Raw genomic sequence first — 103764 nt, 5'->3', positions numbered from 1 at the left:
CATCAGAGTCGAGTGCTCGCTCAATCGCCTGGACTTGCCCAGCGATTCGCTTTACACGCTTAAGAAGATTGTCTTTGCTTGATCTCATATGACCCATACCATACCCCCCCTACCTATATTGAGAGTATGTTCACACGTTCCAATCAGCCATACAACCCCAGGGACGCTCGCCGCCGGGATGGATATACCAACAGTTTCTTCAATCCACAAAAAAAGGCGCCACTAGGGCGCCTAAGCCGTCTCCAAACCAAAGGAGAAACAAGGAGACGGGGTGTATCGGGGATACCGGACAGTTGATGCCGATGGCTAATGCCCGTTAAAGGAGTTGCAGTGGATATTCAACAATCAGTCTGACCTCGTCCAAATCAGATTCGAAATCGGTAGCTCGTGTCGTTGCTTGGCGGACACGTAAAGACATGTCCTTCAGTGAGCCTGACTGGATGACATACTTAGCCTCGATGTCTCGCTCCCAACGCTTTTGGTCCTGCAATGGGGCACCGTCCGCTCCGCGACGCATGTACACGCTGTTTGCGTTGGAATAGTCCGCATCCCAACCCTTAGCGTAGCGGGTCATGAAGCTCAGACCGGGGATGCCGAAAGCCTGCATATCTAGATCGTAGCGCAGCTGCAAGGATTGCTCTTTCGGTGAGTTGAAATGTAACCGTCCGGCCAGCACCCTCTCCTGACAGCCCTCCAAATTGGCCAAGATAGTGGACACCATTTTTTAGTGGACACTATCTTGGATACAGTTGCCCCAGCCCGTCGAGCCGGTCGCCGCCCCAACTTTCCGCTGGACTTTAAACGCCAAGTCGTCGAGGCCACCTTCCAGCCTGGCGCCTCCGTGTCATTGATCGCTCGCGAACATGACGTCAATGCCAATCTGGTCTTTCGCTGGCGGCAGCAATACCAAGAAGGGCTATTCGGCCCGGTCAGCCAGAGTGCTTCGTTTTTGCCAGTCCAGGTGATCGAGGCGCCAATGGATCTGCCGCCAGTCTTCCAGCCACAGGCAGAGTGTCATTCCGAGATCGCAGTTGAGGTAGGAAAAGCCAAGTTGCGTATCACCGGAGCACCAGACCCGCAGACGCTGCAACTCGTCTTGCAGCAGTTAGTGCGATGATTGCCCCTCCCGCTGGAACCCGTATCTGGATCGCCGCTGGCGTCACGGACATGCGTCGTGGCTTCGACGGTTTGGCGGCCATGGTGCAGACTCAACTGGAAGCCGATCCCTTCTCCGGTCAGATCTTCGCCTTTCGCGGACGGCGTGGTGACCGGATCAAACTGTTGTGGTGGGATGGCGACGGCTTGTGCCTGTTTTGCAAACGGTTGGAGCAAGGACGCTTTGTCTGGCCGCAAGCAACCAGCGGCAGCGTGTCGCTGACGACCGCGCAGTTGTCGATGCTGTTGGAGGGCATTGATTGGCGCCGGCCAATTCGTACAGCACCCGTCCTCGCGGTCTGACTTGCCGCGCTGAAAAAATCCCCAGTAATATTCGGGCATGACCCTCGTGACCGACTCCCTGCCGAATGATCTTCAAGCCTTGAAGGCGCTGATCGCTGCCCAGCACGCAGAGATTGAGCGCTTGAAGATGATGATCGCCAAGCTGCGTCGTACGCAGTTCGGTCGCAGCTCCGAGCAACTGGAAGCGATGATCGACCAGCTCCAGTTGAGCCTTGATGAGCTGCAAATCAGCCAAGCCGAAATGACACCTCCAGTCGAGCCGGCACCTCGCGCAGTTTCGCGCCGTAAACCATTGCCTGAACACCTACCTCGCGAAACCCACGTTCATCAGCCCGAGTCGCAATGCACTGGCTGCGGTGGGACGCTTCGCCATTTAGGTGAGGATGTGTCCGAAGTGCTGGAGTACGTTCCGGCACGTTTCAAAGTCATTCGCCATGTCCGTCCGAAGTGGGTTTGCCGCTGCTGCGAGCACTTCGCCCAGGTGCCGGCACCGAGTCGCCCGATCGCCCGAGGTCTTGCCGGCCCAGGGTTGTTGGCCCATGTGCTGGTCTCGAAGTTTGTCGATCATTTGCCGTTGTATCGGCAGTCCGAGATCTACGCCCGTGAGGGCGTGGAGCTGGAGCGCTCAACCCTGGCCGACTGGGTTGGCCAGAGCAGTCAGTTGCTGCGACCACTGATCAACGCCCTTGAGCACCACGTCATGAGCGGACACAAAGTCCATGCCGACGACACGCCGATTGGCGTGCTCGCGCCGGGCAACGGCAAGACCAAATCGGCGCGCCTGTGGACGTACGTGCGGGACGACCGACCTACGGGGGACGCGACACCGGCGGCGGTCTGGTTTGCCTACTCGCCGGATCGCAAGGGGCAACATCCCCGCGCGCATCTCAAGCGCTTCAGCGGGATCTTGCAGGCGGACGGCTATGCCGGTTTTGCTCAACTATATGCCACGGGCACCATTGAGGAAGCGGCGTGTTGGGCTCACGCCCGGCGCAAGTTTTACGAGGTCTACAAAGACCTGGCGTCACCACTTGCCGCCGAGGCGCTGCAACGGATTGCGGCCCTGTATGCCATCGAAAGCGAGATTCGAGGGCAACCGCCCAACCTGCGAAAAGTGGTTCGGCAAAGCCGAGCCAGTCCGCTGCTGGAACAACTCCACGCGTGGCTCAACCAGACGCTGACTCAACTGTCGAAAAAATCGGCATTGGGCGGTGCGATTCTCTATGCCCTCAATCGGTGGCAGGCCTTGGTGCGCTATTGCGATGACGGGCGAATTGAGATCGACAACAACGCTGCCGAACGCGCGCTACGTGCTGTCGCGCTAGGCAGAAAAAATTATCTGTTCGTCGGTTCCAACGCCGGCGGCGAACGAGCGGCTGCGATTTACAGCCTGGTGGGTTCAGCCAAACTCAACGACCTGAACCCGCAAGCCTATTTGACACACGTGCTGGAGCGCATCGCCGACCACCCGATCAATCGGGTCGACGAACTGCTGCCCTGGAACGTTTCTCTCGCCTCCACGGAACTCTGCGAGGCCGCCTGATCCATGGTCAAAACTGTTCGCTTGCCAAAACCCGAACCTGATTTGTTGCTACTGCACATTGAATTGAAGTGGATCGAACCTGCCATCTGGCGCCGTGTGGCGGTGCCCGAGAACATCACCTTAGGCAAATTGCACGCGGTGATCCAGATCGCAATGGGCTGGCACGATGACCATCTGCATGAGTTTGAAATAGCTGGTGAGAGTTACGGTATTCCCGACTCCGATGGATGGGGGCCTCCCGTGAACTCGGAGACCCGCAAGACTCTGATCAAAGCGTTGAACGGGAAAAGGACATTCCGCTAGGTCTATGACTTTGGCGATGGCTGGGATCACCGGATCAAAGTCGGAAAGAGAAATCCGATGCCCACTCCGTAGGACATTGAGTCGAAATCCAATCACGATGTTCTCATTGGAAGGGTCTGCAACAGATGTCGATTAAGCTCCTGGCCCACGCCGAACGCCTCTTGGACGCTTACGATAGTCAATCCTTGATGCTTGGAGGCCCAATCTTCTGCCGCTGGGATAGATGCGAAGAAATGCACATGGCAACAGAAGGACTGACGAACGTCGGCCGCCTCCTGCGGCAATACCAGTGACACTGCCACGTCGGCAGGTTCAACAGCCTGTATCTCGCTGGGTGAAACCGTAAGCGAAACGGGTGCTCCAGTTGCAGCGCAATGCGACGAGACGCGAGCTGTACGGCCGATTAACGCCGGGAGCATCAGGGTGTCCAGCGCGCACCAGGCATACAGCCGGCGGTTGTCAATTTCCAAGACATGCGACGTCTCGCGCAAGGTGAGGACATAGCCGATGATGTTCCCATCGTTGTCGTATTCGGTACTGGTGGCTTGTTCGAGCACAGCCGCCACTTGCTCAGCGGGCCAGCCAAGAGTCCTGGCAAGCGTAGTTCGCGAAATCGGGCGTCCCTTGGCAAGTTCACCCAGTAGCGCGACCAAGAACTCCGCAAAACCTTTGGGCCGGTTGGTCGGGGTGAGACGTTCGGCGATCTCGGTAATGTAGCGGGCAAATTTCATGGTGCTCTCCATTCATCCAGCGCAGCAGGACAATTGCTTTACGTCCTTGGTGAAAGTCTGCGCCGCGAGCTTCAGGCCCTCGACCATGGTTAGGTAGGGGAACAACTGGTCGGCCAGCTCCTGCACGGTCATGCGGTTGCGAATAGCCAGCACCGCCGTCTGAATCAGCTCGCCCGCTTCCGGGGCCACCGCCTGCACGCCGAGCAACCGACCAGAACCCGCTTCGGCGACCAGCTTGATGAACCCTCGCGTGTCGAAGTTGGCCAGCGCACGCGGCACGTTGTCCAGGCTCAGCGTGCGACTGTCGGTTTCGAGGCCTGCGCGCTGTGCTTCCGCTTCGCTGTAACCGACGGTGGCCACCTGCGGATCGGTGAACACCACCGCCGGCATGGCATCGAGATTAAGCGTAGCTTCGCCGCCGGTCATGTTGATCGCCGCACGGGTGCCAGCCGCCGCCGCGACGTAGACGAACTGCGGCTGGTTGGTGCAGTCGCCGGCTGCATAGATATCCACTGCGCTACTGCGCATGCCCTGATCGATCTGAATGGCGCCGCGTTCATCCAACAGTACACCCGCCGCTTCCAGGTTCAGGCTTTGGGTGTTGGGCGTGCGGCCGGTGGCGACGAACAGTTGGTCGGCGCGCAGTTCACCGTGGTTGGTGGTCAGTACGAATTCGCCGTTGGCGTGGGTCACCTGACTGGCTTGTGTCTGCTCAAGCACGTCGATGCCCTCCATGCGGAAGGCTGCGGTCAGCGCCTCGCCGATGGCCGGATCTTCGCGGAAGAACAGCGAGTTGCGCGCCAGGATGGTGACGCGGCTACCCAGCCGGGCAAAGGCTTGCGCCAGCTCCAAGGCCACCACGGATGAGCCGATCACGGCGAGCCGTTGCGGAATACTGGCGCTGGCCAGTGCCTCCTCCGAGGTCCAATAGGGGGTGTCTTGCAGCCCGCGAATCGGCGGCACGGCCGCACCGGCGCCGGTAGCGATCAGGCAGCGGTCGAACGCGACTTCGCGCCCGCCCCCCTCGACCAGTTCGACGCTGAGCGTGTGGCCGTCCTGGAAGCGAGCGGTGCCACGCAGCACGGTGATGGCTGGTGTGCTCTCCAGAATGCCTTCGTACTTGGCGTGACGCAGTTCGTCGACAAGGCCTTGCTGTTGCGCGAGCAGCCGCTCGCGCAGGACGGTCGGCGGCGTGGCGGGCATTCCGTCATCGAACGGACTCTCGCGGCGCAAATGAGCCACATGCGCGGCGCGAATCATGATTTTCGACGGCACGCAGCCGACGTTGACGCAAGTGCCGCCGATGGTGCCGCGCTCGATCAGAGTGACGCGGGCGCCGGCTTCCACCGCCTTCAAGGCGGCCGCCATTGCCGCACCGCCGCTGCCTATGACTGCAATGTGTAGCGCGTCGCCGTTTTTGCCGACCTCGGTGTCGCTGCGCAACCAGCCCAGCGCCTTATCGAGCTGGCCGGGGCGCGGTTGTAGCGAGGCGACTTCGAACGACGCTTGATACCCAAGGGCCTCGACGGCGGCTTGCATTTGTTCACGGCTGACAGCCGCGTCGGCCGTCATTTCGGCCTTCCCACCGGCGTAGGAGACGTCCGCCCGGTGCACGCCGGAGATTCCCTCCAGAGCATCTCTGACGCGGTCGGCACAGGAGGCGCAGGTCATACCGTGGATTCGCAGTGTGGTCATAGCGTTTACTTCCTCAAATGGGTCTCTTTGCGGCATTACTGTTTTGGCTGTGGTGGGCAGGCACCCGGGGCGCAACGGGGGTGGGCGGGCGACACGAGATCCCAGATCGAGCCCCCAAGCATGAGGGCCAGACCGATATAGAGCAGCCAACCGCTCCGCCAGCCATAAGCCCGCATCAAAAACACCGCAGCCAAGACCAGGACAGGGCCTATCAGGCCGAGTGCAGTTCGCTGCCACTGCCGATGTTTGAGCCAGCCAAGGGAATTGACGAGCAGCGCCAGGGCCGCAAACAAGGGCAGTAGCGTGGTGATGAACAGGCCTTCCCACTGGCTCAAAAAGCCCAGACCGATTGCAGCGCCTAAGCTAGCCAGAGCAGGAAAACACGCGGCGCAGCCTAGGGCTGAAACCAGCACACCGACGGAACTGGCTTTGTCACCGATCCGCGTGAACAGATTGAGAGGATTTCTCATTGGTATTTCCTCCTATTGCTTGATGGTAGATGGATAGCCGACATCCTCGGTCGCCTTGGTCAGGGCCTCGGAGTTGGTCTTGGCATCGTCGAAGGTCACGATGGCTTCGCGTTTCTCGAAACTCACCTCGGTCTTGGTCACGCCCTCGACCTGGGTCAGCGCTTTCTTGACCGTGATCGGACAGGCGGCGCAGGTCATGCCCGGTACCGACAGGGTGACGGTTTGGATGGCGGCCCACACCGGGGAAACCACGGCAATGAGCGCGAGAGCGGCAAACAGCTTTTTCATGGGAGACTCCTGCCTGATCAGTAAAACAACGGGAGGATGTAGGGGAAACCGAGCGCGACCAGCACGAGTGCCATCACGAGCCAGAAAATGAACTTGTAGGTAGTTCGTACCTGCGGAATTGCGCAGGTCTCACCGGGTTTGCAGGCTTGAGCCGGGCGGAAAATGCGCCGGTAAGCGAAGAACAGCGCCAACAATGCCGCGCCGATGAAAAACGGGCGGTAGGGCTCCAGAACGGTGAGATTACCGATCCAGGCGCCGCTGAAGCCCAGGGCAATTAGCACCAGCGGGCCCAGGCAGCAGGTGGACGCAAGGATCGCCGCCAGACCTCCAGCGAGGAGTGCACCACGGCCCTTTTGTGATTCAGACATGGGTTCAACCTTTCGAATGTTTGATCGATGGGTTAAGGTTATTTCCGTAGTCAGGTACGGAGTCAAGCGGTATGAAAAACACTGCGGAAAGCCTGACCATTGGCGTCTTTGCCAAGGCAGCCGGGGTTAACGTGGAAACCATTCGGTTCTATCAACGCAAAGGGCTGTTGCCCGAACCGGACAAGCCCTACGGCAGCATTCGTCGCTACGGCGAGGCGGATATTGCACGGGTGAAATTCGTGAAGTCCGCACAACGGCTGGGCTTCAGCCTCGATGAAGTGGCCGGACTGTTGCGGCTCGATGACGGTACGCACTGCAATGATGCGCGTGTGCACGCCGAGCAGAAGCTCGAAGACGTGCGGGGGAAACTTGCGGATCTGCGGCGGATCGAGTTGGTCCTGGCGCAGTTGGTTGATGACTGTTGCGCGAGCCACGGGACGGTTAGCTGCCCGCTGATCGATTCGCTGCATGGAATAGATAGCCACGAAAACTTCGCGCCTTAGCCTACGATTTCCCGTTTCATTGCCCCCCTGTTTGTCGGCTTGAACAGGAAAAGAGCGGCGCTCAATGAGCCCCGTTGACTGGCCAAACCTACGGTCTGCTTTTAGCCACGCTCTTACCCTACAGAGCCGAGAGTCCTGATCACTTCGAATGCAAATGATTGGTCAGTTGCAACGCAAATGGGTGGTCAAGTGGGGTGCAATTTCGCAGTTTTTGAGTGTGAGCGCGTCAATCAGCGGTTAAAGGGGATTAAGGTCTGAGATGCAAGGCGGTGTAGTTCGGACGCTTACGTTGAAATCGCTGTACTGAATGGAGTTATCCAAAAAAATTGAGTCGGACTGGCGAAGGTAGTCAAAGTCGTCGTTACCATTATTGCGCTGGTAACCAACGGTCACGGCGTGCGCTCCGAATTTGACCCCGGTCTTGCCGCTCCAGATCTTGTTATCGAAGCTTCCCAGAAGTTTTTCACCCTCATCAACCGCTCGGTAGTAATTAAAGCCGCCAATTAGCGATACGCTTTCTGAGAGTGGATAGCTCAATGTGGTGCCCGCGTAGTATTGGTTCCACACATCCTTGAATTGGCTGGTGTAAAGACTCACACCTACGTGTTCATTGACCGTGTAATCGCCCCCTAGATAAGCGATCCATGGAGCATCTACTACACCGGCGTAAAAAGTTGAAAAGCCGTCACGCATGCTACTGGAATTGGGTTGGCTCATCGCATGCAGCCGGCCCCCCTGAAGGGTCAGGCCTTTGATGCTGGTATTAGTGAACGTTGCACCCCGGAAACTCTCCGGGAGAAGTCGGGAATCCCCATAGGCAACGACAGGCGTCGATGGAAATACGTCGCCTACCTTGACGACTGTATCCAGGAAACGCACTTTTGCGGCCCCGCCTACTTTTGAGTAGGAGTCTTCAGGTTGGCCTTTGCTATTGTGCGGCAAGACATCGACTGAGCTACGGGCTCCCGAGCGACCATCACCTGAATCGAGCTTGAGGCCTTCCATTGCAAACGCATCAATGCCGAAGCCTACGGTACCTTGAGTAAAGCCTGATTCGAATCGGCCAATGATGCCATGAGCCCATTCGGCTGAGTAACCATTGCCCGTGGGGCTTGATTGACCCTTTCGATAATCACGATTGAGATAGAGATTCCGATTGAGAATACTAAAGGTGCTCCCCTCAATGAACCCTTCAGGCTTTTGCTCCACAGCTACTGCAACTTGCCCCATGCTCATGCCAAGGGAAATGAGAGAAAGACCATAAATGCTTTTATTGTTCATTTAACACTCCAGGCTTTAGCTTGGCAGAGTTTCTTTATGAAATATTTTTTATAATTATAAAAGCCACCAGCACGTGAGGATTTCTCCTACGTGCCGGCAGACATAATTTCATACAATAGATAACTCCAGCGTGACCTGAAAATTACTTCTGTGTCAGCGAACAGCAAGCAGGCTCAAAACATACCGAACAACCTTGCGCAGTCAGGGCTAACGCTAATTAACTTCCGTGAGGGCAGTTAGTACCCATAACCTTGTATTCCAAGGTGTTGAGCTTGCCCGCCGAATCTTCATAGGTCATGCGCGAAGGGGCTACGCCACAGGTTTTATTGGCTTGAGTGGTACTGATTACCTTCTGGACATCGAGGTTCATTCCGTATTCATAATGAACAACTTCAGGTGTCGCCTTTCCGTTTTCTAAGGCGTACTGCTCCATCGCCTTCTGGTTCTCTTGCATCATTCGACCATAAACACGGTCACCACCTCCTTCAGCCATGGCCAAAGAAGACATGGTCAAGATGGAAGCGGCAAAAACAACTTTTAATAATTTCATGATTTTCTCCTAGTGCTCACTTACTTCTGACTAGAGGATAACCAGTGATGCCTTTCAGGAAGCTGCCGCGAATATTACATATCTGTAAGGCCTCTCGTAGAGCTCGTGAGTTCAACTATTTAAAGTTTAGCTTTATTGGCAGAGCACGCTGAATGCATCATACGACCATCAGAAATCAACTCGTATCCCACCTGGAGCATCTAGAGATTTTTTATAAAAATGCATATCTTCCTATTATGAAAAGCGGCTTTGACCGCTACAGGCGGATGAATCGTTTGGGCGTAGCTAAATGAGACTACGAACGTGTCACAAAAGCCTCATGGGCTGCGGAAATTAGGCACTACGTAGAGCACCGAAAACGCAATCGGCAGGATGGTCTTTAACAGCAATACGGTCTCGGAGGATAGGTTTTTATCTTATCCTTAACGTCATCGAAGATGACATTGAAGCTGTGCAGCAGGCGCTCCGTTTGCAACATTTGATCGTGAAGGATCTCAAGCAGGACAGCACAAACTACTGCCTGCCCAAGGATAAAGATAAAGCCTTCGAATCTTGAGGTTGTTTTCTCCAGCACGACCAAACCCGCTGACGATATCGGCAGGGCGAGCATTTTGCCGTTGATGTCGCCCGAAGCTTCAATAGAAGTGATTTTTCGTTATGTCGTGGGGCGGTGGCGAGACTCGTCCGACTGGCGTACTGTGGACCATCGGCGGCGATGGGGCCAAGAAGGGTCGCCTCATAAACTTGGCTTGAACTCTTGCTGTGTGGATAGCCAGTTAACTGCGTACTCACTGCGTCGTCAATTTGAGCCGACCAAGTGCCATCTCTAATCCAACCCACACGAATTCGTCGCTCTCAAATACCCAAAGCTTCCAAATTCCTATTTCTTACTGCGCTCAAGACAGCCATCCGGTCTTCTGTACCTGAATCCATATCAGGTACGGTGCCATGCTCCAGATCCTTACCCACATTAGCGAAACGCGGCGCTGGCTGTTTTCACTGCTACTGTTCTTGTCAACTGCGTCCCACGCGGAGACGTGGGTCATTACAAACCGAGCACATCCAGTATCCGCACCTTCTGGCGCTCGCGTCATCTTCCTGGATGATCAGCAGCGCCTTGAAGAACAACTTTCCAACCAACTACCCGCCGATCCACGCCAGGCAGAAGCGGCCATTCAACGCTACCTTGTCAGCCCTGCAGGGAAGCATCTGCAAAACGAGTTGGCCCAAGCCCAGCAGGGCGTCATAGACGCCTGGAGCCTGCGAGTCGAAAAACTCCCAGCCGTGGTCGTAGATCGTCGCTACGTCGTGTACGGCGAGCCTGACGCAGCTAAAGCCGTCGCGTTGATTGAACGAGCACGGAGCCTGTCACGATGAGACGCTCACGTTTTGCGATCCGGCCTTTGTCGCTGGCTATCACTTTCAGCCTGTCATTCAGTGCATCGGCTGCGATCAACTCGGCAGCGATTATTGCCTCGACCCTGTCACCAACCTGCCTGGAGTACAAAGTGGTCGGCATCTGCTATTGGCTGCTCTGCACGCCATTCGGATGCAAAGTCAAAACCTCGACCAAGGTTCGTCACTACGTACCGGACGCTGTGGTGTCTGCATATGCGAATACCGGGATGAACCCTTGGATAGAGATGTCACCTCTTGGCACCCCGAATCCGATGGCCCAAGCGGGCAACGACGGCACTACCAATCACGTTGCAGAGAACAACATCATCAAATTTAAGGAAGCCGATGTCATCGGCCATCCAGGTGGTGCGGCGTTGAGTCAGTTTGCCAGCGCCTCGGGCTATGTATGCAAAGGCGCAACCTTACCGCTTGTGCCTTACTTTCTGAGCACCCTTGACCCCATTGCTTGGCGATACGGCGTCCCGGAATCCGTATACCCCGAAGCACTCATTCCGGGCATGCGCGAAGTCGGTAGCCTGCTCTCAGCAAGCAGCTGGGGGAACGTCTACCCGCGTAGCGGCTTCCTTAACCAGACTGACGACTACAAAACGGGCGCAGTTATTGCGCAGCGTGCCGGCGACGTGGTTACCCGCCCAGGCCAGGTCCATGTCTACTTGCCGATGCTCGCCCTTCCCTACCCCGGTTACTGGCCCGCAGGGCCGCTACGCGAAGGTGACGCCTCCACTGGTAAGTGGCAAGAGCTCACCCCAGTCCTCAACCCGACTTGCGCAACCTTTCCCACCATCGATCCGAACATCGATGCGCAGGATGGCGGCTACGCCTGGGCACTCTGGCGCCCTTATTCGTGTTGCCAGCGTCGAGGACAGACCTTCCTCGGCAGTACGGACTTCCAATGAAACAGCGATCGGAGCAAAGCATGAAACTCACTACCTTGGCGATAGGGCTCGCCTGCAGCCTCAGCAGTGCAATAGCGCTCTCTGCTGATCCAATCAACGTCTCCTCCTCCGGAAGCGTCATTGGGGACAACGTGCTGTATAGCATTGGCGGCGGCAACGCAGTCACCATGGGGAGCGCAGGCAACATGGATAGTATTTCTGTGGGAGGCGGTTGGAATACCAATCTAATCTGCGGAAACATGAGCCTGAGCACAACCCTTGAAAACCAATTGAATGGTGCCACTTCCGGCTTCAAAAACATCATGAGCTCGGTGGTACAGAGCGCCACCAGCGCCGTGGCTTCGCTGCCGGCACTGATTCTTCAACGTGCGAACCCGGCGCTATACAACCTCATCACCAACGGCATTTTGCAGGCCCGCCTGGACTTCGACCGCTCCAAAGGCACCTGCCGCGCCATTGGCGAAAAGATGGCGGATATCGCCGGTAACCAAATGGGCTGGGGCAAGCTTGCTGAAGGTCAGGCTATGAGTCAGGCGCTAACATCCAACACAGACGCAGTGTCGGCGGTGGAACAAGTCGAAAAGAAAGGTGGAAACGATGGCGTCACTTGGGTTGGTGGTGATAGAGCAGGTGGTTCCGGTCAGAAGCCAATTCGTATCGTAGGCGACGTCACCAAGGCGGGCTACAACCTTCTGAACAAGCGCGCGGCCGGCGACACCGCATCCATCAGTAAAGCGAACTGCAACAACGGCATGGTGTGCAATGTCTGGTCATCGCCCCAGGAAGCCACCACCTTTGCCAATCGTGTCCTGGGTGAACAACAACAGCAGACCTGTGACAGTTGCCCTAAAACGGTGACAGCCGCAGGCGTCGGCCTCACGCCGCTGATCCAGGAAACGTACGACACCAAGCTGAAGGCCCTGCAGGAACTGCTGAGCGGAAGCAAAACGCTGTCGCTAGAAAACCTGGAAGCAGCGAGCAGCAACTCGTTACCCATCACCCGAGGCGTTGTAGCAGCACTCAAGGATGAGCGCGACCAGGACGTACTCGCTCGCCGGCTTGCCTCCGAAGTCGCGTTGTCCGATGTGTTGGAGAAAGCTCTGACCCTACAGCGCACCTTGATGGCAGGCAGTCGGGAACCGAACGTCGCGGCTAATGACCTCGCCGTCCAGGCAGTCGGCCAGCAGAGCTCCTCGCTGCAACAGGAGATCGGCAACCTCAAAATGGAACTGGACATGCGTCAGCAGCTCGCGAAGAACTCGCCTCTGACCATCATTGAACGCAGCAAAGCACGGGCAGAAGACTCTCGTGGCGTGTCCCCGGGAGCCCCAGAAACGAATCGATTGGACCAGTTGCAGTCACCCGCCCAGAACAAACAGTGAGAAAGGCCATGACCGAAATACAGGAGCCTGTCGCCGCTCCCAACCGTTCGCTGGTTCGACGAACCGGGAGGAGCATTCTGCTTGTTCTGGGTGTTTTGCTCGCGACTGCCGCCCTCGTAGTCCTACTCAGCGCTGTCCTGATGAACATGTTCGACAGCGCCGAGCAATGGCAAGCCTGGCGCACCGACCACTATTGGCCGCTCTTTACCTGGCGCCTAATGCTTTATATCGCACTGACCGTTGCCTGGTTCAAATTCAAGGTACGGTTATCGAACTCAGAACGCTCGAAACGGCGCAAAGGCCTGTTGAAGATCGAGATAATGGTGATCTTATTATTTCTGATGGTTGAACTGAGCAAGGTGCTGTATCAGGCAGGGGGTGTTCTGTGACGCTCTACACCAATGACTATTTAGAGTACTACCTGACGTTGGTCGGTTGGATCATCAACAATGGTATCTGGGCGATGATTTCAGATACCGGTCTATTCGCCCTCCCCTTCTGCATCATCGTTATTCGAGAGTGGCTGAAAGTCCGTGGTGAGGGGGCCGATGAGGGCAACAAAGGCGTTCTCTCACTGGCACGTATCGAAACCAATATCTACGTTGGCTACATCGTAGTCGCATTCTTCGCTGTACCAGCCGTCAATGTGAGTTTTGATACCTTGGCATTTGACCAGAGTAGAGCTCAGCAATGTCAATACAACTTACCTAAACCCACAGACACAGGCTGGAACACAACATTCAGCTCACTGGCAGGAAAGAGTGCCCAGATGCCCATGTGGTGGGCATTAATGCATGCATTATCAAAGGGATTAACCAATGGCGCTGTAGCAGCAATTCCCTGCGGGACTGATTTACGGCAAGTACGCATGGAAGTTAGCAACACCAAGATCAACAACCCGCTATTGGCTCAGGAAATTGGCGACTTTACGCACGATTGCTATGGACCCTCCCGTGCCAGATTATTCATGCGCCAACCCGAATTGGGAGCGCAAGGGAATGACCCTCGTTTTGCGCAGGAACTCAGCTGGATTGGTTCGCACTATTTATTGAACACCTCGGGTTATTACGACACGGACTACTCCAAAACTCCAAGGGCATCATGGCCCTATAACGCATCTCGTGATGTGGGTTTACCACAAGTGGGTGGAGGTGGGGGCTATCCAACTTGCAAACAATGGTGGTCAGATAGCGGAGTGGGACTGCGGGACCGTATCAAGGCTCAAGTGTCGCCGGACCTCATGACCAAAATGCTCGGCTGGGCAAAGTGGTTGTCCCCGGACGAAGTCACTGACTCGCTTGTCCGGCAACTGGTCTCGCCGTCGAACCAGGTGAAAGGGGATGTTTATACGGACTACGGGGGACAAATCGACGGAACTGTGTGGAATGGTGCAGCCCGGGCAGCGGGGACTCTCGGGGTTGCATTAGGATCTATGGCCTATTTTCCAGCGATGGACATGGTTCGCCAGGCGCTACCGATGGTCATGGCGTTCTTGAAAATGGCGATGGTGATTTGCATTCCCTTGGTGCTAATCGTCGGGGCTTACCAACTAAAAGTGGCCATGACTATGTCCGTTGTTTTTTTCGCTCTGATATTCGTGGACTTTTGGTTTCAACTGGCTAGATGGGTCGATACCACGATATTGGACGCTTTATATGGAGCCGGTTCTCCGCATTTATCATTTGATCCTGTGATGGGTTTGAACACTGCCACCCAGGACGCAATCTTAAACTTCGTGATGGGCTCGATGTTCATCATCCTGCCAGTGTTTTGGATGGGCGCGCTGGGATGGGCAGGGGTGAGCGCAGGAAAAGCATTGGAAGGCCTTACCAGCGGAACAAAAGATGTTCAAAAGGCAGGTCAGGAAGGGGTGAATACTGTCAAACGTAGCGTTATGTAACGTAAGGGTCTCATATCATTGATATGAGACCCTTAATCATCGTCGTCTACACGTTGACCAGCAACATAGTACCCATAGCCATCGGGGCCATAGCATTGACCATACTCTATCTGGTTTCTGCGAGGCGTAGGTCTGTGATTCAACGCCCAGAGCCCTCCACCCAAAACCAAGGTAAATACTGCAACGCTGATAATCCCGCTGAAAATGTCTGCAGAAAAATATAGGAGTACGGCAGCCACAACCAGACGCTTGACCCAACGCAGGGTACGGTTCTGACTGCACCAAACGAGGCGCGCAGCCTGACCCAGGCCATAGCCTAAGCGACTTGCTACTCCCTGAGAGGTCTGTGCGGTCATGGTGCGTCTCCTTCTTACCCGGTCTAGGGGCGATTTGACATTACTTATAATACCGATTTTTCTATGCTGCAAGATCATGAGACAAACGGCCTTTGCCTTCAGCACCAGATGCCCCCCTTTCACAACAAAAATGGCCCAAAAGGTAAAAGGTTTTGTAGAAGCGAATGGAATGGTTCACAAGGGTAAAAGCCTTACCCGAAAGGGCCGCTTTCAGCGGGAAAAAGGTCCAATCTCATCAACGCATCTCGCGAGTCGAATAAACTTCAACTAACTCGTCTTCTGTAAAATTACTAAGCAAAGAAAAGTATTCAGCTCTGGACTCAACCGTCAACGGTTGGATAGAACCTAAATTAATAAGAGTTGAAACAGCCTCGTCAGGAGTCATTTCGCTAGTAAGTGGGGCTCTCTGCCCAGAGTAATAAACCTTGTCAGACGCAATAGCTACATCCAGCAGTTCACGTACTTCACCATAACGAGCGGAACGCGCAGCGGTTAGAAACACTCCATCAAAAATGACCAAGACGCTATCAACGTGAGGAATAATATATTTAGCTAAGGCGACAACCAGAGGAAGGTTGTTGTCCCACCTTGCTTCCTCATCATCAAGATCATTCCCTACACTAGCAAAAAGAATGATCTCATCACACTTATTGTCACGTATCAAATCACAAAGTGCCCAAACATTATCTGAGGTTGATTTCGTAGCGTAGCGAAGTGAAACCATCATTTTTTCCTCACATAGTCGATCTGCGGCCCCGTGCCCTTAGACCGAAACGACGATAATTCTGCATTCCTTTCTCCGTCACCACCATAGAAAGATGGCTCTTCGCCAAAAGAAATACCCGAGGCAACCAGTGATCCTTTCCCCTTGCTCGCCCCCCCTTTGATAGGAGAAAAGCCTGCCCCATGAATCATTTACGGAGCAGGCGATGTTCTCTATTTTCCGCCGCAATAAAGCGCTACCCGCCCAAAGCCCCTCCCCTAACGGTTTTATACAGCCGGCCTCTAGCCAAGCACTACTGGCATCGCCGCGCCGTCAGAAACTACTGGAGAACATTTGGCAGCGCGCATCGTTATCTCGCTCACAGTTTGTCGAGCTCTATAGGCGTCCACTTGAGCGCTACGCGGAGTTGGTCCAGCAGCTCCCTGCTTCGCAAAACCACCATCATGCACACCCTGGCGGCATGCTGGATCACGGGCTTGAAATCGTCGCCTATGCCTTGAAAATTCGACAGAGCTACCTGCTTCCTATAGGCGCACCGCCGGAGTCTCAATCAGCACAGGCTGAGGCCTGGACTGCCGCCGCGGCTTACGGCGCTCTGATACACGACCTCGGCAAGATCGCCGTCGACGTGCACGTCGAGCTGGCAGGAGGTAAAACCTGGCACCCGTGGCACGGCCCAATCGATCGTCCCTATCGATTCCGTTACGTGAAAGGACGCAACTACCAACTTCACGGAGCCGCTGCCGCACTGATCTACGCGCAGATCCTCTCCTCAGAAATCTTAGATTGGCTCAGTAATTTCCCCGAAGTGTGGTCGCAGTTAATCTTCATTTTGGCTGGTCAGTACGAACATGCCGGCATTTTGGGAGAGATCGTGGTCAAGGCCGATCAGGCGTCCGTCGCACAGGAGCTCGGTGGAAATCCAGCCCGCGCGCTGTCCGCGCCCAAACAGTCTTTGCAGCGTCAATTAGCAGATGGGTTGCGTCACCTGGTCCGAGATACATTCAAACTGAATCAACCCGATGGACCGTCAGATGGATGGCTGACACAGGATGCTCTTTGGCTGGTTAGCAAGCCTATTGCTGATCAATTGCGAGCCTATTTGCTGACCAAAGGCGTTGAAGGTGTACCCAGTACGAATGCGCCTTTCTTCAACATGCTGCAAGATCAGGGGGTAATCCAAACCAATGCCCAAGACAAGGCAATCTGGAAAGCCACGATAGACAATGGTCGTGGCTGGCGAAACACCTTCACCCTGCTGAAGCTCTCACCGGCACTGATCTGGAATGATCCAAGTGATCGGCCCACAGCTTACGCTGGGACTCTTGAGGTAGAAGCTGGCAACCCGGTAGAAGACTCTGCAGCTGAAAATACCGTCGCCACACCGGCCAAAAAGTTGCCTTCGGAAATTCAATCCAGCCCTGTGCCGGCGCCTTTAGCACCGGCACAGCCATCACCGTTCGAACTACCTCAGCATTCCTCGAGCAGTACAGATGAATTTGACGAGCTACTGGCGCTCCTTGGTAACATCAATGAGCCATCAGAAGACACCAAAAACAAAGCGGTCTCAGCGGCACATACCGCGCCTCCGAAACTGGATGAAATCCAGCCTTCCCAAACCTCCAATCAAGGAGGTGCGCCTTTAGCAATAATCGAAGAAGTCACTCCGATGCCTAGCAATAACACCGAGATCGGTCAGGGATTTGTTGAATGGCTTAAGAAAGGCATCGCATCCCGGACCATCATTATCAACGATACCAAAGCGCTGGTTCATACCGTAGCAGGGACCGCTATGCTGGTAACGCCTGGAATTTTCAAACGCTACGTCCTTGAATTCCCCCATATCGAACAGCAAGCCAAAGTACAGCAAGTCAGCGCCTGGCAGCTGGTTCAACGTAGTTTCGAGAAACAGAAACTTCATCGAAAAACGCATAAGAGTTTGAATATTTGGACCTGTGACGTTGTTGGACCTCGAAAATCCAAGCAGCTCAAGGGGTACTTACTACTAGACCCGCGAACAATCTTCTCTGAGGTCCCTTTCGACAATATCAGCCTGTCCTTGAAGTCAGAAGCAACGGAGCCGCCACAATGACGACGCCCTCGAATCTGACGGAGGAATACATCTTTGCCCATGATCTGCGGCCTGCCAGTGCAAAGATCTATCGCGCCTCGACCAAAGCACTACTCAAGCATTTCCGAACGGCCTCAGTTGAGGAGATCGATCATCGTGCGGTTCTGACATGGCGAAAAAAAGTCCTTGAGAACGGATTATCCAAACGCAGCTGGAACACCTATTCAAATCACCTTCGAACTGTTTGGGGCTACGCCATAGAACACGGCCTGATGACCCATACCACGATCAACCCATTCAAGAAAACCAGCGTTATCCCACCAAAGCGAGCCAGCAAGACAATCAATGGAGACGCCATCCAACGAGCACGCAACTGGCTCATATCCCTTGTAGGCCAAGAACGTTGTACGCATGAACGTAGCCAGATCACACCTGCCTGGTTCTGGCTCAGCGTCTTCGAGATGTTTTATTACACAGGCATACGTCTGAATGCCCTGCTGTGCCTGCGTTACAAAGATATCGACTGGGACAGCCAGATGATCTTGGTCCGCGGTGAAACAGAGAAGACCCATCGGGAGTTTTTCCTCCCCATTATGGAAGGACTCGCTCCACACTTATCCAGGATCTTGGGGGAGGCCGAGAAAATCGGTTTTTCACCAGACGATCAGCTGTTCAACGTCAACAGATTCTCTCGTCACTTCCATGGCAAGGAAATGAACATCGACCAGGTGGAGTCAATGTACGGCAAGCTCACCGATAAGATCGGCGTGCGCATGACCCCTCACCGCTTCAGGCACACATTAGCAACAGACTTGATGAAGCAGCCTGAGCGAAACATTCATCTCACGAAAAGCCTGCTGAATCATTCGAATCTAGCGACAACGATGAATTACATAGAGGCGGACTACGACCATATGCGTGCTGTTCTACATGAGCGGAGTCGGGCTCAGGGCGCTCTGAGCCGAGTGACACGGGTTGATCCAAGTGGCAAACCCTCTGCCCCCTTACCCGCCAAAATAGGTGTGCATTCACAGGAAACCGCTCAACCAGAGCCCAAGAAGCTGCCAGCTCCACAACAATCTAGCAGCACAGAGGTCAGTATTGATCGGCGGACCAAGTCGACTGGCCGAAGCGCGCTACAGAAGGCTCTCGAGCTCGCATCTGCGCAACTGCATCGCGAGTCAATGACATGCTCTATGGACCCACCAGTAGATCAAGTAGAGCAGAGTCTACTATTGACGCTAATGGCGAGCGGGCTTGGTGTCGGCACATTCAGGAAACGCACCTCAACTGAGCATTCAATGCGAAGCTCATCATTTTCCAGAGCATCGCCCTAGTACGCTCATAATCAAAGCGCACTGGCTATAGGGAATTCTGGTTGGCCAGAGGCTTTCGCATGCCCGGAATAAAGAACCAGGTCGAAATCCGGATTTTTTCCAGACGAACGGTACGACTTTGCTCAAGGCACAAAAAAAGGCGTCATAAAGACGCCTTTTTCATTAAATATGGTCGGGGTAGGGGGATTCGAACTCCCGACATCCTGCTCCCAAAGCAGGCGCGCTACCGGACTGCGCTATACCCCGGAATGCGCATCGCAAAGCCTATGCACATTGACATCATGACGAACCGAAACTACTGTTCGCCTCAGACGGCTGCATGTCTACGGCGATATCTAAGTGCTGTAACACTTTCCAAAACCGTAAAACCGCCTCTATCAGAGCTAGAACCTCTGATTCTAAGATTTGATTCCAGCGTCAACTGGTCTCAAAAATGGTGGGTCGTGTGGGATTCGAACCTACGACCAATTGGTTAAAAGCCAACTGCTCTACCAACTGAGCTAACGACCCAAAAATGGTCGGGGTAAGGGGATTCGAACTCCTGACATCCTGCTCCCAAAGCAGGCGCGCTACCGGACTGCGCTATACCCCGGTTTTGAAATTGGCTCCGTGACCAGGACTCGAACCTGGGACCCAATGATTAACAGTCATTTGCTCTACCGACTGAGCTATCACGGAACTACACATTTCAAATTTACAACTTTTACTGCGATACAACCTTCTCTTCGATCCGTCCGTATCGCTACGTTCGTGTCTCTGAGGCGCGCTATTCTACAATCTTAAAACCCCCTGTCAACCCTTTAAATTGCTTTTAAGACAATGATTTGCGCTTCTTTCTGATTTCTCCTTGGGGAGAAGAAACCCGTGGGCTGACGTTGCTGCGGGGCGCACTTTACAAGCCTTTGCCTTACAGTTCAACGCCCTAACGAAAAAAAAGGCCCCGCAATGCGGGGCCTCCTCTTATCGCCATACAGGCAAGGCTCAGTGGAAGACGATTTCGTCGTTTTCCACGGTCGCCGTGACGCTGGTCCCTGGCATGAAGCTGCCCGACAGGATCAATTGCGCCAGTGGGTTCTCGATCCAGCGCTGGATCGCACGTTTCAATGGCCGTGCGCCATACACCGGGTCGTAACCGACCGCGATCAATTTGTCCAACGCCTCGCGGCTCAGCTCCAGCGACAACTCGCGCTCGGCCAGGCGGCTGCGCAGGCGCCCCAGCTGGATCTCGGTGATACCCGCAATCTGATCCCGCGCCAAAGGCTCGAAGATCACCACTTCGTCGACCCGGTTGATGAATTCCGGGCGGAAGTGCGAGGTCAACGCATCCATCACCGCAGCGCGCTGGGCTTCGCGATCACCCACCAGTTCCTGGATCTGTACCGACCCCAGGTTGGAGGTCATCACGATCACCGTATTACGGAAATCCACGGTACGCCCGTGGCTGTCCGTCAGGCGACCATCTTCCAGCACTTGCAGCAGGATGTTGAACACATCCGGGTGGGCCTTCTCGACCTCATCCAGCAGGATCACCGAGTAAGGCTTGCGCCGCACTGCTTCGGTCAGGTAACCGCCCTCTTCGTAGCCTACATAGCCTGGTGGAGCCCCAATCAGGCGAGCCACGGAGTGTTTCTCCATGAACTCGGACATATCGATGCGCACCATGGCCTCTTCGGTATCGAAAAGGAACTCGGCCAGGGCTTTGCACAGCTCAGTCTTACCCACACCGGTCGGGCCGAGGAACATGAACGAGCCACTCGGACGGTTCGGGTCGGACAAGCCAGCCCGGGAACGTCGTACCGCGTTGGACACCGCCACCACCGCCTCTTCCTGACCGATGACGCGCTGGTGCAACAGGCTTTCCATCTTCATCAGCTTGTCGCGCTCGCCTTCGAGCATTTTCGACACAGGGATACCGGTCCACTTCGAGACGACTTCGGCAATTTCTTCCTCGGTCACCTTGCTGCGCAGCAACTGGTTTTCGCTCTTGCCGTGCTGGTCGACCATTTGCAGGCTGCGCTCCAGGTCGGGGATCACCCCGTACTGCAACTCCGCCATGCGGTTCAGGTCGCCCTTGCGGCGTGCCGCTTCCAGCTCCTGGCGCGACTGCTCGATTTTTTGCTGGATCTGCGCAGACCCCTGCACTTCGGCTTTTTCCGAGGTCCAGATTTCTTCGAGGTCCGAATACTCACGTTCCAGACGCTGGATTTCTTCCTGGAGTTTTTCCAGGCGTTTCTTCGCGGCCTCGTCTTCTTCCTTTTTCAGGGCCTGGGATTCGACCTTCAGTTGAATCAGGCGCCGATCCAGACGATCGAGTACTTCCGGCTTGGAGTCGATCTCCATGCGAATGCGGCTGGCCGCTTCGTCGATCAAGTCGATGGCTTTGTCCGGCAACTGACGGTCGGTGATATAGCGATGACTCAATTTGGCCGCCGCAATGATCGCGCCGTCGGTAATCGCTACCTTGTGGTGGACCTCATAGCGTTCTTTCAGGCCACGCAGGATCGCGATGGTGTCTTCTTCGCTCGGTTCTTCCACCAGCACTTTCTGGAAGCGACGCTCAAGGGCCGCATCTTTCTCAATGTACTGGCGATACTCGTTAAGCGTGGTCGCACCGACGCAATGCAGCTCACCCCGGGCCAACGCGGGCTTGAGCATATTGCCAGCGTCCATGGAGCCTTCGCCTTTACCGGCGCCGACCATGGTGTGCAACTCGTCGATGAACAGAATGATCTGCCCTTCCTGCTTCGACAGCTCGTTCAGCAGGGATTTGAGGCGCTCTTCGAACTCGCCACGGAACTTGGCACCGGCAATCAACGACCCCATGTCCAGGGACAACAGGCGCTTGCCCTTCAGGCCGTCTGGCACTTCACCATTGATGATGCGCTGGGCCAGGCCTTCGGCAATCGCGGTCTTACCCACGCCAGGCTCACCGATCAGCACCGGGTTGTTCTTGGTGCGGCGCTGCAGAACCTGGATGGTGCGACGAATTTCGTCGTCACGGCCAATCACCGGATCGAGCTTGCCCTCTTCGGCACGCTTGGTCAGGTCGACGGTGTACTTGTCCAGTGCCTGGCGCGACTCCTCATGGTTGGGGTCGTTCACCGCGTCGCCACCGCGCAGGTTGTTGATGGCGTTTTCCAGGGCTTTCTTGCTCACGCCCTGGCCCAGCAACAACTTGCCGAGCTTGCTGTTCTCGTCCATCGCGGCGAGCAACACCAGCTCGCTGGAGATGAACTGGTCACCTTTCTGCTGCGCCAGGCGGTCAGCCTGGTTAAGCAGGCGTGCCAAGTCCTGCGACATATTCACGTCGCCGGTAGGATTTTGGATTTTCGGCAGTTGGTCGAGCTCTTTGCTCAACTCCTTGCGCAGGCTGTTGACGTCAAAGCCCACTTGCATCAACAGCGGCTTGATAGAACCGCCTTGCTGTTCCAGAAGCGCCTGCATCAAGTGCGCAGGCTCAATCGCCGGATGGTCGAGACCGACCGCCAAGGATTGGGAGTCCGATAAGGCCAACTGCAATTTGCTGGTTAAACGATCAATACGCATTAGTCACCTTCCTTTTGAGCAGGCCGGAGCTATGTATGAGCGAGCGTGCTCGCGAGTAACACATCCTGAATGAAGAAACCTGCCAGATAGCCTTATAGATGTGGCCGATTCTGGGAGATTCAAGCTATGGCCAATTGACGCAGATCAGAAGAGTCTAGCGCTCCAGCCAAATAAGGGAGGCAAATCGACCGGTGCGCGGATTGCGCCGGTAGGAAAAGAAGCGAGGATCGGTCACGGTGCAGAAACCGCCACCGTAGACGGCAGTGACACCGCGTGCGGCAAGGCGCAAACGGGCCAATTGGTAGATATCGGCCATGAACTTGCCAGGGTAGCGGCTCGGCACAAATGCTTCGGCGGTACCCGGTAGCTGTTGCACGAAGGCTTCGCGCACTTCCGGGCCAACCTCAAAGGCTTGCGGGCCAATCGCGGGGCCCAGCCACACCAGGATATCGGCAGGCTCGGTTTCCAGGCTTTCGACAGCCGCCTCCAGGACGCCCGCCGCCAAGCCACGCCAGCCGGCATGGGCAGCGGCGACGCGGGTACCGGCACGGTTGCAGAACAGCGCAGGCAGACAATCGGCAGTCATGGACGTACAGGCGATACCCGGGGTACTGGTCCAACTGCCATCAGCTTCGGCAATACGGCTCGGGTCAGCCTCGACCACCACCACCCCGTGGACCTGACGCAGCCAGGCCGGCTGGATATGAAAGGCTTCAGTCAGGCGACGACGGTTTTCGAGCACCGCCTCAGGGCTGTCCTCGACATGATCGCCCAGGTTGAGGCTGTCGAACGGCGCCAGGCTGACGCCGCCCGCACGGGTGGTGACGCAGGCCTTGACCTGAGCCGGCGCGGGCCAGTCAGGAATCAGCCAGTCACTCATCCGATAAACGCCTCGCGATCCTGCTTGAGCAGCGACAACAGCCACACCAGATCGTCTGGAAGAGGCGATTCCCAGCTCATCCGCTTACCGCTCGTCGGATGATCCAGTTCCAGGAAGCGTGCATGCAGCGCCTGGCGTGGGAATGACTTGAGCGACTCAACCATGGTGGCACTGGCCGCTGGCGGAATGCGGAAGCGCCCACCGTAGGCCGGATCGCCGACCAACGGGAAGTTGATGTGGGCCATGTGCACACGAATCTGGTGGGTACGGCCGGTTTCCAGCTTGACCCGCACATGGGTGTGGGAGCGGAAACGCTCCAGCACACGGTAGTGGCTCACGGCCTGCTTGCCACCCTCCATCACCGCCATGCGCTGGCGCTGCTGGCCGTGACGGCCAATGGGTGCGTTGATCTTGCCACCCGCCACCACGACGCCGATCACGATGCATTCGTAGATGCGGCTGACGCTGCGGCTCTGCAACTGTGTAACCAGTTGCGTTTGCGCCTGAATGGTCTTGGCCACCACCATCAAGCCGGTGGTGTCCTTGTCCAGGCGGTGCACGATGCCACAGCGCGGGACGTTGATGATGTCCGGCACGTGGTGCAACAGGGCATTGAGCAAGGTGCCATCAGCGTGCCCTGCCGCCGGGTGAACCACCAGGCCTGCGGGTTTGTTGATGACCAGGATGTCGTCGTCTTCATAGACGATGTCCAGCTCGATGTCCTGGGCGACCCATTCTCCCTGGGCTTCCTGCTCGGCAGTCAGCTCAAGAATCGCACCACCATGCACTATGTCTCGCGGGCGGATAACCGCTCCATCCACAGTCAGGCGGCCGTCTTTGATCCAGGCGGAAAGGCGCGAGCGCGAGTGCTCAGCGAATAATTGTGCGGCGACTTGATCGAGGCGTTGGCCGCCCAATTCGGACGGCACCTCTGCGCGAAGTTCAATTTTATCGGACATGCTCAGACTAGGCGTGGCACAGCCTTTGGTTTCGGCTGCGCGCTTGTGGTTAAATACGGCGTCTTTTGCCCCGAGGCTTTCAACGGGGCGCTCATCATAACAGGACGGCCCCGCCCAAGACAGCGGCCGTCATAGGGACGCAAGCCGCCATGCAAGTGAAACACCTGCTGCTGATCGCCATCCTCGCCATGACTGCTGCTTGCTCGTCAACAAAGGAAGTCGTCGACGAAAACCTGAGCGAAGTCGAGCTGTATCAATTAGCTCAAAAAGACTTGGACAATAATAGCTACACCAGCGCCACAGCGAAGCTGAAGGCCCTGGAGTCGCGCTATCCGTTCGGACGCTACGCCGACCAGGCCCAGCTCGAGCTGATCTACGCCAACTACAAGAACGCCGAGCCGGAAGCCGCCAAGTCCGCCGCCGAGCGTTTTATCCGCCTGCACCCCCAGCACCCGAACGTCGACTACGCCTACTACATGAAGGGCCTGACCTCGTTCGACCAGGACGTTGGCCTGCTGGCGCGCTTCCTGCCGCTGGACATGACCAAGCGTGACCCTGGCGCTGCCCGCGACTCCTACAACGAGTTCGCCCAGCTGACCAGCCGCTACCCTAACAGCCGCTACGCGCCGGACGCCAAGCAGCGCATGATCTACCTGCGCAACCTGCTGGCTTCCTACGAAATCCACGTTGCCCACTACTACCTGACCCGTCAGGCCTATGTTGCCGCCGCCAACCGTGGTCGCTATGTAGTGGAGAACTTCCAGGAAACCCCTTCGGTGGGTGATGGCCTGGCAGTGATGACCGAGGCTTACCAGCGCCTGCACCTGGACGCCCTGGCGGCCACCAGCCTGGAAACCCTGAAGCTCAACTACCCGGACCACCCAAGCCTGAAAGACGGCCAGTTCGTGCCTCAAGTGGCCGAAGCAGACAACCGTTCGTGGCTGAGCAAGTACACCTTGGGCCTGATCGAGTCCCGTCCACCGCTGCCGCCGGGCGAAACCCGCGCCAACCAGGACGTGATGAAGCAGTTCCAGGACGCCAAGGAAGCGATTCCTTCGGACCTCAAGCCGCATGACGAAAATGGTGATGTGATCGAAGAAGAAACGCCACAAGCCTTGGGCAACAACCAGGATCGTTCGTGGTTCAGCTACATGACCTTCGGCGTGTTCGACTGACCGTTCGACACGACGCAAAAAGGGAGCCCTTGGTGGCTCCCTTTTTTATGGGCGCGTATTTATTACGCTGTGCGCCCGCCACGTCCTTGGCTAAACTGCCACATTCCTTGTCGAGAAACTGCCCATCATGCTTCGTCTACTGTTCTGGATTGCCGTCATTGCTGCCGCGGTATGGTTCTGGCGCAAATTCAAAAGCCCCGCAGCCAGACAGCAACGGGCCGGCGAACCCGATGCAGCCTTGATGGTGCGTTGCGCTCACTGCGGCGTGCACTTGCCAAAGGATCGCGCGTTGAGCACCGGACAGATGTGGTACTGCACCCAGGCGCATCTGGAGCAAGGCCCCAAGTCTATCCAGCGTTGATCCGACCTGCTGGGGAGTAAGGCGCTGGGTCAATGATCGGCGTGCGCTTGAGCAGCAAGTCGGCAAACAACTGACAGGACGCCGGCGCCAACACCAGGCCATTGCGGTAATGCCCGCAATTGAGCCACAGCCCCTTGAAGCCTGGTACTTCGCCGATGTAGGGAATCCCTTCCGGCGAACCAGGCCGCAAACCCGCCCAATGGCCTACAACTTCAGCCTCCGCCAGGGCTGGAATCAGCTCTACGGCAGAGGCCTTCAGGCTTTCCAACGCCGACTCGGTTGGGGTTTTATCGAAACCTTCATGCTCCAGGGTGCTGCCTATCAGGATATGCCCGTCACGCCGAGGAATCGCATAACGCCCCTTGGCCAGCACCATGCTCGATAAAAAGTCAGGCGCACACTTGTACAAAATCATCTGGCCCTTAACCGGCTCCACAGGCAGCGACAGGCCCAGCTTGCCGAGCAACTCCCCGCTCCAGGCGCCGGCCGCAAGCACGACCTGCTCACCGAAAATCGGCCCTGCGGCCGTGTTCACGCCCACTACCTTGTCGCCTTCCAGCACAAACCCTTCGACTTCGCACTGCTCGTGTATCGTCACGCCAGGCAACGCCGACAACGCGGCCCTGAGCGATTTGATCAAGCGCGGGTTACGCACATTGGCCACGTTCGCCATGTAGATCGCCTGGGAGTAGCCGCCACCCAGCACCGGGACCGCATCATGGGCAGCCGACACATCCACCTTGCTCAATGGCCGTCCCTCACGCGCGGCCCAGGCCAAGGCTTCGGCTTCATCTTCCAAGTCCAACCAGTACAGCCCCGTGGTGTGAACCTGCGGGTCGACCCCGGTATCAGCAAACAAGCGCTCAGCCAGCTGTGGATAAAAATCCTGGGACCAATGGGCCAACGCCGTGACCGCCGGGCTGTAGCGCCACGGATACAATGGCGAAACAATACCGCCGCCCGCCCAGGAAGATTCCTGCCCAAGCCCCGCTCGCTCCAACAGGACGACCGCCCGGCCCTGGGTAGCCAGGTTGAACGCCGTCAACAAGCCGATTACTCCACCACCGACAATCACCACTTGCTGCTTAGCCATCATTTGATCCAGCCGATAAAAAGGGAAAAGCGCGCCCGGCGCCCAATCGAACACTCTCATCATTGCCCCCAGCACGTCGTACGCGACATGTCAGGTGCTGCGCCCGGATTACTGCGCACGCCGGTACTGGTCAGGCTGAATTCGCCGCAACGATCACCCGCCATGACTGAGTCGACGACCGGCGTGGCTAGCAGGCTGAACGCCTGAGGGTTCAATGCCACGCTGATTCTATAGCGATCATTGCCGGCACTGATGCCGTTTGCGTCAATAAAAGTGCCGTTCCTCGTGTAATAGCGTTCCAGATGCTGGGCCTGTTCAGTCAACAGCGCGACAATTTCCGCGCGATAAACCTTTTGGACATGGCCGGTATACCCGGGGTAGGCGATACCAGCCAGCAACGCGATGATCGCCACCGCGATCAACAACTCAATCAGGGTAAAACCTCGGCTATCCATGCCCATGACACCATTCCTCAGTAAAGTTGCCGCCACAACACTCGCTGAAACCGCGCCCCACTGCCTTCGCCGACCCGCGCATACACCACCTCCAGCACAGTGCGTGATTGACCGCTGAGCCCTACAGCCGTGACCCGATACAGCATTGCCGGGGTTTCGGGCGGCAGATGAACCAGCCCCACAGCTGGACCGAGGGATTGAATAGCGTAAAGGCCACCCGCCATGGCAACCCAGGTCACTGCGGACACGGGATGAGGCCCAGCGCCAGTTACCGAAGACGCCTCGCCTGGCGGTGCACAGGTCACGAGTGACGTGCATGTTGGCCACGCACCACCTGCCCGCCGCAGGGCTGTCTCCCCCAGCCGAAGGCCGCTTTCAGCACTTTGCAGCGACTGATTGCGATGCCAGAAGCTGCCGGCGATCTTCTGCTGGGACACGGCCCCCTGCATCGAAGACAAGCCCACCAGGGATAACAACAGCAGGAATACCAGGCTGATCAACAGCACCATGCCCGCCTGGCGAAGATCGACACGCTTATCAAGCCCCATGAGCGCCCTACCCCAACCGGTTACGCAGTGCGGCAACGACGCTCCAGGTTTGAGCCTTCACGCGCTCCGTCGGGTCGTGCAGCGTGAGGAGAATGCGGACACTGAGGATCAATGAAGCATCGAGCGGGCTGGACTCATACCGCACCACGCGTGTCGAACCCGGTCGGTCCGCCATGCCAAAACTGATATCGAACGCCTGCACGCCATCCACCAGCACCGCCTTGGCCGGGGATGCTGGCGTACTGACTTTCATCTGGCCCGACTCAAAGGTGTAGGTGACCTGGCGTATGCCAAACCGAATCTGCCCCGGTGCAGCGGGCGGCGGCGTGCCCGAATAGGCCTGGGCGGAACCGGAGCAGTCGGACAACACCGTCCAGTCCGGCTTCCCGCTGCCTTCACCAATATCCGCCGTAACCAGCGTCAGGGACCTTGAGCTGCCCGCCCCTGCCCAACTGATCGGCCGCTCAAAGGCCTGCGGCGCATTCTCGATAAAGCCCGCATCCAGGCAACCAAACATGCCCGCCAGGCGAATGTCCTGAATCAATTTGCCGAGCGCAAATCGCGCATCGTCTTGCATCAGCATGGCTGACTGCTGAGTGGCCTGGGTCGATCGAGCGCTGATTGCGACCTGGCTGACGCCAAGTACCAGCATCAACCCGACCGCCAATGCCAACAACAACTCCAGCAGGCTGAACCCACGTACCGCGCGGTTCATGTCCCCACCTGCGGCTCGCTGGCGATGCGACTGGTCAGGGTGAAGGTTTCCCGCGCGCCACCGCTGTTTGCGCCACGGCCATCGTCCCAACTGATGCTGACGATCACCTCATTGCCGCGCATGACCACCGAACCTTGGCCGCTCTCACCAGCAAAACCGACGATATTGGCTTCGAAGTCGTGCAAGTCCAAGTCACGCACACTCGCCCCTGCAGTGACGGAAGGGGCACGTTCGGCCAGCCCCCACGAATAGTCGGCGCCCGAGTTGGCGCGAAGACGGTCGAGCATGTCGTAGGCGATAAAGCTGGCCTGGCTGGTCATTCGCGCGCTGTCGGTGTACTTGAGCGCGTTGAGCTGGACCACCGCAGCGCCGAGCAGGCCAACGGCGAGTATCAACACCGCCACCAACACCTCGATCAGCGTCATGCCAGTTTGGTGCTCGGGTGCAGCAGGGGTTAGAAAAACGTCAGGGCAAGCAAGCATTACCGTCGTCATCCATGTCGAAGGCCGGGGAAAGCAGGAAAAACCTGCTGTGCGGCCAAAGACTAGCGGCGGTTTTTCGACCGTGCTGCTCCCGGAACATAGGGAAATACTTTGGACATAAAAGCCATCATTCAACGCCCCCTTCAGGGCGCTATACCTAAGCCTGCCATCTGATTTTCTACCGCGTCCAAGGAGGGACGGCATATGACACAACGCGGCTTTACCCTGATCGAGCTGCTACTCGGGCTGATCATAAGTGGCGTCCTGGCTCACCTGGCCGTGCCAAGTTTCAAGGGGTTGCTTGAGTCACAGCAGCGGCACAGCGCAGCGCAATCCTTGGCCGGCGGCATGCGCTACGCCCGCACCGAAGCCATCGCACGCAACCGAGCGGTGATCATTCATGCGATGGACGACGACTGGAGTCGAGGGTGGCGGGTGATCGTGGACGTGAGCGGGCGCGGGCACCTGGACAACAAAAACCCCGTATTACTGGAGCGCCAGGACAGTGGACGCGTACCGATCGTGGGCAACGGGCCCGTCAAGCACCAAGTACGCTTCAGCGGGTTGGGCGAGCCTGTGTTTGCAGGCGGGGGATTCCGTGCCGGCACCGTCCATGTGTGTGCGACGGATCAGGCACAGAGCCTGTTCCAGGTGGTACTGGCGCCCAGCGGACGCATCAGCCTGCGCAGCGATAAAACCGAGCAGGCCTTGTGCCGGGGCTACGCCGCCCCCCTGGGACTCAGAGCAGCGAGCGAACCCGCAGCTCCTTGGGCATGGAGAAAGTGATGTTCTCTTCACGTCCGGCGAGCTCATCGGCCCCCGTGGCACCCCAGGCCTGCAACTGCTGGATCACACCACGCACCAGGACTTCCGGCGCCGAAGCACCCGCCGTGATGCCGATCCGCTCGACACCGTCGAACCAACTGCGCTGCATGTCTTCGGCACCATCGATCAGGTACGCCGGGGTCGCCATCCGCTCGGCCAGCTCACGCAGCCGATTGGAGTTGGAGCTGTTGGGGCTGCCAACGACCAACACCACGTCGCACTCATCAGCCAATTGCTTGACCGCATCCTGGCGGTTTTGCGTGGCGTAGCAGATGTCATCCTTGCGTGGACCGCCAATCGCCGGGAAACGTGTGCGCAGGGCATCGATCACGCGACTGGTGTCGTCCATGGACAAGGTGGTCTGGGTCACGAAGGCCAAGCGTTCAGGGTTATGCACCTGCAAGCTGGCGACGTCCTTTTCGTCCTCCACCAGGTAGATCGCACCACCATTGCTGCCGTCGTATTGGCCCATGGTGCCTTCGACTTCCGGATGGCCAGCATGGCCGATCAGGATGCACTCACGGCCGTCGCGGCTGTAGCGCGCAACTTCGATGTGAACCTTGGTCACCAGCGGGCAGGTGGCATCGAAGACTTTCAGGCCACGCCCGGCAGCTTCAGTACGCACCGCCTGGGAGACCCCGTGGGCGCTGAAGATGACGATGACGTCGTCCGGCACCTGGTCCAGCTCTTCGACAAAGATCGCGCCGCGAGCGCGCAGGTCTTCGACCACGAATTTGTTGTGGACCACTTCATGGCGTACGTAAATCGGCGGTCCGAAGACTTCCAGGGCGCGATTGACGATTTCGATCGCCCGGTCCACGCCAGCGCAGAAGCCACGGGGGTTGGCGAGTTTGATTTGCATGCGGTGCCTCGTGTCTTGCGGCTATTTTGGGTCAGGCGTGACGCTGACCCAAACGACAATGAAGATCATAGGTGGGAGGGGGCTTGCCCCCGATGGCGGTGGGTCAGTAGACAAACCTTTGACTGAACCACCGCTATCGGGGGCAAGCCCCCTCCCACACAAGCCCACTCCACACATGATTGTGTGTCGTTGATCAGATTGCTTTAACGTCGATGATTTCAACGTCGAACGTCAAGGTTTTACCGGCCAACGGGTGATTGAAGTCGATGGTTACCTGCGCATCATCGAAAGCCTTGACCACACCAGGCAACTCGGTGTTCGCCGCATCGTTGAAGATCACCAGCAGGCCTTCCGACAGCTCCATATCCTGGAACTGCGAACGCGGGATGATCTGCACGTTTTGCGGGTTTGGCTGGCCAAAGGCGTTTTCCGGCAGGATCTGCAGGTTGCGCTTGTCGCCGGCCTTGAAACCGAACAGGGCCGCTTCGAAACCCGGCAGCAGGTTGCCATCACCCACCTTGAAGGTCGCCGGGGCTTTGTCGAACGTGCTGTCGACCGTGTCGCCATTCTCCAAGCGCAGTGCGAAATGCAAAGTGACTTCCGTGTTCTGGCCGATACGTTGTTCAGCCAATACCTGATCAGTCATTGACGGTCTCTCCGGTTTTCTTACTCTTGAACATATCCAGCGCCAGCATGATTGCACCGACGGTGATGGCGCTGTCGGCAAAGTTGAACGCCGGGAAGTACCAGCGGTTCTGCCAGTGCACCAGAATGAAGTCGATCACATGGCCCAGGGCAATGCGGTCGTACAAGTTGCCCAGCGCGCCGCCCAGCACCAGGGCCAAGGCGATCGCCAGCCAGGTGTCATCGCGGCCCAGGCGCTTGAGCCAGACCACCAGCACCGCACTGACCACCACGGCAATCAGGGCGAACAGCCAGCGCTGCCAGCCACCGCTGTCAGCGAGGAAACTGAAGGCGGCGCCGGTGTTGTAGGCCAGGGTCCAGCTGAAGTAATCCGGAATTACCACGATCTGCTGGAACATCTCCAGGGAACCCTCGAAATGAGCCTTGCTGACCTGGTCGATGACCAGTACCAGCACGCTCAGTACGAGCCAGCCCAGGCGTCCGAAACGATCCGCTGCATCAGGCATAGTGGCGAACCTCGCCAGCACCGCTGATGTTGTCGACGCAACGACCGCAGATTTCCGGATGCTCGGGGTTTACGCCAACGTCTTCACGACAGTGCCAGCAACGGGCGCACTTAGGGAACGCCGACTTGACCACTTTGAGCTTGAGGCCCGGTACTTCGGTGGCCACGGCATCCGCTGGAGCCTGGGCAAAGGGTGCCAGGCTGGCGGTGGACGTGATCAACACGAAGCGCAGTTCGTTGCTCAGCTTGGCCAGGTCGGCGGTCAGGCTTTCCTCGGCAAACAGGGTGACTTCGGCCTGCAGGTTGCCACCGACGGCCTTGGCCGCACGCTGGACTTCCAGTTCCTTGTTCACCGCGACCTTCACGGCCATCACGCCTTCCCAGTACTCGCGACCCAGCTCGAAGTCGGCCGGCAGTTCGGTCAGGCCTTCATACCAGGTGTTGAGCATCACGGACTCGTTACGCTCGCCCGGCAGGTACTCCCACAGTTCGTCGGCGGTGAAGGCCAGGATCGGTGCGATCCAGCGCACCAGCGCTTCGCTGATGTGGTACAGCGCGGTCTGCGCCGAACGGCGCGCCTTGCTGTTGGCGCCGGTGGTGTACTGGCGGTCCTTGATGATATCGAGGTAGAAACCACCCAGTTCCTGCACACAGAAATTGTGGATCTTCGAGTACACGTTCCAGAAGCGGTATTCGCCGTAGTGCTCCTGCAACTCTCGCTGCAGCAACAGTGTACGGTCCACGGCCCAACGGTCCAGGGCGAGCATGTCCTCGGCCGGCAGGATGTCGGTGGCCGGGTTGAAACCGGTCAGGTTCGACAGCATGAAGCGTGCGGTATTGCGGATACGACGGTAGGCATCGGCGCTGCGGGCCAGGATCTGGTCCGACACGGCGATCTCGCCCGAGTAATCGGTCGAGGCTACCCACAGACGCATGATGTCGGCACCCAAGGTGTCATTGATCTTTTTCGGTTCGATCACATTCTTCAGCGACTTGGACATCTTGCGGCCCGTCTCGTCGACGGTGAAACCGTGGGTCAGCAGTTCGCGGTACGGGGCGTGGTCGTCGATGGCGCAACCCGTCAGCAACGAGGAGTGGAACCAGCCACGGTGTTGGTCCGAGCCTTCCAGGTACAGGTCCGCACGCGGGCCGTTCTCGTGGCCCATCGGGTGCGAGCCGCGCAATACGTGCCAGTGGGTGGTACCGGAATCGAACCACACGTCGAGGGTGTCGCTGATCTTGTCGTACAGCGGCGCTTCGTCACCCAGCAACTCGGCGGCATCCAGCTTGAACCAGGCTTCGATGCCTTCCTGTTCAACGCGTTGAGCCACGGTTTCCATCAGTTCGACGGTGCGAGGGTGCAGTTCGCCGCTTTCCTTGTTCAGGAAGAACGGGATCGGCACACCCCAGTTGCGCTGGCGGGAGATGCACCAGTCTGGACGATTGGCGATCATCGAGTGCAGGCGCGCCTGGCCCCAGGCCGGGACGAACTTGGTGTCTTCGATGGCTTTGAGCGAGCGCACACGCAGGGTGTCGCCGCTGGCGGGCTCTTTGTCCATGCCGATGAACCACTGCGCGGTGGCGCGGTAGATCAGCGGGGTCTTGTGGCGCCAGCAGTGCATATAGCTGTGCTGGATAGTCGCGGTTTGCATGAGTGCGCCGACTTCGCGCAGCTTGTCGATGATCGCTTGGTCGGCCTTGAAGATGAACTGGCCACCGAAGAACTCCAGCGAAGGCGCATATACGCCATTGCTTTGCACCGGGTTGATGATGTCATCGTTCACCAGGCCGTACTTCTTGCAGATGACGAAGTCGTCCACGCCATAGGCAGGCGAGCAGTGAACCACGCCGGTACCGGAACCCAGCTCGACGTAGTCAGCCAGGTACACCGGCGACAGGCGGTCGTAGAACGGATGACGGAAGTTGATCAGTTCCAGCGCAGAGCCGGTCGTGGTGGCAATCACCGAGCCTTGCAGCTCGTAGCGGGCCAGGCAGGCCTCGACCATTTCTTCAGCCAGCACCAGCAGGCGATCACCAACGTCCACCAGGGCGTAGGTAAACTCCGGGTGCACGTTCAGCGCCTGGTTGGCCGGAATGGTCCACGGGGTGGTGGTCCAGATCACGATGGCGGCAGGCTTGGCCAGGCTCGACAGGCCGAAGGCCTCGGCGAGCTTGACGTCGTCGGCAACCGGGAAGGCCACGTCGATGGTCGAGGACTTCTTGTCTTCGTACTCGACTTCCGCTTCAGCCAGGGCCGAACCGCAGTCAAAGCACCAGTTCACGGGCTTGAGGCCCTTGAACACGAAACCGCCCTTGACGATTTCGGCCAAGGCGCGGATTTCACCGGCCTCGTTCTTGAAGTTCATGGTCTTGTACGGGTTGTCCCAATCGCCCAGCACGCCCAGGCGGATGAATTCGGACTTCTGCCCTTCGATCTGCTCGGTGGCGTAGGCACGGCACAGCTCGCGGGTCTTGTCGGCGCCCAGGTTCTTGCCGTAGGTCACTTCGACTTTGTGTTCGATCGGCAGGCCATGGCAGTCCCAACCCGGAACATAAGGCGCGTCGAAACCCGAAAGGGTTTTCGAACGGATGATCATGTCCTTGAGAATCTTGTTCAACGCATGACCGATGTGAATCGTGCCGTTGGCGTAAGGAGGGCCGTCGTGCAGAACGAATTTCGGACGATCCTTGCCAATTTCGCGCAACTTTCCGTACAGGCCAATACTGTCCCAGCGCTGCAGGATCTGCGGTTCGCGCTGTGGCAGGCCGGCCTTCATTGGGAAGGCGGTGTCCGGAAGGTTTAGCGTGGCTTTATAGTCGGTCATTTAAGGCTCTTCGGTTAGCGATGGGCGCTAGGTGCGGCTAGTGCACGGGCGGCGGCGACATCCGCATTGATCGCCGTTTTCAACGCCTCCAGGGAGGCGAAACGCTGCTCTTCACGCAGCTTCTGGTGGAAAACCACCGTCAAACGCCGGTCATACAGATCACCGGCAAAATCCAAAAGGTGAACTTCCAGGTGGGCCTTGCCATCACCTGCAACCGTGGGCCTGACACCTATATTGGCGACTCCCGGCCACGATTGGCCGTCGATATCGACACTGACCAGGTAAACCCCGGTCAGCGGCACACGACGGCGCTTGAGTTGCACGTTGGCAGTTGGCGTACCCAGTTGGCGCGCCAGCTTCTGGCCGTGCAATACCCGCCCGGCAATGCGGAACGGGCGACCGAGCAGACGCTCGGCCAAGGCGAAGTCGGCAGCGGCCAGGGCATTACGCACCTGGGTGCTGCTCACGCGCAGGCCGTCCAGTTCGACGGTTTGCGCGGCTTCGACGGTAAACCCCTGGGTGACACCGGCGTGTTGCAGGAAATCGAAATCGCCGACCCGGTCACAACCGAAACGGAAGTCGTCGCCGACCTCCAAATGCTGTACGCCCAGGCCATCGACCAGGATACGGTCGACAAACTCAGCGGCGCTGAGGCTCTGCAAACGCTGGTTGAAGGCCAGGCAGAGGACGCGGTCCACACCTTCGTCGGCCAGCAGTTGCAGCTTGTCCCGAAGGCGGGCCAGACGGGCCGGTGCCGTTTCCGGGGTAAAGTATTCCCGCGGCTGCGGCTCAAAAATCACCACGCAGCTGGGCACGCCCAACTCGACCGCACGCTCGCGCAGCCTTGCCAGGATAGCCTGGTGGCCACGGTGAACACCGTCAAAGTTGCCAATAGTGGCGACGCAGCCCCGATGCTGGGGGCGCAGGTTGTGGAGACCTCGAACCAGCTGCATAACGCGCTTCTTGCTCATAAAGTGGTCGATTATAACCACACCCGGCCCCGGATCACAGGCAACAGCGCAGGCCAAATGGGTCGAATCGATAAAACAATCGTTTTATCACGGCAAAGTCTCTATCCCAGCGACTTGCGATTGAAATCCCGCAGGCGGAAGCCCTGCAGCAGCAACATCCCGAAGTACACCACCACACCGGCGACGACAAGTACGCCAAGGCGCATGAAGCGCTCCAACATATGGCCTTGATCCCAGGCAGGCATGATGTGCATCAGCCCGAGCAGCACGGCCGACATCATCGCCACCGCTACCAGCAACTTGAGCGCAAACATCCCCCAGCCCGGCTGCGGTTGGAACATCTGCTGCTTACGCAGTTGATAAAACAGCAGGCCCGCATTGATACAGGCACCGGCGCTGATCGCCAAGGCAAGACCGGCGTGGGCCAGCGGGCCGATGAATACCAGGTTGAGCAGTTGCGTGACGATCAGCGTGAAGATTGCAATCTTCACCGGCGTGCGGATGTTTTGCTGGGCGTAGAAACCCGGCGCCAGCACTTTGATCACGATAATGCCGAGCAGGCCGACGGAGTAGGCAATCAATGCATGCTGGGTCATCAGGGCGTCGTGTGCATCGAATTGCCCGTACTGGAACAGCGACACCGTCAGCGGCTCAGCCAGGATTCCCAGCGCCAGGGAGCACGGCAACACCAGGACGAAACACAGGCGCAGCCCCCAGTCGAGAATGCGCGAGTACTCCTGGCGATCCTTGCTGGCGTAGGTGCGCGCCAGGGTCGGCAGCAAAATCGTGCCCAGGGCAACGCCAAGCACGCCGGACGGCAGTTCCATCAGACGATCGGCGTAGTACATCCACGACACCGAGCCGGAGACCAGCAGCGAGGCAAACGCGGTGTTGATGATCAGGGAAATCTGACTGACCGACACACCGAGGATCGCCGGCAACATGTTGCGCATTACGCGCCAGACGCCAGTGTCCTTGAGGTTCAGGCGCGGCAGGACGAGCATGCCGATCTTTTTCAGGTGCGGCAGCTGGTACAGCAATTGCGCCAGCCCGCCTGCCAGGACCGCCCAGCCCAGGGCCATGACCGGCGGATCGAAGTACGGCGTAAGGAACAGCGCGAAGATAATCATGCTGACGTTCAGCAGGGTCGGCACGAACGCCGGCACCGAGAAACGATTCCAGGTATTGAGGATCGCCCCGGCCAGGGAGGACAGGGAGATCAGCAATATATAAGGAAAGGTCACGCGCAACAGATCAGTGGTCAGCGCGAATTTTTCCGGGGTGTTGGCAAAACCGGGCGCCGTCGCCCAGATCACCCAGGGGGCGGCGAGCATGCCGGCGATGGTCACCAGCATCAATACCAGGGTGAGCAGGCCGGAGACGTAGGCAATAAAGGTACGGGTCGCCTCCTCGCCCTGCTGGGTCTTGTATTCAGCCAGGATCGGCACGAACGCCTGGGAAAATGCGCCCTCGGCGAAGATTCGCCGCAGCAGGTTAGGCAGCTTAAACGCTATAAAGAAGGCATCCGTGGCCATGCTGGCGCCAAAAATGCGCGCCAGCAGGGTGTCACGCACAAACCCCAAAACCCGGGAGATCATCGTGATAGAGCTGACGGCGGCCAACGATTTGAGCAGATTCATTGAAAGAGTTTGCGCCTATAGATAAAGAGCAGGCGAACTAAGCGCCTACATATGCGATACTGCGCGCCTGCAACAGCACAGAGCCAAAGCTCGCGAGTTTACAGGTCAAGCGCCGGAAATAAATCACCCGCCTCTTCAGATCGACCACTCAGCAGTTCGCATCAGCCGCCCTTGACAACCCATCAAGTCATCGGCATGATTCGCGGCCTATTTTGTTTGCTATTTCCTAAAAAGTCTTTCGAGGAGCTCGACGGTGGCCAACACACCTTCCGCCAAAAAACGTGCAAAACAGGCTGAGAAGCGTCGCAGCCACAACGCCAGCCTGCGTTCCATGGTTCGTACCTACATCAAGAATGTAGTTAAAGCCATCGACACCAAAGACGCTGAAAAAGCCCAAGCTGCTTACGTTCTGGCAGTGCCGGTTATCGACCGTATGGCCGATAAAGGCATCATCCACAAGAACAAGGCCGCTCGTCATAAGAGCCGCCTGAATGGCCACATCAAGGCTCTGAGCGTTGCTGCAGCAGCCTAAGTGGTAAGAACTGCCACGTAACCCCGGTTGCGTAACAGTTAAGAAATGCCCCGTACCGAAAGGTCCGGGGCATTTTTGTTTGTGCCTGAAAAGTCCTGGCCGTGATCTGTGGCAAGCCCGCTAGCCAAAAAAACGGGGAATTCTGGGCAAAAAAACGCCCCGAACCAGTCGGGGCATTTTTGCTACCACCTGATCAGTGCATCAATCAGTGGTGGTGACCGCCTTCACCGTGGACGTGGCCGTGAGCCACTTCTTCCTGGGAAGCGTCGCGGATGGCGACGATCTTCACTTGGAAGTTCAGGCGCTGGCCTGCCAGGGGGTGGTTGCCGTCGACGGTCACATCGTCGCCGTCCAGATCACGGATGGTGACGATCTGCATTTGGCCGTCCGGCGCGGAAGCGTGGAACTGCATGCCCACTTCCAACTCGTCGACGCCTTCGAACATGCTGCGGCTCAGGGTGCTGACCAGTTCGGCGGAGTATTCGCCGTAGGCATCTTCAGGCTCTACGGCCACGGTCAGTTCATCACCAACCTGTTTGCCTTCCAGCGCCTTTTCCAGGCCCGGGATGATATTACCTGCGCCTTGCAGGTAGACCAGCGGCGCGCCGCCGGCTGAGCTGTCGATGACCTCACCAGCGTCGTTGGTCAGGGTATAGTCGATGGAGACAGCCTTGTTAGCGGCGATCGTCATGGGGCGAGACCTTTTGCATAAGAATGAAGAACGGACAAGTCTAAACAAGGATTTGCCCGAAAGCGAACAGAACCCGGACGGACGGGACCGATCAACGGCCTCGTTCATCATCGGCTTCCACCAGGACGACGACCTGCACTGGGTTGCCGAGCTGTCCTGTGGACACACCCAGCACCTGCGCCACCAGCCGCCCTGGCAGTCTCGCGCCTGGGTGCTGGAGCCCACGCAACGCCTTGAAAAAATAGGCCAGCCCTTTGCCTGCGGCTGGTGTGCGCAGGAGCGCGAATAACGATAACCTTGGCGCCTGATTCCCGGTAGGCACTCAACCATAGAGCGCCACCGAAGCCATGCACCTCCAGAGAATTCGCATGCAGACTTTTTTTATCGCGCCCACCGATTTTGGTGTGGGTCTGACCTCCATCAGCCTCGGGCTGGTGCGTACCCTTGAGCGGGCCGGGCTGAAAGTCGGGTTCTTCAAGCCGATTGCCCAGCCGCACCCCGGCGATACCGGCCCCGAGCGTTCCACCGAACTGGTGGCCCGCACCCACGGCCTGAAACCGCCCCAACCTCTCGGCCTGGCCCACGTAGAGCGCATGCTCGGCGATGGCCAGCTCGACGAGTTGCTTGAAGAAATCATCACCCTTTACCAACAGGCTGCCGTGGGCAAGGACGTGCTGATCGTCGAAGGCATGGTGCCGACCCGCAGCGCCAGCTACGCGGCCCGGGTCAACCTGCACCTGGCCAAGAGCCTGGATGCGGAGGTGATCCTGGTCTCCGCTCCGGAAAATGAAGTACTCACCGAACTCTCCGGCCGCGTGGAATTGCAGGCCCAGTTGTTCGGTGGCCCGAAAGACCCGAAAGTCCTCGGCGTGATCCTGAATAAGGTGCGCACCGACGAAAGCATGGAGGCCTTCTCGGCCCGCCTGAAAGAACATTCGCCGTTATTGCGCAGCGGCGATTTCCGCCTGCTGGGCTGCATCCCCTACCAGCCGGAACTCAACGCGCCGCGCACCCGCGACGTGGCCGACCTGATGGGCGCGCAAATCCTCAATGCCGGCGACTACGAAACCCGGCGCATGACCAAGATCATCATCTGCGCGCGCACCATGCGTAACACCGTGGAGCTGCTCAAGCCCGGGGTACTGGTGGTAACCCCCGGCGACCGTGACGACATCATCCTCGCCGTCAGCCTGGCCGCGATCAACGGCGTGCCCCTGGCCGGCCTGCTGCTGACCAGCGATACCCTGCCCGACCCGCGCATCATGGATCTGTGCCGCGGCGCGTTCCAGGCTGGGCTGCCGGTTTTGTCGGTGAGTACCGGTTCCTACGAAACCGCCAACCTGCTCAACAACCTCAACAAGGAAATCCCCATCGATGACCGCGAGCGCGCGGAGATCATCACCGATTTCGTCGCCAGCCACCTCGATGCGCGCTGGCTGCACCAGCGTTGCGGCACGCCACGGGAGATGCGCCTGTCGCCGGCGGTGTTCCGCTACCAGTTGATCCAACGCGCCCAGGCGGCCAACAAACGCATTGTGCTGCCCGAGGGCAGCGAGCCATTGACCGTCCAAGCCGCCGCCATCTGCCAGGCCCGGGGCATCGCCCGCTGTGTGCTGCTGGCCAAGCCGGCTGACGTGGAAGCGGTCGCCCGCGCCCAAGGCATTGAATTGCCCGAAGGCCTGGAGATTCTCGACCCGGACCTGATCCGCCAACGCTATGTCGAGCCGATGGTGGCGTTGCGCAAGAGCAAAAGCCTCAACGCACCGATGGCCGAGCAGCAACTGGAAGACACCGTGGTAATCGCCACCATGATGCTGGCCCTGGACGAAGTGGACGGCCTGGTTTCCGGGGTTATCCACTCCACCGCCAACACTATTCGCCCGGCCCTGCAACTGATCAAGACCGCGCCGGGCTGCACCTTGGTGTCGTCAGTGTTCTTCATGCTGTTCCCCGAACAAGTGCTGGTGTACGGCGACTGCGTGATGAACCCGCACCCAAGCGCTGCCGAGCTGGCGGAAATCGCCCTGCAAAGCGCTGAATCGGCGGCCGCGTTCGGTATCACCCCGCGGGTGGCGATGATCAGCTATTCCAGCGGCGACTCGGCCAGCGGCGAAGAAGTGGAAAAAGTCCGCGAAGCCACCCTGCTCGCCCACGAACAGCAAAGCTCGCTGCTGATCGACGGCCCGTTGCAATACGACGCCGCCGCCAACGAAAACGTCGCCCGGCAACTGGCGCCCGACAGCCTGGTAGCCGGCAAGGCCACCGTGTTCGTATTCCCCGACCTGAACACCGGCAACACCACCCACAAGGCGGTACAACGCAGCGCCGATTGCGTCAGCCTGGGGCCGATGCTCCAAGGCCTGCGCAAGCCGGTGAATGACCTGCCGCGCGGCGCCCAAGTGGATGACATCGTGTACACCATCGCCCTGACGGCGATTCAAGCCGCCAACCGACCTATGGATATCTAAATGCTGGATTTTCTACCTGCCGCCGCGCGCGGGGTGATCGCTTCGCTGTTGTTGGCGCTGAATACGATCCTGTTGTGTTCGTTCCTGTTTGTCGTCGCGCTGTTCAAGGCGCTGCCGTTCGCCAAGCGCTTCAGCGAGTGGCTGATGAACCACACCCATGAAGCCTGGGTCACCAACAACAAGGGTTGGATGAACCTGGTGCGCCGCACCCGTTGGCACCTTAAAGGCCTTGAAGGCCTGGACTACCAGCACTCGTACCTGGTGACCAGCAACCACCAGAGCTGGGTCGACATCATGGTGCTGCAATACGTGCTCAATCGACGGATTCGCCCGCTCAAGTTTTTCCTCAAGCAGGAACTGATCTGGGTGCCGGTGATTGGCCTGGCATGGTGGGCGCTGGGTTTTCCTTTCATGAAGCGCTACACCAAGGCCTACCTGGAAAAACACCCGGAGAAGAAAGGCAAAGACCTGGAAACCACCCGCAAGACCTGCGCGAAGTTTCGTGACAACCCGGTAGGTATTTTCAACTTTGCCGAAGGCACGCGCTTTACGCCGGGCAAGCACGCGCAGCAGAACTCGCCGTTTCGCTACCTGCTCAAGCCCAAGGCCGGTGGTATCGCATTTGTCCTGGATGCCATGGGTGAACAGTTGAAGTCACTGGTCAACGTGACCATCCACTATCCCGCCGGACGCCCGGGGTATTGGGACTTGCTGTGCGGGAATGTGCAGGACGTGGTGGTGCAGTTTGAAGAGGTGCCGATTCCGGCCGAGTTCATTGGCAAGAATTATGAGCAGGATGGGGAGTACAGGACGGCGTTCCAGGGTTGGATCAACACGCTATGGGAAGACAAGGATGCGCTGCTGGGCAGGCTCCGCACCGAATACCCAGACAAACATTGATCAAAATGTGGGAGGGGGCTTGCCCCCGATGGCAGTGTGTCAGTCAGTACATGCTTTACTGACCCACCGCTATCGGGGGCAAGCCCCCTCTCACAGTTGACCGCGCTCGATCTTGAATTAGATCGCGCCGCGCTGACGCAACAGCTCCAGCACTTGCTTGACGCTGTCTTCCAGGGACAGTGCCTGGGTGTCGATCACCAGGTCGGCATTCAACGGCACGTCGTAAGGGAACGACTCGCCCGGGATATTATCCCCACCCGCCGCGTACAACCCTTGCGGATCACGCTCAGCACACACCAGCGGCGATGCCTGCACGTAGACCGTCAGCAAGCGATCGGCACCGATCAGCGCCTTGGCCTGTTCACGCCCTTCGGCGTCCGGTGCAACGAACGCGGCCAGGGTCAGCAGGCCGGCTTCGTTGAACTGGCGCGCGACATGCGCCGCACGACGCCAGTTCTCGGTACGCCCGACACGGTCCTGCGGCAGGCCTTTGTTGAGGTCGTGACGCAGGTTCTGGCCATCCAGTACGAACACTGCACGGCCCATGTCGAACAGCCTGCGCTCAACCGCGTAGGCCAAGGTGCTTTTACCTGCGCCTGACAGGCCGCTGAACAACACGGTGGCAGGCTGCTGACCGAAACGCTGCGCGCGCTCTTCGGTGGACACGTGGGCCAACTTGCCATGCTGCGCCGCACTGCCGTGGGTCACGGGCGGTGCGATGATCATGCCTGCGGCCACGGTGCCGTTGGTCAAACGGTCGATGACGATAAACGCGCCGGTGGTGCGGTTGCTCGCATAGCCGTCCAGCGCAATGGCGGCGTCAAGGCTGACCTTGACCCGGCCGATCTCGTTCAATTGCAGAGCACTTGCCGGGCCTTCGGCCAGGGTGTTCACGTCCACACGGTGCACGATGCTGGTGATGGAGCCCGGCACGTAGCTGGTGGCACGCTTGATGTCGTATTTCTTGCCCGGCAGCATCGGCTCTTCAGCCATCCACACCAGCATGGCGTCAAAAGCGTCGGTGACTTGCGGCACGTTGTCGGCATGCACCAGCAAGTCGCCACGGGAGATGTCGATCTCGTCTTCCATGGTCAGGGTCACGGCCTGGCCGGGGCCTGCGTGTTCCAGTTCACCTTCGAAGGTGACGATGGATTTGACGCGGCTGCTCTTGCCCGACGGCAGCACCACGACTTCGTCGCCCTTGTGCACAATGCCGCTGGCCAGGGTGCCGGCAAACCCGCGGAAGTTCAGGTTCGGACGGTTGACGTACTGCACCGGGAAACGCAGGTCGGTGTAGTTGCGATCGTTGGCGATCTCGACAGTCTCGAGAATCTCCATCAGGGACTGGCCGGTGTACCAAGGCGAGCGCTCGCTCTTGTTCACCACGTTGTCGCCCTTGAGGGCCGACATCGGCACGAACGCCATGGTGCTCGGCTTGAAGGCGATGCCATCGGCGAACTTCAGGTAGTCGGCCTTGATCTGCTCGAACACGCGCTCGTCGAAGCCGTTGAGGTCCATCTTGTTGATGGCGATCACTATGTGCTTGATGCCCAGCAACGAGGCAATGAAGCTGTGGCGACGGGTCTGGGTCTGCACGCCGTAGCGCGCGTCCACCAGGATGATCGCCAGGTCACAGGTGGATGCACCGGTGGCCATGTTGCGGGTGTACTGCTCATGGCCGGGGGTGTCGGCGATGATGAATTTGCGCTTGGCGGTGGAGAAGTAGCGGTAGGCGACATCGATGGTGATGCCCTGCTCACGCTCGGCCTGCAGGCCATCGACCAGCAAGGCCAGGTCGATGTCGTCACCGGTGGTGCCGACCTTCTTCGAATCGCGGGTGATGGCTTCCAGGTGATCTTCGTAGATCATCTTGGAGTCGTGCAGCAGGCGCCCGATCAGGGTGCTCTTGCCGTCGTCGACGTTGCCGCAGGTCAGGAAGCGCAACATTTCCTTGCGCTCGTGCTGGCCCAGGTAGGCGAGGATGTCCTCGCTGATCAAATCAGATTGATGCGACATTGGTGACAACCCCTTAGAAATAACCCTGACGTTTCTTGTCTTCCATCGAGCCTGCGCCATCGTGGTCGATGACCCGGCCCTGGCGCTCGGAAGTTCGCGTCAGGAGCATTTCCTGAATGATGTCCGTCAGCGTCTCGGCTTCGGACTCCACCGCGCCCGTCAACGGGTAGCAGCCAAGGGTACGGAAACGTACTTTCTTTTTGACGATGCGGGCTTTGTCTTCGTCGGACAAGTGCTCAAGGATGCGGTCGTCGTCGATCATGATCAGCGTGCCGTTCTTCTCGATCACGTCGCGCTCGGCGGCGAAGTACAGCGGCACGATCGGGATACCTTCCAGGTAGATGTACTGCCAGATATCCAGCTCGGTCCAGTTGGACAGCGGGAACACACGGATCGACTCGCCCTTGTTGACGTTGCCGTTGTAGACGTTCCACAACTCCGGGCGCTGGTTCTTCGGGTCCCAGCGGTGCTTGCTGTCACGGAACGAGTACACGCGCTCTTTGGCACGGGATTTCTCTTCATCGCGACGGGCACCGCCAAAGGCTGCGTCGAAACCATATTTGTCCAGAGCCTGCTTGAGGCCCTCGGTCTTCATGATGTCGGTGTGCTTGGCACTGCCGTGGGTAAACGGGTTGATGCCCTGCGCCACGCCGTCCGGGTTGACATGGGTGATCAACTCCAGGCCCAGCTCTTCAACCATGCGGTCGCGGAACCGGTACATTTCCTGGAACTTCCACTGGGTGTCGACGTGCATCACCGGGAACGGCAGCTTGCCCGGGAAGAACGCCTTGCGTGCCAGGTGCAGCATCACGGCGGAGTCTTTACCGATCGAGTAGAGCATCACCGGGTTGTCGAACTCGGCGGCGACCTCGCGGATGATGTGGATGCTTTCCGCCTCCAGCTGTTTCAGATGCGTCAGTTTATCGACCATGGCTACTCACGGAAAAACGATCTTATGGACGGCCTGCGGGCCGTGTTCGAGCGGGGCATGCTAGCACAGCACCTTCTTCTATTCAGGGAGCGATCTAGATCGAAACGGTATATGAATATACTCCCAGGTTTGACTCATCCGACTCATGAACATCGCCCTCCCTCCCACCGGGTTGATGGGGGTTAGTCAGATCGGGTTGGGGCAATCGATGAACAGGTGCTCCAGGGCGAAACGCCGCGCCAGGTAATCGCCCAGCGCCTGCACACCATAGCGCTCGGTGGCGTGATGGCCGGCCGCGATAAAGCTGATGTCGTTTTCCCGCGCGCTGTGGAAGGTCTGCTCGGAGGCTTCGCCGCTCAGGAACAAGTCGACACCGGCAGCAATCGCCTGGTCGATATAGCCCTGGCCGCCGCCCGTGCACCAACCGACACGGCGGATCATCTCGCTGCCTTCGATCAACAGTGGCTCACGGCCCATGACATCCTGCACGCGCCGGGCGAAATCGCGGGGCGACAGGGGTTCGGCCAGGGAACCGACCAGGCCGACGATCTTGAGGTTGTCGGGGTCCAGTGGGCCTTCGACGGTGATGTCCAGTTGACGCGCCAGTTGCACGTTATTGCCGACGTCTGCGTGCAGGTCCAGCGGCAGGTGATAGGCCAGCAGGCTGATGTCGTGCTTGAGCAGGGTTTTCAGGCGGCGTTGCTTCATGCCGGTGACGCAGGGGTTCTCGCCCTTCCAGAAATACCCGTGGTGCACCAGCACCAGGTCGGCCTGCGCCTCGACGGCAGCATCCAGCAATGCCTGGCTGGCGGTCACGCCGCTGACGATGCGCATCACTTGCGGACGCCCCTCTACCTGCAGGCCATTGGGGCAGTAATCGGCAATTCTTGCGCTGCCAAGGTAGCGGTCCGCTTCCTCGACGAGGGTGCTCAAAGCAACGGCCATAAAAGACTCCTAAATATCCCGTTCAGAGGCGCTCGCAGCCTCGTATAATGCGCGACATTATGGGCGCTCTCCCGCCCCCTGCAACCTGTCAGGACTTACTTGATGCTCAAGGCACTGCGTTTTTTCGGATGGCCATTACTGGCTGGCGTGCTGATCGCAATACTGATTATTCAGCGTTTCCCCGAATGGGTGGGCTTGCCCAGCCTTGATGTGAACCTGCAACAGGCCCCGCAAACCAGCGCGGTAGTACAAGGCCCGGTGACTTACGCGGACGCGGTGGTTATTGCTGCCCCGGCGGTGGTCAACCTGTACACCACCAAAGTCATCAACAAACCTGCGCATCCGTTATTTGAAGACCCGCAGTTTCGCCGCTATTTCGGCGACAACGGGCCCAAGCAACGGCGCATGGAGTCCAGCCTCGGCTCGGGCGTGATCATGAGCCCGGAAGGCTACATCCTCACCAACAACCACGTGACCACCGGCGCCGACCAGATTGTGGTGGCCCTGCGTGACGGGCGTGAAACCCTGGCCCGCGTGGTGGGCAGCGATCCGGAAACCGATCTGGCCGTCCTGAAGATCGACCTCAAGAACCTGCCGTCCATTACCCTGGGACGCTCCGACGGCCTGCGCGTGGGCGACGTGGCATTAGCCATCGGCAACCCCTTCGGCGTGGGCCAGACCGTCACCATGGGCATCATCAGCGCCACCGGGCGTAACCAGCTGGGCCTGAACAGCTACGAAGACTTTATCCAGACCGATGCGGCGATCAACCCGGGCAACTCCGGCGGCGCGCTGGTGGACGCCAACGGCAACCTGACCGGTATCAACACGGCGATTTTCTCCAAGTCGGGCGGCTCTCAGGGCATCGGTTTTGCGATCCCGGTCAAGCTGGCGATGGAAGTGATGAAGTCGATCATCGAGCATGGCCAGGTGATTCGCGGCTGGCTGGGCATTGAAGTACAACCGCTGACCAAGGAACTGGCTGAGTCGTTCGGCCTGACCGGGCGCCCAGGCATCGTGGTCGCCGGGATCTTCCGCGACGGCCCGGCGCAGAAAGCCGGCCTGCAATTGGGCGACGTGATCCTCAGTATCAATGGCGAACCGGCCGGTGATGGTCGCAAGTCGATGAACCAGGTGGCGCGGATCAAGCCGACCGACAAGGTGACGATCCAAGTGATGCGCAACGGTAAAGAGATCAAGCTGCTGGCGGAAATCGGCCTGCGCCCACCGCCTGCGCCGGTGAAAGAAGAGGAATAAACCACAGCGCCAGGTACCCGTTCGCGGGTACCTGTAAGCTCATATTTCAAAGCAAATTCATTCTCATTAGACATGTTATATTGTTTCAATATCGTTATTGGAACGCTCTATCATGCCGTCTCGAAAACTTGCCCCCTTGGCTGGCCTGGCCTTGGGTTTGCTGCTCGACCCCGCCGCTGCTGAAGAAAACACCGTTGAACTGGAGACCATCAGCGTCACTACCGACGCCTACGAATCCGCCACCGGCCCGGTCAAAGGCTACCGTGCCACCCGCTCGGCCAGCGCGACCAAAACCGACACCGCCCTTCGCGACATCCCACAGTCCATCAGCGTGATTCCCGCCTCGGTACTCACGGACCTGGGCAGCACCAACGTGGAACGCGCCCTGGAGTTTGCCGGCGGAGTGTCCAAGCAGAACAACTTTGGCGGCCTTACGCTCTACGAATACAGCGTGCGCGGCTTCACCACTTCGGAGTTCTACCAGGACGGCTTCAGCGCCAACCGGGGCTACCCAAGCACACCGGACGCGGCCAATATCGAACGTATCGAAGTGCTCAAAGGCCCGGCCGCCAGCCTGTATGGTCGCGGCGATCCCGGCGGCACCGTGAATATCGTCACCAAAAAGCCTCAGCCTGAAGCCTTCACCACCCTGCAAACCAGCGCCGGCAGTTGGGACCGTTATCGCACCGCTGTCGACGTCAATACGCCGCTGGACAGCGAGGGCAACCTGCTGTCGCGGGTCAACCTGGCGGTGGAGGACAACCACAGCTTCCGCGATCACGTCCAGAGCAAGCGCGTATTTGTCGCGCCCTCATTCAGCTGGCAGCTTGACCCGGACACCCGCTTGCTGGTGGAAAGCGAATTCGTACGCCACAGTTCCACCTTCGACCGCGGCATCGTCGACGCCCCAGGCGTATCGCGCTCCACCTTCCTCGGCGAACCCAACGACGGCGATATTGATAACCACAACAACCGCATCCAGGCCACCCTTGAGCACCACCTCAACGATGCCTGGAAACTGCGCCTGGCCAGCCACTACAAACAAGGCAGCCTGTGGGGCGATGCATCGGAAAACCGTGCGCTGAATACCGACGGCCACACGGTTGATCGCCGCTACCGCGAACGCTCCATGGGCTGGCATGACAGCATTACCCAGCTTGAACTCCGGGGATTGTTCGATATCGGCAGTGGGCAGCATGAACTGTTGATCGGTACCGAATACGAGGACTACCGCAAGAAGGAGCGCGTGACCGCAATTGCCGGCAGCCGCTACACCATCGACCTCTACAACCCGGTCTATGGTCAGCCCAAACCCAACGGCGCACGCTCCGGTACCGACTTCTTCGAACAGACCAAAAGCCAGGCGCTGAACCTGCAAGACCAGATCCTCTTCACCGACCGCCTGCGCGGCATGATCGGCGCACGCGTGGAGCATTTCGAACAACGCACTGACGACTTCACCCGCAACCACGCCAAGAGCCGACAGACCCACACTGCCCTGACCCAACGCGCCGGCCTGCTCTATCAGCTCACGCCTGAACTCGGCGTGTTCGCCAACGCCTCGACGTCGTTCAAGCCCAACAGCGGTCTGGATATCGACGGTAAATCCTTCAAGCCGGAGGAAGGTGTGGGGTATGAAGTGGGGATCAAGAGCGAGCTGTTCGACGAACGCCTCAGCGCCACCCTCGCCGCTTTTCATATCGAGAAGGAAAACGTGTTGGCCCTGGACCCGGCCACCAACACCAACCGCGCCATGGGCAAGGCACGCAGCCAGGGCTTAGATCTGCAAGTGACCGGGCAGGTGACCGACGCGGTGCGCGTGATTGGCGCCCTCGCCTACATCGACGCCGAAGTGACCAAGGGTGACAAAACCATCCCGACTGGCAGCCGCATGCTCGGCGTAGCCAAGCGCAGCGGCAGTCTGTTGGGCGTGTATGAATTCCAGGATGGGGCATTGCGCGGTTCAGACCTGGGTGCGGCCCTCACCTACGTGGGTGATCGCTCGGGTGAAGCCGGTGGCCGCTTCGAGCTGCCCGCCTACCACACCGTCGACCTGCTCGCGCATTACAAGGCCACGGACAACGTCACCGTGGGGCTCAACCTGAACAACCTGTTTGATGAGAAATACTACGAGCGGTCCTACAGCAGCTATTGGGTCAATCCAGGTGAGCCGCGCAACTTCACCGTGAGCCTGACCCTCAACCTGTAACACGATCAAGCCTGTGGGAGGGAGCTTGTCCTAATGCCAGTCAGCTAAGAGATAGAACAAGCAAACAGCAACCTGTGGCGAGCGGGCTTGCCCCGCGTCGGGCTGCGCAGCAGCCCCAATCAATCGGAATGCGGAGTATCAGGCACTCCTCAGCGGCTGGTTCCGGGGCTGCTGCGCAGCCCAACGCGGGGCAAGCCCGCTCGCCACAACAAAGCCCGCTAGCCACAGTTACAGCGTTCTTCCTTAACTAACTGGCATGAGGGCCTGCCCCTCTCCCACATTACAGTGCAACGGGCGCCCGCTCGCACAGGGTATTGAGCGCCACCGCCCACTGCTCGCTGTCATTCAGGCACGGCACCAGCACCAACTCCTCGCCCCCCGCTTCGCGGAACTGCTCACTGCCGCGATCGCCGATTTCTTCCAGCGTCTCGATGCAATCGGCGACAAACGCCGGGCACATCACCAGCAACTTTTTCACCCCTTGCTGGGCCAACGCCTCAAGGCGTGCCTCGGTGTAGGGTTCGATCCACTTCGCACGGCCCAGGCGCGACTGGAAGGCCACCGACCACTTGCCATCCGGCAAGCCCAGGCGTTCGGCGAAATCCCGGGCAACGCTGAAGCACTGCGCGCGGTAGCAGGTGGCGAGCACCTCAGGCGAGGCGTTCTTGCAGCAATCGGCATCCTTGAAACAATGCGCGCCAGTGGGGTCGAGCTTTTTCAGATGACGCTCGGGCAGGCCGTGGAAACTCAGCAGCAAGTGATCGTAGTGCTCTTCTATATAAGGTCGAGCACTGGCCGCCAGCGCGTCGAGGTATTCCGCCTGATCGTAGAACGGTTGCAGGATCGAGAATTGCACGTTGAGCTTCTTATCGCGCACCACCCGCCGGGCCTCTTCGATCACCGTGGTCACGGTGCTGTCGGCAAACTGCGGGTACAACGGCGCCAGGGTGATGTTCTGAATACCCTGGGCGGCCAGGCGAGTCAGGGTGGTTTCCAGGGACGGCTCGCCATAGCGCATAGCCAGCTCCACCGGACCCCGGGTCCACTGCGCAGTCATCTGCTGTTGCAGGCGCCGGCTGAGCACCACCAGCGGCGAGCCCTCGTCCCACCAGATCGAGGCATAGGCATGGGCCGACTGCTCAGGACGCTTGATCAGGATCAGCGACACCAACAGGCGCCGCACCGGCCATGGCAGGTCGATCACATAAGGGTCCATCAAAAACTGATTGAGGTAGCTGCGCACATCGGCCACCGAAGTAGACGCCGGTGACCCCAGGTTGACCAGTAACAACGCGTGATCCGTCATGCAACATCCTATCTCTAGAGGCGGCTGGACAAGTCGTCCAAGGCCGCCTTCAACTCAGTGAACTGGAAAGTGAAACCGGCGGCCAACAGGCGCTCGGGTAAAGCTTTCTGGCCGCCCAGCAACAAACCGGACAACTCCCCCAACCCGACCTTCAATGCGAAGGCTGGCATGGGCATGAACGCCGGGCGGTGCAGCACCTGGCCCAACGTCTTGGCAAACTCGCGGTTGCGCACCGGGTGCGGCGCGCAGGCATTATAAGGACCACTGGCGTCCCCCTGGTGCAGAAGAAAATCAATCAGGGCGATTTGATCCTTGATGTGCACCCATGGCATCCACTGCCGACCATTACCAATAGGACCGCCCAGCGCCAGTTTGAACGGCAGCAACAACCGCGACAAAAAGCCGCCCTCAGCCGCCAGTACCAGCCCGGTACGCACCAGCACCACGCGAATGCCCAGCGCCTCGGCACGCTGGGCGGTTTCTTCCCAGGCGATGCACAGCTGGCTGGGGAAATCGTCCTGAACTGGGCCACTGGCCTCGGTCAATTCGCGCTCACCACCATCGCCGTACCAACCTACGGCCGAACCGGAAATCAACACCTGCGGCTTGTGCGCCAGGCCTTCCAGCCATGTCAGCAGGGTTTCGGTCAGGCTGATGCGGCTGCTCCACAACAATGCCTTGCGTTTGTGCGTCCAGGGACGATCGGCGATGGGCGCGCCGGCGAGATTAATGACCGCGTCCACCGGGCCGATAACCTCTTGCAAGCGGGCAACACCCCGCACGGCGTCGCCGCACACGTTGGCGACTTGTGCAGGTTGACGGCTCCACACCGTCAGGTGATGACCTTGCGCCAGCCAGTGTTGGCAGAGTTGACGGCCGATCAGGCCGGTACCGCCGGTCAGCAAAATATGCATGGGACGCTCCTCATGTAACGTTCGCCGCCGATCACTGGTCTATTTTATAAGCAGGGATCAATTTGTAATCGGGCGTGACATTGGTTTAAGCAGACGGGTTTAGCCTCAGTCTTAACCATAGGCCACGCTAAACGATCAGGTACGCCAAAACTTATACCAAAAAACAATATTGTACAGCTATTGGTGTCGGCGTAGTCTGTACCCAACGGTAAAACGAGGCCTCCCATGACTGTCCCCATCGCGATCATCGGTACCGGCATCGCCGGTCTCTCCGCCGCCCGAGCGTTACGAGACGCCGGGCACGTTGTACAACTCTTCGATAAAAGCCGCGGCAGTGGTGGCCGCATGTCCAGCCAGCGCAGCGATGCCGGCGCGTTGGATATGGGCGCACAGTATTTCACCGCCCGCGACCGACGCTTCGTCAACGAAGTGCAGCGCTGGCAAAGCAACGGCTGGGCCGAGCAGTGGACACCGCAGCTGTATAACTTCAAATCCGGCCAGCTCACGCCCTCCCCCGATGAACAGACCCGCTGGGTCGGCACACCGCGCATGAGCGCCATCACCCGCGCGCTGCTCGACGACCTGCCGGTGGAGTTCGGTTGCCGGATCACCGAGGTATTCCAAGGCAAGCACCACTGGAACCTGCTGGATGCCGACGGCGGCAATCATGGGCCGTTCAGCCACGTGATCATCGCCACGCCCGCCCCCCAAGCCACCGCACTGCTGGCCGCCGCGCCCAAGCTGGCGGGTGTCGCTGCCAGCGTAAAAATGGACCCGACCTGGGCCATCGCCCTGGCCTTCGACAAACCCCTGGATACGCCGATGGAAGGCTGCTTCGTGCAGGACAGCCCGCTCGACTGGCTGGCACGCAACCGCAGCAAACCGGGGCGCGACGCCACCCTCGACACCTGGGTATTACACGCCACCAGCGCCTGGAGCAGGGCGCACCTGGACCTGTCCAAGGAAGCGGTGATCGAACACCTGCACGGCGCCTTCGCCGAACTGCTGCACAGCGCCATGCCCGCGCCTTCCTTCAGCCTGGCGCACCGTTGGCTCTACGCACGACCGTCCAGCGCCCATGAGTTCGGCGTACTGGCCGACGCCGACCTGGGCTTGTACGTGTGTGGTGACTGGTGCCTGTCAGGCCGGGTGGAAGGTGCCTGGCTCAGCGGCCAGGAAGCCGCGCGACGCTTGATCGAGCACCTGCGATGAACCGCGTCAATCCTGCCAAATTGCTGCTGTCGAAATGGACAGCAGCAAGCCCGCGCAACAAGGAAAAGCACTTCCTCGTCACTGAACTGTTTCGCGACGACGAAGGCACCGTGCTGGACATCGAGTTGCAAGCCGTGATGACCCGGCGTACAGAGCGCCTGGCCTGGCAAACCCTGCAAAACGCCGAGAATTGGCACATCGGCTGGAAATAGCCTGCGCAAAATACTTGTACAAATAATTTGACTTGTATAGCGCTAAACCTATGATGAGATTTAGTTGTACAGGTTTTATACCTTGTACAGGAATTTTGCAGAGGTTTGGCCATGTCCATTACCCCGTCCCTCAAGCCGAAGATTGGCATCAGCGCCTGCCTGCTGGGCGAGACCGTACGCTTCAATGGCGGCCACAAACAATCCCATCTGTGCAGCGAGGTGCTCGCCGAGTATTTCGACTTCGTGCCGCTGTGCCCGGAAGTGGCGATCGGCCTGGGCATTCCCCGTGAAACCATTCGCCTGGTGGGCGATGCCGAACAGCCACAGGCCGTTGGCACGGTGCACCGCGAACTGAACGTCACTGCGCCGCTTGACGCATACGGCCGGAAAATGGCCGCCGAACACACTGACCTGTGCGGCTACATCTTTATGCAGAAGTCGCCCTCGTGCGGCCTGGAGCGGGTCAAGGTGTACCGCGAGAACGGCGCACCGGTGGACGGCGGCGGTCGCGGCATCTACGCCCAGGCGTTTTGCGCTCGCCACCCGAACCTGCCCGTGGAAGAAGATGGCCGCCTGAATGACCCGGTCCTGCGGGAAAACTTCCTGGCGCGCGTCTTCGTCTACGCCAGCTGGCAACGACTGCTGGCCGAGGGCCTGACCCGCCACCGCTTGCTCGCCTTTCACTCGCGCTACAAGTATTTGCTGATGGCCCACAGCTTGATGCATTACAAAAGCCTGGGCCACCGGCTCGGCAGCATGTCCAAGGATGCCAACCTCGACGAATTGGCGGCCTGCTACTTCAGTGACCTGATGACCGGCCTGAAAAAGTGCGCCACCCGCGGCAGCCACACCAATGTGCTGCAACACATCAGCGGCTACCTCAAGCAGGTCATCAGTGCCGATGACAAACAGGAAATGCAGACCGTCATCGGCCAGTACCGCCAAGGCATCGTGCCACTGGTGGTGCCGTTGACGCTGCTCAAGCATCATTTTCGCCTCCATCCGGATCGCTACATCGCGCAGCAGGCCTACTTGCAGCCGCACCCGGAAAATCTCAGCCTGCGTAATGCGATCTAACCCATGAACAGTGTCATCAAAGCCGTCCTGCTCGACGAACCTGGCGAAGATATCGCCCAAGCCCTGGAGAACGGTTGGCTGCCGATCCGCGAAGTGGCGCGCCAAACCGGCGTCAACGCCGTCACCCTGCGCGCCTGGGAACGCCGTTACGGCCTGATCGTGCCGCAACGCACGCCCAAGGGGCACCGGTTGTTCAGCGCCGAGCATGTCCAACGCATCCACACGATCCTTACCTGGCTCAACCGTGGCGTGCCCGTCAGCCAGGTGAAAACCCTGATCGACTCAGCCCAGGTCAGCCCCGAGGCGGTCGAAAACGAATGGCATTCCCTGCGCCAGAACCTGGTGAAGGCCATCAGCGAACTGGCCGAACGCCGCGTAGACGACGCCTTTAACCAGGCCATGGCGCTGTACCCGCCGCGCACCCTGTGCGAGCAATTGCTGCTACCGCTGCTCAATGAACTGGAACAACGCTGGCAGGGCCAGTTTGGCGCGCAGATGGAGCGGGTGTTTTTCCTGTCCTGGCTGCGCAGCAAGTTTGGCGCGCGCATCTATCACAACAACCGCCAGTTGCATGGCGCGCCACTGCTGCTGATCAACCATTCCGACCTGCCCCTGGAACCGCATGTGTGGCTCAGCGCCTGGCTGGCCAGCAGCGCCGACTGCCCGGTGGAGGTGTTCGACTGGCCCCTGCCCGCCGGCGAACTGTCCTTGGCGGTGGAACACCTGCAACCGCGCGCCGTGTTGCTCTATTCGAGCAAAGCCCTCCACTGGTCGGCATTCGAAAAACTTTTGGCCGGCGTCAGTTGCCCAAAACTGATCGTCGGACCCACGGTATGCATCCACCAAACGGAGCTGGCCGTATTAATCGGCGACACCCCGGAATTGTTCGTGGCCGAAGACCCATTGTCGGCCCACCAGCGTCTGATCCAGCGTGGACTTCTTTAAATGCATTTGACCTGGCTGCGCACCGACTTGCGCCTGCACGACAACACCGCCCTGGCCGCCGCGAGCCAGCGGGGCCCGGTGGCCGCCGTGTACCTGATCACCCCGCAGCAATGGCTGGCCCACGATGACGCGCCCTGCAAAGTCGACTTCTGGCTGCGCAACCTGCAGCACTTGAGCCAGGCGCTGGGTGCGCTGAACATTCCGTTGCTGATCCGCCACGCCGAGACCTGGGACCAGGCGCCTGCCGTGCTGAGCCAACTGTGCCGGGAATTGTCGGTGACGTCGGTGCACGTCAACGAGGAATACGGCATCCATGAAAGCCGTCGCGACGCGGCCGTCGCCCAGGCCCTGGACGCCGATGGCGTGGCCTTCCACAGCTACCTGGACCAACTGCTTTTCCAACCGGGCAGCGTACTGACCAAGACTGGCACCTACTTCCAGGTGTTCAGCCAGTTCCGCAAGGTGTGCTACAGCCGCCTGCACACTGCTTTACCCCGGTTAGTGGCGACGCCCAAGGCCCAAGCCGCACTCAAGCTCAAGAGCGACCAGGTCCCTCACCAGGTCGAAGGGTTCGAACCACCGAGCGAGACACTGCGCGCGCTATGGCCCGCCGGCGAAGACGAGGCCCGCCGCCGCCTCGACGCCTTCGCCGACCAGCAGATCAGCGACTACAAGGATGAGCGTGACTTCCCGGCCAAACCCGGCACCAGCCAGCTCTCCGCGTACCTCGCGGCCGGCGTGGTGTCGCCGCGCCAATGCCTGCACGCCGCGCTGCAAACCAACCAGGGCGAATTCGAAAGCGGCGACATCGGCGCGATCACGTGGATCAATGAATTGCTCTGGCGGGAGTTCTACAAACACATTCTGGTGGGCTACCCCCGGGTGTCGCGCCACCGCGCTTTCCGCCCCGAAACCGAAGCGCTGGCCTGGCGCGATGCGCCCCAGGATCTCGCCGCCTGGCAGCAAGCGCGTACCGGCCTGCCGATCATCGATGCCGCCATGCGCCAACTGCTGGAGACCGGCTGGATGCATAACCGCCTGCGCATGGTGGTGGCGATGTTCTTGACCAAGAACCTGCTGATCGACTGGCGCGAAGGTGAGCGCTTCTTCATGCGTCACCTGATCGACGGCGACCTGGCGGCCAACAACGGCGGCTGGCAGTGGAGTTCGTCCACCGGTACCGATTCGGCACCCTACTTCCGGATTTTCAGCCCGCTGAGCCAGTCGGAAAAATTCGACAGCGAAGGCGTCTTTATCAAGCACTGGCTACCGCAGCTGGCGGCACTGAATAAAAAGGAAGTGCACAACCCCGCAGCCGTCGGCGGCTTGTTCGGCGTGGCCGATTACCCCCGCGCCATCGTCGACCTCAAGCAATCGCGCGAACGCGCCTTGGCGGCTTTCCGCAGCCTGCCATCGCGCCAGGCAGTCGGAGCCGAGCATGAGTGACTTCCTGCGCCGTTTCGCCCAGGCCTTTGCCACGCTGGACAAGCACAACCTGCAGTTGCTCGACAGCCTGTACAGCAAGGACATCGCCTTCACTGACCCGCTGCACGACGTGCAAGGGCTGCCGGCGCTGCACCGTTACTTTGCCGAGCTGTACGGCAATATCAGCCAACTGCGCTTTGACTTCCAGGGCGTCGACGAGGTGGCCGACGGTGAAGGCTACCTGCGCTGGAAAATGAGTTTTTGCCACCCGCGCCTGGCCGATGGCAAGGTGATCCGGGTGGAAGGCTGCTCGCACCTGATGTGGCGCGAGAACAAGGTGTACCGCCATCGTGACTATTTCGATGCGGGCGCGCTGCTTTACGAGCACTTGCCGATTATCGGCCGTGTGGTCCGTTGGCTGAAAAGGAGAATGGGATGAGCCTTACACCGCCCCGTCGATATTGGCTGACCGGCGCCAGCAGTGGCATCGGCGCTTCCCTCGCCGTGGAGCTGCTCAACAGCGGCGCCCACGTGGCACTCAGCTCGCGCTCCAAGGGGCCGCTGGAGGCCCTGGCCCAGCGCTTTCCCGGCCAGGTGCTGATCGTGGCGGGCGACCTGACCAACAGTCAGACCGTGCGTGAAATCGGCGAACGCATCAGCGCGACCTGGGGTTCGCTGGACACGGTGATCCTAAATGCCGGCACCTGCGAATACGTGGACGCACAGCAGTTCGACTCGTCGATTGTCGAGCATGTGGTGCGCACCAACCTGCTCGCCAGCAGCTACTGCATCGAAGCCGCACTGCCCCTGCTGCGCGCCGGGCGCACGCCGCACCTGGTGGGCGTCGCCAGTGCCGTGACCTACCTGCCCATGCCCCGCGCCGAAGCCTACGGGGCGTCCAAGGCCGGCCTGCGTTACCTGTTCGAATCCCTGCGCGTCAGCCTGTCACCGGAAAATATCGACGTCACCGTGATCAGCCCTGGGTTTGTCGACACGCCGCTGACCGCGCGCAACGACTTTCCGATGCCCCTGAGCTGGTCGGCGGACAAGGCCGCGCGGCATATCTTTGCCAAACTGGACAAGCGCCCCCTGGAAATCGCCTTCCCGGCGCTGTTCATCGCCACGCTCTGGCCGCTGTCGAAACTGCCAGATCGCGCGCAACTGATCATCGGTAAACGCATGCTGCGCAGCCCTCCGCCGAAAAAGGACGAGCTGTGAAAATCGCCATTATCGGCAGCGGTATCGCCGGGCTGACCAGCGCCTACCTGCTCAGCCGTCGCCACGACATCACGCTGTTCGAAGCGGGCGATCGCATCGGCGGGCATACCCACACGGTCAACGTCACCGTCGAGGGCAAACGTTATGCGGTGGACACGGGCTTTATCGTGTTCAACGACTGGACCTACCCCAACTTCATCCGTCTGCTGGGGCAGATCGGCGTGACATTCAAACCCACCGAGATGAGTTTTTCGGTGTGCGACCAGAGCGCGAATTTCGAGTACAACGGCAACAACCTCAACAGCCTGTTTGCCCAGCGACGCAATATCCTGTCGCCGGGGTTCTGGGGCATGTTGCGCGATATCCTGCGCTTCAATCGCCAAGCACCGCTGGACCTGCAAGCACAACGCATCAACGCCGACATGACCTTGGGCGACTACCTCACCGCCGGCGGCTACGGCCCGCGGTTTATCCAGCATTACATCGTGCCGATGGGCGCGGCGATCTGGTCGATGTCCCTGGCCGACATGCTCGGATTCCCTTTGCAGTTCTTCGTAAGGTTCTTCAAGAACCACGGCTTGTTGTCAGTGAACAACCGCCCGCAATGGTGTGTGATCGAGGGCGGTTCAAGCCGCTATATCGAACCGCTGACGCAAAGCTTTCGTGAACAGATCCGCCTCGATTGCCCGGTGCGCCGGGTGGAACGTAACGCAGAGGGCGCGATCATCCACAGCGCCGCCGGTACCGAAGCCTTCGACAAGGTGGTGTTCGCCTGCCACAGCGACCAGGCGCTGGCGCTGCTCGGTGATCCCAGCCAGGCCGAGCAGCAAATCCTCGGCGCCCTGCCCTACGCCGACAACGACGTGGTACTGCACACCGACACCCGCTTGCTGCCCGATCGCGAATTGGCCTGGGCCAGCTGGAACTACCGGCTGACCGGCAACGCGCAGACCCAGGCGGCAGTCACCTATGACATGAACATCCTGCAAGGCATCGACAGCACCACCACGTTTTGCGTCAGCCTCAACCAGACGCCGATGATCAACCCACTGAAGATCCTCGCCCGCTACACCTACGCTCACCCGCAATACAGCCTGGCAGCGGTGGCCGCCCAAGCGCGCTGGGAAGAATTGAACGGCGCGCAGCACACCTATTATTGCGGCGCCTACTGGGCCAATGGTTTCCATGAAGACGGCGTGGTCAGCGCATTGCGCGTGGGCAAGGCGTTTGGAGAAACCCTGTGAACAGTGCCCTGTACAGCGGCTGGATCGCCCATCGCCGGTTCGCGCCCAAGGCCCACGCCTTTCGCTACCGCATCGGCCTGCTGTACCTGGACCTGAGCGAAGAAGACGAAGTGCTTGGGCTTTCGCCCCTGGCCGGCACGCGTCGCTTGGCGCCCTTCGGCTTTCGCCAGCAGGATTACCTGCGAGAATTCACACGCCACGGCATGAGCTTGAGCGATGCCGTGCGCCAGGAAGTCGGCAAGGCCCTGGGGCGTGCCCCCCAGGGCGCTATCTGCCTGCTGACCCAGGCCCGCAGTTGGGGCCTGGCTTTTAATCCGGTGAGTTTCTTCTACTGCTTCGAAGCCGACGGACAATTGGCGGCGATCCTGTGTGAAGTGACCAACACCCCATGGCGCGAGCGCTATCACTATGTCCTCCCGGCCCAGGCCCTCGCCGCCGGCGAGCACCAGCATTTCGCCGTGGCCAAGGCGTTTCATGTCTCGCCGTTCCTGCCGCGCAACCTGGAATACCGCATGAGCTTCAGCCCACCCGCCGCCAGGCTTGGCGTGCACATGGCCGATTGGCAGGGCTCGCAAAAAATCTTCGACGCGACCTTGAGCCTGCAAAGAGAGGCACTGAGTCGCACCAGCCTGCACCGTTACCTGTGGCGTTTTCCGTGGATGACCGCGAAGACCTGCCTGGCCATCTACTGGCAGGCCCTGCGCCTGTTACTCAAGCGCATACCGATTTTTTCCCATCAGGCCGCCGATGGCGCCTCTCGCACAGCAGTCGGTTATACCAAGGATCGCCGCCATGAAATCCCCTAGCTTATCGGTCAAATCCAGCCGCCTGAACATCAACGGCCTGACCAGTGCGCTGTTGCGCAAGGGCGTGCTGCGCCAGCTCAGTCAATTGCGCCATGGCCAACTGGTGATCATCGAGGACGGCGAACGCCAGGTCTTCGGCGCACGGGAAGCGCACCTGCTCGGGGAAATCCAGATCCTCGACTCGGCGGTATGGGGCCTGGTGGCGGCCAACGGTTCCATCGGCGCGGGCGAGGCGTTTATCCATGGCTACTGGAGCAGCCCAGACCTGACCGCCGTGGTACGCGTGATGGTCAGCAACCTGGAAGTACTCGATGCACTGGAAGGTGGCCTGGCCAAGTTGGCGCGGCCGTTCACCCAAGGTGTGCACTGGCTCAACCGCAATACGCGCAAAGGCTCGCAGAAAAACATCGCCGCCCACTATGACCTGGGCAACGACCTGTTCGAAGAGTTCCTCGACCCGACCATGATGTATTCGGCGGCGCAGTTCCTCACGGCCGATGACACCCTGGAACAGGCGCAACTGAACAAGCTTGCGCGCATCTGCCAGAAACTGGCGCTCAAGCCCAGCGATCATCTGCTGGAAATCGGCACCGGTTGGGGCAGCATGGCCTTGTATGCCGCACAGCATTACGGCTGCAAGGTCACCACCACGACCTTGTCCAAGGAGCAATTCGCCTACACCGAAAAACGCATCCAGGCCCTGGGCTTGCAGGACCAGGTGACGCTGTTGCTGCAGGACTACCGCGACCTGACCGGCCAATACGACAAGCTGGTGTCCATCGAAATGATCGAAGCGGTGGGCCATCGCTTCCTGCCGACCTACTTCAAGCAATGCGCGCACCTGCTCAAGAGTGACGGCCTGATGTTGCTGCAAGCCATCACCATTCGCGAACAGCGTTTCGAGCAGGCCAAGAACAGCGTCGACTTTATCCAGCGCTATATCTTCCCCGGTGGCGCCCTGCCCAGCGTGCAAAACATGCTGCATATCGTCAGCCGCGACACCGATATGAACCTGCTGCACATGGAAGATTTCGGCCTGCATTACGCGCGAACCCTGCGCCTGTGGCATGAGAACTTTCGCCGCGCCCATGGCCGCCTGACAGAATTGGGCTACGACGAATACTTCCTGCGCTTGTGGGAATTCTATCTGTGCTACTGCGAAGGCGGCTTTATGGAGCGCACCATCGGCACCGCACAGTTACTGCTGGCCAAGCCCTCGGCCATCACGCCCCCCCTGCTCGGGCGGTTCAGTGCTTAAAACCGTCGCCAATGCCGCGCTGTTCCAGTGCGGCTGGCTTGCCTGCGTACTCGGCGGCGACAGCCCCTGGCTGCTGGTGGGGGTGGCGGTGCTGGCAGTCCACCTGCTGTGGATAAGTTCGTGGGCCGAGGATGCTGCGCTGATCATCCGCGTGACGCTGGTGGGTACGGTGCTGGATACGCTGCTGCGCAACCTCGGCGTTTTTCAGTTCAACGAGCCGGGGCCGCTGATTCCGTTGTGGTTGATCCTGCTGTGGGCGACGCTGGCAACCACCTTGCGCCATTGCCTGGCCTGGAGCGCCCGGCCCTGGTGGCGTGCAGCTGTGCTGGGAGCCTTCGGCGGGCCATTCTCGTATTACGCAGGGAGCCAATTGGCGGGCGTGCAGTTTGGCTACGCATTGTGGCCAACCATGGCGGGGCTGGCACTGCTTTGGGCGGCGGTGTTCGTCGGCTTGCACCGGCTGGCACGCTGACGTCTGTCAGCCCTTTCACACCTGTGTCACCCACTTGCCTTACACTGCGCGCCTATGACCAACATCCCGCATACCCAAATCGCCGAACCCACCGTGACGTGTTCAACGTGCGCGGCCTGCTGCTGTCAGCTGGAGGTCATGCTGATCACCGACACCGGCGTACCGCAGCGCTATATCGATACCGATGACTGGGGCGGCGAGGTGATGCTGCGCCTGGATGATGGCTGGTGCGCGGCGCTGGATCGGGACACGATGATGTGCACGATTTACGAGCGTCGGCCGCTGATTTGCCGGGAGTTCGAGATGGGTGCGCCGGAGTGCCTGGTCGAGCGTGAAGGGATTACGACGGCGTATCGCTGATCCCAAGCCGAAGAAACGCTCAATATGGGAGGGGGCTTCCCCTAATACCTGCCAGTTAAGCGTACATCGCCCTCTGTAGGAGCTTGCTCGCGAAGAACGTCAACGATAACGCGTGTGTCCTGAATGAACGCAGCGCCTGTGAGTTTTTTCGCGAGCAAGAACTAGGCGTCCCCCTCGCTCCTACAAAAAGCCTTAACGGACTGGCATCAGGGCTTGCCCCTCCCACAGGTTTTGCAGGGTTCTGAAATTACAGCGGCATCGTGTAGTGCAGCGAGTAGCTTTCTACGCCGTCGTTGTGGTTGCTGATCCCGGCATTGGAATAGTGAGTGGCACGAATGCCCACCTCATGCCCGCCGGTAAAGCGCAAGCCAAAGCCCAGACGGTCTTCGAACTGGAAGGCCTGGCCAATGTTGTTGTCTTCCAGGCGTGTGCGGGAGAATACCGCCACCCCGATCCCGGCCTCGACGTAGGGTTTTACCGACTGCCCGGCGAATTCATACACAAACACTGGCGAGAACGACAGGCTGCTCGCACCTGCACGCTCATCACCTTCCCAGTAGGTATAAGCGCCGCTCCAGTAGCCGGTCAGGCGACCCACATCGCTCTGCATCCAGCTCTTGTCCCAATTCGACGTCAGCCCCAATCGATAGGTCAGCGTCGAATCACTGGTGGCCCCCAGGCCAAACTCAAGGCCGGCGGCCTGCGCCGAAAAAGAGTGTCCCACCACTACGGCCGCAATCGCAGCCAAACAGAACAAGCGCTTCATAAGAAACATCCTTTCCGAACGAAGTTATAGGGTTTTGTACAGGCTAACGGGCAATAGAAGCTGACGCGTAGCCAGAAGTTCAGCTTCTAATCGCGATTTTTAACGAAATTTTCACGAACCGAAGCTTCGCACAACTCCAGGATGTTTCCAAAGTGTTGGTAGGATATTTCTGAGGTGATACACATCACCACTGGTCCAGAACTGTGCCGGCTGCGCCGGATCAGTGGCCAGCAGGTCGCGCTCGCCGAGCAGGCGCTTGAGTTGGCGCGCGACGGCAGCACCGGTGTCGATGAGAATGATGCTCGCGGGAAGCATCTGCGCCAGGAGCGGCTTGAGGAAGGGGTAATGGGTGCAGCCCAGGATGATGGTGTCACAGCCGGCACTGAGCAGCGGGTCGATGTAGACCTGCAACAGCTGACGCAGGGCCGGGCTGCTCAAGTCACCGCTTTCAATCAGTTCCACCAGGCCCGGGCAAGGCTGGGTGATCACCCGCACATCGGTGGCGAACCGGTCGAGCAAGGCCGCGAACTTGGCGCTTTGCAGGGTACCGGTCGTGGCCAGCACGCCGACCACCCCACTGCGAGTGGCGGCAGCGGCGGGTTTGACGGCGGGCTCCATGCCCACCAGCGGCCAGTCGGGGTAATCCAGGCGTAAATCGGCGACAGCGGCAACGGTGGCGGTATTGCAGGCAATCACGAACGCCTTGGCGCCCTGCTCACGGAAAAAACCCGCCACTTGCCGGGAACGCTCAAGAATGAAAGCCGGGCTTTTCTCACCGTAGGGGATGTACCCACAGTCGGCCACGTACAGCAGCGACTCATGGGGCAATAGCTGCTGAATCTCCTCCAGCACCGTCAACCCGCCGATGCCGGAGTCGAACACACCAATTGGCGCGTCCTTAACCATGCTGCGTCCCACAGACGCTGCAACCGGGGTCGCGCTTGACGCGTAACTCACGGAACCGCGTGGTCAAGGCATCGATCAGTAACAGGCGCCCCACCAATGGCTCGCCGAACCCGGCCAGCAGTTTCAAGGCTTCCAGGGCCTGCAGGCTGCCGACCAGGCCCACCAGCGGGCCAACCACGCCGGCCTCGCTGCAGGTCAATTCAGTGTCGCTGCCGTGCCCATATAAACAGTGGTAGCAGGGGCTCTCGGCGCGGCGCGGGTCGAACACCGACAATTGCCCCTCAAGGCGAATCGCCGCCCCGCTGACCAGTGGCTTGCCGGCGGCGACGCACGCAGCGTTGACCGCTTCACGGGTGGAAAAGTTATCGCTGCAATCGAGCACCACATCCACACCCGTCACCGCCGCCGACAGAGAGTCGGCATCCAGCGCAGTGCGATGGGCCAGCAATGTGACTTCAGGGTTGATCGCCGTCAGGCGGCGCATGGCCGAGTCGACCTTGCTCAAGCCAACGCTGTCGGTGTCATGGATGATCTGGCGTTGCAGGTTGGTCAGGTCGACCGTGTCAAAGTCCGCCAGATGCAGTTCACCCACACCGGCAGCGGCCAGGTACAGCGCAACCGGAGCGCCGAGACCACCGAGGCCAACGATAAGCGCGCGGCTGTTTTTCAGACGCAACTGACCGTCGATGTCGACAGCCTGCAACAGAATCTGTCGGCTATAGCGCAACAGCTCCTGATCGCTCAGCATGGACGGCGTCCCAGGCTGATACGTTCGTGGCCACCGAGGTCGACACGACTGTGGACATCCTCAAACCCTTCGCCCAACAACAGGTCACGTACGGCCGGGGCCTGATCGTAGCCGTGTTCGAGCAACAGCCAACCACCCGCCGCCAGATGGGCCGGGGCTTGGGTGATGATCAGGCGCAGGTCGTCCAGGCCATCATGGCCCGCGACCAAGGCACTGGCGGGCTCGAAGCGCACATCGCCCGCGACCAGGTGCGGGTCGTTGTCGGCGATATACGGCGGGTTGCTGATGATCAAGTCGTAGGTATGGCCTTGCAGGGCGCTGAACCAATGGCTGTTCAATACCGTAGCGTTCGTCAGCTGCAGGCGCTGGCGATTGCGCTCGGCCAGGGCCACCGCTTCGAGCACGCGGTCAACGGCGGTGACGTCCCAGGCCGGGCGCTCGCTGGCCAGGGCCAGGGCGATGGCCCCGCTGCCGGTGCCCAGGTCGAGAACCTTGGCAGGGCTCGTCGGCAGCAGCTCCAGGGCGGCCTCCACCAGCAGCTCGGTCTCCGGGCGCGGGATCAGGGTATGAGGCGCAACCTCCAGGTCGAGTTTCCAGAAGCCTTGCTGGCCGAGGATATAGGCCACCGGTTCACCGGCGCGGCGACGCCGCAGGTAGTCGGCAAAGATCAATGCGTGCTCGCTGCTGACGATCTTCTCCGGCCAGGTATGCAAATAACTGCGCGGCTTACCCAGGGCAGCCGACAGCAACAGTTCCACATCCAGGCGCGCGGTGGGCGAGTCGGGCAGTTCTGCGGCACGCAGGAGGCTGGCAATGATGGTCATTTATTCACCTATGGCCGCCAACTGGTCGGCCTGGAATTCGGCAAGCAACGGCTCGATCACCGCGTCGACACCACCGGCGAGGATTTCATCCAGCGAGTAAAGCGTGAGGTTGACCCGGTGGTCGGTCACCCGGCCCTGGGCAAAGTTATAGGTGCGGATACGCTCGGACCGGTCCCCCGACCCCACCAGCAACTTGCGCTCGCTGGCAATCGCGTTGGCAGCGGCGCTGGTCTGCTGGTCATTGAGCTTGGCTGACAGCCAGGACATGGCCCGCGCACGGTTCTTGTGCTGGGAACGCTCTTCCTGGCACTCCACCACGATGCCCGACGGCAAGTGGGTGATACGGATCGCCGAGTCGGTCTTGTTCACGTGCTGGCCGCCGGCACCCGACGAGCGGTAGGTGTCGACCCGCAGGTCGGCTGGGTTGATCTCGATGGCTTCCTGTTCGTCCGGCTCTGGCAACACAGCGACGGTGCACGCCGACGTGTGGATACGGCCTTGGGATTCAGTCGCTGGAACCCGCTGCACACGGTGCGCACCGGATTCGAACTTGAGCTTGCCGTAAACGTTGTCGCCTTCGACCCGGGCGATGACTTCTTTATAGCCGCCGTGCTCGCCTTCGTTCTCGGAGAGGATCTCGACGCGCCAGCCGCGACGCTCGGCGTAGCGCGAATACATGCGAAACAGGTCGCCGGAGAAGATCGCCGCTTCGTCACCACCGGTGCCGGCGCGGATTTCCAGGAACACGTTACGCCCGTCGTTAGGGTCCTTGGGCAGCAGCATGCGTTGCAGGTTGCCTTCCAGCTCGGCGAGTTTTTCCTTGGCTTCACGGACTTCTTCCACGGCCATTTCGCGCATGTCCGGGTCGCTGTCCTTGAGCAGCGCCTGGGCGCCTTCGAGGTCGGCCTGCACTTTCAGCAGGTTTTTATAGGTAGCCACAATGGGCTCAACTTCCGCGTATTCCTTGGAATAGGTGCGGAACTTGGTCTGATCGGAGATGACCTCGCCATCGCCGAGCAAGGCGGTCAGTTCTTCGAAACGGTCCTGGAGCACGTCCAGTTTATTGAGCAGTGACGCTTTCATTGCGGTTTTTTATCCGAAGAGCTATCTGACGCGCCCTCACCGAGGGCAAAGAGTTCCTGGGCCATGGCCAGCGCATCGAGGCGGCCTTCGGCAGTCAATTTCTTAAGCTGTACGCTCGGCGCGTGGAGCAGCTTGTTGGTCAGGCCACGGGCCAGTTGCATCAGCACGTCTTCGGCGCTGCTGCCATTGGCCAATAAACGCTGGGCCTTGGTCAATTCTTCATCACGCAGGCGCTCGCCTTGCTGACGATACGCCTTGAGCACATCCACCGCCGCCAGTTCACGCAGGCGCACCATGAAGTCTTCGGCACCGACGCTGACCATTTCCTCGGCCGCCTGGGCAGCGCCCTGGCGACTCTTGAGGTTTTCGGCAACCACTTCGTGCAGGTCGTCAACGCTGTAGAGGTAAACGTCGTCCAACTCGCCGACTTCGGGTTCGATATCCCGGGGCACGGCGATATCCACCATGAAGATCGGCTTGTGCTTGCGCAGCTTCAACGCGCTCTCGACCGCGCCTTTGCCGAGGATCGGCAATTGGCTGGCGGTGGAGCTGATGACGATATCACTGCGCACCAGCTCGGCCGGGATATCCGACAACAACACGGCATGGGCGCCAAACTGCTCGGCGAGGATGCTCGCGCGCTCCAGGGTGCGGTTGGCGACCACGATACGCTTCACACCCAGGTCGTGCAGATGGCGGGCGACCAGGGTGATGGTCTCGCCGGCGCCAATCAGCAGGGCCTGGCTGCGCTGCAAGTCGCTGAAAATCTGTTTGGCCAGGCTGACGGCGGCAAAAGCCACGGACACCGGGTTTTCACCGATGGCGGTGTCGGTGCGCACCTGCTTGGCGGAATTGAAGGTGGCCTGGAACAGGCGCCCCAGCAACGGCCCCACGGTGCCGGCCTCACGGGCCACGGCGTAGGCGGATTTCATCTGGCCGAGGATCTGCGGCTCGCCCAACACCAGCGAATCGAGGCCGGAAGCGACGCGCATCATGTGACGAACTGCCGCATCGTCTTCATGCACATACGCGCTGGCGCGCAGGTCATTGAAGTCCAAATGGTGGTAATCGGCCAGCCAACGCAGCACGACATCCGCGCTGAGATGTTCCTGCTCTATATAAAGCTCACTGCGATTGCAGGTCGAAAGGATCGCAGCTTCGCGGCTGTCGGTGAGACGGCAGAGCTGCTGCAACGCCTCAACCAGCTGCTCTGGCGTAAACGCCACGCGCTCGCGCACGTCTACAGAGGCAGTCTTGTGGTTAATACCGAGTGCGAGGAAGGCCATTCAATATCGCTGATGATGTCGGGAAGCCGGCAATTGTCCTACTTCGAAAGATTCAGAACAACCACCGTCGTCTATTGTCCCTATACCTTGTGCCTATAAATACGTCACTGCGGGAGCGAGGCCGCTCCTACAGGGACAGCAATACACGCATTAAGAGCGCCCCGGTTATGTTTGGCCGAAGGCTTGTGTCATGATGATCCGACCGCAGGTTAGTCGTCCTCTTCCTATATGAATAGATCCTCCGCGTTGCTCCTTGCTTTTGTCTTCCTCAGCGGCTGCCAGGCCATGGCACCCGTGTCGCCGGACGGTACACCGCCGGTGGAGGACAGCACCCCCGCCCCTGAAAAGCCCAAGGTTTATTCCTCGTTCAGTGAAGAAACGGTGTACAGCCTGCTGACCGCAGAACTGGCCGGCCAGCGCAATCGTTTCGATATTGCACTGGATAACTACGTGACCCAGGCCATCAACACCCAGGACCCAGGGATCTCCGAGCGCGCGTTTCGCATCGCCGAGTACCTGGGGGCAGACCAGGCGGCGCTGGACACCTCACTGATCTGGGCGAAAAACGCACCGGACGACCTGGAAGCCCAGCGGGCGGCGGCCATTCAATTGGCGCGCGCGGGGCGCTATGACGATTCCATGGTCTATATGGAAAAAGTCTTGCAGGGCAAGGGCGACACCCATTTCGACTTCCTGGCGCTGTCGGCAGCCGACACCGATCAGGACACGCGCAACGGGTTGATGAAGAGTTTCGACCGCCTCCTGCAAAAACACCCGAAGAACAGCCAACTGGTGTTCGGCAAAGCCTTGCTGCTGCAACAGGACAACGAGCCCGAAGCAGCCCTGACACTGCTGGAGAAGAACCCGCCGGAAGACGGCGAGATCGCCCCGATCCTGCTGCGCGCACGTTTGCTGCAGAACCTCAATCGCGGCAAGGAAGCGATTCCGCTGCTGGAAAAAAGCATCAAGAAGTACCCGGAAGACAAACGCCTGCGCCTGACTTACGCGCGCACGCTGGTCGAGCAGGACCGTATGGAGGACGCCAAGGTGCAGTTCGCCAACCTGGTCCAGCAATACCCGGACGACGACGAACTGCGCTATTCCCTGGCACTGGTGTGCCTGGAAGCCAAGGCCTGGGATGAGGCCAAGGGCTACCTGGAAGACCTGATTGCCCGCGAAAGCCATGTGGACTCGGCGCACCTGAACCTGGGCCGCATCGCTGAAGAGCGCAACGACCCGCAGGCCGCCTTGCTCGAATACGCCCAGGTCGGCCCCGGCAACGATTACCTGCCCGCGCAATTGCGCCAGGCCGATATCCTGATGAGCAACGGGCGCGCGGATGAGGCGGAAAAACGCCTCGCGGCTGCCCGCGAGGCCGAACCGGACTACGCGATCCAGCTGTACCTGATCCAGGCCGAGACACTGTCGGCCAACAATCAGGGCGAGCGCGCCTGGAAGGTGTTGCAACAAGCCTTGCTGCAATACCCGGACGACCTGAACCTGCTGTACACGCGCGCCATGCAGGCGGAAAAACGCGATGACCTGGCGCAGATGGAAAAAGACCTGCGCCTGATCATCAAGCGCGACCCGGACAACGCCATGGCCCTGAACGCCCTGGGCTACACCTTGTCCGACCGCACCACACGCTACGCCGAAGCCAAGGTGCTGATCGAACAAGCCCACAAGCTGAACCCGGAAGACCCGGCCGTGCTCGACAGCCTGGGCTGGGTGAACTACCGCCTGGGCAACCTGGACGAAGCCGAGCGCCTGCTGCGCCAGGCACTGGAACGCTTCCCCGACCAGGAAGTCGCCGCACACCTGGGTGAAGTGCTGTGGGCCAATGGCAAGCAGCGCGAAGCTCGACAAATCTGGGCAAAGTTCCTCAAGGAACAACCCGAAAGCGCCATTCTGCGCGGCACCATCAAACGCCTGACCGGATCCGAGACCCTTTAAGCTTATGTTCTTGCGCCACGTTATCGTTTTCAGCTTCATCGCCCTGCTCGCCGGTTGCGCAGGCTTCGGCGCCCGTGAATCCGTTGAGGGCCAGGGCAACCCGGCGCAATGGAAGCAACACAAGGATCAGCTCAGCAGCATCGATGGCTGGCAGATCGAAGGCAAGGTCGGGGTGCGGGCACCGAAAGATTCGGGCAGCGGTACCCTGTTCTGGCTGCAACGCCAGGACTACTACGATATTCGCCTATCCGGCCCGCTGGGGCGTGGCGCGGCCCGCCTGACGGGTCGACCGGGGCAAGTCAGCCTCGAAGTGGCCAACCAGGGCCGTTATGAAGCGACTTCGCCGGAAGATCTGCTGGAACAACAGATCGGTTGGAAGCTGCCCGTCTCGCACTTGGTGTGGTGGGTACGCGGCTTGCCGGCACCCGACAGCAAGAGCCGCCTGAGCCTTGATGGCGACAGCCGCCTGGGCACCCTGGAACAGGATGGCTGGCACGTCGAATATTTGAGCTACGTGCAACAGAACGGCTACTGGCTGCCAGAGCGCATCAAGCTGCACGGCCCCGACCTTGACGTCACGCTGGTGATCAAGGACTGGCAACCGCGCAAACTGGGGCAATAACGTGACAGCACAGAAACTGACCCTGCCCTCCCCGGCCAAACTCAACCTGATGCTGCACATCCTCGGTCGCCGTGAAGATGGCTATCACGAGTTGCAGACGCTGTTTCAATTTCTCGACTACGGCGACGAACTGACCTTCGCCTTGCGCGACGACGGCGTGATTCATCTGCATACCGAATTCGAAGGCGTGCCTCACGACAGCAACCTGATCGTGAAGGCGGCGAAAAAACTTCAGGAACAATCTGGCTGCGCCCTCGGCATCGATATCTGGATCGACAAGATCCTGCCCATGGGTGGCGGCATCGGTGGCGGCAGCTCGAATGCGGCGACCACACTGCTGGGTTTGAATCACCTGTGGCAGCTGGGCTGGGACCTCGATCGCCTGGCTGCGCTGGGCCTGACACTGGGCGCCGACGTCCCGGTTTTCGTGCGCGGGCACGCCGCTTTTGCCGAGGGCGTGGGGGAGAAACTCACCCCCGAATACCCCGAAGAGCCGTGGTACGTCGTGCTTGTCCCGCAAGTATCTGTAAGTACAGCAGAAATTTTTTCAGATCCACTGTTGACACGTAACTCTCCTCCCATTAAAGTGCGCCCCGTTCCCAAGGGAAACAGTCGAAATGACTGCTTACCGGTTGTAGCAAGGCGTTATCCAGAGGTACGTAACGCTTTGAATTTGTTAGGTAAATTTACCGAAGCAAAATTAACCGGCACTGGAAGTTGTGTGTTTGGGGGCTTCCCAAGCAAAGCTGAAGCTGATAAAGTCTCGGCCCTTCTTACAGAGACCCTTACAGGGTTTGTAGCAAAGGGAAGCAACGTTTCGATGTTGCATCGCAAGCTGCAAAGTCTGCTCTAAAAGGAATCGAGTACTGGGTACTCGTTGCAACAGATACAGGGGCGTCGCCAAGCGGTAAGGCAGCAGGTTTTGATCCTGCCATGCGTTGGTTCGAATCCAGCCGCCCCTGCCATTTTCCTATACTCATCCAGGTTACCCTCAGCCTCTAGGTACTGCGCGTGTCCAAGATGATGGTCTTTACGGGGAACGCCAACCCCGATCTGGCTCGACGTGTCGTACGTCAGCTGCATATCCCTCTCGGTGACATCTCTGTCGGTAAGTTTTCCGACGGCGAAATTACCGCCGAGATCAATGAAAACGTTCGCGGTAAAGACGTCTTCATTATTCAGCCGACTTGCGCTCCGACCAACGATAACCTGATGGAACTCGTCGTGATGGCTGATGCCTTCCGCCGCTCCTCAGCGACTCGAATCACAGCTGTAATCCCTTACTTTGGTTATGCCCGTCAGGATCGCCGTCCGCGTTCCGCACGTGTGGCTATCAGCGCGAAAGTCGTGGCTGACATGCTCACCGTGGTAGGTATCGACCGTGTCCTCACGGTTGACCTACACGCTGACCAAATCCAGGGGTTCTTCGATATCCCGGTAGATAACATCTACGGCTCCCCAGTATTGGTGGATGACATCGAAGACCAGCGCTTTGAAAACCTGATGATCGTGTCCCCGGACATTGGTGGCGTCGTGCGTGCACGGGCTGTTGCCAAATCCCTGGGCGTGGACCTCGGGATCATCGACAAACGCCGCGAGAAAGCCAATCACTCTGAAGTGATGCATATCATCGGTGATGTCGAAGGGCGTACCTGTATTCTGGTCGATGACATGGTCGACACCGCCGGCACCCTGTGCCACGCGGCCAAAGCCTTGAAAGAGCACGGTGCGGCTAAAGTCTTCGCCTACTGCACACACCCTGTGCTGTCGGGCCGAGCGATCGAGAACATCGAAAACTCAATGCTGGACGAACTGGTGGTGACCAACACCATCCCGTTGTCCGCAGCTGCTCAAGCCTGTTCGCGTATCCGTCAACTGGATATCGCACCGGTAGTTGCCGAGGCGGTTCGCCGTATCAGCAACGAAGAATCGATCAGCGCGATGTTCCGTTAAGGGTCAAACCAACGGAACACCTCACTGACGAAAAGCGCCCCGCCCCAGCATACTGTTGGGGCGGGGCTTTTTTGCCCATATCGCCTTTAGCGCTGGTCGCAAACGCTGGGGCGAATGTGGTTATTTTGGAGATACAACATGAACGATTTTACCCTGAATGCTGAAGTGCGTTCCGACCTGGGGAAAGGTGCGAGCCGCCGCCTGCGTCGTCTCGCAAGCCTGGTTCCAGCTGTCGTCTACGGTGGCGAAAAAGCCCCTGAGTCCATCAGCATGCTGGCCAAAGAAATTGCCAAACTGCTGGAAAACGATGCGGCCTACAGCCACATCATCGAGCTGAACGTTGGTGGCACCAAGCAGAACGTCATCATCAAGGCCCTGCAACGTCACCCAGCTAAAGGTCACGTGCTGCACGCTGACTTCGTACGCGTCGTAGCCGGCCAGAAACTGACCGCTATCGTGCCTGTACACTTTGTTGGTGAAGACGCTCCGGTCAAGAAAGGCGGCGAAGTTTCGCACGTTGTTGCCGAGATCGAAGTGACCTGCCTGCCGAAAGACCTGCCTGAGTTCATCGAAGTCGACCTGTCGGCTCTGGAAATCGGCGACATCATTCACCTGTCCGACCTCAAAGCCCCTAAAGGCGTTGAGTTTGTTGCACTGGCTCACGGTGATGACAAAGCTGTTGCAAACGTTCACGCTCCACGCGTTGCACCAGAAGCTGAAGAAGGCGCTGCAGAGTAATTCACTCTGTATTGCCGGAGCTTGAGGAAACATCGCGGACCGAAACGTAGCGAGAAAGCGGGCGATAACGCGGCGTTTACTCTTGAGTAAATGATCTTTTGTTGTCCACTTTCGCCGCACACCGGTTGCGGCGATGTTATCCACAACTCCAAAGGAAGGGCCCCTGTCGTGACTGCCATTAAACTGATCGTTGGCCTGGGAAATCCAGGCGCCGAATACGAACAGACCCGGCATAACGCGGGGGCCCTTTTTGTTGAGCGTATCGCCCACGCCCAAGGTGTAAACCTGGTGGCCGATCGCAAATATTTCGGCCTGACCGGACGCTTCTCGCATCAGGGTCAGGATGTTCGTCTGCTGATTCCCACCACCTACATGAACCGCAGCGGCCAGGCTGTCGCGGCGCTTGCGGGCTTCTTCCGGATCAAACCCGAGGAAATCCTGGTGGCCCATGACGAACTGGACCTGCCACCCGGCGTTGCCAAACTCAAACTGGGCGGCGGGCATGGCGGGCACAATGGCCTGCGCGACATCATCGCGCAGTTGGGCAATCAGAATAATTTTTACCGTCTGCGGCTCGGCATTGGCCACCCAGGCGTTGCCAGTATGGTTTCAAATTTCGTCCTGGGTCGTGCGCCACGCGCCGAACAGGAAAAACTCGATGCCAGCATCGATTTTGCCCTCGGCGTGCTGCCGGATATCTTCGCCGGTGAATGGAACCGCGCGATGAAAAACCTGCACAGCCAGAAGGCCTGACTCTTACCGAGGGGAAACACCATGGGATTCAATTGCGGCATCGTCGGCCTGCCCAACGTCGGCAAATCCACCTTGTTCAACGCTTTGACCAAGTCCGGTATTGCGGCGGAGAACTTCCCCTTCTGCACCATCGAACCCAACAGCGGTATCGTACCGATGCCCGATCCGCGCCTGGAAGCACTGGCGCTCATCGTCAATCCCAAGCGCATCCTGCCGACCACCATGGAATTCGTCGACATCGCCGGCCTGGTGGCCGGTGCGTCGAAAGGTGAAGGCCTGGGTAACAAGTTCCTGGCCAACATCCGTGAAACCGATGCCATCGCCCACGTGGTCCGCTGCTTTGAAGACGAGAACGTGATTCACGTCTCCAACAGCGTCGACCCGAAACGCGACATCGAGATCATCGACCTGGAACTGATCTTCGCCGACCTCGACAGCTGCGAGAAGCAATTGCAGAAAGTCGCGCGCAACGCCAAGGGCGGCGACAAGGACGCAGTGGTCCAGAAAGGCCTGCTGGAGCAGCTGATCGCACACTTCACCCTGGGCAAGCCGGCACGCAGCTTGATGAAGAGCATGGGCGCTGACGAGAAGGCCGTGGTCAAGGGCTTCCACCTGCTGACCACCAAGCCGGTGATGTACATCGCCAACGTCGCCGAAGATGGCTTCGAAAACAACCCGCTGCTCGACGTGGTCAAGGCCATTGCCGACGAAGAAGGCGCGATCGTGGTGCCGGTATGCAACAAGATCGAAGCGGAAATCGCCGAGCTCGATGACGGCGAAGAGAAGGACATGTTCCTCGAGGCCCTGGGCCTGGAAGAGCCTGGCCTCAACCGCGTGATCCGTGCCGGTTACGAAATGCTCAACCTGCAGACCTACTTCACTGCCGGTGTCGAAGAAGTCCGCGCCTGGACCGTCAAAGTGGGTGCTACCGCACCACAGGCTGCCGGCGTGATCCACACCGACTTCGAAAAGGGCTTTATCCGCGCCGAAGTGATTGCCTACAACGACTTCATCCAGTTCAAGGGGGAAGCCGGTGCCAAGGAAGCCGGTAAGTGGCGTTTGGAAGGTAAGGAATACATCGTTAAAGATGGCGATGTAATGCACTTCCGTTTCAACGTGTAAGCGTTACCGCTTCAATAAAAAGCCGATGCACTGCATCGGCTTTTTTGTGGGCGTTCTATTTGTCACCCCGGCCTTCCCCTGCATCTTTAACAAAGATATCGTCAGTGGCCAATTTCCAGCCTGCCCTCAAAAAAATGCACACTTTAAAACCATTCAAAGCATATTTAAGATTTCTCTTACACCACAATTCCCGCCTGCTCCAAATAGAATTCGCACATTAAAAATCTTCTACATCTCACATTCCAAAAAGGCTAACTCAGTTCGAAAACACGATGACAATGCTGCTGTTTTCCGGTTTACTTGCGAGCGCCCACCGCCAACTTAAACTTCAACAAAGCGACAACTGCATTGGAGCACTCGCACTATGTCGGCCCTCAATCAGTATGAACTTATGACTGATATACCTTTCACCGACTGCCCCATCATCGAAACCACCATCAACAATACCGCCCCTCTTAACATCGACATTTTGCTTCTTGGAGAAACCGGCACTGGCAAGGACACCCTGGCACAACGCATTCACTGTTTATCGCGGCGCAAGGGTAACTTCGTCGCGGTCAATTGTGCTGCCATCCCGGAAACCCTTGCCGAAAGCCAACTATTCGGGGTCAACAGCGGCGCCTATACCGGCGCATTGCAATCCCGCGCCGGCTTTGTAGAAGCCGCCCACTTGGGCACCTTGTATCTGGATGAGATCGATAGCATGCCACTCTCGTTACAGGCCAAGCTGTTACGGGTACTGGAATCTCGTGGCGTCGAGCGCCTTGGATCGACCCGATCCATCCAGGTCGATATGCGCGTCATTGCCTCGGCCCAGCACGCATTGCATGAAATGGTGGAGCAAGGCACCTTCAGACGTGACCTGTATTTCCGTCTGAATGTCGTCAACATCCACCTGCCCCCACTGCGTGACAGACGTGAACACATCATCCCCTTGTTCATGGACATGATCGAGCAGGAGGCCGACTACTTTAAGTGTTCCGCAACACCTCCACCCCCCGCGTTGTTGCAACAGTTACTGTGCCACCCGTGGCTGGGTAACGTGCGTGAGTTGCGCTCGACCGCCAAGCGATTCGTATTGGGCCTGCCCCCGCTCTCCTCCTCGTTGGCCAATCGACAGAGCACGCCAATAAACCTGAAGGCAAGGTTGCAGCAAATTGAAAAAGCCTTGATAGAGGAATCGTTGCGCCGTCACGCACGCAGTGTCGACAACGTTGCAGCAGAACTCGGTGTCGCCAAACGCACGCTCTACTACCGGATGAAGCAACTCGAAATATCACTGGCGTAGGGTGCCTGGAACGAGGCAGAAGGCATTTCCCACATACGTGTGAGCCTCTAGAGCGCCTTAACTCACACCACAACAGGAAAACTTCATGTGCTTAACCCTGATCAGCAACTTTATGAGTTTAATCACCAACATCAAACGCCCCCCGGAAAACGATGCCCCTCCTGACAATGCAAAGTGCTGCAACAAACCACCAGAGCGCCCTTGCTACGAAACAAACAATAACAAAAAGCATATTGAATATGAATCCATCGACATCGCATTAACACTTGATCGCTCATCGCGAAGCGCATAAACCCCGGCCTCACAAGAAACAATTAAAAACAAATAACTTATTTATATACCGGAACGTTCTTCTTGTCGCTGACCACCTAACCAATGAGCAACTGCACTGTTGCTCAGCACACTAAAGACAGCGAACAAGCGTTGTCGACACTTCAATCCAGACATATACGAAGGTAACTCTTATGTCCTCAATACCTACCGGTGGAGTGAGCGCTGGCGCTCAAGCACAACTGGACCGAATCAACGCCGACAAAGAAAAGAAAGTTGTCGAAGAGGCTGCAAAAACCGCTGAGCAAGAACTGACTACAGCAAAAGCGGGCCGCGTAAAATCGTTGAGATTCGCCTAAGTAAGAACCGACCTCCTTTGCCCATCCGGCAGAGGAGGTCTCCACTGCCCAACAGATGCAACAATCGACGCGCTCGCTGGAGGTTCATATGTACACCAACAACGCAGGGGGCCCGGGAAACGGGAACACCATCACTCAGGCTGAAACGCCGGCTGCGCTCGACGGGACGTCCGACAGCAATTTTTTCACCGCGCAACTGAACCTCTCCGAGCGGCCAGGCAAAGGTACCGCGCCCACGGGTATGGGCCTCCCCTTGACCTTGGGGCCTGCTGAGTCTGCGACGTTATCGAAACGAGTGTCCAAGGGGTTTCGGGACATGAGCCTGAACAAGAAAACCAAGGACGCACATGAGTTCGCCCAGTCGCTTTCCGAATCGCACGTTAACGTGGTGGCAGGCGTCAAGGTACTCGGCGCAATCGTAAAAGGCGTCGATAAAGTCGCCAGCATGGGGTAGGTGTATGTCCCGCCGTCTAACCACTACGTTGTTTTTTTCATCGGTGTTGCTGCTAGCGGGCTGCGGTGAAAGCGTAGAGCTTCATCGCCAATTATCCGAGCAGGAAGCCAACGAAGTCATTGCGGAGTTGGCAGACAAACAGATCCGTGCCCAGAAAGTCCCGGCAAAAGACGGAGTCATCGTTCGTGTCAGGGCAAATGACATCAGCCGAGCGGTCCGCACGCTTGAAGCCGTTGGCCTGCCTAAAGTGACCCGCTCGACATTGGGGGATATCTTTCGCAAGGAAGGTGTCATCTCCACCCCGTTGGAAGAGCGCGCCCGCTACATCTATGCGCTGTCCCAGGAGCTGGAGGCGACCTTATCGAACATAGACGGTGTCATCGTTGCGCGCGTCCATGTGGTGCTGCCGGAGCGGGTGGCGCCCGGCGAACCGGTGCAACCGGCATCCGCCTCCGTTTTCATCAAGCATGACCCTCGGCTGGACCCCGACAATATTCGCCCCAGGGTACGCAGGATGGTGGCCAGCAGCATCCCCGGCATGACGTCAGCCATCGACAATACGCAAAAACTGACCGTCGTTTTCGTACCGGCGGCAGCCTATCAGGAGCAGCAACAGCTGACCTATCTCGGCCCCTTCCTGGTGCCGGAACAAGACCTCGGGTTCTGGCGTACCAGCGTTACCGCCCCTCTTGTCGCCCTGGTACTGGCAGGCGCTGGATGGGTGATCTGGCGGCGCAGGACAATGCATGCTCCCACCTCAAAACCGGCAATCGATCACGCCCATGAGTGAGGATCTGGCCTGGGTACGATGGTGGGCTTCGCCTTGGAAACATGCCCACCCGGATTGGCGTACTCATGCGGGCGTTGAACAAACAGAGGCGCTTTCACGCAGTCATCATGGCAGGATGAGCCTCCTGTTCGACATCGAACCCGAGCTCCCCCCTCCCCCTTCGCCCGCCTTGCTGCAACTGGTCCTCGCCAGCGCCCCCCAACGAGACCTCGTCTTGGTGTTGGTCAATGAGGTCTACAACGCGCCCAACGACAGCCGCTTGAACCAGGAGCAACTTCTCTGGTGCCAGCGCCTGGCCAAGGCACTGGCACCCGACCCGACACAGATGAACATCGAAGACCCTTTGCACTACCTGCGGGCATGGGTGGCCCCCGCCATCTGGCGACGATTGCGCTTGAGCTTCGCCCGCCCACGGGTACTTGAAGTCGAGCGGCAGCCCAAGCTGATGGATAGTCAAGGCCGGTTGGACACCCTGTGGCAAGCCGCTCTCTGGCGCGCCACCTCTGCTCCCTTCGATGATGCCCCGCACGCCCCACGCGAGAACTCCCGCCATGTTTTGCGCCCACACGATTGAGCTGCACACCCTCACGCCCAACCTGCCCACGGCGCTGATTCCCAGAGAAATGCTGGCTGACTATGCGCAGGCCCGTCAATTGATCGAACAGGCAGAAGCCCACGCACAGGCACTCACCTGCCAAGCACAGGCAGAGTGCGAAAAAATACTGGAAAGCGCTGGACATGAGTTCTGGCAGCGCGCCAACGCCCAACTGCATCGTTGGGAATCGGAACGCCAGGCGATGTACGAAAAGCTGGAGCAGGTCGCGACGTCAGTCATAAACACAGCGATCCGAAGTTTCCTGGAAGAAACCCTACCCGCTCAACGCCTCACCGCGCTGCTCAACAAGCTGCTGGACGCCCAGTTGCCGCCGATCAAGGCGAGCTTGCTGTGCAATCCACTGGACCGCGAGCCTGTCGAACAGTGGCTCAGCCGCCATTGCGGTGTGCCTTGGACGCTTCGAGTCGAAAGCACGCTCGCCGCCCAATCGCTGGTCCTGGAAACAGAAGACGGTGGGTTTCACATCAATTGGACCGATACCCTGGACAACCTGGTGACGCCCTCCACCAAGGCCAATATCAAGTAACGATACGACTTGGCGAGGGCGGGTTGTTTTTTAAAACAAATAAATCGGTGGATGGAACTTGTCACAAATCGGCTGCCACTCAGGGGTAGCCCCAACGAGGAGAAACCCCGATGACGTTTGATGACCGTTTACTCATAAGGCACTACCGGCAGCAGGCCCAGGCCGAAAAGCAGCTCAGTCAAATCAGCGCCGATGTTGATAACAGCGAAGGCGGTGAAGAGGCTCAACGGCTTTTTGAACAGATGATCGAGGTGAAGTCGAACCTGGTGTCCAGTTTTGCCACAAGCTCAGGCTATCTCAGCTACAAGCACGACACGATAAAAGCCGTCATCAATGGTATCCAGTAGTTGCCAGCAAAAACTGGCTGACTGTTTGGCTGGCCGCGAACAGCATGTGCTGCTGTTTGAACAGGACGATGAAGTCAGCGTGCAATGCTCTGAACACCGCGTACTTCTGGGCGTTCAACTGACGCATTCACGCCTCGAACATTACTCGTTGCAGTCTTGGCATCGTCTCGGTCAGTCCAGTCTCGCGCATTTCCAGGGCGCCCTGGCCCTGGCTCCCGCAACCGGCCACCTCTGGCTGCTGCAAGGCCTGCCTCGGGATTGCAGTCAGGAGCACCTGTTGAAATCCCTTGAAGCGCTTTTCAACCAACGCGACACCTGGCGCAGCGTAGTCGCGCGCCTGGCAAGGCCTGGCCCCCCGTCCAGGTCCCTTTCGCTACGTAAGTTGCCGTACTGAAACCGAGAACCTGCCATGCCTAACAAGATCCACAAGCACCCCCGCTTGCGCTCATGCTCGCCCGTTGCAGCCGTAAAACCCACTCAGTGGCGTTGCCTGCTGGCCCTGCCCTTCTTGCTGGCGCCGCTGCACAGCAGCCTTGCCGCCATCCCCCCAGAGTGGAAAAACACCGCCTACGCCTACGAGGCCGAGCACAAACCCTTGCGCGAAGTACTCGATGATTTCGCCCAGACGTTTGGCACGCAATTGCAGATCGAAGGCCTGCTGGAAGGCAACGTCAACGGCAAGATTCGCGCGAATACCCCGCAGTCACTGCTCGACCGCCTGGGGACTGAACACCGCTTCCAGTGGTACTTGTACAACAACACCCTCTACATCAGCACCCTGGACCAGCAGGAGTCCGCGCGCCTGGAAGTGTCGAGCGAAACCGTGGCCGACCTGAAGCAGGCACTCACCGATATCGGCCTTCTCGATAGCCGTTTCGGCTGGGGCGAATTGCCCGAGGACGGCGTGGTGCTGGTGTCCGGCCCCAAGCGCTACATAGAACAGATCAAACAATTCAGCAGCCAGCGCCGTTCTACCGACGAAAAACAGAGCGTGCTGACCTACCCGCTGAAATTCGCCAATGCGGCAGACCGCCAGATCGATTATCGCGGCGAGAAAATGCTCATCCCCGGTATTGCCAGCATGCTGCAGGGTTTGCTTGAACCTCGCTCCCCCTCAGCTGCCGCGCAGGTTACCCAGCGCCCCTCAGCCGCGTCAGGCGCCCCTGTAATATCGCCCCTGGCCCAGGGCTTTCCTCGGCTCGGCAACCCTCTATTGGGCCAGATGCTCGCCCCACCGACGAGCCAGGCGACCGCCGACTCGGGCATGTCCCTGACCCCACGCGCACGGGTCTCGCCCGGGCGAATTCGCGTCGAAGCCGATGTGCGCAACAACGCCGTGATGATCTACGACTTGCCGGAACGCCACGCGATGTACCGCGACCTGATCACCCAGTTGGACGTCGCGCGCAAGTTGGTGGAAATCGACGCGATCATCCTCGACATCGAACGCACGCAGATGCGTGAGCTCGGCGTGAACTGGGGGTTTCGCAATGGCAATTTCCAGGGCGGCGTGAACAACATCGCCCCAGGCACCTCGTCGCAATTGGCGATCAATAACCGGGATGGATTCTTTGCCGCTGTCAGGGCCCTGGAGCGGCGTGGCCTGGCGACCCTGGTGTCGAACCCATCTGTATTGACCCTGGAAAACCAACCGGCAGTGATCGACTTCAACCGTACGCAGTACCTCACGGCCGGCTCCGAAGTGGCAACCATCCTGCCGATCACCGTGGGAACCAGCTTCCAGGTGGTCCCACGGGTAATCACTTCGCGCGGGAGCCATCAGATCCACTTGGCGGTCGATATCGAAGACGGCAATTTCGACGAATCCAACCCCAACCGCATCGGGCCCGATGTGCGCAAGGGTGCGGTCAGCACCCAAGCGGTCATGGCCGAAAAACGCTCGCTGGTGGTGGGCGGCTTCCACGTCACGGATAACACTGACCAGCTCAACAAGATTCCCCTGCTGGGTGATATCCCGTTGCTGGGCAAGGCGCTGTTTTCGTCCACTGAACGCAAAAACAATCGACGCGAGCGCCTGTTCATCATCACGCCCAGGGTCATTGGCGACCAGGCCGACCCTTCGCGCTACTTGCCCCAGGCCGATCAGTTGGAACTGCAAACAGCCCTCAAACCACTGGCACGACGCATGACGCCCCACGCACCGGAAATCAAGCGCAACGACTTGATCCATGCCATGGCCACACTCGTCACCGGGCAAGTCCCCAACGCCTTCAAGGCGACCCCGATGCCACTGGGCCTGGATACCTTGTGCACCACCCGTGACCTGCTCGCACTCAATACCGAACGCAGCCAATGGTATGTCGGCCCGCAATTCAACGTCGCCGTCGTGGTACTGCGCAACCAGTACGACCGCCATGTGCGCATCGATGAGAAAGAGTGCAGCAATTCGCAGACCCTGGCAGTGACCGCCTGGCCGCGTGCCTGGCTCAAACCGGGTGAAGAAGCGGAAGTGTTCATCGCCATGCGCCCTGTGGTGAAAGACGAACACATTGGCGTTTCTCGCCCCTCGTTGATCGCACCTAACGGAAAGAAACCAGAATGACTCGCCGACTCTCCAGCTTTACATTGATCAGCCTGGTGCTGTTTGTCGCCGGTTGCACACCCACCTGCCGGGGTGACTCATGCTCACGTCCACAATCGAGCGCCGACAAGATGGTGATCTGGTGGCCGGAACACATGCGTGTGCAACCCGGCCCCTCCGGGGAACGTTCGGATCACCAGACGGTTTCGCTGGAACGATGACCCCTATGGAAATACCCACAGACGCCGAACATCGTCGGGTACTTCTCAATGACCTGGTGAGTGGCGCTGCCACTCACCTGCACCTGTCAAAAGGCATCCACCTGTGTGCGCTGAAAGCCGGGGAACAGCTCGGCCTGGCCCTGCAAATTGCACCGCGTGTCTTACAGGCCGGCCAGTTCCAGCGTGTGCTGGAACGCCGCTTCGAACAGGCCTTGGCGTTCGATGGCTGCTTTGTCTTTTCGAATGCCGGGGGAGCCCTGATTCTCTGGCACCCGGTGGTATCTACCGATATTCCCCTGGATCAAATCCTCAGCCGCCTGCTCTCGCTCGCAGAACTTGAAGCCCTGGATCGACACTGCAATCGTTGAACACACGATGGCTCAACGCTGGTCCAGTTCGGGCAACTCCAGGGTCTCTCGCTTGGCCTCATCGTCCAGTTCACGCAAAGTACGGTAGATCAAAGCAACGGCCTGCAGCGTCTCTCGGGGAATGTTGCCCCCCAACTTCTGCTTGTAGAGCGTGCGCGCCAACCAGACACACTGAATCACGGGTATGCCCGCCGACTTGCATCGGTCGATCAGTTTGCGGGCCTGGGCGTCCGTACCTTTTTCCACAAGCTGCGGCAGCGGCGTCTTGCCAGGGCGATAGTACAAAGCGACCGCAAAATGCGTCGGGTTGACCACCAGCATGTCGGACTCTTCCAGCTTGGGCAGCTTGACCTTGGGCTCCTCATTCGCCAACTCGTAGGCCAACTGACGGCGCTGGCCCTTGACGTGAGGGTCGCCCTCCATATCCTTGTACTCCTTGACCACTTCCACCTGGGTCATCCGCATGCGCTTGGCAAAAAAGTACTTTTGCAACGCCAGGTCAACGATTGCCAGCACCAGCAGCAAGCCCAGGCACATGTGCAGCAAGTGTCGAAACAGCGTCATCAGCGCCAAGACATAACTTTGCAGGTCGCCACTGGCCAGGCTCACCAACGCGCTCAACGACGGGCCAATGACCACGTACAGAATCAGCGTCAGCAGCACGGCCTTGGCCAACCCCATCAACAGGTTCATCACCGACTGGCCGGAAAACATCTGCTTGGCCTGGTTAAGGGGGTTGAGCCGATTGAAATCTAGTTTCAAGGTTTCCGGGGCAAAGAGGAAACCGAACTGCATCCAGCTGCTGATCAATTTGACCGCGATCGCCACCCCCACCATCAGCAGGGCAAAAGAGAAAAACACCAGCAAGCCTTCGAACAAGACCTCTTCCAGCGCGCGCACGAAAGGTTGCCCCATGCGCGCCATGGGCAACACCAGTAGTTGCTGAAAACGCTGCATACTGGTTTCGGCGGTGAACAGTGCAATTTCACTCAAGGCCGTCAGTACCAGCAGCTTGGCCACGTCCTGGCTTTGAGCAACCTGGCCTTTCTTACGTTGGTCACGCAGCTTCTTGGGGGTCGCGGCGTGTTTTTTCTCCCCAGAGTCACTCACGGCTGCGCCCCCTGGAACATCAAGCCCAGAGAATGCTTAAGGTCGCCCAACAGACTCATCCTGCCCACGATCAAGTCTTGCAGAAGAGGCATATACAAGAGCAGGAACGCCAGCCCAGCCAGGCATTTGACGGGCATCGCCAGCGATGACACTTGCAATTGCGGGCTGTATAAACTGAGCAACGCTACCCCGAATTCCAGCAGCAACAGCACCGCGATAAAGGGCGCGGCGTACAGCATCATATGCATGAAGGTATCGCCCAGCAGCCCCAGGAACTCGCCAAAGCCATTGACCGCCGGCACCGGCCACCATGCGGTGGGAGGCCAGATCAGGTAACTGTCCCAAATGACCTGGGTCAGGACGCCAAGCCCAAGGGTTACCATCAGCAGGAAGATCGCCAGTTGCTTGAACATGTGACCGATGGGCGTTGCGTCCGGCCCCAGCGAAGGATTGATCTGGCCACCGGTCAAGGCCCCGCGCTGGTTGTCCAGTAACGCGCCGACCGACTCGAACAACCAGAATGGCATCGAAAGCAACACACCGAGCAGCAAGCCCAGCACCGCTTCCTTCAGCACCAGAGCGCCGATCATCAACAGCGAATAATCCGCACCCGCCAACGCAGCATGAATCCCAGGGGCCGGCATCAACGCCACAACCATCACAATGACATGTCGCGGCATGCCACGAATGTGCTGAAAGCAAAACGCCGGTACGAGAATCGCGCAGGGATAGATACGCGCCATGGCGATCACCAGGCTGGGCAAGTAATCAAGATAAAGCAGCACAGGTGTTACCTCAGTTCAGCGCCGAGCGGGCAACCATGTCGAAGGTCAGGTTGATCAGTTGGATCAACTCCAGGCCAATCCAACGTCCCGTCAACACCAGGGTGATGCCGACCGCTACCAGCTTGATGCCGAAAGGCAGCGTCTGATCCTGTATCTGCATCAGGGCCTGTATCAGGGACGTCAGCACACCGACAATCACCGCGACGATCAGCGGCGGCGCCGACAGCACCACCACCAGCAGCATGCCCTGCTTGAACAGCATGATCGGGTCCATAAGCGCCTCAGAGGTAGGACAGGAACAGGCTGTCGAGTAACCGCGACCAACCTGAAACCAGCACGAACAGCAGCAGCTTGAGCGGCAGCGAAATGGTCATCGGCGAAACCATTTGCATGCCCAACGCCAGCAGCAGGTTGGAGACGATCAGGTCGATGACGATAAACGGGATATAGATCAGAAACCCGATCTCGAACCCCGCCTGCAATTGCGACAGTACGTAGGCCGGCACCAGCAGGATCAGGTCGTCACGACGTGCGGCCTGGGCCATTTCCGCGGGCCACATGCGCGCGGTGTTTTCGACCAAATGCGTCAGGATGTCCGCGTCAGTGTTGCGCATCATAAAAGCCCTCAAGGGCTGTATCGCGTTGACACTGGTCTGCTCAAACGCGTGCACGCTGCTCAAGTCCACCGGCGTTACCTTGACGGCCTCGGCGATTTCATAACCCACCGGCGCCATGATGAACATCGTCGCCGCCAGCGCGATACCGTTGATGGCCATGCTGGGCGGCACTTGCTGCACGCCAATCGCGTTGCGCGTGATCATCAGCACAATCACGATCTTCAGGAACGCGGTGCACACGATCAACAACATCGGCATCAATGACAGGGCACCCAGGAACAGCGCGAGCAGAAGCGGGTCGATCCCCTGGAAGTTCATCGGGAAAAAATCACACGGGACAATTGCAGGCCCAAGCGACCATCCACATCCACCAGTTGCCCATGCCCTATAGGCCGGTCGCCGTAATACAGCCCCGCCATGCCCGGCGCGTACCCCGAGACGCCGAGCACGGCACCAGGCGCGAGTTGGTGCAACTCACCCAAGGTCAGCTGCAACGTGCCACAGCGCACGCTCAAGCCCATCGCCAGTTCGTCAAATGGCTCACGCCCGAATATATCCACAGGCGCTTGATCGGTGGCTGGCGACGGATCGGCCCACTCGTAGCCCTGGTTCTGGTCTGCTGAAACCTCATCCACACACATTTCCTCGATAGAAAAAAAAGTAAAGCGCAAGACCCCGGTGTCATGGTCCAGCCGCCCTTGCAAGCCCTGGCGGCCCACGCGCAAACGCCCGTCACCGTTGGCGTTGAACATCGGGTTTTTCAACATGAGTACGTCACCGGGGCGTACGCTGCTCACCTGGCTGATAGGCAGTTGCGAATGCCCCAGCAGCACCGACACCGAGAGCGTCAGCGAATGAGGTAACGACGGGGCAAGCGATTGCCACGGGCCCGCATCGCACAGTGCGAGGAAGGTATCCGGCGCGAGTGAGAGGCGGTCCACCACTCGGGATTCGCCCAACCTCACCGTCAGGCGACAACTGAAATCGTGTGGCTGCACGCTTTCCTGCAAGCGCAGATACCCCAGTAACGACTGCACTTGAGGGCTGAGTTGATGTTGAAACAACGCCCAGAACCACGCATCAGGGTCATTGCCGTGCTCAGCCAATGTCACCGGGCAGTCACCGAGCAAGCTGAGGACCGGGCCAGGATCACCGAACGCCAGCGCCCCACAGGCGGTATCGAAAACAAAAGAGCCGTTCGCGCTGGGCATATGGCCCGGCTCCAGCAACAGCTCGCCATGCTGGCCCGCCACCTGATACGACAGCCGCAACCCCCGTCCCAGCCGTCGCAAGGCGGCAACGATGGCGCCGTCGACCACAGGCAGCGTCAAAGGCGAAATCATCATAGGCAGCCTGACAGGGTCACCGACACCTGCACTGGCCGCCTCAACTCAGCGCTCAATCGGTCCTCGCATCGCTGGCGCATATCTCCCAGCCACGACCGCGTGCGCTCTTCCTCCGGGTCCAATTCAATCTGCAGCGCCCCCATCTCTCGCCGTACGTTGACGTCGATGCGGCCCAGGCGCGGCAAATAGAACACTGCCTGCAAAGGCCACTGAGACGCCGCATTGAGGCGCGGTACCAATTGCTCGGCGAACGCCTCGACCATCGCCGTATCGGCAGATGCCTGCCTGGCGTGCAACGAACTACCGAACCCCTCCCCGCCGCCTTCGCCAGCGCACAGGTTCGCAAAGAGCCGGCCCTGCTCCCACAGGAATACGAGGCCTGGCGTCGACTCACGCTCGTCACGCAATGGGCGGGGGCGTTCAGGCTTGCCTGCCGGGACCTGCGTCATAGCACCTCCTGTGTCAACAAAGCAGAAAGCTCCTGGAGTTTTTCGACCTGGCGCAAGCACTGGCTGACCTGCTTTTGTGCGCGTTCCACTTCAATCACATGCGTCTCCTTCTGCCCATTCAGCCCCTGCAAACGATCCTCCTCACGGCGGGTGTCGGCGGACAAGGTGTGTTCTTTGGCCGTCCAGGATTTGAGCATGCACACCGACACCACCTGCCCCTGGTGCTCGCTCAGTAATTGCGCGCTTTGCCTGGCCTCCTGCTGTCGTGTCTGCTCCAGCGCGTCCTCGGCTTGCTCGATGTGCGCCTGCAGGGCTCGCTGGTGCCGCTTCGCTTCACGCAACGCGCGCTCGGCGCGATCGGCGCGATGCCTGCGTAGGCGACGCAGGGTCTCCAGTTCAGAAAGGGACATACGCCGTCAGCTCCGAAAGTTTTTGGAGGGTGGAGGCCAGTGGCGAAGGCTCGCGCAAATCCTGGCGCAGGAAGCCATCGACGGCCTGCCGACTGTCTACCGCCATGTCCGTGAGGGCATCGTTGCCAGCCTGGTATTCCCCCAGCTTGAGCATCAGTTCAATCTGCTGGTACGCCGACAGCAGGCGCCGCAGCGCGGTGCCAGCTTGTATGTGCGAAGGCTCGGCCACATTGCTCAGAATCCGCGACAGGCTGGCCAGCACATCCACCGCAGGGTAGTGCCCGCGTTCGGCAAGCTTGCGCGACAGTACGATGTGCCCGTCGAGCAGCGAGCGCACTTCATCGGCCACCGGGTCGCTCATGGAGTCCTGTTCGATCAGCACGGTGTAGATCGCCGTGATCACGCCTTCGCGAGTCAGGCCAGCGCGTTCCACCAAACGCGGCAACAAGCTGTAGACCGACGGCGGCAAACCTCCGCGCCCCAACGGTTCACCCGCAGCCAGACCGATTTCACGCTGAGCCCGGGCAAAACGGGTCAGGGAGTCGATCAGCAGCAATACCCGCTGGCCTTTGCGGCGAAACCCTTCGGCCAGCGCCGTGGCGGTAAAGGCGGCACGCGCCCGCTCCATACTTGAGCGATCGGACGTTGCGCATACCAGTACCGCCTTGGCCCGCAATTGGTCGTCGAGTTCATGGTCAAGGAACTCGCGCAGCTCCCTGCCCCGTTCACCAATCAGGCCGAACACAATCACATCGCACTCGACATTCCGGGCAATCTCGGCGAGCAAGGTGGTCTTGCCGCAACCAGCACCGGCGAACAGCCCCACGCGCTGGCCTTCTCCCAATGTCAGCAAGCCGTCGATCGAGCGCACGCCCGTCGCCAGCGCCTGATGAATACGCGGGCGCTCAGTGGGCAGCGGCGCTTCGCACAGCACCGTGGTCGCGTCCTTGGTGTCGGCATCATCGACAAACGCTCCCGGCCCCTCGCCCGCTATCGGCCGACCGAAACCATCGAGTACCTGCCCCAGTAGTTCATGGCCGACCCGCACACGATGCGGCACGCCCAGGCGCTGCACGCTGGCGCCCACTTGCACGCCTTCGAGGTTGCCCAGGGCACTGAGTACCGCATCCTGGTGATCAAAGCCGATGATTTCGGCGAGCATGCTGTCATCACCGTATTTATCCACTTTGCACAGGTCGCCGATGCGCGCCTGAGGCAGCCGGCATTGCAACAGCATGCCGTTGACGCGCTGGATACGTCCGCGCACCGCCACCGGCGCAAAGCTGGCCAGATGACTGACTTGGCGTGCCTGCCACGCGTCAAGGCGGTCCTGCAGGTCCTGGCTCACCAGCGCACCTCATAGCGACGCAGGCCATCGAACACCACCTTGGCATTATCAATGGAGACCAGGCGCAACCCATCCACTTCATCCCCCAGGAACAACCTGCGTCCGCCCTCCAGTACGACATGACCATTCGGGCCACCGACAATCTGGGTAATCTTGAACGGCGGCTGGCTATTGCCTTCTCTCACCCGGCTGATGACCGGCACGGGGGTGTCGAAACGCTCGGCAAAGCGGCCGAGCATGCGTGACAGCAGCGCCATTTCTTCCGATGACACGTCACCGTTGAGTGAGATCTGCCCATTGATCACCTGCATGCTGATCCGTTGCGCCAACTCGCGCTCGCTCAGCATCTTGAGCAACTGCTGGCGCACTTCAGCGACGCTGGCCAGATCAATTTTCTGCACGGGCGCAGGCATCAGTGAAGCCTGGACATCCTGATCGCCGGCGTTCATCACGCCCACGGCAGCAACCAGCACCGCGAATACCACCAGCCCACTGATCACGCGTTTTTGCGCAGGCCCGCGCAGGGTGCTCAGGCGCAGCTCCGGCCGCGCCTCAGCGGGTACCTCAAACACCTCAACACTTGACTCAGGCGCAGGTTCCGCAGGCCACGGCTGATCGGTGAGCGACACACACAACCGAATGGCGCCGATGGAAAACGGCCGGTCCAGGGCCAGGTCAACAATTTGCGCCAACACCTGCCCCTGGTCGTCGTGCAGCAACCCTTCTTCTGCCTGCACGCACCAGCACTGCTCCACCTGGCGCAGCCAGGCATGGCGCGCGGCAATACCCGGGTCGTAAAGCGCCAGATCGGCCTCCGCATTGGAGCCGATGCACCACTGCTCGCCAAATAACGGCAACGCGGCCCCTTGGTGCAAGCCGTTCAGTACGCGCAACTCAAACATGGTCAGGCCCTCGAAACTGCTGAAAATGGCCAGTCATCACCGCGCACACTCATGCCACTGCCTCATGCCACTGCCTCATGCCACCGCCTCATGCAGTTGACCATCGCCGGCGAGATCGAAACGCCCCAGCACCTTGACCTTCGAGGCACTCCCCAACTCGGCGAAGGACAGCACCGGCACATGATTGAACTCCTCCAACAATAGGGTCCGCAGAGGGCTGCGCAGGTCCTGCGCGACCAGCAACACGCGCTTGCGCTTGAAGCGCATGGGGAAGGCTTGCTTGAGCAGGCTGATCAGCACCGCGCTGCTATCATTGTCGAGGGCAAAAAACACCCCGGTCTGGGTCTGACGCAGCGCCTCACGCAGGATGTTCTCGGTCTGGGGCGACAGCAGCCAGGCATGCAGGCCGTCGGCTTCGCTGTACTGATGGAATATCTGTGACTTGAGGGCAATGCGCGCATAGTCGGCCAGGGCATCCGGCTCGCGCTCATGCTGGCCGTACTCGACCAGCGACTCGACAATCAAACGCACAGCCCGCAGCGGTACGCCTTCACTGGCAAGGCGCTGCAACACCGCCGAAAAGCGCGACAACGGCATGATGCGTTGCAACTCCTGCACCAGTTCCGGCTGGCTTATTTCCAGCCAACTAAGGACCGACTTGCTCTCCTGTACCCCAAGAAACTGGGGCCCGCTGAGCATCATTGCGCGCTCCATGCGCTCCAGGATCAAGTTCTGCGCGGTGACCCGCTCCAGATGCTCATCGGTGAGCAGCGGATGATCCGTTGCCAGCCACACCCACTCCTCTTCTTCCCGTGCTACCTGCCCGCGTACACCGTCATGCGGCACCTCGCTGAGCGCGGCATATTCCACCGCCAGCCACGGCCCCAGAGTGGCCCTGAGCACAGGTACCTCATGTACGCAAAAGCGCAGCTCATCCTCAGCCAGCACCGTAGAAAACTCGACTTCAAAGGGGGGTAGGGTCAAGCCCAGGTTGGCGACAAGCCCATTGCGGGTCTGGCGAATGCTTTGCATCAACTCCACTGCCAGGCGGCTACCGTTGAGCGCAGCAGGGAACTGCAGCAGGTAGGGCCGCGACGGGTCAAACGAACGCAGGTCCTCCTCACCGTTTTGCTCCGGTGCGATGGCGTCGCCATCCGAGCCCTCTTGCTGCTCCTGTTTTTTACGCTCGTACGCCAGGTAGTAGCCAAGCGCCCCAGTCATCAAAGAGATGACGATGAACGTCACCGTCGGCATCCCCGGCAATGCGGCAAATGCCAGCATGCCCACCGACGCGATCATCCAGCTCTTGGGTTCGCTGGTCATCTGCCGGGCGATTTCGGCGCCCATGTTGGTCACGCCCCGGCGTCCGTCCGGGGCGACACGGGTGATGATCATGCCGGCAGTCAAGGAGATCAGCAGCGCGGGGATCTGCGCGATCAGGCCGTCGCCGATGGTCAGCACCGAATACAGCGCCATGGAATCGGCGGCGCTCATGCCGTGCTGGAACATCCCGGTGGAAAAGCCGCCCAGCAGGTTGATCACCACGATCACCAAGCCGGCAATCGCATCGCCTTTGACGAACTTCATTGCCCCGTCCATGGCGCCGAACAACTGGCTTTCACGGGACAGCTGCTCACGTTTGTCACGGGCCTGCGCGCCATCGATCAGGCCAGCGCGCAGGTCACTGTCGATGGACATTTGCTTACCGGGCATCGCGTCCAGGCTGAAGCGCGCGGCCACCTCGGCCACCCGTTCCGAGCCCTTGGTGATCACCAGGAAGTTGACGATGGTGAGGATCATGAAGATCACCAGCCCCACCGCCAGGTTGCCGCCGACCACGAAATTGCCGAAGGCCTCTACGATGTCGCCCGCGTCCTGCTCCAGCAGGATCAGGCGTGTGGTGGCGATCGACAGCGCCAGGCGAAACATGGTGGTCAGGAGCAGAATCGATGGAAACGAGGAAAACGCCAACGGCCCAGGCAGGTACAGTGCGAGCACGATCAACAGGCAGGCGATACAGATATTAAGCGCAATCAGGATGTCCACCAGCCAGGTGGGCAGCGGCACGATAAACATGAACACGATGGCCAGGACCACCACCGCACCCAACACTTCGGCACGCTGGGCCACCTTGAGCAGCACGCGGTTGAGGGACGTCAGCGCCGTCACTCCTTGGCCCTCGCGTCATCGCCAAGTCGCGGCGGCAGTTGTTCCAGGCGGGTGAGTTCATCCATCACCAGCAAAAAGTTATGCAGGCCTTCCTGGCGCCCACGGCTATCGCGCCACAGGACTGATGGCAACCCCTTGAGCATCGGGTAGAGCGCGTTCAGCGAGGCCAACTTGCCACTCGACGCCTCCCCCACCAATGCCTCCGCCAGGCGCTGGACTTCAGAGGCGGCGATACCATTTGCGGCATACCCCAACAGGCGCTGCAGCAGCACCACGGCGTCATGTTCGACCTTCAGGCGCAGGATCAACGACTGGCAGTTGCACAACACCCCGCTCAATTGACCACAGCTTTGCAGCCCCTGCAGCAGCGTGCGCAACTGCGCCGTCGGAACCGACGAAGTACAGGCCGCGATATCGTCCGCCAGAGCGCGGCGCATCACGTTGAGCCCGGTCGCGAACTGCTCTCCGCCGTACACGCCCAACAGGGACTGCATCATGCTCGCCAGGGATTGGCGCACCACCACGCTGGCGTAGTACAACGCGCGCACCGCCTGGCGTTCCTGGGGGTCATCACTGGCCGCCTGCAAGGCCATGGCGATGTTCAGGCCGGCCTGGATCTCTCGCTTGTAGCGCATCTCCAGCCTGGCCAGGGCATCACGTGCCAATGCCGCTTCGGTCTTGCGCACCTCGGCTTCTGCCTGGGCCGTTATCTGCTGGAGTACCACGTAGGTACGCGCCGGATCGTTTCCGGTGAGTTCCAGCAGCTTGCTGACACTGGGTTGCTGCAGCAATTGCAGCCTGACACGTCGAGAAACCGAGGCCAGGGTAGCCTGGGCCGGATGCCCCAACTGGTCATAAAGCTGGGACAGTTGCTCCAACGGGGTGACTCGAACGCCCATTGAACGCTGACTCAGGGCCTTGCTGTTAGACACCACTTCCTGACTGAAGAGGTTGGCGAGAGCGTCGACATCTGATGACACGGCAGGCGTTTGGGGGCGGGTGGCGCTAGCAGGGGCGGATTGATCCAGGCCTTGGAGCTTCTGCACATCAGGGAGGGATTCGACTTTCATGGGCGTGCCAGGACAGGAAGTGTGTGCTTGTGTGGCAAACAATCCCGTTACGGTTCCATTGAAACCCCTCTTGACCCGCTTTTTGAAAAGACCGGCACGGACTCAAACGCCTTTTTGCAAAGCCTTGCGCAAAGCAGGCTGATTTCAGAATATTTATTTATATAAATCAATAAGTTATGTGTTTTTTCCGCTTGGCACAGGCAGTGCTAAAGGGCTTTCCGTCGAAACCATTTCGATAGCGTCTACCCTGAGGAAAAAATCATGGATATCCCTATTGGTGCTTTAGCTCACTTTGTCAGCGGCTCGCCTCAATTCATGCTCCACCTGACGGACGACCATCAGAAAAAACTCCGACGTTTTATCCACAAGCGTGTGCTCAACCCCGAAGACGCAGACGACATTCTGCAACTCACCTACCTGGAAGCCTGGCGCAACAGGGACCGCTTCAGCGGCCAGGCCACCCTCAGCACCTGGATGTGCGGAATCGCCCAGAACTTGATTCGCAACCACTTTCGGCGCCTGTACGCCAAACCGGTGCATTGCGAATTCGATGAAGCGCTGTGGCATGGCCAAGAGGAAAACCACAACCTGGATTGGGAGTTCGAGATCAACCGCCGGCTGGAAAAAACCCTGATCGCCATCAAGCACCTGCCGGCGGAGATGCGCAAAACGTTGTACGCCTCACTGGAGACCGACGGCAGCTACCAGGACACTGCCGACGCCCTGGACATCCCCATTGGCACGGTGCGCTCACGCTTGTCACGGGCGCGTGAACAACTCAAGCGCGTCACCCACAACCCACTGCACCCGTAAGCCAGCCTAGCTGGAAACCGTTGGGCGGCAGGGATATCTGCCCAACCGATCCAGGCCTTTTCCGCGCGTGGCAAAAAAATCGCCAGCAGCCCAAAGCCCCCCCGCGATCACCCCCACATTGCCTGGTACCGATTCCTGTGCGTACACCACCATCGCCAAGAACGCGCTCTGGAAATCACCGAAAGCCCAATGGAGGAGCAGGCTTGCTGTTCAATGGGTGGAGGTACAGGCTGGGACGGCGCTATGGCGAGCAAGCCCGCGCGCCCCTTGGATCTGCAACGCTATAAAGCCTGCACCCGCCTCGCCATTCGTCGCCGTCGCAGCGCTTTTCGGTTAAACAGTTGAAAGCGTAGATAAAAATTCAACAAAAACGCTTGACGCATTTCCGTTCTACGCGAATAATGCGCGCCACTTGGCTACATAGCTCAGTTGGTTAGAGCATAGCATTCATAATGCTGGGGTCCGGGGTTCAAGTCCCTGTGTAGCCACCAAGTACCGATTTATAGAGATCCAAGGATGTCTATAAATCACCTCAAGAAGCCCGCCTCGTGCGGGCTTTCTTGTATCTGGATGTCCAAGCTGATCCACCTACATCCTTCACATCTTGTATGCCTCCATGTATGCTTCAATAAAAATTGAACTGGAGGCATACACGGATGAAACGCAGCGATATTAAACGCCGTCCTCTCTCCGATACCGCACTAGTCAATCTCGCTCCCGAAGCGGGGGCCTACCGTGAGCTAGACAGCTCGGGGCTGTATTTCAGAGTAAAGCCTAACGGGCAGAAATCGTGGGAGTTGCGCTATAAGAAGCCCGACGGCAAATGGTCGTGGCTCGGGCTTGGCGGTTACCCAGAAGTCAGCGGCGCCCTTGCTCGGCAAAAAGCTGCCGAATTGAGATCGGATGCAGCAGAAGGCAAAAATCCGATAGCCGCTAAGAAAGCTAGAAAAGCTGCGGAGATAGCAGCAACAAACGAAACCTTTGAAGCCTTGGCTCGTGAATGGCATACGTCTCGCTTGGCTGGCTGGGATAGCGGCACAGCAAAAAGAGTCCTTGGAGCCTTGGAACGCCACGTGTTCCCTCTTGTCGGAAAACGTCCTTATGTCTCCATCATGTCGATGGAATGGATGGAGCTTTTGAGAGGGCTCGAACGTCAGGGAATCCTCGAGCAGATGAGTCGCGTGAGGGCTTACTGCAAAGACATCTACGACCTGGCTCGCGTAACCGGCAGGGCGATGAACAACCCCTTAGAGGGGGTTCATAAATTTCTGTCATCGGGAAAGGTCGAGAACTACGCCCATGTCTCCCTGGAAGAACTTCCCGCACTGCTCAGAGCAATACGATCATACCCACACGCCAGGGATGTCCAGCTTGGCCTCCAACTGCTTACTCTCATGGCTGTCCGCCCCAGCGAGCTTCGAGAGGCATACTGGGCTGAGTTCGACTTTGACAAACGGCTTTGGACCATCCCCGTTGAACGCAAAGGCCGTAAAAAAGGGCGTGAACACCTTGTACCACTCTGCAAGCAGGCACTAAGCGCTCTTACTGAACTACGGAAAATCACGGGAGCGTACCCATTGCTGTTCCCTGGTCGAAGTGATCGAACCAAGCCTCGCAGCGATACCGTTTTTCTGATGGCGCTAAGGCGCCTTGGTTACGAAGGACGACAGACCGGACATGGCTTCCGTCATATTGCAAGCACCGTACTCAACGAGCACGGTTTTCCAGCGGACCACATTGAAGCCCAGCTCAGTCACAAGCCGACAGGTGTCCGAGGGATCTATAACAAGGCTCAGTACCTGGAGCAACGTACGACGATGATGCAGTGGTACGCCGATCATCTTGACGGGCTTGAAACAGGAAATATCAGAGCCGTATAAAACTACGGCCTCTTAGCTTCTTGCCCAGTGAAGAGCGTCCGCAGAGCTTCCTGATAGGCTTAGCTTGAAGTCGACCATTTAGGTTGCGGGATGCCACAGCTTGGTGAGCACTTATCCAAATTGAGCTGAATGTCAGCTTTAATACTTTCACGCCGCCTACGAATTAGAGCTGTTGTTAACTCGTAATAGTAGACGGTAGCTGGAGCTGAGCATCGCAAATAGTGCTCCAGAAACCATCTCACGTGTTTTTCCCTCCAAGACCAGGGAGTCGCGCAACCCCAGCGTTCACGAATCGCCTCGTGCATCCTTTCTGCTTGCCTGATGTGCCGCTGCCGCGTGGCATGCGCACCTTTAAGCAGAGGGCTCAAAAACAACGCCATATCGAACTCGGACTTCATCGACGACCTCCGATGTAGGCACTCACCACGTCGATGCGGTTATGCCCCAATTCGTGGCTGATCTGCTGGCGTGCACGCTGATCGAGTGCTCGATCCTCTCGATGACAACGACCGCCATTGATGGGCGCGGAGAAGCTGGTCAGTTGCTCATAGCGCTCACAGGCGTAAGCCGCCCTTAGTTCATGAAAGCCTTTCAATCCATGTTCATGCAGGATGTCCCGTGCCGGTCGCACGATTGTCTGTAGGAAATCTTTGTAGCTTTCATCAGGTGTTAACAGATTCCGACTGCCCTTGGGTGAAGCCTCGCTGGCCCTGTCGAGGGCGCCACGAACTTGATCCGTGACCGCAATCCAACGCGGTGCCGATGCGCCTGATCGACCGCCTTTGGTGCCGTCCTGGATATTGATCTTGCCCAGTTGCCGAGCCTCACGTTGCAGCCGGGGCAAGTCCGCCAAGATCGCTTCACGCAGACGCATGCCGGTCTCCCGAGCAAGGAGCACAATGGCACTCACCCTCGATTGCTGGCCTCGCTCTGACAACGCCTGTGCGATCAACTCGACCTGGACACGGTCTTGGCCTTGCGGGGCCTCACTACGCACACCTGAGCGCTGCAAGCCAATCGCCTTGCTCGGACTGGGGATTTTGACGTACTGATCACCGCGCAGCGCGGCCATCGTTCGGTTCACGCTGGACAGTCGGTTCTGCGCGGTGGCAATGCCGACGTTGCCCTGATCAACCTGCTCCCGCACGTGAACGGCGTACCGCATGAGGATGTCGCGGTCTATCTGGCGCGCGTCGTTGACCCTCGGTCCTTCATCGGATCGACACCAACGCACGAACGCCTGCCAGCGATCACTATGGGCTTTGACGGTCGCAAAATGGCCATCGCCAAACAGATCTTTCAGTGCTTGCGGCCCGGCATAGCTGAGCTGGCGACCGAAGCCGAAATTGCGCCCCGCTCGCTTACCGACGCGAGCCATTTTTCTGTTCCTGATCGACTGCAGCGAGCTCATGCAAAAGGGCTCTCCAGTTCGCACTCACGACGGCGAACTGGGACCAATCAGTCGGGCGAAAACACAGCGTGTTATTGATGACGTAGAGATGCGCGCCCTCTTCTTTCAACCACTGAATGATGACTGTCGTCGAGGCAATAGCTTTATGGGTGGTGGCGACACCGGCGACATCGGCGACACCCCTTGTCCTGCCTGGCTTTGAGGGCGGCGACAAAGTGGCGACAGTAGCGGCGACAAACTGCGCTTTCGGCTCCTTTTGGCGCTGAGCCAGATGGTTACGCAACGCTTCATCAAGATTGAACATGACGCACCTCGAAGGTCTGCCCGTCGGTGATCAGCCACTGATGATCAATCAACTCGACCAACAGCTTGGCAGCATGACGACTGCTCTTGCGGGCAAAGCGGGGACCGTTGCGATTCAGATCTCGAATACTGAAGCGCGTCCACTCCTTGACCTGCAGCCAGCGCAACAGCCGGTCCGCCTCTTCTTTTACCCTGCACACCGGCTCCTGCTCGGTCAGGCGCTGGATCTCGGTGAGGTAGTAGCCAACTAAGGCCGAGGCCCGCTGGATATGGTCGACCTCCACGACACTGCTCTCCTCCACAACGGCCAAAATGCCGGCGACGCGCAAAAGGTTGTCGGCGGCCTTCGAACCGCTGGGCCGCACGCTGGCCAGCTCGCCAAACTCACCCAGTTGAGCTTCGATAGCATCATGCAAATCAATCCAGCGACGACGCGCCAGCGGACTGAGGCTCAGCTTTGACAGTTGCAAGGCTCCGTCAGCGGAAAGTGACCAAGGCTGATAAAACAGAGCCGAAAGGCGATGATGATAGCGCTTGAGGGCAGCGTCTTTGGACAAGTCGACAGCCTGGTAGCTACGTTGCCCGGCTAGACTGGTGGGCCAGGTCATCAAGCAGCGCCCTAGAATGCCTTGCCCCTGCAGCAACGGATCACAGAGTAACTGCATGGCCAAATACGGTTGCAGCATCAGGTGCAGGCTCAAGCGTCGGTCATAGGCTCGCAAGCTTTCACCAACCATGGAACGCGCGCGATCTATCGGGCTGCCATCCCAGAGTGACGACAAGGTCGTGACCGCTTTCAACCGGTTATCCCGACTCATGGTGCTGCTGCCGAGGAATTGTCCACCCTCATCACAGAACAGACCCATGCTAGGCAGGTCATGACAGAGCCCCTTGATCAGGGCCTCGATAGTCGGGTCGGTGGTGATCAGTCTAGGGGCTGAGGGCTCCGCTTCGAGCGACATTCCGTTTGCGGGCTCAGGATCGCCAGGCTTGATACGCTGCGCCTGTCGCTGTGCGGCACGGTACCGGGCAAGTTGTTCGCGATAGCGCTGCCACTGTTCACGCTCCCATTGCCGTGCCGGCAGCAATGCACATCGGTCTGCGGCGGTCTTGCGATCACCTGACGCGGCCACCGTGATCAGGTACAGCGACAGGGGATAATTTCTCCCGTCGAGCTGTAAGCCCGCATGACCTTGAGTGGCCAGCGCCGAGGCAGCCAACACTGATTGCGCGGCCAGTGCCTGGGGCACGCCGATGACGTCGGCCATTCGCTCTACCGCAGGCCCAAGAACCCCACCCAGTGCCTGCACCGGATAAGGCTGGGCTAAGGGATTCGACTCAATCAACGGTCGAGGTGGTTGTGGTAGTTCAAGCTTCGGATCTAACTGCTGCATGGCCCTCTCCTCGTTCATTGCTGGTTGTCCTCACGTAGTCCCGCCACGGTTGTTGAGTGTTATCAGGGATCAAGGCCCCTGCGGCCTGTGAGGTGCTCACTGACGCGGAACGAACGGCTCCTTACAACCGGGAGCGAGGGCATAACCCCATGAATCTGGCCTCCTTAGTCGCATCCGAAGATGCGGGCGGGTAGAGGCTGTGCCGACTGACGAGTTCGGCACCTGGAGATCTGGAGTAGGAGAAGGCAACGACATGGACACCTGGGGCATGCCTGACTGTCAGTCAGATGCAGCCTTTCCATGGGCTGCGGCACCGGTGCCTGTGTCGTTGCGGATGGCGACGAATCGGATTTGTCAGGTCGATTGTCACGAGGAGAGTTGCGGCAATGCCCTGTACGACGTGGCTTGCAGCAGTGGTACGAGCGCCCGTCTCTTTCCCGGAGAAAGAGACGGGCGCAGTCTGGCGCAATGAAGTGTGCCGAGAGGTGAGGTGGCTGCAGTGCAGCGAGGAAGGTCCATCGTCGGCCGCAGTGGGCAGATCAGTCGAGTGGGCATCCATCACTCTTGTGGAGTGACCGTGCGAGCCGCCGGACGCTAATCGCACTTCGGTAGAACCACCACGCAAGTGGCGTAGCCTTGAAGGTTCTGGCTACCTGGGCTGGTGCTGTCAACGACAGCGATCCGTGCGCCAATTGTTATACCCACTCGAAAAGACGGTCAAGCATCAAGGGCAAGGCGTGCAAAAAGTGGCGACTGTCGCCACTTTTGTCGCCATGCTCCAGGCCACGTTCTACTTGCGTTGTCGCCGGTGTCGCCGGTGTCGCCACTTCTCTAGCCATGACCACGGCAAGATCCGTTCTTACACTGGAGCGGCACTCGAAAAGTAATTTCTGATGGGTAAACGAGGGCGTGACGCTAATTGAAATTCAAAATGAGATGGTGGAACGAAGTGGCTTCGAAAAAAGCGAGTAAACCCTCCGACCGGCGCGATCAAAGATCGCTTAATCGGAGGGTTTGGCGGGAAAAGCAAAGTCTCAAACGTCAATTACAAACTCAGGCATCGATGCTGGTTGATTGGGCAGTGACTGCCTCACGTCGCATGATCAGCGTCTGCTGCAATCGCAGCAGAAAACCTGCTTCAAATGCTTCTTGGGGATCTCCCGGGCGATGACGTTTTCGATTCTGCGCCAGAGCCCACCATAACGGTAGTGATGAGCCATCGAGCCAGGTCTCAGCACAACGAACGCCGTCCTCAATCATTGGGCCGAATTCATTGCCCCAGGGCGTTCGAATACCAGGACAGCCGTCAGCGGATGGGACAGAGAAGTACTCACCAATCTGTTGATGAACTCGTTGAGCTGGCATACCCGTCAGATATCGAAACGCCTTGTCGAACAACACTGCAGCGTCATCCAGCAGCTCTACAGCCAGTTCAACGTCCTGCGGAAAATGAAGCAGAATACTCTGTGCTCCATTAAGCCGAAGAGTGGCAGCCTGCCGTAGTTTAATCGCGGCATCTTCAGGGGTAAGCGATGCAGTATCGATGGTGCTTGGTTTGGGGAGGCTAATTAGAAGCGAGAGATCAAACATCGCGGAATCCTCCGAGATAGTTTGCAATACGAAACAAACGGCTAGGGCGGCGCACGAGCTTAAAAGGGGGACAGGACATTTTCCTTATCTCCTCGGACAGTTAAGGAACCATCCACCCAGCCGTTCTGACACGAAATGGGTGGCGGACCGTACGGGGGTCAGAAACCGGCGTCCGAGGGAACCGGCCAGGCCGAAGCCTGCCCCGCACGGACCGCCATAGAAAAGCAGCAGCTAAGCCTCTGTAAGCACTTAATTGCTGGCTATGGCGCCATGCGCCTCGAACAATTCAGGTTCTGACACCCGGCCACGGGACTGACCGCGACGGACAAAGCGTAAATGCGAAGCAGTGACAACACAAGCATGCAGTATCAATAAAATATGCATCCGAATGAAGGCCGGCCAGACGCTGATGCTCGCAGGTATCTGGTGGCCCTCTATCGCATCAGGTCTGACCCAACGACGATTTACCGCCGAGTCCGGCCACACTGATAGAATCGGTCAGACTGTACATAAGACCCTTCTGAGAAATGATATGAATACAGAGTTGACGGAAGAAGAGATGCGCCGGGCGCTGTTCGGTGAGTCTAAGTCCCCTGCACCGGCAATTAACTCACACGTGCAAGACACCGTTCCGGATGTCGTGACCGTGCAACCGATAAAGGCAGCGAAGAAAAAGAAAACGTCAAAAGCCTTTACGCCCAGGCTGAGAGTCACGCTGCGGGTGGGAAATGAGTTTGAAGGCAAAATGCACGAGGAAGTACATGAGGTCGATACGCTGAGCACCCTAGTTGCGGAGCAAGAAGCTAAAAAGACGGCTAGAAAAAAATTCAAGTTTGTGGAGGTTATTTCGGTCAAGTCGATGTAAGCGGCTATTCTAATTTGGCATTGAATCGCTTGCTGTTAACGCGAGTCGCCCAACCGGCGAGTTCGTGTCGATTGATCACTTAAACCTCAGTTACGGTAATGGTATCGCTAGTTTTACAGTACCGTACCATTCAAAGTATCGATGCCTAACTGAACGCCCCCCGAGACCGAGGGTACCGACAGGCAGAAACCGGCCAGAAGCGGACAGTCAAGATCCAAGCTAGAAGGCGCCCAGAGCAGATTAGATTCTGGGGCCCCGTTTTTCCTTCTCCTCAGCAAGGAGAAGATAGCAAGCTCGTAAACTGCTAGAAGAAGGCGGAAGTTTCTAGTTTCATCTATGGAAAAGGCTGCTGATATTTAGCGAGACGCACCAGCTTCCTCAATAAAAGGATTAATTATGGACAGGCGATGTGGCAAAACATGCGCTGACACCCAGATGCCTTCAGCGACGGGCGTTTCATCATTGCTTTGTTCTATCGCAAGGACAACCGGAGCGCCCTTGCGCTCACCTACCGCCATGGCCTCCTCAGCGACATTTGTCAAATGCACCATACGCCGCTCCATCGGGATTACTCCGTCCCTCACGATCCTATCGAGTACGGACCAGCTAGACCCGTGATACAAAGCAGTTGGTGCTCCCAATTTGATACCGGCCTCGATAACAACATCCAGTGTATGCCCGTAAAGAGCTCTGATGCGACCGTCTCTTACTTCGAATCTTGGCTCGCCGGGATGTTCGGCAATAGCGAGTAAATGACTCGAATCCACTTTTAGTGAGCGAGCTAAATCCTCCATGCTCGCAAACCCTGTGTTATCCACGGGTATTCCGTTGCTCGGGCCGGAATGGCGGAGTTGATAGGCCATTGTCTTGCTCAATCGACGATGGTCGTGGCTAGGCACGGATTCATTTGCTTCATTCTGTTCTATGCGGGAGAGAGCCTGAAGCAGTTCCCGTGCCAAATTTTGAATTAAGTCAGTGCAGCACTCTGAGATCAGACCGCATAGCTCCCGCGCGTGACGTCGCAGGTGCTTTCCTGCCTCTTTTTCAGTCCCTAGTCGCAGGGCACGAGTGATAGCGAACCACCCGTATGCGACAATTAAGTCTGATTCACTAATTGTGTGGCCCATTCGGCTAAAATATCTTTCCATAAGCGCAATTCGCATGCGCCAGCCGTCCAGGTTCGCTTGTACAAGCGCATTATCCTCTATTAGTTGGACAACATCGTATCCAATCGGTATGAACTCGCTGGACTCAAGATCAATGGCTACGATTCGCCCAGCTGGGTCAACTATCCAGTTTGATGCATGACCGTCTCGTTTTCTAACCAGCGGCAGCTCTCCAGGAAAAAGTTTACGCAGGGAGTCAACAAAGCTGTCAGCATGTTCTTGCTCGAAGAGACTCCTCGACCACATCTTGAGGTAGTCTTTTAATGGTCGCCATGCTGATTTACCTATCGGAGGAGTTCCTGCAACGCTATGAAAGATAGCGAGGAGGTCTGTGATCGGCTCTAGTACGGCCAAGGCCTCTTCCGCAGAAAGCTCGCTCACTAATCGTCCCGCTGCTCGCTGAGATACGTGCACCCATCGCCGCTCGTCTTCAGAGGGAACCTCTACAATAGCGAGCGAACGAGGCACTTCAAACAGACTCGTATCTCCACGAGAAGCGATCACTTTTCGTAGCGAGGTCAACATCGTCGCCTCGTGGTCTGCCTTTTCTTTCGTAGTCCGCTTGAAGACGAACGTTTCAGAAAGAAATCCGCGAGCGTCAGCAACAGCGAATACCTCGTTACGGCCACCCAAATTTGATCGTGCGTAGATTGGGGAATTCAAGGCTAGGATAGCTGCCTCACGCCAACTGACTGTGGTATATGATGTTTCGCCACCGGAAAGGCCATCTAGGTAGTCTTTCACTCGCGCTATACCGATTCTCGGAAGCGGCCAAGTAGGATGTAGGGTACAAAGTTCGGTAAATACATCTTGAGCACGATGAGCCAAGTCCAGATTGCCAGTTCGTTTAGCTACCGACAGTGCCGCGGCTCCAGCCTCCCATTGAACGTGTCGGTTAGACCGCGCCATTTCAGACAGTGACCCTGTTATATTCACGTACCTAGATAGGTCATTCGGCTTAAGAAGATCAGATGGACCATCTACCATTTGACGTAAAAACTGTGCGCTCAGCACAGCCGCTGGTACAGACCCTCGATCTGTTAGCAGATATTCTAAATTGTTGATTACGCATCTGATGATTCCCCACAATTTGGCGGAAGGTTGTGTAGCCATCAGTGCGAGCAATCCCCTTGGTATTGCCATCGACCTCGCTGGCAGATCCAACTGCGTCTGTTTGGCCGCTTCAACTATGGTGGAAAGAACACGGCAACGAGCTTCATCAACTGAGCCCCTAGGACGAGAGCGGGTCAGCTTAAGTTTCGCTATTTTTAGCTGTTGGAATCTAACGCTTCCAATACCGGAGTCTGAGAGCAACGCTAGGCGGAGTCGAGCTTCAACCTCCGCAAGTTCTGATCCCTCAACAATCTTTGGATTCTCCGAAAGGAGGGCGGTTGCAGAAGCTGAGTGCAACACGGTTATTGATTTGAAGCTGGAGCATGAT

105 protein-coding genes, 6 tRNA genes and 5 pseudogenes are annotated in these 103764 nt (G+C 58.8%); 56 read left to right on the top strand and 60 right to left on the bottom strand.

All coding sequences use genetic code 11. From position 1 onward, the window contains the following. Together ACODSV_RS15575 and ACODSV_RS15570 are read right to left on the bottom strand one after the other, a co-directional pair. Positions 1 to 97 (bottom strand): metal-sensing transcriptional repressor (locus ACODSV_RS15575; protein ID WP_489047009.1); only part of this gene is annotated, 97 nt, incomplete at its 3' end. Between the two features lie 219 nt (positions 98 to 316). After that, positions 317 to 655, bottom strand: a pseudogene (locus tag ACODSV_RS15570) (OprD family outer membrane porin); the annotation flags it as partial. Between the two features lie 165 nt (positions 656 to 820). Here ACODSV_RS15570 and ACODSV_RS15565 point away from each other — a divergent pair. The 4 genes and pseudogenes from ACODSV_RS15565 to ACODSV_RS15550 form a co-directional block, all read left to right on the top strand. After that, a pseudogene (locus ACODSV_RS15565) lies at positions 821 to 1117 on the top strand (transposase); the annotation flags it as partial. Further along, on the top strand, positions 1114 to 1458 hold the full coding sequence (tnpB, locus tag ACODSV_RS15560) for an IS66 family insertion sequence element accessory protein TnpB (RefSeq protein WP_003425037.1): 345 nt from the start codon (positions 1114 to 1116) through the stop codon (positions 1456 to 1458). The pseudogene ACODSV_RS15565 and the gene tnpB, both read left to right, overlap by 4 nt. Before the next feature lie 37 nt (positions 1459 to 1495). Continuing rightward, positions 1496 to 3001 carry an IS66 family transposase gene (gene tnpC / locus ACODSV_RS15555; protein WP_003425038.1) on the top strand — a complete coding sequence of 502 codons (1506 nt, stop codon included), beginning with the start codon at positions 1496 to 1498 and terminating at the stop codon, positions 2999 to 3001. A 3-nt stretch (positions 3002 to 3004) separates the two neighbouring features. After that, a complete protein-coding gene (locus tag ACODSV_RS15550; protein ID WP_003425039.1) occupies positions 3005 to 3304 on the top strand; it encodes a plasmid pRiA4b ORF-3 family protein in 300 nt (99 codons plus the stop codon). 92 nt (positions 3305 to 3396) lie between these two features. On the opposite strand, the gene merB is transcribed toward ACODSV_RS15550, so the two are convergent. Genes merB through merT form a run of 5 tightly spaced genes read right to left on the bottom strand, consistent with a single transcriptional unit; the run spans position 3397 to position 6856 of the window. Beyond that, on the bottom strand, positions 3397 to 4035 hold the full coding sequence (merB, locus tag ACODSV_RS15545; protein WP_003425042.1) for an organomercurial lyase MerB: 639 nt from the start codon (positions 4033 to 4035) through the stop codon (positions 3397 to 3399). A gap of 12 nt (positions 4036 to 4047) precedes the next feature. After that, a complete protein-coding gene (gene merA / locus ACODSV_RS15540) occupies positions 4048 to 5730 on the bottom strand; it encodes a mercury(II) reductase (protein ID WP_003425044.1) in 1683 nt (560 codons plus the stop codon). A gap of 35 nt (positions 5731 to 5765) precedes the next feature. Then, positions 5766 to 6200 carry an organomercurial transporter MerC gene (merC, locus tag ACODSV_RS15535; protein WP_003425046.1) on the bottom strand — a complete coding sequence of 145 codons (435 nt, stop codon included), beginning with the start codon at positions 6198 to 6200 and terminating at the stop codon, positions 5766 to 5768. 12 nt (positions 6201 to 6212) lie between these two features. Next, on the bottom strand, positions 6213 to 6488 hold the full coding sequence (gene merP, locus ACODSV_RS15530) for a mercury resistance system periplasmic binding protein MerP (RefSeq protein WP_489078288.1): 276 nt from the start codon (positions 6486 to 6488) through the stop codon (positions 6213 to 6215). Positions 6489 to 6505: 17 nt separating this feature from the next. Beyond that, the gene (gene merT / locus ACODSV_RS15525; protein ID WP_003425049.1) at positions 6506 to 6856 is read right to left on the bottom strand and encodes a mercuric ion transporter MerT; all 351 of its coding nucleotides are present in this window, start codon (positions 6854 to 6856) and stop codon (positions 6506 to 6508) included. Positions 6857 to 6927: 71 nt separating this feature from the next. On the opposite strand from merT, the gene merR reads away from it, so the two are divergent. Beyond that, the gene (merR, locus tag ACODSV_RS15520; protein ID WP_003425050.1) at positions 6928 to 7359 is read left to right on the top strand and encodes a mercury resistance transcriptional regulator MerR; all 432 of its coding nucleotides are present in this window, start codon (positions 6928 to 6930) and stop codon (positions 7357 to 7359) included. Positions 7360 to 7647: 288 nt separating this feature from the next. Here merR and ACODSV_RS15515 read toward each other — a convergent pair. Beyond that, a pseudogene (locus ACODSV_RS15515) lies at positions 7648 to 8640 on the bottom strand (OprD family outer membrane porin); the annotation flags it as partial. Positions 8641 to 8857: 217 nt separating this feature from the next. After that, the gene (locus ACODSV_RS15510) at positions 8858 to 9190 is read right to left on the bottom strand and encodes a DUF2790 domain-containing protein (RefSeq protein WP_008432869.1); all 333 of its coding nucleotides are present in this window, start codon (positions 9188 to 9190) and stop codon (positions 8858 to 8860) included. 948 nt (positions 9191 to 10138) lie between these two features. On the opposite strand from ACODSV_RS15510, the gene ACODSV_RS15505 reads away from it, so the two are divergent. The 5 genes from ACODSV_RS15505 to ACODSV_RS15485 are packed head-to-tail and all read left to right on the top strand — an operon-like array spanning position 10139 to position 14787. Continuing rightward, entirely contained in the window at positions 10139 to 10567 is a 429-nt protein-coding gene (locus ACODSV_RS15505) for a TIGR03757 family integrating conjugative element protein (protein ID WP_008432865.1), read from the top strand. Then, entirely contained in the window at positions 10564 to 11505 is a 942-nt protein-coding gene (locus ACODSV_RS15500; protein WP_008432863.1) for a TIGR03756 family integrating conjugative element protein, read from the top strand. The genes ACODSV_RS15505 and ACODSV_RS15500 overlap by 4 nt, the downstream gene beginning before the upstream one ends. 20 nt (positions 11506 to 11525) lie before the next feature. Next, positions 11526 to 12887 carry an integrating conjugative element protein gene (locus tag ACODSV_RS15495; protein WP_024073345.1) on the top strand — a complete coding sequence of 454 codons (1362 nt, stop codon included), beginning with the start codon at positions 11526 to 11528 and terminating at the stop codon, positions 12885 to 12887. 8 nt (positions 12888 to 12895) lie between these two features. After that, positions 12896 to 13276, top strand: a complete 381-nt coding sequence (locus ACODSV_RS15490) for a hypothetical protein (protein ID WP_008432858.1) — start codon at positions 12896 to 12898, stop codon at positions 13274 to 13276. Further along, a complete protein-coding gene (locus ACODSV_RS15485; RefSeq protein ID WP_008432856.1) occupies positions 13273 to 14787 on the top strand; it encodes a conjugal transfer protein TraG N-terminal domain-containing protein in 1515 nt (504 codons plus the stop codon). The genes ACODSV_RS15490 and ACODSV_RS15485 overlap by 4 nt, the downstream gene beginning before the upstream one ends. Before the next feature lie 32 nt (positions 14788 to 14819). Here the strand turns inward: ACODSV_RS15485 and ACODSV_RS15480 are convergent, their stop codons facing one another. Then, on the bottom strand, positions 14820 to 15143 hold the full coding sequence (locus ACODSV_RS15480) for an Ac45/VOA1 transmembrane domain-containing protein (RefSeq protein WP_008432855.1): 324 nt from the start codon (positions 15141 to 15143) through the stop codon (positions 14820 to 14822). 235 nt (positions 15144 to 15378) lie between these two features. Further along, complete coding sequence (locus ACODSV_RS15475; protein WP_019821334.1) at positions 15379 to 15867, bottom strand: hypothetical protein; 489 nt, start codon at positions 15865 to 15867, stop codon at positions 15379 to 15381. Positions 15868 to 16072: 205 nt separating this feature from the next. On the opposite strand from ACODSV_RS15475, the gene mobH reads away from it, so the two are divergent. Both mobH and ACODSV_RS15465 read left to right on the top strand, forming a co-directional pair. Next, positions 16073 to 17959 carry a MobH family relaxase gene (gene mobH, locus ACODSV_RS15470; RefSeq protein WP_008432854.1) on the top strand — a complete coding sequence of 629 codons (1887 nt, stop codon included), beginning with the start codon at positions 16073 to 16075 and terminating at the stop codon, positions 17957 to 17959. After that, positions 17956 to 19275 (top strand): site-specific integrase, encoded by a 1320-nt coding sequence (locus tag ACODSV_RS15465; protein WP_008432853.1) that lies wholly within the window; start codon positions 17956 to 17958, stop codon positions 19273 to 19275. The genes mobH and ACODSV_RS15465 overlap by 4 nt, the downstream gene beginning before the upstream one ends. Before the next feature lie 169 nt (positions 19276 to 19444). On the opposite strand, the gene ACODSV_RS15460 is transcribed toward ACODSV_RS15465, so the two are convergent. From ACODSV_RS15460 to rluD, 7 genes are all read right to left on the bottom strand, one after another. Continuing rightward, positions 19445 to 19521, bottom strand: a tRNA-Pro gene (locus tag ACODSV_RS15460). A gap of 188 nt (positions 19522 to 19709) precedes the next feature. Beyond that, positions 19710 to 19785 (bottom strand) — tRNA-Lys (locus ACODSV_RS15455). A 5-nt stretch (positions 19786 to 19790) separates the two neighbouring features. Further along, positions 19791 to 19867 (bottom strand) — tRNA-Pro (locus tag ACODSV_RS15450). Positions 19868 to 19877: 10 nt separating this feature from the next. Further along, a tRNA-Asn gene (locus ACODSV_RS15445) sits at positions 19878 to 19953 on the bottom strand. Between the two features lie 303 nt (positions 19954 to 20256). Beyond that, positions 20257 to 22821 (bottom strand): ATP-dependent chaperone ClpB, encoded by a 2565-nt coding sequence (gene clpB, locus ACODSV_RS15440; RefSeq protein ID WP_024073343.1) that lies wholly within the window; start codon positions 22819 to 22821, stop codon positions 20257 to 20259. 154 nt (positions 22822 to 22975) lie between these two features. Next, positions 22976 to 23701, bottom strand: a complete 726-nt coding sequence (gene pgeF, locus ACODSV_RS15435; RefSeq protein WP_150055547.1) for a peptidoglycan editing factor PgeF — start codon at positions 23699 to 23701, stop codon at positions 22976 to 22978. Beyond that, positions 23698 to 24660: a 23S rRNA pseudouridine(1911/1915/1917) synthase RluD gene (rluD, locus tag ACODSV_RS15430; RefSeq protein ID WP_024073341.1), complete on the bottom strand. Its 963-nt coding sequence runs from the start codon at positions 24658 to 24660 to the stop codon at positions 23698 to 23700. The genes pgeF and rluD overlap by 4 nt, the downstream gene beginning before the upstream one ends. Positions 24661 to 24809: 149 nt before the next feature. Here rluD and ACODSV_RS15425 point away from each other — a divergent pair, with 149 nt between their 5' ends. Both ACODSV_RS15425 and ACODSV_RS15420 read left to right on the top strand, forming a co-directional pair. After that, the gene (locus tag ACODSV_RS15425) at positions 24810 to 25835 is read left to right on the top strand and encodes an outer membrane protein assembly factor BamD (RefSeq protein ID WP_024073340.1); all 1026 of its coding nucleotides are present in this window, start codon (positions 24810 to 24812) and stop codon (positions 25833 to 25835) included. Between the two features lie 127 nt (positions 25836 to 25962). Next, positions 25963 to 26196 carry a PP0621 family protein gene (locus ACODSV_RS15420; RefSeq protein ID WP_024073339.1) on the top strand — a complete coding sequence of 78 codons (234 nt, stop codon included), beginning with the start codon at positions 25963 to 25965 and terminating at the stop codon, positions 26194 to 26196. Here ACODSV_RS15420 and thiO read toward each other — a convergent pair. Genes thiO through pilV form a run of 5 tightly spaced genes read right to left on the bottom strand, consistent with a single transcriptional unit; the run spans position 26183 to position 29489 of the window. Continuing rightward, positions 26183 to 27292, bottom strand: coding sequence for a glycine oxidase ThiO (gene thiO / locus ACODSV_RS15415; protein WP_150055548.1), 1110 nt, complete (start codon positions 27290 to 27292; stop codon positions 26183 to 26185). The two genes, ACODSV_RS15420 and thiO, sit on opposite strands and share 14 nt — an antisense overlap. 56 nt (positions 27293 to 27348) lie before the next feature. Next, a complete protein-coding gene (locus ACODSV_RS15410; RefSeq protein ID WP_024073337.1) occupies positions 27349 to 27750 on the bottom strand; it encodes a type IV pilin protein in 402 nt (133 codons plus the stop codon). 11 nt (positions 27751 to 27761) lie between these two features. Next, on the bottom strand, positions 27762 to 28292 hold the full coding sequence (locus ACODSV_RS15405) for a pilus assembly PilX family protein (RefSeq protein WP_223817879.1): 531 nt from the start codon (positions 28290 to 28292) through the stop codon (positions 27762 to 27764). A gap of 7 nt (positions 28293 to 28299) precedes the next feature. Further along, on the bottom strand, positions 28300 to 29007 hold the full coding sequence (locus ACODSV_RS15400; protein ID WP_024073335.1) for a PilW family protein: 708 nt from the start codon (positions 29005 to 29007) through the stop codon (positions 28300 to 28302). After that, positions 29004 to 29489 (bottom strand): type IV pilus modification protein PilV, encoded by a 486-nt coding sequence (gene pilV, locus ACODSV_RS15395; protein WP_150055549.1) that lies wholly within the window; start codon positions 29487 to 29489, stop codon positions 29004 to 29006. The genes ACODSV_RS15400 and pilV overlap by 4 nt, the downstream gene beginning before the upstream one ends. A gap of 204 nt (positions 29490 to 29693) precedes the next feature. Between pilV and ACODSV_RS15390 the strand changes: the two genes are divergently transcribed. After that, on the top strand, positions 29694 to 30275 hold the full coding sequence (locus ACODSV_RS15390) for a GspH/FimT family pseudopilin (RefSeq protein ID WP_150055550.1): 582 nt from the start codon (positions 29694 to 29696) through the stop codon (positions 30273 to 30275). On the opposite strand, the gene ispH is transcribed toward ACODSV_RS15390, so the two are convergent. The 6 genes from ispH to murJ form a co-directional block, all read right to left on the bottom strand. Next, on the bottom strand, positions 30229 to 31176 hold the full coding sequence (gene ispH, locus ACODSV_RS15385; RefSeq protein WP_024073332.1) for a 4-hydroxy-3-methylbut-2-enyl diphosphate reductase: 948 nt from the start codon (positions 31174 to 31176) through the stop codon (positions 30229 to 30231). The genes ACODSV_RS15390 and ispH overlap by 47 nt on opposite strands. Positions 31177 to 31369: 193 nt before the next feature. Continuing rightward, complete coding sequence (fkpB, locus tag ACODSV_RS15380; protein WP_172831370.1) at positions 31370 to 31807, bottom strand: FKBP-type peptidyl-prolyl cis-trans isomerase; 438 nt, start codon at positions 31805 to 31807, stop codon at positions 31370 to 31372. Between the two features lie 7 nt (positions 31808 to 31814). Further along, the gene (gene lspA / locus ACODSV_RS15375; RefSeq protein ID WP_024073330.1) at positions 31815 to 32327 is read right to left on the bottom strand and encodes a signal peptidase II; all 513 of its coding nucleotides are present in this window, start codon (positions 32325 to 32327) and stop codon (positions 31815 to 31817) included. Next, entirely contained in the window at positions 32320 to 35151 is a 2832-nt protein-coding gene (gene ileS, locus ACODSV_RS15370; protein WP_024073329.1) for an isoleucine--tRNA ligase, read from the bottom strand. The genes lspA and ileS overlap by 8 nt, the downstream gene beginning before the upstream one ends. 14 nt (positions 35152 to 35165) lie before the next feature. Then, a complete protein-coding gene (ribF, locus tag ACODSV_RS15365; protein WP_024073328.1) occupies positions 35166 to 36104 on the bottom strand; it encodes a bifunctional riboflavin kinase/FAD synthetase in 939 nt (312 codons plus the stop codon). A 119-nt stretch (positions 36105 to 36223) separates the two neighbouring features. Next, positions 36224 to 37762, bottom strand: coding sequence for a murein biosynthesis integral membrane protein MurJ (gene murJ / locus ACODSV_RS15360; RefSeq protein ID WP_069075208.1), 1539 nt, complete (start codon positions 37760 to 37762; stop codon positions 36224 to 36226). Positions 37763 to 38015: 253 nt separating this feature from the next. On the opposite strand from murJ, the gene rpsT reads away from it, so the two are divergent. Beyond that, entirely contained in the window at positions 38016 to 38294 is a 279-nt protein-coding gene (rpsT, locus tag ACODSV_RS15355; protein ID WP_016976313.1) for a 30S ribosomal protein S20, read from the top strand. Between the two features lie 205 nt (positions 38295 to 38499). Here the strand turns inward: rpsT and ACODSV_RS15350 are convergent, their stop codons facing one another. Then, entirely contained in the window at positions 38500 to 38985 is a 486-nt protein-coding gene (locus tag ACODSV_RS15350) for an FKBP-type peptidyl-prolyl cis-trans isomerase (protein ID WP_012722137.1), read from the bottom strand. Here ACODSV_RS15350 and ACODSV_RS15345 point away from each other — a divergent pair. The 3 genes from ACODSV_RS15345 to yihG all read left to right on the top strand — a co-directional run bounded on the left by ACODSV_RS15345 (position 38984) and on the right by yihG (position 42353). Continuing rightward, positions 38984 to 39274 carry a DUF3565 domain-containing protein gene (locus ACODSV_RS15345; protein WP_150056259.1) on the top strand — a complete coding sequence of 97 codons (291 nt, stop codon included), beginning with the start codon at positions 38984 to 38986 and terminating at the stop codon, positions 39272 to 39274. The genes ACODSV_RS15350 and ACODSV_RS15345 overlap by 2 nt on opposite strands. A 79-nt stretch (positions 39275 to 39353) precedes the next feature. Beyond that, the gene (gene pta, locus ACODSV_RS15340) at positions 39354 to 41453 is read left to right on the top strand and encodes a phosphate acetyltransferase (RefSeq protein ID WP_024073325.1); all 2100 of its coding nucleotides are present in this window, start codon (positions 39354 to 39356) and stop codon (positions 41451 to 41453) included. Next, positions 41454 to 42353, top strand: coding sequence for a 1-acylglycerol-3-phosphate O-acyltransferase, YihG family (yihG, locus tag ACODSV_RS15335; protein WP_150056257.1), 900 nt, complete (start codon positions 41454 to 41456; stop codon positions 42351 to 42353). It begins immediately after the preceding gene. 117 nt (positions 42354 to 42470) lie between these two features. On the opposite strand, the gene cysN is transcribed toward yihG, so the two are convergent. The 3 genes from cysN to ACODSV_RS15320 form a co-directional block, all read right to left on the bottom strand. Continuing rightward, on the bottom strand, positions 42471 to 44369 hold the full coding sequence (gene cysN, locus ACODSV_RS15330; RefSeq protein ID WP_024073323.1) for a sulfate adenylyltransferase subunit CysN: 1899 nt from the start codon (positions 44367 to 44369) through the stop codon (positions 42471 to 42473). A 13-nt stretch (positions 44370 to 44382) separates the two neighbouring features. After that, positions 44383 to 45300, bottom strand: coding sequence for a sulfate adenylyltransferase subunit CysD (cysD, locus tag ACODSV_RS15325; protein WP_024073322.1), 918 nt, complete (start codon positions 45298 to 45300; stop codon positions 44383 to 44385). A 186-nt stretch (positions 45301 to 45486) separates the two neighbouring features. Next, complete coding sequence (locus tag ACODSV_RS15320) at positions 45487 to 46245, bottom strand: Nif3-like dinuclear metal center hexameric protein (RefSeq protein ID WP_024073321.1); 759 nt, start codon at positions 46243 to 46245, stop codon at positions 45487 to 45489. A 102-nt stretch (positions 46246 to 46347) separates the two neighbouring features. Between ACODSV_RS15320 and algW the strand changes: the two genes are divergently transcribed. Together algW and ACODSV_RS15310 are read left to right on the top strand one after the other, a co-directional pair. Continuing rightward, positions 46348 to 47502: a Do family serine endopeptidase AlgW gene (gene algW, locus ACODSV_RS15315; protein ID WP_024073320.1), complete on the top strand. Its 1155-nt coding sequence runs from the start codon at positions 46348 to 46350 to the stop codon at positions 47500 to 47502. 112 nt (positions 47503 to 47614) lie between these two features. Further along, a complete protein-coding gene (locus ACODSV_RS15310) occupies positions 47615 to 49711 on the top strand; it encodes a TonB-dependent siderophore receptor (RefSeq protein ID WP_150056214.1) in 2097 nt (698 codons plus the stop codon). Between the two features lie 280 nt (positions 49712 to 49991). Here the strand turns inward: ACODSV_RS15310 and hemH are convergent, their stop codons facing one another. Together hemH and ACODSV_RS15300 are read right to left on the bottom strand one after the other, a co-directional pair. Next, positions 49992 to 51017 (bottom strand): ferrochelatase, encoded by a 1026-nt coding sequence (gene hemH, locus ACODSV_RS15305; protein WP_150055284.1) that lies wholly within the window; start codon positions 51015 to 51017, stop codon positions 49992 to 49994. 14 nt (positions 51018 to 51031) lie between these two features. Continuing rightward, a complete protein-coding gene (locus ACODSV_RS15300; RefSeq protein WP_024073317.1) occupies positions 51032 to 51931 on the bottom strand; it encodes a TIGR01777 family oxidoreductase in 900 nt (299 codons plus the stop codon). A gap of 225 nt (positions 51932 to 52156) precedes the next feature. Between ACODSV_RS15300 and ACODSV_RS15295 the strand changes: the two genes are divergently transcribed. The 12 genes from ACODSV_RS15295 to ACODSV_RS15240 all read left to right on the top strand — a co-directional run bounded on the left by ACODSV_RS15295 (position 52157) and on the right by ACODSV_RS15240 (position 62160). Continuing rightward, positions 52157 to 53143, top strand: coding sequence for an NAD(P)/FAD-dependent oxidoreductase (locus ACODSV_RS15295; RefSeq protein WP_069075212.1), 987 nt, complete (start codon positions 52157 to 52159; stop codon positions 53141 to 53143). After that, on the top strand, positions 53140 to 53355 hold the full coding sequence (locus ACODSV_RS15290; RefSeq protein ID WP_024073315.1) for a TIGR02450 family Trp-rich protein: 216 nt from the start codon (positions 53140 to 53142) through the stop codon (positions 53353 to 53355). Before ACODSV_RS15295 ends, ACODSV_RS15290 begins: the two co-directional genes overlap by 4 nt. 111 nt (positions 53356 to 53466) lie before the next feature. Then, positions 53467 to 54432 carry a YbgA family protein gene (locus tag ACODSV_RS15285; protein WP_190300985.1) on the top strand — a complete coding sequence of 322 codons (966 nt, stop codon included), beginning with the start codon at positions 53467 to 53469 and terminating at the stop codon, positions 54430 to 54432. A gap of 15 nt (positions 54433 to 54447) precedes the next feature. Then, entirely contained in the window at positions 54448 to 55377 is a 930-nt protein-coding gene (locus tag ACODSV_RS15280; RefSeq protein WP_041161093.1) for a MerR family transcriptional regulator, read from the top strand. Beyond that, positions 55378 to 56823: a deoxyribodipyrimidine photo-lyase gene (gene phrB / locus ACODSV_RS15275; protein WP_489046491.1), complete on the top strand. Its 1446-nt coding sequence runs from the start codon at positions 55378 to 55380 to the stop codon at positions 56821 to 56823. After that, positions 56816 to 57241 (top strand): nuclear transport factor 2 family protein, encoded by a 426-nt coding sequence (locus ACODSV_RS15270; RefSeq protein ID WP_024073311.1) that lies wholly within the window; start codon positions 56816 to 56818, stop codon positions 57239 to 57241. The genes phrB and ACODSV_RS15270 overlap by 8 nt, the downstream gene beginning before the upstream one ends. Next, complete coding sequence (locus ACODSV_RS15265) at positions 57238 to 58020, top strand: SDR family NAD(P)-dependent oxidoreductase (protein ID WP_069075213.1); 783 nt, start codon at positions 57238 to 57240, stop codon at positions 58018 to 58020. Before ACODSV_RS15270 ends, ACODSV_RS15265 begins: the two co-directional genes overlap by 4 nt. Further along, entirely contained in the window at positions 58017 to 59264 is a 1248-nt protein-coding gene (locus ACODSV_RS15260) for an NAD(P)/FAD-dependent oxidoreductase (RefSeq protein WP_069075214.1), read from the top strand. Before ACODSV_RS15265 ends, ACODSV_RS15260 begins: the two co-directional genes overlap by 4 nt. Further along, a complete protein-coding gene (locus tag ACODSV_RS15255) occupies positions 59261 to 60070 on the top strand; it encodes a DUF1365 domain-containing protein (RefSeq protein ID WP_069075215.1) in 810 nt (269 codons plus the stop codon). Before ACODSV_RS15260 ends, ACODSV_RS15255 begins: the two co-directional genes overlap by 4 nt. Then, complete coding sequence (locus ACODSV_RS15250) at positions 60057 to 61328, top strand: SAM-dependent methyltransferase (RefSeq protein WP_150055286.1); 1272 nt, start codon at positions 60057 to 60059, stop codon at positions 61326 to 61328. The genes ACODSV_RS15255 and ACODSV_RS15250 overlap by 14 nt, the downstream gene beginning before the upstream one ends. Further along, positions 61321 to 61800: a DUF2878 domain-containing protein gene (locus ACODSV_RS15245; protein ID WP_024073306.1), complete on the top strand. Its 480-nt coding sequence runs from the start codon at positions 61321 to 61323 to the stop codon at positions 61798 to 61800. The genes ACODSV_RS15250 and ACODSV_RS15245 overlap by 8 nt, the downstream gene beginning before the upstream one ends. A gap of 54 nt (positions 61801 to 61854) precedes the next feature. Further along, positions 61855 to 62160, top strand: coding sequence for a YkgJ family cysteine cluster protein (locus ACODSV_RS15240; protein ID WP_024073305.1), 306 nt, complete (start codon positions 61855 to 61857; stop codon positions 62158 to 62160). Positions 62161 to 62407: 247 nt separating this feature from the next. On the opposite strand, the gene ACODSV_RS15235 is transcribed toward ACODSV_RS15240, so the two are convergent. The 6 genes from ACODSV_RS15235 to hemA all read right to left on the bottom strand — a co-directional run bounded on the left by ACODSV_RS15235 (position 62408) and on the right by hemA (position 67773). Further along, complete coding sequence (locus tag ACODSV_RS15235; protein WP_024073304.1) at positions 62408 to 62926, bottom strand: acyloxyacyl hydrolase; 519 nt, start codon at positions 62924 to 62926, stop codon at positions 62408 to 62410. Between the two features lie 111 nt (positions 62927 to 63037). Next, positions 63038 to 63832 (bottom strand): glutamate racemase, encoded by a 795-nt coding sequence (murI, locus tag ACODSV_RS15230; RefSeq protein WP_024073303.1) that lies wholly within the window; start codon positions 63830 to 63832, stop codon positions 63038 to 63040. Then, positions 63825 to 64580, bottom strand: a complete 756-nt coding sequence (locus ACODSV_RS15225) for a molybdopterin-synthase adenylyltransferase MoeB (RefSeq protein WP_024073302.1) — start codon at positions 64578 to 64580, stop codon at positions 63825 to 63827. Before ACODSV_RS15225 ends, murI begins: the two co-directional genes overlap by 8 nt. Continuing rightward, positions 64574 to 65404 (bottom strand): peptide chain release factor N(5)-glutamine methyltransferase, encoded by an 831-nt coding sequence (gene prmC, locus ACODSV_RS15220; protein WP_024073301.1) that lies wholly within the window; start codon positions 65402 to 65404, stop codon positions 64574 to 64576. The genes ACODSV_RS15225 and prmC overlap by 7 nt, the downstream gene beginning before the upstream one ends. Next, positions 65405 to 66487, bottom strand: coding sequence for a peptide chain release factor 1 (prfA, locus tag ACODSV_RS15215; RefSeq protein WP_024073300.1), 1083 nt, complete (start codon positions 66485 to 66487; stop codon positions 65405 to 65407). Further along, a complete protein-coding gene (gene hemA, locus ACODSV_RS15210; protein ID WP_024073299.1) occupies positions 66484 to 67773 on the bottom strand; it encodes a glutamyl-tRNA reductase in 1290 nt (429 codons plus the stop codon). The genes prfA and hemA overlap by 4 nt, the downstream gene beginning before the upstream one ends. 228 nt (positions 67774 to 68001) lie before the next feature. Between hemA and ACODSV_RS15205 the strand changes: the two genes are divergently transcribed. The 16 genes from ACODSV_RS15205 to ACODSV_RS15130 all read left to right on the top strand — a co-directional run bounded on the left by ACODSV_RS15205 (position 68002) and on the right by ACODSV_RS15130 (position 79564). Beyond that, positions 68002 to 69726 (top strand): tetratricopeptide repeat protein, encoded by a 1725-nt coding sequence (locus tag ACODSV_RS15205; RefSeq protein ID WP_150054909.1) that lies wholly within the window; start codon positions 68002 to 68004, stop codon positions 69724 to 69726. Between the two features lie 4 nt (positions 69727 to 69730). Beyond that, positions 69731 to 70348: a lipoprotein insertase outer membrane protein LolB gene (lolB, locus tag ACODSV_RS15200; RefSeq protein ID WP_024073297.1), complete on the top strand. Its 618-nt coding sequence runs from the start codon at positions 69731 to 69733 to the stop codon at positions 70346 to 70348. 49 nt (positions 70349 to 70397) lie between these two features. Continuing rightward, on the top strand, positions 70398 to 71201 hold the full coding sequence (gene ispE / locus ACODSV_RS15195) for a 4-(cytidine 5'-diphospho)-2-C-methyl-D-erythritol kinase (RefSeq protein WP_206379620.1): 804 nt from the start codon (positions 70398 to 70400) through the stop codon (positions 71199 to 71201). Positions 71202 to 71238: 37 nt separating this feature from the next. Next, positions 71239 to 71313, top strand: a tRNA-Gln gene (locus ACODSV_RS15190). A 46-nt stretch (positions 71314 to 71359) separates the two neighbouring features. Further along, on the top strand, positions 71360 to 72301 hold the full coding sequence (locus tag ACODSV_RS15185) for a ribose-phosphate pyrophosphokinase (RefSeq protein ID WP_003208392.1): 942 nt from the start codon (positions 71360 to 71362) through the stop codon (positions 72299 to 72301). Positions 72302 to 72439: 138 nt separating this feature from the next. Next, positions 72440 to 73039: a 50S ribosomal protein L25/general stress protein Ctc gene (locus tag ACODSV_RS15180; protein WP_024073295.1), complete on the top strand. Its 600-nt coding sequence runs from the start codon at positions 72440 to 72442 to the stop codon at positions 73037 to 73039. 168 nt (positions 73040 to 73207) lie between these two features. Then, positions 73208 to 73792: an aminoacyl-tRNA hydrolase gene (pth, locus tag ACODSV_RS15175; RefSeq protein WP_010213318.1), complete on the top strand. Its 585-nt coding sequence runs from the start codon at positions 73208 to 73210 to the stop codon at positions 73790 to 73792. A gap of 21 nt (positions 73793 to 73813) precedes the next feature. Next, complete coding sequence (ychF, locus tag ACODSV_RS15170) at positions 73814 to 74914, top strand: redox-regulated ATPase YchF (RefSeq protein WP_024073294.1); 1101 nt, start codon at positions 73814 to 73816, stop codon at positions 74912 to 74914. Positions 74915 to 75278: 364 nt separating this feature from the next. Further along, a complete protein-coding gene (locus tag ACODSV_RS15165; protein WP_150054908.1) occupies positions 75279 to 76202 on the top strand; it encodes a sigma 54-interacting transcriptional regulator in 924 nt (307 codons plus the stop codon). Positions 76203 to 76287: 85 nt separating this feature from the next. After that, entirely contained in the window at positions 76288 to 76494 is a 207-nt protein-coding gene (locus tag ACODSV_RS15160; protein ID WP_150054907.1) for a hypothetical protein, read from the top strand. A gap of 172 nt (positions 76495 to 76666) precedes the next feature. Next, the gene (locus ACODSV_RS15155) at positions 76667 to 76831 is read left to right on the top strand and encodes a hypothetical protein (RefSeq protein WP_190300957.1); all 165 of its coding nucleotides are present in this window, start codon (positions 76667 to 76669) and stop codon (positions 76829 to 76831) included. Between the two features lie 88 nt (positions 76832 to 76919). Then, a complete protein-coding gene (locus ACODSV_RS15150) occupies positions 76920 to 77285 on the top strand; it encodes a hypothetical protein (protein ID WP_024073291.1) in 366 nt (121 codons plus the stop codon). Positions 77286 to 77289: 4 nt separating this feature from the next. Continuing rightward, positions 77290 to 78075 (top strand): type III secretion system inner membrane ring lipoprotein SctJ, encoded by a 786-nt coding sequence (gene sctJ / locus ACODSV_RS15145; RefSeq protein ID WP_024073290.1) that lies wholly within the window; start codon positions 77290 to 77292, stop codon positions 78073 to 78075. Positions 78076 to 78190: 115 nt separating this feature from the next. Continuing rightward, the gene (locus tag ACODSV_RS15140) at positions 78191 to 78649 is read left to right on the top strand and encodes a type III secretion protein (protein WP_190300956.1); all 459 of its coding nucleotides are present in this window, start codon (positions 78191 to 78193) and stop codon (positions 78647 to 78649) included. Further along, positions 78627 to 79217, top strand: a complete 591-nt coding sequence (gene sctL / locus ACODSV_RS15135) for a type III secretion system stator protein SctL (protein ID WP_069075219.1) — start codon at positions 78627 to 78629, stop codon at positions 79215 to 79217. Before ACODSV_RS15140 ends, sctL begins: the two co-directional genes overlap by 23 nt. 110 nt (positions 79218 to 79327) lie before the next feature. Further along, positions 79328 to 79564: a hypothetical protein gene (locus ACODSV_RS15130; protein ID WP_150054905.1), complete on the top strand. Its 237-nt coding sequence runs from the start codon at positions 79328 to 79330 to the stop codon at positions 79562 to 79564. Here ACODSV_RS15130 and ACODSV_RS15125 read toward each other — a convergent pair. Beyond that, positions 79548 to 79691, bottom strand: a complete 144-nt coding sequence (locus ACODSV_RS15125; RefSeq protein WP_024073286.1) for a hypothetical protein — start codon at positions 79689 to 79691, stop codon at positions 79548 to 79550. The genes ACODSV_RS15130 and ACODSV_RS15125 overlap by 17 nt on opposite strands. 282 nt (positions 79692 to 79973) lie before the next feature. Here ACODSV_RS15125 and sctC point away from each other — a divergent pair, with 282 nt between their 5' ends. From sctC to ACODSV_RS15110, 3 genes are read left to right on the top strand one after another with little or no spacing between them, the layout of a single operon-like run. Further along, entirely contained in the window at positions 79974 to 82127 is a 2154-nt protein-coding gene (sctC, locus tag ACODSV_RS15120; RefSeq protein WP_150054904.1) for a type III secretion system outer membrane ring subunit SctC, read from the top strand. Continuing rightward, on the top strand, positions 82124 to 82327 hold the full coding sequence (gene hrpT / locus ACODSV_RS15115) for an HrpT family type III secretion system protein (RefSeq protein ID WP_150054903.1): 204 nt from the start codon (positions 82124 to 82126) through the stop codon (positions 82325 to 82327). The genes sctC and hrpT overlap by 4 nt, the downstream gene beginning before the upstream one ends. A gap of 5 nt (positions 82328 to 82332) precedes the next feature. After that, positions 82333 to 82695 (top strand): transcriptional regulator, encoded by a 363-nt coding sequence (locus ACODSV_RS15110; protein ID WP_310168555.1) that lies wholly within the window; start codon positions 82333 to 82335, stop codon positions 82693 to 82695. A gap of 12 nt (positions 82696 to 82707) precedes the next feature. Here the strand turns inward: ACODSV_RS15110 and sctU are convergent, their stop codons facing one another. The 11 genes from sctU to sctW form a co-directional block, all read right to left on the bottom strand. Further along, positions 82708 to 83805, bottom strand: a complete 1098-nt coding sequence (gene sctU / locus ACODSV_RS15105; RefSeq protein WP_150054902.1) for a type III secretion system export apparatus subunit SctU — start codon at positions 83803 to 83805, stop codon at positions 82708 to 82710. Beyond that, positions 83802 to 84590, bottom strand: a complete 789-nt coding sequence (gene sctT / locus ACODSV_RS15100; RefSeq protein WP_150054901.1) for a type III secretion system export apparatus subunit SctT — start codon at positions 84588 to 84590, stop codon at positions 83802 to 83804. The genes sctU and sctT overlap by 4 nt, the downstream gene beginning before the upstream one ends. A gap of 10 nt (positions 84591 to 84600) precedes the next feature. After that, the gene (gene sctS, locus ACODSV_RS15095; RefSeq protein WP_024073279.1) at positions 84601 to 84864 is read right to left on the bottom strand and encodes a type III secretion system export apparatus subunit SctS; all 264 of its coding nucleotides are present in this window, start codon (positions 84862 to 84864) and stop codon (positions 84601 to 84603) included. Positions 84865 to 84871: 7 nt separating this feature from the next. Next, positions 84872 to 85525: a type III secretion system export apparatus subunit SctR gene (gene sctR / locus ACODSV_RS15090; protein ID WP_024073278.1), complete on the bottom strand. Its 654-nt coding sequence runs from the start codon at positions 85523 to 85525 to the stop codon at positions 84872 to 84874. Continuing rightward, a complete protein-coding gene (locus ACODSV_RS15085; RefSeq protein ID WP_150054900.1) occupies positions 85522 to 86553 on the bottom strand; it encodes a FliM/FliN family flagellar motor switch protein in 1032 nt (343 codons plus the stop codon). The genes sctR and ACODSV_RS15085 overlap by 4 nt, the downstream gene beginning before the upstream one ends. Then, positions 86550 to 87002, bottom strand: a complete 453-nt coding sequence (locus ACODSV_RS15080) for a type III secretion system HrpP C-terminal domain-containing protein (RefSeq protein WP_150054899.1) — start codon at positions 87000 to 87002, stop codon at positions 86550 to 86552. The genes ACODSV_RS15085 and ACODSV_RS15080 overlap by 4 nt, the downstream gene beginning before the upstream one ends. Further along, complete coding sequence (sctO, locus tag ACODSV_RS15075; RefSeq protein ID WP_150054898.1) at positions 86999 to 87412, bottom strand: type III secretion system stalk subunit SctO; 414 nt, start codon at positions 87410 to 87412, stop codon at positions 86999 to 87001. Before sctO ends, ACODSV_RS15080 begins: the two co-directional genes overlap by 4 nt. Further along, positions 87399 to 88760 carry a FliI/YscN family ATPase gene (locus ACODSV_RS15070; RefSeq protein WP_454843101.1) on the bottom strand — a complete coding sequence of 454 codons (1362 nt, stop codon included), beginning with the start codon at positions 88758 to 88760 and terminating at the stop codon, positions 87399 to 87401. Before ACODSV_RS15070 ends, sctO begins: the two co-directional genes overlap by 14 nt. Then, the gene (locus ACODSV_RS15065) at positions 88757 to 89662 is read right to left on the bottom strand and encodes an FHA domain-containing protein (RefSeq protein WP_150054896.1); all 906 of its coding nucleotides are present in this window, start codon (positions 89660 to 89662) and stop codon (positions 88757 to 88759) included. The genes ACODSV_RS15070 and ACODSV_RS15065 overlap by 4 nt, the downstream gene beginning before the upstream one ends. A 75-nt stretch (positions 89663 to 89737) precedes the next feature. Then, positions 89738 to 91831, bottom strand: coding sequence for a type III secretion system export apparatus subunit SctV (sctV, locus tag ACODSV_RS15060; protein WP_150054895.1), 2094 nt, complete (start codon positions 91829 to 91831; stop codon positions 89738 to 89740). After that, entirely contained in the window at positions 91828 to 92901 is a 1074-nt protein-coding gene (sctW, locus tag ACODSV_RS15055) for a type III secretion system gatekeeper subunit SctW (RefSeq protein WP_150054894.1), read from the bottom strand. Before sctW ends, sctV begins: the two co-directional genes overlap by 4 nt. 261 nt (positions 92902 to 93162) lie before the next feature. Between sctW and ACODSV_RS15050 the strand changes: the two genes are divergently transcribed. Next, positions 93163 to 93714 (top strand): RNA polymerase sigma factor, encoded by a 552-nt coding sequence (locus tag ACODSV_RS15050; RefSeq protein ID WP_024073270.1) that lies wholly within the window; start codon positions 93163 to 93165, stop codon positions 93712 to 93714. A 39-nt stretch (positions 93715 to 93753) separates the two neighbouring features. Here the strand turns inward: ACODSV_RS15050 and ACODSV_RS15045 are convergent. Beyond that, positions 93754 to 93882 (bottom strand): annotated as a pseudogene (locus ACODSV_RS15045) (MFS transporter); the annotation flags it as partial. Positions 93883 to 94128: 246 nt separating this feature from the next. Between ACODSV_RS15045 and ACODSV_RS15040 the strand changes: the two are divergent. Together ACODSV_RS15040 and ACODSV_RS15035 are read left to right on the top strand one after the other, a co-directional pair. Then, positions 94129 to 94205, top strand: a tRNA-Met gene (locus ACODSV_RS15040). A 165-nt stretch (positions 94206 to 94370) separates the two neighbouring features. Beyond that, positions 94371 to 95594: a tyrosine-type recombinase/integrase gene (locus ACODSV_RS15035; RefSeq protein ID WP_060765846.1), complete on the top strand. Its 1224-nt coding sequence runs from the start codon at positions 94371 to 94373 to the stop codon at positions 95592 to 95594. Between the two features lie 149 nt (positions 95595 to 95743). Here the strand turns inward: ACODSV_RS15035 and ACODSV_RS15030 are convergent. From ACODSV_RS15030 to ACODSV_RS15010, 5 genes and pseudogenes are all read right to left on the bottom strand, one after another. Then, positions 95744 to 95992: pseudogene (locus tag ACODSV_RS15030) on the bottom strand (hypothetical protein); the annotation flags it as partial. Beyond that, positions 95989 to 96972 (bottom strand): integrase domain-containing protein, encoded by a 984-nt coding sequence (locus ACODSV_RS15025; protein WP_060765845.1) that lies wholly within the window; start codon positions 96970 to 96972, stop codon positions 95989 to 95991. The pseudogene ACODSV_RS15030 and the gene ACODSV_RS15025, both read right to left, overlap by 4 nt. Next, a complete protein-coding gene (locus ACODSV_RS15020) occupies positions 96956 to 97309 on the bottom strand; it encodes a hypothetical protein (RefSeq protein WP_060765844.1) in 354 nt (117 codons plus the stop codon). The genes ACODSV_RS15025 and ACODSV_RS15020 overlap by 17 nt, the downstream gene beginning before the upstream one ends. After that, the gene (locus tag ACODSV_RS15015; RefSeq protein WP_060765843.1) at positions 97296 to 98702 is read right to left on the bottom strand and encodes a YfjI family protein; all 1407 of its coding nucleotides are present in this window, start codon (positions 98700 to 98702) and stop codon (positions 97296 to 97298) included. Before ACODSV_RS15015 ends, ACODSV_RS15020 begins: the two co-directional genes overlap by 14 nt. Before the next feature lie 1053 nt (positions 98703 to 99755). After that, positions 99756 to 100292, bottom strand: coding sequence for a LasR-specific antiactivator QslA (locus tag ACODSV_RS15010; protein ID WP_060765842.1), 537 nt, complete (start codon positions 100290 to 100292; stop codon positions 99756 to 99758). A 532-nt stretch (positions 100293 to 100824) separates the two neighbouring features. Between ACODSV_RS15010 and ACODSV_RS15005 the strand changes: the two genes are divergently transcribed. After that, positions 100825 to 101157, top strand: a complete 333-nt coding sequence (locus ACODSV_RS15005) for a hypothetical protein (protein ID WP_060765856.1) — start codon at positions 100825 to 100827, stop codon at positions 101155 to 101157. A gap of 356 nt (positions 101158 to 101513) precedes the next feature. Here the strand turns inward: ACODSV_RS15005 and ACODSV_RS15000 are convergent, their stop codons facing one another. Beyond that, complete coding sequence (locus ACODSV_RS15000; RefSeq protein WP_178094269.1) at positions 101514 to 103067, bottom strand: RNA 2'-phosphotransferase; 1554 nt, start codon at positions 103065 to 103067, stop codon at positions 101514 to 101516. Positions 103068 to 103764 lie beyond the last annotated feature (697 nt).

It is taken from the genome of Pseudomonas sp. FG86, from assembly GCF_057808775.1.
The sequence above is the reverse complement of the archived record's forward strand: the minus strand, read 5'-3'. Positions and strand labels throughout refer to the sequence as shown.

What these genes read in the sequence shown, in the direction of transcription:
- tnpB (WP_003425037.1), top strand. Translation starts at nt 1,114, where the DNA reads ATGATTGCCCCTCCCGCTGGAACCCGTATCTGGATCGCCGCTGGCGTC.
- tnpC (WP_003425038.1), top strand. Translation starts at nt 1,496, where the DNA reads ATGACCCTCGTGACCGACTCCCTGCCGAATGATCTTCAAGCCTTGAAG.
- ACODSV_RS15550 (WP_003425039.1), top strand. Translation starts at nt 3,005, where the DNA reads ATGGTCAAAACTGTTCGCTTGCCAAAACCCGAACCTGATTTGTTGCTA.
- merB (WP_003425042.1), bottom strand. Translation starts at nt 4,035, where the DNA reads ATGAAATTTGCCCGCTACATTACCGAGATCGCCGAACGTCTCACCCCG.
- merA (WP_003425044.1), bottom strand. Translation starts at nt 5,730, where the DNA reads ATGACCACACTGCGAATCCACGGTATGACCTGCGCCTCCTGTGCCGAC.
- merC (WP_003425046.1), bottom strand. Translation starts at nt 6,200, where the DNA reads ATGAGAAATCCTCTCAATCTGTTCACGCGGATCGGTGACAAAGCCAGT.
- merP (WP_489078288.1), bottom strand. Translation starts at nt 6,488, where the DNA reads ATGAAAAAGCTGTTTGCCGCTCTCGCGCTCATTGCCGTGGTTTCCCCG.
- merT (WP_003425049.1), bottom strand. Translation starts at nt 6,856, where the DNA reads ATGTCTGAATCACAAAAGGGCCGTGGTGCACTCCTCGCTGGAGGTCTG.
- merR (WP_003425050.1), top strand. Translation starts at nt 6,928, where the DNA reads ATGAAAAACACTGCGGAAAGCCTGACCATTGGCGTCTTTGCCAAGGCA.
- ACODSV_RS15510 (WP_008432869.1), bottom strand. Translation starts at nt 9,190, where the DNA reads ATGAAATTATTAAAAGTTGTTTTTGCCGCTTCCATCTTGACCATGTCT.
- ACODSV_RS15505 (WP_008432865.1), top strand. Translation starts at nt 10,139, where the DNA reads ATGCTCCAGATCCTTACCCACATTAGCGAAACGCGGCGCTGGCTGTTT.
- ACODSV_RS15500 (WP_008432863.1), top strand. Translation starts at nt 10,564, where the DNA reads ATGAGACGCTCACGTTTTGCGATCCGGCCTTTGTCGCTGGCTATCACT.
- ACODSV_RS15495 (WP_024073345.1), top strand. Translation starts at nt 11,526, where the DNA reads ATGAAACTCACTACCTTGGCGATAGGGCTCGCCTGCAGCCTCAGCAGT.
- ACODSV_RS15490 (WP_008432858.1), top strand. Translation starts at nt 12,896, where the DNA reads ATGACCGAAATACAGGAGCCTGTCGCCGCTCCCAACCGTTCGCTGGTT.
- ACODSV_RS15480 (WP_008432855.1), bottom strand. Translation starts at nt 15,143, where the DNA reads ATGACCGCACAGACCTCTCAGGGAGTAGCAAGTCGCTTAGGCTATGGC.
- ACODSV_RS15475 (WP_019821334.1), bottom strand. Translation starts at nt 15,867, where the DNA reads ATGGTTTCACTTCGCTACGCTACGAAATCAACCTCAGATAATGTTTGG.
- mobH (WP_008432854.1), top strand. Translation starts at nt 16,073, where the DNA reads ATGTTCTCTATTTTCCGCCGCAATAAAGCGCTACCCGCCCAAAGCCCC.
- ACODSV_RS15465 (WP_008432853.1), top strand. Translation starts at nt 17,956, where the DNA reads ATGACGACGCCCTCGAATCTGACGGAGGAATACATCTTTGCCCATGAT.
- clpB (WP_024073343.1), bottom strand. Translation starts at nt 22,821, where the DNA reads ATGCGTATTGATCGTTTAACCAGCAAATTGCAGTTGGCCTTATCGGAC.
- pgeF (WP_150055547.1), bottom strand. Translation starts at nt 23,701, where the DNA reads ATGAGTGACTGGCTGATTCCTGACTGGCCCGCGCCGGCTCAGGTCAAG.
- rluD (WP_024073341.1), bottom strand. Translation starts at nt 24,660, where the DNA reads ATGTCCGATAAAATTGAACTTCGCGCAGAGGTGCCGTCCGAATTGGGC.
- ACODSV_RS15425 (WP_024073340.1), top strand. Translation starts at nt 24,810, where the DNA reads ATGCAAGTGAAACACCTGCTGCTGATCGCCATCCTCGCCATGACTGCT.
- ACODSV_RS15420 (WP_024073339.1), top strand. Translation starts at nt 25,963, where the DNA reads ATGCTTCGTCTACTGTTCTGGATTGCCGTCATTGCTGCCGCGGTATGG.
- thiO (WP_150055548.1), bottom strand. Translation starts at nt 27,292, where the DNA reads ATGATGGCTAAGCAGCAAGTGGTGATTGTCGGTGGTGGAGTAATCGGC.
- ACODSV_RS15410 (WP_024073337.1), bottom strand. Translation starts at nt 27,750, where the DNA reads ATGGGCATGGATAGCCGAGGTTTTACCCTGATTGAGTTGTTGATCGCG.
- ACODSV_RS15405 (WP_223817879.1), bottom strand. Translation starts at nt 28,292, where the DNA reads ATGGGGCTTGATAAGCGTGTCGATCTTCGCCAGGCGGGCATGGTGCTG.
- ACODSV_RS15400 (WP_024073335.1), bottom strand. Translation starts at nt 29,007, where the DNA reads ATGAACCGCGCGGTACGTGGGTTCAGCCTGCTGGAGTTGTTGTTGGCA.
- pilV (WP_150055549.1), bottom strand. Translation starts at nt 29,489, where the DNA reads ATGCTTGCTTGCCCTGACGTTTTTCTAACCCCTGCTGCACCCGAGCAC.
- ACODSV_RS15390 (WP_150055550.1), top strand. Translation starts at nt 29,694, where the DNA reads ATGACACAACGCGGCTTTACCCTGATCGAGCTGCTACTCGGGCTGATC.
- ispH (WP_024073332.1), bottom strand. Translation starts at nt 31,176, where the DNA reads ATGCAAATCAAACTCGCCAACCCCCGTGGCTTCTGCGCTGGCGTGGAC.
- lspA (WP_024073330.1), bottom strand. Translation starts at nt 32,327, where the DNA reads ATGCCTGATGCAGCGGATCGTTTCGGACGCCTGGGCTGGCTCGTACTG.
- ileS (WP_024073329.1), bottom strand. Translation starts at nt 35,151, where the DNA reads ATGACCGACTATAAAGCCACGCTAAACCTTCCGGACACCGCCTTCCCA.
- ribF (WP_024073328.1), bottom strand. Translation starts at nt 36,104, where the DNA reads ATGCAGCTGGTTCGAGGTCTCCACAACCTGCGCCCCCAGCATCGGGGC.
- murJ (WP_069075208.1), bottom strand. Translation starts at nt 37,762, where the DNA reads ATGAATCTGCTCAAATCGTTGGCCGCCGTCAGCTCTATCACGATGATC.
- ACODSV_RS15345 (WP_150056259.1), top strand. Translation starts at nt 38,984, where the DNA reads ATGGGGCGAGACCTTTTGCATAAGAATGAAGAACGGACAAGTCTAAAC.
- ACODSV_RS15350 (WP_012722137.1), bottom strand. Translation starts at nt 38,985, where the DNA reads ATGACGATCGCCGCTAACAAGGCTGTCTCCATCGACTATACCCTGACC.
- pta (WP_024073325.1), top strand. Translation starts at nt 39,354, where the DNA reads ATGCAGACTTTTTTTATCGCGCCCACCGATTTTGGTGTGGGTCTGACC.
- yihG (WP_150056257.1), top strand. Translation starts at nt 41,454, where the DNA reads ATGCTGGATTTTCTACCTGCCGCCGCGCGCGGGGTGATCGCTTCGCTG.
- cysN (WP_024073323.1), bottom strand. Translation starts at nt 44,369, where the DNA reads ATGTCGCATCAATCTGATTTGATCAGCGAGGACATCCTCGCCTACCTG.
- cysD (WP_024073322.1), bottom strand. Translation starts at nt 45,300, where the DNA reads ATGGTCGATAAACTGACGCATCTGAAACAGCTGGAGGCGGAAAGCATC.
- ACODSV_RS15320 (WP_024073321.1), bottom strand. Translation starts at nt 46,245, where the DNA reads ATGGCCGTTGCTTTGAGCACCCTCGTCGAGGAAGCGGACCGCTACCTT.
- algW (WP_024073320.1), top strand. Translation starts at nt 46,348, where the DNA reads ATGCTCAAGGCACTGCGTTTTTTCGGATGGCCATTACTGGCTGGCGTG.
- ACODSV_RS15310 (WP_150056214.1), top strand. Translation starts at nt 47,615, where the DNA reads ATGCCGTCTCGAAAACTTGCCCCCTTGGCTGGCCTGGCCTTGGGTTTG.
- hemH (WP_150055284.1), bottom strand. Translation starts at nt 51,017, where the DNA reads ATGACGGATCACGCGTTGTTACTGGTCAACCTGGGGTCACCGGCGTCT.
- ACODSV_RS15300 (WP_024073317.1), bottom strand. Translation starts at nt 51,931, where the DNA reads ATGCATATTTTGCTGACCGGCGGTACCGGCCTGATCGGCCGTCAACTC.
- ACODSV_RS15295 (WP_069075212.1), top strand. Translation starts at nt 52,157, where the DNA reads ATGACTGTCCCCATCGCGATCATCGGTACCGGCATCGCCGGTCTCTCC.
- ACODSV_RS15290 (WP_024073315.1), top strand. Translation starts at nt 53,140, where the DNA reads ATGAACCGCGTCAATCCTGCCAAATTGCTGCTGTCGAAATGGACAGCA.
- ACODSV_RS15285 (WP_190300985.1), top strand. Translation starts at nt 53,467, where the DNA reads ATGTCCATTACCCCGTCCCTCAAGCCGAAGATTGGCATCAGCGCCTGC.
- phrB (WP_489046491.1), top strand. Translation starts at nt 55,378, where the DNA reads ATGCATTTGACCTGGCTGCGCACCGACTTGCGCCTGCACGACAACACC.
- ACODSV_RS15270 (WP_024073311.1), top strand. Translation starts at nt 56,816, where the DNA reads ATGAGTGACTTCCTGCGCCGTTTCGCCCAGGCCTTTGCCACGCTGGAC.
- ACODSV_RS15265 (WP_069075213.1), top strand. Translation starts at nt 57,238, where the DNA reads ATGAGCCTTACACCGCCCCGTCGATATTGGCTGACCGGCGCCAGCAGT.
- ACODSV_RS15250 (WP_150055286.1), top strand. Translation starts at nt 60,057, where the DNA reads ATGAAATCCCCTAGCTTATCGGTCAAATCCAGCCGCCTGAACATCAAC.
- ACODSV_RS15240 (WP_024073305.1), top strand. Translation starts at nt 61,855, where the DNA reads ATGACCAACATCCCGCATACCCAAATCGCCGAACCCACCGTGACGTGT.
- ACODSV_RS15235 (WP_024073304.1), bottom strand. Translation starts at nt 62,926, where the DNA reads ATGAAGCGCTTGTTCTGTTTGGCTGCGATTGCGGCCGTAGTGGTGGGA.
- murI (WP_024073303.1), bottom strand. Translation starts at nt 63,832, where the DNA reads ATGGTTAAGGACGCGCCAATTGGTGTGTTCGACTCCGGCATCGGCGGG.
- ACODSV_RS15225 (WP_024073302.1), bottom strand. Translation starts at nt 64,580, where the DNA reads ATGCTGAGCGATCAGGAGCTGTTGCGCTATAGCCGACAGATTCTGTTG.
- prmC (WP_024073301.1), bottom strand. Translation starts at nt 65,404, where the DNA reads ATGACCATCATTGCCAGCCTCCTGCGTGCCGCAGAACTGCCCGACTCG.
- prfA (WP_024073300.1), bottom strand. Translation starts at nt 66,487, where the DNA reads ATGAAAGCGTCACTGCTCAATAAACTGGACGTGCTCCAGGACCGTTTC.
- hemA (WP_024073299.1), bottom strand. Translation starts at nt 67,773, where the DNA reads ATGGCCTTCCTCGCACTCGGTATTAACCACAAGACTGCCTCTGTAGAC.
- ACODSV_RS15205 (WP_150054909.1), top strand. Translation starts at nt 68,002, where the DNA reads ATGAATAGATCCTCCGCGTTGCTCCTTGCTTTTGTCTTCCTCAGCGGC.
- lolB (WP_024073297.1), top strand. Translation starts at nt 69,731, where the DNA reads ATGTTCTTGCGCCACGTTATCGTTTTCAGCTTCATCGCCCTGCTCGCC.
- ispE (WP_206379620.1), top strand. Translation starts at nt 70,398, where the DNA reads ATGCTGCACATCCTCGGTCGCCGTGAAGATGGCTATCACGAGTTGCAG.
- ACODSV_RS15180 (WP_024073295.1), top strand. Translation starts at nt 72,440, where the DNA reads ATGAACGATTTTACCCTGAATGCTGAAGTGCGTTCCGACCTGGGGAAA.
- ychF (WP_024073294.1), top strand. Translation starts at nt 73,814, where the DNA reads ATGGGATTCAATTGCGGCATCGTCGGCCTGCCCAACGTCGGCAAATCC.
- ACODSV_RS15165 (WP_150054908.1), top strand. Translation starts at nt 75,279, where the DNA reads ATGTCGGCCCTCAATCAGTATGAACTTATGACTGATATACCTTTCACC.
- ACODSV_RS15160 (WP_150054907.1), top strand. Translation starts at nt 76,288, where the DNA reads ATGTGCTTAACCCTGATCAGCAACTTTATGAGTTTAATCACCAACATC.
- ACODSV_RS15155 (WP_190300957.1), top strand. Translation starts at nt 76,667, where the DNA reads ATGTCCTCAATACCTACCGGTGGAGTGAGCGCTGGCGCTCAAGCACAA.
- ACODSV_RS15150 (WP_024073291.1), top strand. Translation starts at nt 76,920, where the DNA reads ATGTACACCAACAACGCAGGGGGCCCGGGAAACGGGAACACCATCACT.
- sctJ (WP_024073290.1), top strand. Translation starts at nt 77,290, where the DNA reads ATGTCCCGCCGTCTAACCACTACGTTGTTTTTTTCATCGGTGTTGCTG.
- ACODSV_RS15140 (WP_190300956.1), top strand. Translation starts at nt 78,191, where the DNA reads ATGAGCCTCCTGTTCGACATCGAACCCGAGCTCCCCCCTCCCCCTTCG.
- sctL (WP_069075219.1), top strand. Translation starts at nt 78,627, where the DNA reads ATGTTTTGCGCCCACACGATTGAGCTGCACACCCTCACGCCCAACCTG.
- ACODSV_RS15130 (WP_150054905.1), top strand. Translation starts at nt 79,328, where the DNA reads ATGACGTTTGATGACCGTTTACTCATAAGGCACTACCGGCAGCAGGCC.
- ACODSV_RS15125 (WP_024073286.1), bottom strand. Translation starts at nt 79,691, where the DNA reads ATGCGTCAGTTGAACGCCCAGAAGTACGCGGTGTTCAGAGCATTGCAC.
- sctC (WP_150054904.1), top strand. Translation starts at nt 79,974, where the DNA reads ATGCCTAACAAGATCCACAAGCACCCCCGCTTGCGCTCATGCTCGCCC.
- hrpT (WP_150054903.1), top strand. Translation starts at nt 82,124, where the DNA reads ATGACTCGCCGACTCTCCAGCTTTACATTGATCAGCCTGGTGCTGTTT.
- ACODSV_RS15110 (WP_310168555.1), top strand. Translation starts at nt 82,333, where the DNA reads ATGGAAATACCCACAGACGCCGAACATCGTCGGGTACTTCTCAATGAC.
- sctS (WP_024073279.1), bottom strand. Translation starts at nt 84,864, where the DNA reads ATGGACCCGATCATGCTGTTCAAGCAGGGCATGCTGCTGGTGGTGGTG.
- sctR (WP_024073278.1), bottom strand. Translation starts at nt 85,525, where the DNA reads ATGAACTTCCAGGGGATCGACCCGCTTCTGCTCGCGCTGTTCCTGGGT.
- ACODSV_RS15085 (WP_150054900.1), bottom strand. Translation starts at nt 86,553, where the DNA reads ATGATGATTTCGCCTTTGACGCTGCCTGTGGTCGACGGCGCCATCGTT.
- ACODSV_RS15080 (WP_150054899.1), bottom strand. Translation starts at nt 87,002, where the DNA reads ATGACGCAGGTCCCGGCAGGCAAGCCTGAACGCCCCCGCCCATTGCGT.
- sctO (WP_150054898.1), bottom strand. Translation starts at nt 87,412, where the DNA reads ATGTCCCTTTCTGAACTGGAGACCCTGCGTCGCCTACGCAGGCATCGC.
- ACODSV_RS15065 (WP_150054896.1), bottom strand. Translation starts at nt 89,662, where the DNA reads ATGTTTGAGTTGCGCGTACTGAACGGCTTGCACCAAGGGGCCGCGTTG.
- sctW (WP_150054894.1), bottom strand. Translation starts at nt 92,901, where the DNA reads ATGAAAGTCGAATCCCTCCCTGATGTGCAGAAGCTCCAAGGCCTGGAT.
- ACODSV_RS15050 (WP_024073270.1), top strand. Translation starts at nt 93,163, where the DNA reads ATGGATATCCCTATTGGTGCTTTAGCTCACTTTGTCAGCGGCTCGCCT.
- ACODSV_RS15035 (WP_060765846.1), top strand. Translation starts at nt 94,371, where the DNA reads ATGAAACGCAGCGATATTAAACGCCGTCCTCTCTCCGATACCGCACTA.
- ACODSV_RS15025 (WP_060765845.1), bottom strand. Translation starts at nt 96,972, where the DNA reads ATGGCTCGCGTCGGTAAGCGAGCGGGGCGCAATTTCGGCTTCGGTCGC.
- ACODSV_RS15020 (WP_060765844.1), bottom strand. Translation starts at nt 97,309, where the DNA reads ATGTTCAATCTTGATGAAGCGTTGCGTAACCATCTGGCTCAGCGCCAA.
- ACODSV_RS15015 (WP_060765843.1), bottom strand. Translation starts at nt 98,702, where the DNA reads ATGCAGCAGTTAGATCCGAAGCTTGAACTACCACAACCACCTCGACCG.
- ACODSV_RS15010 (WP_060765842.1), bottom strand. Translation starts at nt 100,292, where the DNA reads ATGTTTGATCTCTCGCTTCTAATTAGCCTCCCCAAACCAAGCACCATC.
- ACODSV_RS15005 (WP_060765856.1), top strand. Translation starts at nt 100,825, where the DNA reads ATGAATACAGAGTTGACGGAAGAAGAGATGCGCCGGGCGCTGTTCGGT.